The organism is Paenibacillus sp. A14 (assembly GCF_036864815.1).
Classification (GTDB): domain Bacteria; phylum Bacillota; class Bacilli; order Paenibacillales; family Paenibacillaceae; genus Fontibacillus; species Fontibacillus sanfengchensis.
This window is the reverse complement of record NZ_JBAGJD010000004.1, coordinates 399,904-515,246: the sequence shown is the minus strand read 5'-3', so window position 1 is coordinate 515,246 and position 115,343 is coordinate 399,904. Positions and strand designations below refer to the sequence as shown.

The window sequence follows — 115,343 nt, the reverse complement described above, 5'->3', positions numbered from 1 at the left end:
TTGGAGAAGCCGTTCACCAAGATCGTCCGGTCCTTCATGCCCGGAATCGAGGCGAAGCTGACATGCTTCTCTCCATAGGTCAATTCGGAGTAAATTTCATCGGAAATCACGATCAGGTCGTTCTCCTCGACGATCTTGGCAATCGGCAGCCAATCTTCATAGCTCATAATTCCGCCGGTCGGATTGCTCGGATAGTTCAAAATCAGCACTTTCGATTTCGGCGTAATTTTGGCTTTAAGCTGTTCCGGCTTTAATTTGAAATTATCCTCGGCAAAGGTTTCGATTTCCACGGGAACCCCGCCTCCGACCTGCGTGATCGGGGAATAGGAGATATAACAAGGAACCGGGACCAAAATCTCGTCTCCGGGCACGATCAAGGCGCGAAGAGCCAGGTCAATCGCTTCGCTGCCGCCCACGGTGACCAAAATTTCATCTTTCGGACTATATTTCACGGAATAGCTGTTGTACAAATATTCGGCGATCGCTTCGCGCAGTTCCGGTGTTCCCGCGTTGCTCGTATAGCTTGTGAATCCCCTCTCTAGCGAGTAAACGCAAGCTTCTCTGACATGCCAAGGGGTGATGAAATCCGGTTCGCCTACCCCCAGCGTGATAATGTCCTTGTTGCCGCTGGCGAGATCGAAAAACCGCCGAATGCCCGAAGGCTGAATTTCTCTGACCCGGGGCGCCAGGTAAGATGTCATGGATTTGCCGGCCGTTTCTGCCTGTCCTTGTGATTGTACACTCATAGCATTACTTCCTTTACGGAGATATCATCAGGCGGCGGTCTTCTTCCGGGTCTTCGAAAATGATACCGTCCTGCTTATATTTTTTAAGAATAAAATGCGTTTTTGTGGAAAGTACGGATTCCAGTGGAGACAGCTTGTCGGAGACGAAGCTGGCCACCTCTTTCAAATTGCGCCCTTCGACTTCGACCAGCAGGTCATAGGCCCCGGACATGAGATACACGGACTTGACCTGCGGAAAAAGATAGACCCGTTCCGCAATCGCTTCAAAGCCCCGGCCCCGTTCGGGAGTAATCTGTACCTCGATCAGCGCCGTCACTTTCTCATCATCCAATTTGCTGGAATTGATGACGGTAGCGTATTTTACAATGACATGATCCTCTTCCAGTTCCGCGATGGCTGCCGCAACCTCTTCGGAGGTTACACCGAGCAGGGTTGCCAGCAATTTTGGATCCCGGCGGGCGTCCTCTTTCAGAAGATCCAGCACTTTCAGCTTCAATTCGCTCAATTGTTTCATGCCTCATCCTCCAGCGCTGTTCCGATGACCGTCTATTCTAAATTCGTGCCCTCGGAATCTAAATTTAATACTTATATTACATGATATTGGGCATCCTGCAAAGAAAAACGTCCGCGGCATGGAAGATTTCAAGCCCGGTTAAATTTTCCTTAAAGCGGTGAATATGGAGTAAGGCAGAAGTCGAGGAGGAACCACGAATGCAATTACATACGGGCAGTTTCTATTGGCACCGGAATATGGAGCGGATTCCCCGTTACCCGGCCTTAACCGAAAACCTGGCCTGCGATTGCCTGATTATCGGCGGGGGTATCAGCGGCGCGCTGTGCGCTTATCTTCTTGGGAAGCTGGGGATTTCCGCCCTGCTTGCGGAAAGAAATCGCATCGCCTCGGGCAGCACCCTGGCCAACACCGGTATACTGCAATATGCCAACGACAAAACGCTTACTTCTCTCATTCATACATTCGGCGAACAAGCTGCCGTTCATTATTACCGGCTGTGCCAGGAAGCCTTGATCGAGCTGAAAGAAATCGGCCGGGAACTGGCTCCCGAGTATCCTTTGCAGGAGCGCAGCAGTCTGTATCTGGCCAGCCGGGAAGCGGAGGTTGCCTTGCTCCGTCGGGAATACGAAACGTTGACGCGGCACGGCTTCTCCGTGGAATGGTGGGATGAGGCCGAGTTGGCCACACGTTTTCCGTTCCGCAGGCCCGCCGCCATCTACACCCAGGGCGACGCGGAGATTCATCCTGTCGCTTTGACTCACAGCTTGCTGGGAGAAGCCGAAGCGAACGGGGTCCGGATTTTTGAGGACTCCCCCATAACGGGGTGGAGCTTTCAGGAGGACGGGGTCGTCTGCCGCTCCGGACAAGTGTTGATTCATGCGCAGCAGGTTATTTTCGCCACGGGGTATGAAACCCAGTTGTTAAAAAAAGAGCCGGGAGCCTCACTGGCCGCCACCTATGTCGTCGTTACCGAGCCTACGGACCATTTCCGCGATTGGCACGAAGGCGCCCTGATCTGGGAGACGGCCAGACCCTATCTCTATTTAAGGACCACGCCCGACGGAAGGATTATGGCCGGCGGCTTGGATGAGCCGCTTAAGGGCGGGGGGCTGCAAGAAGGCAGGGAATTGCGGCAAAGCGACAAGCTTCTGGAGCATATTCATGCTCTTTTTCCCCGAAAAAAACAGCTTAAAACCGCCTATGCTTGGGGCGCGGTCTTTGGGGAAACCCGGGACGGATTACCTTATATCGGAACGCACCCGGATTATCCGAATTGCTACTTTTTAGAGAATTACGGCGGTAACGGAACGGTTTGCGCCATGTTGGCCGCACGCATGATCACCGATAAGCTGGCCGGGAAACCCCGGCCCGATATGGACTGGTTTTCTTTGTCCAGAAGCACCAGGCCTTCTCCGCTATAGAAGCTCCTTAGAACTGAATCCCCCGGCCGGCATGAACTGGCGGGGGATTCGCTTACGCCGTATCGGCCGGTTGCCTGAGCAATTTGCGAATCGCGATCCAACTGAGGATGGGCGTTGCTCCGAGTCCGATCATTAACCACGTGACGGTACTCATCCGAGGAGCCAGCCCAAAAATAACGATAAACAACAAGGTGCCCGCAAGCCGGCCTGCCATTATGCTCACCTCGCGCAACACGACCAGCTCCACGCGATGCTCCACACTGTCCTGGTTTTTGCCGATCAGATCGAATACCGAGGAGATCACCGGCAGCAAATACAGCGGCATAAAAAGGGAAGTGCCGATCCCGAACAACATCAGCGTCAAATAGTTGACCTTCCAAAGAAGCGGGCCGATCACCGCCGTGATCAGCAATCCGCCGATCAGCATTCCGTAATACCTGTAGCGGATTTTCAGCCATTTTCCGACCGCCCAAAAGCTGACCAGCGAGACCAGTGAAGTCACGAACGAAAATTGCCCGACCTTCCATTCCGCGGAGGTGCTGATATAAACCAGCAGAGTAACCAGGAAGGAAAATACCCCCTCCCGCAGACCATGTGCCGCCGAGGCCGGAACCGCTTGCCGCCAGGGACTGTTCTTTTGAAAATGGCGAAAGGGATCCATCCAGTGGTAGGTGCCGCCCCGTTTTCTCTTTTTTAAGCGAAAGCTGAGCAGGATACCAATTCCGTAAACCACGAGCGACAGGGTGAAAATAACCCGATACCCCGTATCCCCCTTCATGATGGAAATGAGGCCGCCGGATGCCCATGGACCCAAAATTCCGATCACCGAGCCTAAAATGCCTACCCAGCCGTTGAACAGGTCTCTGGTCTCCATGTCGGTGACTTCAAAGTAAACGACATTAAAGGCGAGCCAAAACAGACCCGAACCGATGCCGAACAGAAATCCCAGCGGCCAAATGTAATCAACCGTATGCGGACCGGCCCAAAGAACGAGTAAATAAAACAGCCCGGAAACGACGATGCCGAGCCGGAGCGAAATCATTTTGTCCCGCTCTTTCACCCATTTGCCGGCAATCCAAAACGTCAGTCCGAGCGCTAGCTGCTGGCTGAAAGTGAACCAGCCGATCATTGCGAAATCCTGTCTGGTTTTCCATAAATATACGTTCAGGAAGGTTCCCGATAACGCACCCGCCAGGACGAAAAGCCCGTTGACGGCTAACAGGAGCCGGGATTGCCCGTTAAGCGAACGTTTCATGCATGTGCCCCTCCAGCGATAAGGTGTATCTTGTAAGATGCCCAAAATGGAGGGAACCAACACAAAAAAGGGCTTTTTCGCGCATCCCTGGCGAAAAAGCCCTCAAACGTACTATTGGCCACTAACCGTCCGAATTAAAGCATTCCGGTCGTCTTCCGACAAGAACCGGCTCACATGAAAGCAGGCGGAGCATACGAACACGTTGAGTTTGGCCGTACTGGCCACCAGCGGTTGCTCATGGTCTTCCTGCTTTGCCGGAGCAAAATCTCCCCCCAGCAGCTGAGTCCCCGCGAACATCATATACTCCCGGCAGTGCGGACATTCCGGAATTTCATCCTGCCGATCCAAAATTTTCTCCACGCCGGATTCATAGGCCAAGAGGTCCCCGCCGGCCGCGCTGAACGCCTCCAACCGCCGAATGGCGTTCAGATGGCTCGCATCTTCTTCTTCCCAGAACTCCGCCGCTTCGTCGTCATCCGCTTCTTCCTCTTCCTCATACCCCTCAGTGGAGCCGATGGATATATTAAGCGTGCGGTAGCCCTTCAGCTCATTATGGCAATAAGGACACTCTTCCTCCGGTCCGAGCTCCTCATCCCACACGATTTCGGTCTGACACCAGGGGCAAATCGTCGTTTCCATGGACGGCCCCTCCTTCCTTTTAACAAATTATCAAATGCACCGGAACGCAGGTTACGCATTCCATAAATAGATGACACCGGCAGCCAGAAACAGCATCGCCGCCACGAATAAAACCCTGACCAGGTTCTTCAACATGCCGCTCTCCTCCTATGCTATACAAACTCCGATCACAAAGGATACCGATACCGAGACGGCCATCGCTATAAATCCCACGGCAGTGTTGCCGGCGGCGATTTCCTTGTCGATATGAAAAACCGGGGTCAAGAACTCAAACATAATATAAGCCAGAAACAAGAGAAAAGCTCCGATAAAGGACCATGACATGAAATCGTAAATCGTGGGACGGGCGGTCGCATACTGCAAAATATTGCACAGCCCGAAAATTTTGCCGCCCGTGGCGAGTGATGCCGCCATATTTCCCCGTTTGATTTCATGCCAGCAACGGTACCTGGTGACGAGTTCAAAGCAGGAAAGAAATACGATCAATTCAACTATCGCCACCGAAAAATAGCCGGCCATAAGGCCGATCGGCTGTTCCAGCAACGGATCAATGGTTTCCTTCAAATCGCTTCCCTCCCGTTATTTCAGCTCGGCCACCGTCACACCGGTACCGCCTTCCCCGTAATTTCCAAGTCGGTAGCTCTTGATGTGCTTATGTTTCCGCAGGTAATCCGAAATCCCGGTACGCAGTATGCCCGTGCCTTTGCCGTGAATGATGTAGATCTGGCCGAGATTGGCCAAATAGGCTTCATCGATGAACCGGTCGACTTCAATGAGCGCCTCCTCCAGGTTGGCCCCGCGCAGATCCAGCTCGCTGCGGACCTGGTCATCCCGCGTGCGCTTGACGTTGGCAACCGTACGCTGCGCCTGTTTGGCCGGGGCGGGCGAGCCGATCAGTTCCAGATCATCGATCGACACCTTCATCTTCATAATGCCGAGTTGAACGAGCGCTTCTTTGGCGCCGGCCAGTTCCACGATATGTCCTTTCTGGTTCAGGCTGTGGACCATCACTTCATCGCCGGGTTCGATCTGCCGCTGAGCTTTGCTCGCTTTGCGCCCCGCCGCCTTCTTGCGCTGCTGAGGCTCGGCCTCGTCCAACTGCTTGCGGGCGGCGATCAGCTTATGCTCCTTCACGGAGGCGCCTTCCTCCAGCGCAAGCTTGCGCAGCTCGTCGATGATTTTCTCGGCCTCGCCGCGAGCCTTGGCTATGATCGTCCGGGCTTCTTCCTCGGCCTTCTCCAGCCTGCGGTCCTTCTGCTGCTCCAGCTTCTCCAGCTCCGCGGCATGACGGCTGCGCAGAGACTCAAGTTCCTTCCGCAGCTTTTCCGCCGATTCCCTTTCCTGCTCGGCCACGTTGCGGTTCTCTTCGAGCGAGGCGATCATATGCTCCACCCGCTGGTCTTCTTCCTTGACTTCGCCGCGGGCATATTCCAGAATGCTGCCGGGAAGACCCAGCCGCTCGGCGATCGCAAACGCGTTGCTTCGGCCCGGAACACCGACCAGCAGGCGATAGGTCGGGCTCAGCGTGTTGACATCGAACTCCATGCTGGCGTTGATGACCCCTTTGCGTTCGTAGGCGTAGGCTTTCAACTCGCTGTAGTGCGTTGTCGCCACCATCCGGCAGCCCAAAGCATGGATATGCTCCAGGATGGCGATCGCCAAGGCGGATCCCTCCGCCGGGTCGGTGCCCGCGCCAACTTCATCCAGCAACACCAGGCTCTTCGGCGTCATTTTGTTCAAGATGGAAATGATGTTGGTCATGTGGCTGGAGAACGTACTCAAGTTTTGCTCGATGCTCTGCTCATCCCCGATATCGGCGTAAATGGCGTCAAAGACACAGAGCTGGCTTCCTTCCTCTGCGGGTACGAACAAGCCGGACATCGCCATCAGGCTCAGCAGGCCGATCGTTTTCAGGGTAACCGTCTTCCCTCCCGTATTCGGGCCAGTGACGATGATGGTCGAGTACTGGTTGCCAAGCTCCACGTCGATCGGCACAACCTGCTCCGCCGGAATCAGCGGATGGCGGCCCCGCCGCAGCTTCATAAAGCCGCGGTCGTTCATGCGCGGAAGGACCGCTTTCATTTCGCGGGCCAGGCGGGCTTTCGCGAAGATAAAATCCAGTTGCGAAAGCACATCGGTGTCATAAAACAGCAGTTCGGCCTGCTCGCCGACCAGGGCGGTCAGCTTCTGCAGGATTACCTCGATCTCGCGCTCTTCGCGCAGCCGGGTTTCGCGCAGCTTGTTGTTCATCGCCACGATCGACTCGGGCTCGATGAACAAGGTGGCCCCGGAGCCGGACTGATCGTGCACGATACCGCCGAAATGCGACCGGTATTCCGCCTTGACCGGAATAACGAAGCGGTCGCCGCGGATCGTGATCAGTTGATCCTGCAGCATTTTGGCCACGCTTGAGGAACGGATCATCGCGTCCAGCTTCTCCCGGATCCGTACCTCCCCGCCGCGCAGTTCGCGGCGGATTTGGGCAAGCTCGGCACTGGCCGAGTCCATCACTTCCGCGCTTTCGTCGATACAGCGCTTGATCGCTTCCTCCAGCGGCTTCTGCTCGCTAAGCGAATCGCTGAGCGTAAAGAGCAGCGGAATCGGATGGTCCTCATGCATATTGGCCAAAAAGCGCTTGATTCGGCGTGACCCCTCCAACGTGGTGGCGATGCCGAGCAATTCATGCGGATTCAGCGTCCCGCCGATCCGCGCCCGTTTAACTGCGGGAACGATATCCACGACGCCGCCGAATGAGGGGTAACCCTTCAGCCGGTCGACGGTGAAAGCTTCCTCCGTGGCCTGCAGCAACCGCTTCACATCCTCCAGGCCTGTCACGGGAGACAGTTCCTCTGCCGATTCCCTGCCCATCGGTGTTTGCGTATACTTCACCAACTGTTCTATGATTTTTGGATATTCCATTGTTTTCAAAATTTTCTCGTCCAAGAACGTTCACTACTCCCCTCGGGCTATGATCCCATTATAGCGAATGAGGCTATTTTTCGCCATTTCCGCAGCGGCGTACATAAAAAAGCCCCGTTCGGAACATGATAATTGAGGATTATCACACGTTATTTTGAAGAAGGAGGCCAAGTGCCATGAATTTTTTGGGACATGTCGTCCGCTTTATCGTCTCGGCTCTCGTTCTGCTGGTCGTCGGCTGGATCGTTCCGCAGTTCAGCATCGGCGGTTTCGGCAGTGCCCTGCTTCTTGCGCTCGTTATAGCTTTGATTGGATGGGCGATTGAGGGCATCTTCGGTAAAAAGGTAACTCCGTTCGGACGGGGCATCGTCGGTTTTATCACAAGCGCCCTGGTGATCTGGCTTGCCCAGTTTATCGTCTCAGGCGTATCCGTGTCCATGATCGGTGCTTTGCTGGCCGCGTTGGCCATCGGGATCATCGACCTGTTCATTCCGGTATCCACACCGTTTGACGCCGGAAAATAATCGGTGAACCGGAACCTGAAAACCTGAACCGTCCGCGATCAACCCCAAACAGGAGCGAAACAAATCCGTCCGCGTCCCGGACGGATTTGTCCTGTTTCCACCCATTGAATTCACGATTCCTTCAAAATCTTGTTCGATTTCCTTCCCTCGTCTGCGCTATAATGTTCTTGATATTGTCAAAAAAAACGCATACAGAGAGGGATTAACGTGAAAAAATCAGTTGCCGTTTTAATTTCTTCTGTTCTAATTCTCCTGTTGGCCGCTTGCGGCGGAGGCAATGGCTCCGGAAACAGCAGCGCGGAAAGCAATGTGAAGCCGGAGGCCGAGCTGGTGATCGAGGCCACCAACTACAAATTCGATCAAGCGGAGTATCGCCTGAAGAAAGACGTCCCCGTCAAAATCACGTTCAAAAATGTGGAGGGCAATCACGGCATTCTCGTCCCGGGCCTCAAGCTTCACCTGGATGGAAAGAAAAATTCCGCCGTCATCATCCCGAAGGAGACGGGAGAGTATGAAGTCGCCTGCTCCATTATGTGCGGAAGCGGACACGGTTCGATGATCTCCAAAATTATCGTGGAATAGTAGAATAGAGCCCCCGGCTTTCCAGCCGGGGGCTCTGCCATTTCATTTTCCTAATTGTGGTCCTGTTCAATCAGTTCGATCCATTCGTTGTACTCGTTCTGCAGCTTGGCGTAGTCGTCTTTCAAACGGCGATACTCCTCTTCCTGCTGCTGAACCTTCTCGCGTTCCACCTCACGCTCGGCCTGAAGCAGCCGAAACTCGTGAGAGATAATTTCGTAGCTGTCCGTAATCTGCTGCAATTGCGCGGCGATCTCTTCCTTCTGCTTCTCGAGCTCACTATATTCCGCGGATAGGGTCAACGACCGCTCGCTGCCGGCCGCGCATTCCTGCTGCCATTCCGCCAGCTGCCGCTGCAATTCGGCCTCGGTTTCCCGCCAGGACACCAGTTCCTGCTGCGCCGCCGCAAGGTGTTCTCTCCATTCGCTTTCGCGCCGCTCGGCCGCCTTTCGGGATTCCTCCAATTCCTCGGCCAATGTCATATATTCCTGCGTTTCCCGCTCGCTTTCCTCAAGCCGCAAACGCAGTCGCCCGCTCTCTTCCTCCAGATGCCGCTTGTCCTCGTCAGCCAGCTCTGCCGCCTTCTTCGCGGACTGGCGCTCGTTTTCGGCTTGCGAAAGCTTGGCCTTCAAGGTATGGAGCTCCTCTTTCAGCAGAGCGGATTTCTCTTGTTCCGACAATCTCTGCTGTTTCGCAGCCTCCAGTTCTCCAGTGACGGTCTGGAATTGTTCCTCCAGCGATTTCGCACGCTCTTCCGCTTCCAGCAGAGTAATCTCCAGCCGGTTCAGCTCCTCGTTTCGCTTCTCGGCCAGCTTGTGCCAGGAACTCTCGTTCTGCACCGCTGCCGTCAGCTCCGAGCGCAGTTTGTTCTCGCGTTCCTGGGCCTCCTGGAGCAAACGGGTATGCTTCTTGGCTTCGGCATCGGCCGCCTGAATCGACTGGTGCGCCAGCTTGAGCTGCTGCTCCAGCTTCATGCCGTGCTCTTTCGCCCGCTGCTCCGCCGTCTTGGCCGCTTCCTCCCGCTGCACGGACGCCTTAAGCTGCTGCTGCAACTGCTCGCGCTCTTCCTTCGCTTTGCGGACATCCTGCTCCACCGAGCGAAGCTTCGCCTGCAGCTGTCCATTGCTGCCGCGCTGCTCGGCGATCTGCCGTTCCAGCTCTTGAATCCGGGCCGTAGCTTTGAGGAGCTCTTCCTCGCGCTCCTTCAGTCCGGCCTCGGCCTGGCCCGCCTTTTCAGCAAGCTGCTTCTTGTCGCTTTTCAATTGATGCTGCTGCTCCTGCAGCTCCTTGTAATCATGCTCCTGCTTCATCTGGATCGCCTGCATCACCGAAATCTCCTGGGCGAGGCTTGCGTTGTCCCGCAATGTCCGGTCCAATTCATCCTGAAGCTGCTCCGCTCTCACCGCTTCCTCCGCCATGCGGACAGCAGCGAGCACCGCCAGCCGCGGCGTATCGAGATGGGTATACATCTTGGCGATGGAGCGCATTTGCTCGTCGACGCGTCGGGCTACCTGCTTGGTATAGTCCGCATTATTACCCACGATTTTATAAGAAGTGCCGTATATTTCCACATTTACACTAATACGGTCAGGGTTATTCACAGCCAAGTGCCTCCTTCGGTCGGGGTTTCATCTCAGATGTCTGTATTTGAACAAAAGTCACATCGAATATTTGCTTAAGGACTGATTCGATGTGACTTTGTTTAATTCCTGCTATTTTCGCAATTCGGCCCCAAAAGTTTGCTCCAACGCAGCCACAACCTTACCGTGGGCCTCGGCGATCTCTTCATCGGTCAGCGTCCGCTCCATATTCCGGTAAGTCAGGGACAGCGCCACGCTCTTCTTGCCTTCGCCAAGCTTGCTGCCGGTAAAGATATCGAAAACCTCGATCGCCTCCAGCAGATCGCCTCCGGTTGCACGAATGGCGGAGATCAGCGAGGCCGCCTCCACTCCGGCATCCACCACGACAGCGATATCCCGCTGCATCGCCGGGAAGCGCGGCAGGTCGCGGTAGGAAACCGTTTCGCCCGCCTGCTCGTACAGCGGCTCCAGGAGAAGCTCAGCCGCATAAGTGTCATCCAGATCCATCTCCAGCTGTACTTCCGGATGAAGCTGTCCGAGGGTGCCGATCTTCCGGTTGCCCGCCGGGCCGTCCAGGTAAATGGAAGCCGACCGTCCGGGATGGAAGCCCTGCGGCTGATCCGCCGCATAAGAAACTTGCCCGTGGAGACCCAGGTATTCAAACAGGCTTTCCAGCGCGCCTTTTAAATCATAGAAGTCGACCTTCTCGGCCGGCGTATTCCAGCGTTTTACGCCGCGGCTTCCGGTCAGCAGCAGACCGAGCACGGATACTTCGCGGGGCTGGGCGGTCATAGAGGGATCGGTGCCTTGGAATACGGTTCCGATCTCGAACAGGGCGAGATCCTCCTGCTTGCGGTTCCGGTTATACTGCGCCATATCGATCAATCCCGGCAGCAGGCTGCTCCGCAGCACACTGCGGTCCTCGCTCATAGGCATGGCCAGCTTGACTTCGAATCCGCCTTCGCCAAGCTCGGGGAATTTGCGGGAGGCGCCTTCCCGGATGAAAGAGTACCCCATGGTTTCCTGCCATCCGCCATGCACCAGCATACTGCGGACCGCACGGCGCAGCGCTTGCGGTTTCGTGTATCCGCCTGCCGTCGTCGGCCCTTCAATGACCGTTGTCGGAATATTATCGTAGCCGTACAAACGGGCCACTTCTTCGATCAAATCGACGTCGCGGGTAATATCGCCGCGGCGGGTCGGTACGCTGACTTCCAGCACTTGCTCCGACGTTTCGGCGAAAGCAAAATTCAAGCGGCTCAATAGGGCCTTCGTTTCCAACGTAGAAATTTCCGTTCCCAAATATTCGTTCAATTTATCCAGGGAAAGGGAGATGACCCGGTCCCGCTCCTCGGAAACGACGGATTGCACCACGCCTTGCAGCACTTGGCCGCCGGCCAAGCGGGCCATAAAGGCGGCAGCACGGTCAAGAGCCGGAAGCACCCGGGCCGGATCCACTTCCTTCTCAAAGCGCTGCGAGGCTTCGGAGCGCAGCCCCAATTGACGCGAGGTTTTCCGTACAATGGACCCGTCGAATTTCGCGGATTCCAGGATAATATTCCGCGTATTCTCCGTCACTTCGGAATCGAGTCCGCCCATGACGCCAGCCAGCCCGACCGGCCGGTCCTCCCCGTCCACGATCAGCAGGGCTCCCGGCTCCAGCCGGCGTTCCTGCCCGTCCAGAGTCACCAAGGTTTCTCCCGCCTTCGCGGTGCGCACCCCGATCGCGCCTCCGGCAATCTTGTCGGCATCGAAGGCATGCAGCGGCTGGCCGTATTCCAACATCACATAATTGGTGATGTCGACGATATTGTTGATCGGGCGAATGCCCGCGGCCATCAGCCGGTTTTGCAGCCACAGCGGAGAAGTCCCGATCGTCACGTTGGAGATATAACGCACCGCATATCGGCTGCACAGCTCCGGGGATGCGTTCCTCACGGAAACTTTGCCGCTGGCCGGCTCGGCGGTTTCCGCCAGCTCTTGTTCCGGTTCCGGGAGACGGATGTCCCGGCCCAGGATCGCGGCGACTTCATAAGCGGCGCCAAGCATGCTGAGACAATCCGAACGGTTCGGCGTCAAATCGAAGTCGAGGACCTGGTCGTCCAACTGCAGCAGTTTCGTAATCGGCGTACCGACTTCACTGTCTTCCGGCAGCACCAGAATCCCTTCCTGCTGCTCCTTCGGCAACAACTTTTCGTTGAGGCCGAGCTCCTTGGCCGAACAGATCATTCCCTGCGAAGGGACGCCCCGCAGCTTCGCCTTTTTGATTTCCAGGCCGCCGGGAAGCTTCGCTCCCACCAGGGCGACGGGCACCTTTTGACCGGCCGCCACATTTTTCGCGCCGCAAACAATTTGCAGCTCCTCGCCGGTCCCGGCATCCACAAGACAAACATTCAGTTTGTCAGCATCGGGATGCTTCTCCTTGCTCTTGACGAAGCCGACCACCACCTGGGAGACTCCGTTATTGCGGTTTTCGACCGAGTCGATCTCGATGCCGGAACGGGTGATTTTCTCAGCCAGTTCCAGCACATCGACCTGATCCAAAGATACATATTGTGACAACCATTCGGCGGATACTTTCATATTCTTTCTCCTTCCTTCTCCGTGAGGCTAGATTCTGGCGAACTGCTGCAGGAAGCGCAGATCATTATTGTAGAAATGACGGATGTCGTCAACGCCGTATTTCAGCATCGCAATCCGCTCGACGCCCATGCCGAACGCAAAGCCGCTGTAGATTTCCGGATCGTAACCGCCCATCTCCAGCACGCGCGGATGCACCATCCCACTGCCCAGAATCTCCAGCCAGCCGGAATTTTTGCAAACCCTGCAGCCGCTTCCCGCGCATTTCACGCAAGTGACGTCCACCTCTACGCTAGGCTCGGTAAAAGGAAAGAAGCTCGGGCGAAGGCGGATTTCCGTATTTGCGCCGAACATTTTACGGGTGAATTCCAGAAGTGTCCCCTTCAAATCGCTCATCCGGATTCTTTTGCCTATGACCAGGCCTTCGATTTGATGAAACTGGAAGGAGTGCGTGGCATCGTCGTCGTCGCGGCGGAAAACGCGCCCCGGACAGATGACCTTGATCGGCACTTCTCCTTCCATCGCTTCCATGGTGCGGGCCTGCACCGGGGAGGTCTGCGTACGCATCAGCAGTTCCTCCGTCAGGTAAAAGGAATCCTGCATGTCCCGGGCCGGATGATTTTTCGGCAGATTCAACGCCTCAAAGTTGTAATAATCGGTTTCGACCTCAGGCCCCTCCGCGATCCGGTACCCCATCCCGATAAAAATATCTTCGATCTCCTGAATCACCTGGTTCAGCGGATGCACCGCCCCCTGTTTCATCGGCCGGCCGGGTAAAGTCACATCGACCTTTTCGGCGGCGAGCCGGCGCTCGGTTTCCTGGCGCTGGAATTCCTGCTGCTTCGTGTCGATCAGCGACTCGATCGCTCCGCGCACCTCATTGGCAACCTGTCCGATCACCGGGCGTTCCTCCGCACTAAGCGCGCCCATGCCGCGCAAAATTTCCGTCAAGGCCCCTTTTTTACCCAAATATTTGACGCGCAGGTCATTCAACTGCCCCGCATCGGCCGTCCGGCCGAGCTCCTCCAGCGCCTCAAGCTTGAGTGCTTCCAAACGTTCTTTCATCGGCAAATCCTCCTTAAGCTGTATAAATGATGGATTCATCACGGAAAAACAAAAAAGCCTTTTCTCCCGAAAAGGGACGAAAAGACCGTGGTACCACCCTTGTTAGAGCCTCGTCCGCACCGACATTTCCCGCTGTTTAAACGAGCGGAACTTAGCCTGGGAATATAGACTCTCACTTTCATCGACGTAACGGGTCGCGGCCGGTTTCCCCTAATGCACGCATACGAAGCCGAATTCACGCTTCCGCGGGTTCAAGGAACTGCTCCGGAGCGAACTTCGGCAGCCTGTTTCCGTAGAGACGTTCTCAATCCACGACGTCTCCTCCCTGTAAGGAGGCTTCTGCCTACTCTTCTCCATCATCGCATTTGTTTTTTGACTTAACTGCTATTATATGCAAAGTTAGCGCTTATGGCAAGCCGATGGCCCCGCTTTGGATTCCGGCCCGGCCTATGGTATCGTAGACAGGAAGCGCGTACTTCGAGAAGGTTATAACATTATGGATCTAAGGAGCAAACTTTATGAACGGTAATTTACGCAAAAACATTACACCGGGGATCACCGTGGACATTGTCCTAAAAAAAGACCAGTCAACAGGCCGGCTCACACGGGGCGTCGTGAAGGATATTTTGACCAATTCCCCCAATCACCCCCACGGGATCAAGGTCCGGCTTCAAGATGGCCAGGTCGGACGGGTTAAGCAGATCATATCCGGCGGCGACGGCGCATAAATGATGAATGGACGGCCCCCTGGGCCGTCCTTCCGTCTTTTTAGATTAGTCCAGTTCCGTATCCCCGGTCACTCTCGGATTCCCGTTCCGGTCCAACCGGGCTTCTTCCCGTTTCAAGGTATCCCGGACCTGCTCCGTGTCTTGCACCTCGCGCTTATGAACCTCTACCTCGCCCGTGACCACCGGCCGTTTTGTGACCTCTACGCGCTCCTCCGAAACCGGGATGCGGATCGTCTCGCCGGTCCCTATCGGTCCTTCACCCATCGCTTCGCCCGCCGTTTCGGGGACCACCTTTTTCTCGATCACGACCTCTTCCCGGCTTACAGGCACGTCGATCGTTTGCTGCTCCTCCACTACTTCCTTGCGCAAATTCACTTCTCCCGCACGCTCACGGTGCTTGGAAATGTCGAACTGCTCCTCGCGCAGCGGCATGCGCCGCTCGACCCTGCCGTCCTCCGCCAGCGGCTCCGGAGTCCGTTCCAACGTGGCCATCTCCTGGTAGAAGGTGCCCGCAGGTTCTCGTGTTTCCGTCGGTTTGACGTCCCGGTAATTATGGGCATTCAAGGAATGATGGTTACGGAAAATGCCGTAAACCCATGTCTCCTGGACCTCATCCGCATCGACCAACACCAGAATTCTGCCGTGCTTAACAAAGGCATCATATTCCTCGGCTTCTTCCTCCGGAATGCCGAGCCCGACCAGACCGCCGACCAATCCGCCGGTACCGGCGCCGACAGCGGCCCCGGTCAACGTCGCGGCGATCGGGCCCGCCGCCACGATCGGGCCGATGCCCGGAATGGCCAACGCTCCGAGGCCCGCCAGAAGTCCGGCAACACCGCCAAGTAAGCCGCCCGTCGCCGCGCCGGCCGCGATTCCTTCCGGCGCTTTGGTTCCCGTTTCTTCGTGAATGTCATGAATGTCCCCTTTATTTTTTCCGATGACTGAAATATCCTCCGGTTTGTACCCCAATCCCTGCAAGTCCAGAATCGCCTTGGACGCATCCCGCTCGGATGCAAAAACACCAACAATTTTGTTTTTTGCCATGTCGATTACCTCCTGATGTAGATTGAGTTCAGAACATAATTAACCATTGGCCCGGCGTTCAAACTTCCAGTCTTTTCAACAAACATTTTACACGCGTGTAAGGCCCCACCAGTTTTATGCCGGCGGGGCCTTATCTTTTCTTTCCTCATATAAAGTTTTCGCCAAAGACGGACCTGCTCCAAAACAGATCAAATTGCCCCGCAATCTGCCCCATACGCTTAAAGACGTCGAAAAAAAGGCAAACAAAAAACCCTTGTAAATCAAGGGTTTAATTGCAAAGCGGGTGATGGGAATCGAACCCACGCTACCAGCTTGGAAGGCTGGAGTTCTACCATTGAACTACACCCGCATATAAATATGACTTTAATGGTCGGGACGACACGATTCGAACATGCGACCCCCTGGTCCCAAACCAGGTGCTCTACCAAGCTGAGCTACGTCCCGAAAGCTTCGTCACAGGTCAACCCGTTCGTGAAGACAAAATATATATTAACACTTTGTAAAATCGGATGCAAGTGTTTTTTTTGCAATAAGCCAAAAACAGTTCCTTAGCCGACCAACCGGCTAAGGAACTGGCTTTCCAGCACGGGAGCGGGCACCGGCCGACTGAACAAATACCCCTGTCCTTCATGGCAGTTTTGTTCCCGCAAAAATTTCAGCTGCGCTTCATTCTCGACCCCTTCCGCCGTCACCCTTAGCTTGAGGTGGTGGGCCATCGTAGTAATGGTGGAAACGATCGCGGCATCATTGCCGTCGAGCATCACTTCCTTTACAAAGGAGCGGTCGATCTTAAGCCGGTCGATCGGCAAACTTTTTAAATAATTGAGCGAGCTGTACCCCGTACCGAAATCGTCGATACTGATATGTACCCCCAGACGTTTCAAGCTCTGCAATTGGCTTAATGCCGTCTCGATATCGAAGGTCATGCTCTCCGTCACTTCCAGTTCCAAATAGTCGGGGTCCAGGCCGACTTCCCGCAAAATCGCATCCACCTTGTCGGCCAGATTATACTGCCGGAATTGACGCATCGACAGGTTGACCGATACGCATACCGGCTCGTAGCCTTGGGTTTGCCAATTTTTCGTATCCCGGCAAGCGGTTCTGAGCACCCACTCCCCCAGCGGGACGATCAGGCCCGATTCTTCGGCCAGCGGAATAAACTCGCCAGGCGAAATCAGACCGCGTTTCGGATGATTCCAGCGGACCAGCGCCTCCATTCCGACCATTCTCCCTGTCTGCAAGCTGAATTGAGGCTGATATTCCAGAAAAAACTCACTCCGAAGCAGGGCTTTTCGCATATCATTCTCCAGTTCAACCTTCGCTTGGGTCCGTTTCTTCATCGTCTCCGTATACCGAATAAAGACGAGATCATGCTCCTTGGCATGGTGCACGGCCATATCGGCATATTGAATCAGCTGATCGACGGACTGGCAGTCTTCCGGAAACAGCGATATTCCCATGCTGAGCGAGATATGAAATTCCGTGTCATCGATCCGGACCGAGGGATTTACCGATTCCAGCATCTGCTCCGCTCTCTTTTCAAACCCGGACGATCCGGTCGGCACTGAAAAAAGAACCGCAAACTCATCCTCTCCCATGCGGAATACTTCTTCGCCGGGAAGGCACAACCCCTTTAACCGAACTCCCAGTTCCGTGAGGAGTTGATCTCCGGCACTATAGCCCAAGGAATCGTTAATGGCCTTGAAACGGTTGATGTTGATGACGGCCACTCCGGCCCGGACGGGTTCCTGTTTTTTATCCGAATCGAGCAACACAGCAAGCATCTCTTTCAACTGTCTAAGATTCGGCAGTCCCGTCAGATCATCATGGTAGGCCATATGCTGCATCCGCGCTTCCACGGCCTGCTGTCCGCGAAAAGGCTCGTCAATCGTCAGATGGTAGACCCCTTTTAGCACGAAATAATAAGAGATTACCAGATACCCGCTTCCGATGGCAGGCATGAAACCAATCCCGGCCGGGTTGCCGAACACCAGCGGAGGGAAGCTCATCATCATAAACATCAACGCCCGAATGACCATCATCGCCGCCGGCGGCCGTTCCTTGCGGTAACGGTACAAGATCGCGGTGATCGCGGCCGCGTAAAGGCCCAGTATGGCAATACACAAAGCGATTTTTCCGGGGATTCGGTGATGCGATTCCATCCATGATGCGGGCAGGTACTTTTGATATGTATAGAGCAAAACAACTCCGGCCGCGCTAACCAACGCGGTTCCCATAAATACGAACAGTTTATGTTTGCCCGAAATTTGCCGGTCGGGTAGCGAGAAAATAACCAGCATTCCGATCGAGCACACCGCATTGGCGATTATCAAAAAAGCTGCGGTCAAGCCCTGGCCCGTTTCCAGGCCGAACAACCGGATTTGGCCGATCCCAGCGGTATACAGCATATCGAGAGCACCCAATAGAAAGAAAAGCACCGCCGAATACAGCCGCTGCCTCGATAATTTGTCGGTAAATAGGATCCAGCCTTGAGTGAAGATCGCAAAGGAAATCGCACCGCAAATCAGACCCGACAGCAATTGCACCGTTTTCAACGCCTCCATGGAGGACGGATTCGCCCGTATTCCGGCGAACGTTGTCAATGCCGCCAGCATGACCCCCAGACCGATCACTCCTTGGATAACGGTTACCTTCTCCTCTGTTCTGATTCCCATGATATGTTCAACCCCCGGAGGTAAGTATCTTTGAAGCTATAATCACTAGTACAATTCAACAAAAAACGACCTTTTCCTGCCTGCGCCAAACACGAAATAACATAAAAGGTTTCCAAAGAAAAACCCGGCATATACGCCGGGTTCGGGTGGGAAAACATCTGTATTATTTCTTCTCGAAACTGACTTCCGGGGTCGTCAATTTATCATAAAATTCAACGGCCTTGTCTTTATCCGACGAAGCCCGAAGCGCCATCGCCGAGCGCGGATGCTCATCCAGCGTCCCGGTAATCATGTAGGGAACCAGATATCCCCACTCCTCCTTCTCGCGGAGCGGAATCAACAGTTCCTCCAGCACCTCAAGAACCGGACGAAGCTTGTAGTCGGTGTTCTTCAAGTGCGTTACGAGCAGTTCCGTCGGGCAGTTTCCCGCGGCGCGGCCCATCCCGTACACCGAAGCATCGAGAAGCTCGACGCCGAGGTCCGCGGCGACAAGCGTGTTGCTGAAGGCCAACTGCAAGTTGTTATGGGTGTGGACGCCCAGCCGTTTGTTCGGCAAATGCGTCTTGAACTTGTTGACAAGGTGTTCCATATCCTTGTAGTCAAGGCTGCCGTAAGAATCGACGATGTAGACGACGTCGACGACGCTCTCTTTGATCAATTCAAAAGCTTCAAGCAATTCATGCTCCATTACATTGGACAGCGCCATAATGTTCAAGGTGGTCTCATATCCCCGATCATGGAACAATTGCACCAGCTTAAGCGCCTTATCCACGTCCTTCACGTAACAGGCGACCCGGATGAGATCGAGCAGGCTTTCGCTGCGCGGCAAAATGTCATTTTCATCCACGCGTCCGATATCCACCAGGGCCGATAGCTTCGTTTTCCCTTTTTGCGGAATTACTTTCTTCAGGAATTCATCGTCCAAAAACCGCCACGGGCCCGCTTGATCGGCCCCTTTTAAAAGTTTCGGCGAATTTTTATACCCGATTTCCATATAATCCACGCCCGCCTCGTTGAGACCGGCATACAATTTTTGAACAAATTCCACACTAAAATCCCAGTTGTTGACTAATCCTCCATCGCGTATCGTGCAATCGACAATTTTACAATGATTTGTCTTCATCTTTACCGATCCCTTTCCCTTGTGTGTATTAATATCCATCTTACTTGAAGGCAAAACCAAAAGTAAAGAACAGTCTTGTTTTCCGAGTGATATTTATCACAGTTGGCGTTTTTTGTGACATGGTATATTAATTCCAGTATAATTGAGATTGATTATCAGTATCGATATTATAATAAGAAAGGTGTGAGGCCCGATGGCTTTTTGCCGCAACTGTTTAATGAATTTAAAGCCGGGCGATTCCGGCACCATCTGCCAATTCGGCAATATCGATCCCGTCCTCAAACGCCGGCTGGCCGATTTGGGCATTTCGGAGGGATCCGCTATTCAGGTGAAACAATACTGTCTCTGGGGAGGGCCAGTTGTGTTGGAATGCGGCGGTCAACTCTTAGGGATCCGCAAGAAAGAAGCGGTCCATATCGAGGTGGCTGTCTCATGAGCGATGCCGTTCTGGTCGGAAATCCGAATACCGGTAAAACCTCTTTGTTCAACACGCTTACCAGTTCTTATGAATATGTCGGCAATTGGTCCGGCGTAACGGTCGAAAAAAAAGTCGGCCGGCTAAAAGACAAGAGCGGTGTACTAACCGATTTGCCCGGCATTTATTCGCTCCACCCTTTATCCCGGGATGAAGGCGTAGCTGCCGAATTTTTGCTGACCGGCTCACCCTCCCTGCTGATCAACATCGTTGACGCCTCGCAACTGGAACGGAATTTGTATTTGACGATGCAACTGCTTGAATACGGCAAGCCTGTTATCATCGGGTTAAACATGGTCGATGTGGCCAAATCTCGCGGATTGGTCATTGATACGGAAATTTTGGCCTCGCGGCTTCATTCGAAGCTCGTCCCGCTGATCGCCCGCACCGGAGCCGGGAGCAAAGAACTGCTGCTGGCGATGTCCCGGGCCGAAGCAACGGAGGAGGCCGAATTCCGGATCGATTACGGAGAGGTTGTCGAAAGGGCGATTGCACTTATTTCCCAGGAAGTAAACGACCTTTTCCCAGCTTTGTCGCCGCGTTGGCTAGCGCTCCAAATGCTGGAGAACAATCCGGTGGTGATGGAATCTTCCTCCCTCGACGCCGCGCTGCGTTCCCGGGTTTCAGGGATCAAGGAACAGGCGGAACAACAGCTGTTCTCCGGGAAAGGGCGGGATTTCGCCTCCCTGCAGGAGTATATCCGAAAAGTACGGACAGAGCTAATTCAGCAAATTTGTCGGGAAGCGGTCGACCTCAGCCAATCCACACCCCACACGCTGACGGAAAAGTTGGATAAAATCGCGGCTCACCCGGTTTGGGGGATTCCGCTTTTCCTGGTGTTTATGTTTCTGACCTTCCAGCTTACGTTTGATTGGCTCGGAAATCCGCTATCGGATATGCTGGAGGGCTTTATCACCGGCCCGTTCAGCAGTCTGGCGGTTCAAGCCCTTGAGGCCGTAGGTGCCTCGGAGTTCACCCGCGCGCTCATCATCGATGGGATTATCGGCGGTGTCGGCGGCGTGCTGGTCTTCGTGCCCCAAATTTTTATTATGTTCCTGATTATTTCTTTTATTGAGGATTCCGGATACATGGCCCGCATCACTGTCATGATGGATAAATTGATGGAGATCGTCGGGTTGAACGGCAAAGCGCTAATTCCGTTTATCATCGGCTTCGGCTGCAATGTCCCGGCCGTCATGGCATCGCGAAGCCTGGAACAGCCCAAAGAACGGCTGCTGACCATGCTGCTGACGCCGCTGATGTCCTGTTCCGCCCGCTTGCCTGTTTACGCGCTGTTCGCCGGCGTCTTTTTTGCAGAATCCCAGGCATTGGTGGTCCTGTCGCTTTATGTGCTGGGCATCGTCTTGGCGCTGGTCCTGGCCAAGTTGTTTTCCCGGTTTATTTTTAAAGGGGAGAAGTCCTTCTTTATGGTTGAGCTTCCCCCCTACCGGTTGCCCCAGGCCGTCACTCTCTTCCGCAGCACCTGGGAAAAAGGCAAAGGCTTTCTGCGCAAAGCGGGTACCTTTATTCTTGGCGGTTCCGTGCTGATTTGGCTGATGACCTATCTGGGACCCGGAGGCATTGCGGAAAATATGGATGACAGTTACCTGGCTGCCGTTGGCGGCCTGTTCGCCGGAGTTCTGGAGCCGGTAGGTTTCGGCACTTGGCAGTCGGGGGCCGCGTTGATCACCGGCTTTATGGCCAAAGAGGTCGTCGTATCCACGATGAATATCATTTATCACGTACCCGATCTGACCGGGCTGCAAGGACAAATCGCGGCGGCGTTCAGCCCGCTGCAGGCCTACAGCTTTATGGCGTTCGTTCTGTTGTACACGCCTTGCCTCGCCACGGTGGGAGTCCTTCGCAAAGAAACGGCTTCTTGGAAGTGGACGCTGTTTTCGATCGTCTACTCCCTCACCCTGGCTTATCTCGTGGCCTTGATCATTTATCAAGGCGGATTATGGATCGGTCTATGACTAAAAGTACGCTTGACCATGCTTACTCAACCTATAGCCTTGAAGGGAGCTTCTTCATATGGCAGATATTCTGATCGCCGGCACCGTGTTTGTTTTCGCCGCTGTCGCTCTGTTCCGCGGGTTCCGCAAAAGCCGGAAAGGCGCTTGCGCCTCCTGTTCGCAAAACAAATCCTGCGCCATGGCTTGCACTAAATCTTCTTCCTCCCCGAATTCCAAAAATTAAAAGTGCTGGCTGCAAAGGTTCTTCCTTTACAGCCAGCACTTTTTGCATTTACCGATCGCTGGTAAAGCCGGTTCGGTTATATGACTAAAGGCAAGGCGATGACGAAGACCGTCCCGACTCCCTTCGCGCTCTCAACATGGATGTTGCCCCGGTGATTCTTCACGATCCGGTAGCTGACCGACAACCCCAGGCCCGTCCCCTTCTCTTTCGTTGTAAAAAAAGGATCGAACAAACGCGCAAGCAAGGCTTTGTCCATGCCGTTTCCGTTGTCCTGTATCGTAATGTTGACGTAACGCCCCTCCGGTTTTACCTGAATCTCGATGACTCCCGAATGATCGCCCTCAACTTCCTCGATGGCCTCCATCGCATTTTTGATCATATTGAGCAGCACCTGCTTGATCTGCTTTACATCGATGGAAACGTTCATGACGGTATCGGCTTCTTTCAGATGAATTTCGCATCCTTTCATAAGTGCTTCGCTTTCCGTCAACAAAACGACCTCTTTCAGCAGCGAGGTGATGCTCATTACCGTTTTCTGCGGGGCGGTGGGCTTGGACGAATTTAAAAATTCATAAATAATGTCGTTGGCCCGATCGATTTCGGTCAAGATGATACGGGCGTATTCATCTCTGCCCAGTTGAATCAAATGAGGCCGGAGCAGCTGAATAAAGCCGCGGATTGCCGTGAGCGGATTCCGGATTTCGTGAGCGATGGCCGCCGATATTTTCCCCAGCATCGCAAGCTTGTCATTCTGATAAGCCGTCTGCTCGATCAGTTTAAAGTCGGATACATCCTTAACGCTGAGCAAAAAATCGCCGTCCATCTGGTCTCCGTAGGTCACCGTGGTCAGCCAGTACCTTCCGTATTCGTCAACCAATTCATGATTCTTCTTGCGGTAAAAAATCGTTTCACGGTAAACTCTGAGAATTTTCTTCTTCTTAAACCGGCTAAGGTGAGGGTGGCGAAGCAGTTGAAGTAAATTGCAGCCGATAAGCGAGTGGCGAGGAATCTCCAGCAGCCTGGCCATCTGAACATTGACAAACGTTAAAACCCCATCGCTGTCAAATAGCATAATGCCGCTGTCAAGATGTTGGAGTACATTCTCGTACTTGTTCTTCACAAGTTGGGTGGATTGATACGCTTTCACAGATTGAAGCAGTGTCTCCTGGAATTCGCTCAACAAGTCGGTTCCCCCTTTTTCTCCGAATGATCTTTCTGCCTCCACTACAACGACTGATCACTATGCGGATGTTCATACCTGCAATACAGTATGAATCTACATCTTTCCACCTTGTTTCCTATTCCATGAGCTCGTCCTGTATGTAACTTCGAACTGCTGCCGCGTAAATAAAACGGCTTAAATCAATCATAGTAAAGACTTCCAAATATCGTCAATCAGAGATCCTGTCGAAAAAAGGGGTTTTCGGTTAAGTCATGATTCTGTAAAATGAAATAGCCCCCGAGATCGGGAGCTATTTCATTTCCTAGCTATTTTGTTGCAGTAATCTCGCCCTGCGTCTGCTCATCACCGCGAGACGCTTTTTCAGCTCAGCTTCCCATTTGTCATCACCGATTTGCTTGGCCACCGAGAGCAGGTCGAGCGACATGTCGATCTGGTTCTGCACCAGATCCATCGGGTCTTCATCCTCCCGATTGACGCAGTTCCCAAAAATGGAGTCCTCGTCCTCCATGATGAAATCCTGAAAATCAATCTCCGAAAGTCCGTCCCCATGCGCATACTCTGCAAGCACTTCATACTCGTTTTCCACTTTGTAGTGGACTTCAACTCTATGGCAAACCGGGCAAAAAAGAAGCGGAACATTATGAACCTGGGTGCGGTAGTGCTTTAATGTCCCTTTGGTTCCGACCATACTTGCGCCACAGCAAAAACTCATTCCCCGACACCCTTTCCTGTTCAAGCTTCCGAACTGTCCTATTGGCATTTTTTGTGATTGCCTATATTTATTCTCGACAACGGCCGCAAATTCCTTTACAGCTAACAGGATGAACCCGTTGATCTTAAAAAATACGAAGGACGGCCTACACACAAAAAGACAGGGCAAAAGGCCCCCTGTTGCGGACTTTTGCCAACAGGGGGCCTAACGGCTATTTACTTATTAGACTTGGAGCGTTTTGTCGCCGGGTTTCCAGTTCATCGGGCACAAACCGCCGGATTGCAGAGCCTGAAGCACGCGGAGCGTTTCTTCTACGCTGCGGCCCACATCATTGTGGTTAACCACTTGATATTTCAATTCGCCATCCGGATCGATGATGAACAAACCGCGCAGGGCTACGCCCTCTTCTTCAATCAGAACGCCGTAGTCACGGGCAACGCTCTTCGTAATATCCGAAGCGAGCGGGAAGTTCAGCTGACCCAAACCGTTGTTTTCTTTCGGCGTGTTGATCCAAGCCTTATGGCTGTGCTCGGAATCGATGCTGACACCCAAAATCTCCGTATCCAGCTCCTTGAACTGGGCGTATGCCTCGCTAAGGGCTGTAATTTCCGTCGGGCAAACGAAGGTAAAGTCGAGAGGATAGAAGAAGAATACCAACCAATTGCCGCGATAATCGGACAATTTTCTGCGTCCAAACTCCTTGCCGTCACCCGTTACGATCGCCATGTCAAAATCCGGAGCAGGTCTTCCTACCAAACGTTCCGCCATTTGAAAAAAGCCCCCTTTAATAAATATGTAAGAAACCCGGAGGTTTCTGTATCACAGGTTTAGCTTACGGCTTTTGGCCACAATTCAAATGGTACCATCCGGAATTTTCAAAGTCAATATTGTAACATTTTCTTTTTAATAATTATTATAAATTAACTTTTTCTTTGAATTTCTCATTTGATTGGCGGATCATGCCGCCCGCTTTATTTCCGCATTGCGGCGACAATGAGATCTCCCATCGCGGTCGTGCCTAGCGATTTGCTCTTGTCCACCGCAATGTCTCCGGTACGATGTCCGGCGTTCAACACATCGGCTACGGCGCGTTCGATCGCATCCGCCGCATCCGCATAGCCGAATGTCATGCGGAACATAAGCGCGACCGAAAGAATCGTGGCGATCGGGTTAGCCAAGTTCTGCCCGGCGATATCCGGGGCCGAACCGTGAACCGGTTCGTACAATCCGAAGCTGCCTTCCCCAAGGGAAGCCGAGGACAGCATCCCGATCGATCCGGTCAGCATCGCCGCCTCATCGCTTAAAATGTCGCCGAACATGTTCTCCGTTACAATGACGTCAAAGCTTGAAGGGCGGCGCAGCAACTGCATCGCGCAATTGTCGACCAGCACGTGCTCCAGCTCCACATCCGGATACTCCGGTGCGATCCGGTTGACTACCTCGCGCCACAGGCGGGAGGTTTCCAGCACGTTTGCTTTATCCACGGACGCCAGCTTCTTGCGGCGTTTTTGGGCAATTTCGAAAGCCTGGCGGACGATGCGCTCCACCTCGCTCACATTGTAGGCGCAGGTGTCGACAGCCTCCTGGCCGTTCTCCGTATCACGGCGGTATTTTTCGCCGAAATAGATGCCTCCGGTCAGTTCACGGACGACGATCAGGTCCGTACCCTCAAGCACTTCCGGCTTTAACGTGGAAGCGTCCTTCAGGCAATCGAAGACCACGGCGGGACGCAGGTTAGAGAACAGGCCCAACGCTTTACGGATGCCAAGCAATCCGGTCTCGGGCCGAAGCTCCTTCGGATTGTTGTCCCATTTTGGCCCGCCAACCGCCCCTAAGAGCACAGCGTCGGCTCGTTTGCAAATCTCCAGTGTATCCTGCGGGAGAGGCGTCCCTTTTTGATCGATGGCGATGCCCCCGAACAACGCATGCTCCGTTTCAAAGCGATATCCAAACAGCTCTTCCGTCCGCTTCAGCACTTTTTCCGCTTCGGCTACCACTTCAGGGCCAATTCCGTCCCCGGGAATCACTGCGATTTTTTTAACTTCTGGCATGATTGACTACTCCCTTTCTCTCGGTAACTCACTCGAATAAACTCCTGTTTTAGTTGTAACATAATCGTTTATGTTTAACCAAGATATAGAATCTATTAGACTTATAGGTTCTAGCTATAGAAGAAAAAAAAGAAACGCAAAGCCGTTTGGCTCTGCGTTTCTTCTCTTTGTATATTGGCATATCCGAGCACGCTTTATTGTTCCATTTTCTTTAGCTCCGCAATGCTCTAAAGCAAAGGTTTGCGAAGGAATGGCCAACTTGGGCTATGACGCTTATGCCGCCGCTTTAAAACTTCTTATTTCTTGATCCAGTGCATCAAGCCGCGCAGCTCTTTGCCGACAACTTCGATCGGGTGGTTGGCTTCGTTGCGGCGCGTCGCCGTAAGGAAAGCGCGATTCGATTGATTTTCCAGGATGAAGTCGCGGGCAAATTTGCCTTGTTGAATATCGGCAAGCACTTCTTTCATCGCTTTCTTCGTTTCTTCCGTTACTACGCGAGGACCTGTTACATAGTCGCCATATTCCGCCGTGTTGGAAATGGAGTCGCGCATTGTTGCCAATCCGCCTTCATAGATCAGGTCGACGATCAGCTTCAGTTCGTGCAAGCACTCGAAGTAAGCCATTTCCGGAGCATAACCCGCTTCGGTCAAGGTTTCGAAGCCCGCTTTGATCAGCGCGCTTACGCCGCCGCACAGTACGGCTTGCTCCCCGAACAAATCGGTTTCGGTTTCCTCACGGAAGGAAGTTTCGATAACCCCGGCACGTGTACAACCGATCCCTTTGGCATAAGCCAGTCCGATTTCTTTGGCTTTACCGGTAGCATCCTGATGGATGGCGATCAGACCGGGAACCCCGAATCCTTCAACATAAGTACGGCGAACCATATGACCTGGGGATTTAGGAGCAACAAGGAGCACATCATTGTCCGGAGACGGTACGATTTGTCCGAAGTGTACGTTGAAACCGTGCGCGAACATGAGAGCTGCACCCTTTTTCAGGTTTGGCGCAATTTCGCTGTTGTACACGGCCGCTTGAGTTTCATCCGGCATCAGGATTTGCACGACATCCGCACGTTTGGTCGCTTCCGCTACGGAAAGCACTTCAAATCCGTCTTCTTTCGCCTTGTTGAAAGACTTGCCCTCACGAAGACCGATGACGACTTGAAGACCGCTTTCGCGCAGGTTTTGCGCATGGGCATGACCTTGGCTGCCGTATCCGATGATTGCAATGGTCTTTCCTTTCAATACGCTGAGTTCTGCATCTTGTTCATAGTACAAAGTAACTGCCATTTTCTAATGCCCTCCCATAAATTGCGGGTATGCGTTTCGCATATCCCTGTTATATTTGGTTCTCCGCCTGTTTGACGGGTGATTCATGAGACCTGGCGGCATTTCGGCTTCTTCTGCTGTACCCTTCGGCCCCATCAATCCCCCGCCAACGGGGCGGAGAGTGTTGATGATTTGGATAAAATTTAATATGGCCTAAGATTTAGGCGTTTCCCCGTACCATAGCCGTAACCCCGGTTCGGGAAAGTTCGCGGATTCCGTAAGGGTGCAGCAGTTCGATCATGGCATCGATTTTTTCCGTATCGCCCACAACCTGGACCATCATGCTGTTCGTTCCGATATCCACGACCGCGGCGCGGAACGTTTCCACAACGCCCATAATTTCCGGACGCTCCGCCGGTTCCGACTTAACTTTGATCAGCGCCAGTTCCCTGGCGACCATCGGCTTGGAACTAAGATTGACCACCTTGATCACATCGATCAGTTTGTACAGCTGCTTCTCGATTTGTTCCAGAGTTTTATCGTCCCCCTGAGTCACGATGATCATCCGGGACAATCCTTCTTCCTCGGACTGCCCGACGGTAATGCTCTCGATATTGAAGCCGCGCCGGCCGAACAGGCCGGACACGCGCTGCAGAACACCTGGCTGGTCATTTACCAAAACGGATATAGCGTGGCTCTTTATCATGATTCATCGTCCCCCATCAGCATTTGATCAATGGTGGAACCTTGAGGTACCATCGGATAGACATTTTCTCCTTTTTCAACCACAAACTCCACCAATACCGGCCCCGGCGTTTCCATCGCTTCCTTCCATGCCTGCTTGGCTTCCTCTTTGTTGGTCGCCCGCAGGCCTTTCACGCCGTAAGCGTCCGCCAGCTTCACGAAATCCGGGCTGCCGGCCAAATCGATATGACTGTACCGGTTGTCGTAAATCAATTCCTGCCACTGCCGCACCATTCCCAGAACCTGGTTATTGATGACGACGATTTTGACTGGAATGTTGTTGATGGCGCAGATCGCCAGTTCTTGGGCACACATCTGCATTCCGCCGTCCCCGTTGATCGAGATCACCAAACGGTCGGGATGAGCCATTTGCGCGCCGATGGCCGACGGGAATCCGAAGCCCATCGTCCCCAATCCCCCGGAAGTGATCCAGGAGCGAGGCTGATTGAATTTGTAATATTGGGCCGTCCACATTTGATGCTGGCCGACATCGGTCGTTACGATCGCTTCCCCACGGGTCGTTTCATTCAAATGCTCAATGACCCATTGCGGCTTCAGCACCGTATCGGAATCCTTGTAACGGAACGGGTATTTCTCCTTGGAGTCCCGGATTTTCGTTCTCCAGTCATCCGCCTTTGCCGCGCGTTCGACCAAAGGATTCAGCATTTCCAGTACTGTCTTCACGTCGCCGACAATCGGAATTTCGGTTTTGACATTCTTGCCGATCTCCGCCGGATCGATATCGATATGGGCAATTTTCGCCTGCGGCGCAAACCCGTCCAATCGTCCGGTTACCCGATCGTCGAATCTCGCTCCGATGTTGATCAGCAGGTCCGCCTGCTGTATCGATTGGTTAGCGGTGTAGGTGCCGTGCATCCCCGGCATGCCCATCCACAACTCGTGGCCACTCGGAAATCCGCCGAGGCCGAGCAATGTTGTTGTAATCGGAATTTCCGTCTTGTTGACTAGTTCCAGCAGCGCCTCGTGGCCGCCCGAGTAAACGACGCCCCCGCCGGCCAGGATGACCGGGCGCTCCGCCTCCTGAATCGCCGTGGCGAGCTTGTCGAGCTGCAAGCGATTCGGAACGACGGTCGGATGATACCCCCGCAGGTCGATCGATTGTACCGGTTCAAACAGGGCTTTATTTGCCGAAACATCCTTCGGAATGTCGATCAGCACCGGGCCCTTCCTTCCGGTATTCGCGATGTGGAACGCCTCGTGGATAACGCGGGGCAAGTCCTCGACATTTCTTACCAGATAGCTGTGCTTTGTGATCGGCATCGTAATGCCGGTGATGTCCGCTTCCTGGAATGCGTCGGTTCCGATCAGGTTGGAAACGACATTGCCCGTAATGACGACGAGCGGAACCGAGTCCATGTAGGCCGTCGCGATCCCTGTTACCGTATTGGTCGCTCCCGGACCGGAGGTGGCGATGCAGACACCGACCTTGCCGCTGGCGCGGGCATAACCGTCTGCCGCATGGATGGCCCCCTGCTCATGTCTTGTCAGCAGGTGATGGAAATCGGTAAAACCGTACAAGGCGTCGTAAATGTACAACACCGCGCCTCCCGGGTAACCGAAGACGCACTCGACACCTTCCAAAAGCAAACTGCGAAGCAAGATTTCCGAACCGGAAATGACTTCCGGTTTCATCCATTTCTCACGTAATTGTTCTGTAGACCGCACTGCTGGAATTTGCGCGCTCATCAGTCATCCTCCTTCCAAGAATGGGTAATTCGTTAAATTTTTAATATCTATGCAACAAAAAAACCTTCCGCCCGCCGGAATAGTCTCCTATTCCGAGGGACGAAAGGTTTAGCTTCCGTGGTACCACCCATGTTCACCCGGTTCTTCGCAGTACCGGGCCTTGACGAGTACAGGCCAAATGAAACCTATACCCGTGGTCTTTAACGCAGACCTGACGATTTCCCCTAATAGGCCGTACGCAAGCTTTACCTAGGATCGCTTGCGGCTTTTCAGGGAAACAGCTCCGAGGTGAGCTCGCATTTAAGGGATAATGCAGGATGGTCTCAGCAAATCCATCCATTCTCTGAGCAAAGAGCCCTTAAACCTTCGTCCTCTTCATCGCCGATTGCCGATTGCAGTAATCGTTAAAATGTTTAGAAACATTATATGATTAGTTTACATCTCGAGTCAATACCCATTTGGAGCCAGTTTTTTAAACGAATTTCAGCGCAGGCAACGCGATGAGAAAAATCCGAGTTTGCCGTTGACTTTAAATCCGGCTGGTTTTGGCTGGAACGCTTTGCCCTCCTTACGTCATATGATAGAGTAAAGCGCCTAATTTTATTCGGGTGGCGCATCTTTCATTCAAAGTCATCCCGGAGGAGGTAAAAGAGCGGATGATACGTTACAGAAGGCCAAAGCAGGATGATCCGGTCATTTTCGAATTAATCCAAAAGGAGCTTGTCCCCTTTTCCAATCTGCCTCCGCAAGAGTTAAACGCCGTTTTGAAAGATCTGCCCAAACGGCTGACGAGGGGCGTAACGCTTGTCGTATCTCCTTATTACGAATCCGATCCCATAGCCTTTATCCATTTCATGGTGCACGGTGATCTTTTATATATCGATATGATGGCGGTAGCTCCCGCGCACCGGCGCAATCGGCATGGGAAAGCGCTGCTGGCCCATGCCGAAAATTTCGCCGGTTCCCGCGGATGCTCCCGGGCCAAAGTCTTGGTGGACCGCGATAATACCCGGGCCCATCAATTTTACCGTAACCTGGGATACCGCACCGTTCGCTTTATCCAACCCTCAGGGTGCTATGAATTGGAAAAAAGACTGCTTGCCCGTCGATAAAAATCACCAGAAGTAGGGCTTTACGCCGTAAGGATATCCGTAAGGCCCCGGTCCATACGGGCCGTAACCGCCGTAGCCACCATAGCCGCCGTAGCCACCGTAAGGGGATGCGCCGATCGCAAGCAAATCGAATAAAACCAGCGGAATAATCGCTTTAGTTTTGACTTTTTTTCCGGAGTTCTGCGTAACGATCAAACGGTTGCCGCTAATTTTGACCAGCTTGCCCGTTACAACCCCACCGTCCTTTTTATAGGCGATAATCGACTTGCCGAGCCACTTTTCGGCGTCTTTCCTTGTCACCTTTTTGCTCATGGTAACCCTCCTCCAATGTGGGATCCCTAGCCATAAATCCGGCTATTCGTCTTCATACCACTATATTCGGGCCGCCTTGTTTCCGCTTGCGCCATCGCCTCCTTCATTAGGAGAAATAGGCCCCTTAAGCAAAAAAAGCGCGGGCTGCAGGAAAGAAACCCCTTGCGGCTCGCACTTTTTCTTGTCTTTTTCAATTCTAACGTTTTGAAGGATCGTAAGGCGTCCCCAATGCAGCCGGTGCCGAAGAACGCCCCACCGCACTGACCAGGACAATGATCGTCAGCACGTAAGGAATCATGAAAATAAATTCCTGCGGAATGCTTCTCGACCATTCGAACAACTGCACATAGTTCCGAATCGCCTGGGAGAATCCGAAAAACATCGCGGCTCCCAAAGCGCCCACCGGATTCCATTTCCCGAAGATCATCGCGGCGATGGCGATGAAACCCTGTCCCGAGATGGTATTGTGAGCAAACGTACTTGTCGTCGTGAGCGTAATGGTCGCGCCCCCAATCCCTGCCAGCGCGCCGCTGATCATCACGCCGATGTAGCGCATCCGCGAGACATTCACCCCGAGCGTATCGGCCGCTCCGGGATATTCGCCGACGGAACGCAGGCGAAGTCCGAAAGGGGTCTTGAACAGCAAATAATAGGCAACGATGACAAGGATAAGCGCCAGATAAGTTGTTGGGTACGAGTTGAAGAAGCCTTCCCCGATGATCGGGATATCCCGAAGCACCGGGATCGCTTCTTTCTCGAATACGTTAACGAGAGGAGTTTCGGCCGAGCCGTTAAAAATCAGCTTCACGATGTATACCGTCAATCCGGCCGCCAAAAAATTGATGACGACCCCGCTGATGGTTTGATCGGCCTTAAACGTAATGGTTGCTACCGCGTGAATGAGGGACCCCAGAATTCCCACCACAACTGCGGCGATCACGCCAACCCAAGGGGCCATAACGCCGAGCCCGGCTTCCTGGGCATAATAAGTGCCTACGCCGGCCGCGAACGCCCCGAAAATCATCAGCCCTTCCAGGCCGATATTTACGACGCCCGACCGCTCCGAGAAAATACCGCCGAGCGCGGCGAATATCAGCGCTGTTGAAAATACGAGGGTTGAATTTAACAATTGGCCTAGCAGCGTAAGAATGTCCATATTACAACACCTTCTCTTTCTTGCGCTTGAGGTAGAATGGTTTAAGCACAAACCGTACGATGCCCTGGGCCGCGATGAAGAAAATGATCGAGCCGATGATGATCTTGATCAGCTCCGGCGGAACCCCCGCCGCAAAGCTCATGCCTGCGGAGCCGTAAGTAAGCACACCATAAAGCGAACCCGCCAGGACAACTCCGAACGGATGATTCATCCCCAAAAGCGCAACGGCTATGCCGTCAAAACCGTATCCCGGCGACGCCGCAAACACGGATTGATAATGGAATACGCCAAGCACTTCAAAAGTTCCGGCCAACCCGGCAAACACGCCGCTGATGAACATGGCCTTCACCACATTGCGCCCCACGTTCATGCCGGCATATTCCGCCGCATTCGCATTGAAGCCAACCGCACGCATTTCATACCCTTGCTTGGTTTTCCACAGATAGACATAGAAGAACAACGCCGCGAGCAGGGCGATAACCGTTCCCCAATGGACGCGCGCATTGTTAAAGATCCCCGCCAAAAATGTCAGCGCCGCCGAAGCTCCGATATCCTCCGAGCGATTCTGACCTTTTAAGAGGAAGAAATGACGGATCACGTAATTGGATAGATATAAAGCCGTCCAGTTCAACATGATCGTCGTAATGACTTCGTTAATCCCGCGCTTGGCCTTCAGGTACCCGGCGATCGCCGCCCAAAGCCCGCCTGCGACACCGCCCGCAATGACTGCCAAAGGCACGACGATATTCGAGGATACGCCTGTCATTAACAGCGATACGGAGGTTGCGGTCGTCATCCCGATCAGCACTTGCCCATCCGCACCGATATTGAACATCCCGGAACGAAACGCAAAGGCAACCGCAAGACCGGTAAAGATCAGCGGAGTAATTTGACGAATCGTCTCCCCGAAATCGTACGGATTGCCTATCACACGCTGGATCAATGCGCTATATGCAACCAGCGGATTGTAACCGCCGAGAAGCATCACTACAGCGCCGACCAAAAGGCCGAGCAAAATTGCTACGAGCGGAACGATCAGGCTGTCCAGCGTAAATATTTTGCGCAATTTATCCATGCGATTGTCCTCCCTGCTCCATAAAACCGGCCATCATCAGCCCGAGTTCCTGATCGTTCGTATCCTGCGGGCGCACTTCACCGACAATTCTGCCTTCGTAAATGACCGCGATTCGATCCGATACGTTCATAATCTCATCCAGCTCAAATGAAATCAGCAACACGGCCTTGCCCTTGTCCCGCTGTTCAATCAGTTGCCGGTGAACAAACTCGATCGCACCAACGTCCAATCCGCGGGTCGGTTGAGCTGCGATCAGCAGATCCGGATTCTTGTCTATTTCCCGCGCAATAATCGCTTTCTGCTGGTTCCCCCCTGACAAAGAACGAGCCTTGGTCTCAATGCTGGGGGTGCGTACGTCGAACTGCTCAACAAGCTCTGTGGCATGGCGGTCTACGGTCCGCTGGTCGAGAAACCCGCTCTTGCTGTAAGGATGCTTATAGTACGTTTCGAGAACCATATTCTCACTGATGGAAAAATCGAGTACTAGACCGTGCTTGTGGCGGTCCTCCGGAATATGGGACAACCCGCTTTCAATAATTTTGCGCACCGGCAGATTGGCGATTTCCTTACCCGATAACTTGATGGAACCGGAATTGATTTTGCGGAGTCCCGTAATGGCTTCGATCAACTCCGTTTGTCCGTTGCCGTCCACTCCGGCGATCCCGATGATTTCACCGGCCCTCACCTGCAGGTCCAAACCGTTCAGCACGGGAATGCCATTCTTGTTTTGCATCTTGACCTGACTGAGCTGCAGTACCGGTTCTCCGGCAACCGGCTCTTTTTTGTCAATTTGGAATGTGACATCCCGTCCCACCATCTTGGCGGCCAACTCGTTCGGGTTCGTGTTGTTCGTGTCGACCGTATCGATGACTTTCCCCCGACGGATAATCGTGACTCTGTCGGAAATCTCCATGATTTCCTTCAGTTTATGCGTGATGAGAATGATCGATTTGCCTTCCGCAACCAGCCTTTTCATAATAGCCATCAGCTCTATGATTTCCTGGGGCGTAAGCACCGCTGTCGGTTCGTCAAATATGAGAATATCCGCGCCGCGGAACAAGGTCTTCATAATTTCGACGCGCTGCTGCATTCCGACCGAAATATCCTGAATTTTGGCATTGGGATCGATCTGAAGACCGTACTGTTCCGACAGTTTAGCCACTTGGGCGGACGCCGATTTATAGTCGATATTTATTCCCTTCTTCGGTTCCATCCCTAAGATAATGTTCTCGGTGACCGTAAAAGGCTGTACCAATTTAAAATGCTGATGCACCATGCCGATGCCCAGCTTGATCGCTTTGTTCGGGTTGTCGATCGTCACCTGTTGTCCATTGATCTCGATCGTGCCGTGATCGGGTTGATAGAGTCCGAACAGGATGTTCATTAAAGTGGATTTGCCTGCCCCATTTTCGCCCAGAAGCGCATGGATTTCACCTTTACGTAAGGTCAGGCTGATTGAATCATTGGCTACAACACCGGGAAAAGATTTTGTGATTTGCTTCAACTCGACTACGGTAGCCGCAGTACTCATGAAATCACCCTCACCATCATGGGATTTACGCAAACAACAAGGCCAGCTGAGATAACACACTGGCCTTGCCTGCTTGTACATATTAAACTATCGGCTTAATACAGCAGCCGTATTAAAGCTTGCTTACTCGGCAGGAACCGTGATTTCGCCGCTGATGATTTTTTGCTTGTATTCTTCGACTTTATCGAGAATTTCCTGGCTTACATTCTTCTTGGAAGTCTCCGGAAGACCTACGCCGTCATCTTTCAGAGTCAGGTTCGTTACCGAACCGCCTTTGAAGGTTCCGTCGATCACTTGTTGCGTAATATTCTTAACCGCGACGTCCACCCGTTTGATCATCGAAGTCAACGTAACGTCATCGCCAAACTCCAGCGATTGGTCCTTGTCCACGCCGATAACCCAAACCTTTGAGCCGCCCGCATTGTTGCGAGCCTTCGCTTCGTTAAATACGCCGTTACCGGTTTGTCCCGCAGCCGGGAAGATGATGTCCGCGCCATCGTTATACAGCTGGCTCGCCAACGATTTACCGATATCCGGTTTATCGTAAGCGGCAGCGTAAGTAATTTTCACTTCCGCGTTAGGGTTAACAGCCTTTACACCGGCTTGGAAGCCGACTTCAAAACGTTTAATTACCGGACTTTCGGCCCCGCCGATAAACCCAATCTTGTTCGTCTTTGTCGTTAATCCGGCAACCACGCCGACCAGGAACGAACCTTCGTTTTCGGCAAATGTAACGGAGGCCACGTTAGGTGCTTCCACCACACTGTCGATGATAGCCAGGTTCGCGTTCGGGTTCGCGTCAGCCACTTGTTTCAGAGCGTCGCCAAGATCAAAGCCGATCGCCCAAGTAAGATTATAACCGCCCTGCACGAACTGGTTCAAGTTAGGAATATAGTCTGCGCTGCTGTTACTTTGCAGGTATTTGTGTTGAATGCCTTGCTCTTTGTTCAGTGCCTCAAGAGCTTCCCAAGACGATTGGTTGAAAGACTTGTCGTTTACGCCGCCAATGTCTGTAACAAGACCGACCTTGATATCGGCCCCCTTCTTCGCCTCATCGCTCGTCTGGGTATTGCCGGCACCCGTATTGGGCGCAGCGCCGCTTTCGCCCGCTTTCCCCTTATTGTTGCCGCATCCCGCCAGTATCATTGTCAGCGCGAGGACCATGACTAAAGAAAATTTGAAGGCTCTGTTCATTGACGTTAAATCCCCCTTATGATTTTTAACCTTGTCTAGGCTTCATGTACAGACCGATTATACCTTTTAATTTGCGTAAAATCCATACTTTTAATGACCGCAGGTTAAATAAGTTTCGCCTTTTTGTGAAATGAAGCGCTTACCTTCGACATAATTGCCACATAACGTTCGCTATGTGTAATATTCTGGTTGTTCAAACTGTGGTAACACCACTCCGTTTCTATGTATAGACTACCCCAAGTGCCGTTATTTAACACAAAAACGGCCGTCGTTTCCGGTAATTTCTCAACCAGTTACGACGGCCGTCTAAAACATGCCGATTAGGCGTTAATTTTCTCCTTGGCCACGGTAGCCAACGAGTTGAATGCGTTAATGTCGTTTACAGCCAGGTCCGCAAGCATTTTGCGGTTGATGTTTACTTCAGCCAGTTTCAAACCGTGCATCAATTTGCTGTAAGACAATCCGTTCATACGGGCAGCAGCGTTGATACGCACGATCCAAAGTCTGCGGAAGTCGCGTTTTTTCGTGCGACGGTCACGATATGCATAAAGCAAGGATTTCATAACTTGCTCGTTTGCGGTTTTGAAGATGCGGTGTTTGGAACCAAAATAACCTTTAGCCAGTTTCAATACTTTTTTATGACGACGACGAACGACGAATCCGCCTTTTACTCTTGCCATATTAATAAACCTCCCAATAAGTTGTGTTAAAAAATTACTTCAAGTTTGCAAGTTGTTGTTTCAAACGGTTAACGTCACCGGAATAAGCCACAGGGCTGTTTGCCAATACACGTTTAGCGCGTTTGGACTTATGGGACAGCAAGTGATTGCGGTTCGCTTTGTAACGTCTTACTTTACCGGATCCGGTAATTTTGAAGCGGTCCTTCAGACTGCTGTGGGTTTTCATTTTAGGCATTGTACTTCCCCCTCAAAGTTTGTGAACTGCGCGGTTCAATCGGTCAAGCCGGGATACCGCTTAATTTTTAGGTGCCAAAATCATGATCATGCTACGGCCTTCCAATTTCGGATGGCGCTCCACCGTGGAAATCTCCGCAACCTCTTCTTTAACGCGGTCGAGAATTTTCTTACCGATGTCAGCATGGGTAATTTCACGTCCGCGGAAGCGGACCGAACATTTTACCTTGTCTCCATCTTTCAAAAATTTGATCACATTGCGAAGCTTCGTCTGGAAGTCATGTTCTTCAATGTTGGCACGGAACCATACTTCCTTGATATCCACTATCTTCTGATTCTTACGGGCTTCCTTCTCTTTCTTCTGTTGCTCGTAACGGAATTTGCCATAGTCCATGATCCGGCATACCGGTGGCTTGGCCGTCGGCGCTACGTTAACCAGATCCAGATTCAGGTCGATGGCCATTTGAAGTGCCTCACGGATCGGTTTGATGCCGATCTGCTCCCCGTTGGCCCCCACCAAACGTACCTCTTTGGCCCGTATCTCATCGTTGATCAAATGTTCCTTACTGATAATTCTCCACCTCCAAATAATTCTCTTGTCCCTTAAAAACGGTTATGGCTCAAATAAAAAGGGATACAGGTCCACGCCCGCATCCCAAATTGATCGTCAATTCTTCATGAATAAACCTATTCATAAATCATTGGATCAAAACCAGCCAACACGAACGTCGGTCAGGTGAGAAGCCATGGCCTCTGCTTGCAATCCAAACAGTTATTGCAACACACTTGAATAGTCTAACATATCCCTCAAATCCATGTCAAGCAACGCGATCAAAAAATGGGTTTTGAGCTCCCCCATTCAATAAAAGATCAAAATCCGGCTTTTCAGCACCGAGTAGCATGGATGAAACCGGGCCTGAGGAGCGGAGCGTAGAGGAGCCTACGTGAGCACCGGAAGGGCCGGTTGAATTCAAGATTCGACGCCGACTTGACTTCGGAAGAATCACTTCGTGATCAAAAGCCGGATTTTGAGCTACCTTAAATTAGCCTTGTTTGCTTTGAACTTCTTCTAGGCGTACCACCCGCGTATGCTGCGTGTGGCTCCACTGCTTGTTGTTCTGAGTGAAGAAGGCGTAGAACGTGATCGGCCACCACGATACCAGGTAAATCGGGAACAGCACCAGGTAGGCATACACTTTCTTCGATTTGACCTTCTCCAGAATCATCGCCGCCAGGAAGATAAACACGTTGGCCCCGATCGCTACAGAAGAGAGCCATAACGGAAGATGGGCATACAGCGTTTCAAAGTTCGGACCGCCGAACAGCGACTGGTCTGCCCAGATTAACGCCGTAAGCAGGAATGTCAGGAGTACGATGTAGACGTTAACCCCGTACAAGGCCATATCCAATTTGACCAAATTGCGTTCCTTGATGCTCTTCCAAAGAAGCGGGAAGAAATAACGACGGGCCACCGTAAAGTGACCCTGCATCCAGCGCAAACGCTGGCGCGCGGAAGCTTTGAATGTGAGCGGCTTCTCATCAAAGAGCTTGGCGTCATAGTTAAACACCGGATAAACCCCGCGTTCCACACAGCGCATCGTAAACTCCAAATCCTCAACCAGACTGGTGGCTCCCCAACCGATTTCTTTCAAAAGCTCGGTCTCAAAGCACATCCCCGTGCCTCCGAGGAAGTTAGCCATCTTCAAATTGTGGCGGGACAGCTGCCACAACCGGTTGCAATACCAATAGGAAATCCCGTAGGAAGCCGTGATCCAGGAGTCCTCCGGATTTTTGGTGTCGATATATCCCTGAATGACCCGGGCTCCTGAACAAAGGTCGTTATTCATCTCGTTCAGGAAATCAGGATGTGCCAAGTTATCGGCGTCAAACATAACGACCGCGTCATACTGCTTCGGCATCTTCCACAGTTGCTTCAGCATCCATTCAATGGCGTATCCCTTCCCGCGAAGGTTGGGATTCGTCCGCACGCAAGCGTTCATGCCATGGCTTCTGACAATGTCGGCGGTCCCGTCCGTACAGTTGTCGCAAATGACAAAAACATCGTACAGTTCCTTCGGGTAATTCAGTTCTTTCAGGTTCTCCATTAAAGCGCCGACGACCTTTTCTTCGTTATGAGCCGCTACAAGAACGGCAAAGGATTTCGCCGGAGCAAAGTTTCTCTTGTTCTTCTTCTTGTACAAGCCAAACAGCGCCAGACCGAACTGGTACACCCCTACCACCGCAAGCACAACCTGCAGCGATATCAAAATGGCGTCCATCATTAATCTCTGTACCCCCTTTTAACTCCATCAATTTTTCATGTCTTTTTTCTCTAAATCTTGTGCGGAGTTTTTCATGACCCTTATTGCTTTTCTTTTGCGAAAATCTAAATTTCTTTTCAACGCTTTTTCGATTTTCCATGACTTTGCATCATTTGTCAAACCGGTGTAAGACCTGAAGGACGCAAAATCCGGCGGAAGTTACTCTATATTCCCTTAAGACACCGTCGCTTCCTGCAATCGGTACGTTTTATTCTTATTTTCATCCGTTTTTGGCGTTTTTATTTCTTTAGCCCCCCCTTTTTTTCATATGTAAACGTTATATAAAAAAAGCAGCTATTATACAAACGAAAAAAAACGAAGAAAGTTTACTCAATAACTCATTTTTCTTTAAACTTTTTTGCTATTATTTGAATCAACGACGCGGCTTCGTTCACATTAATTTTAAAAAAGGGTATATTAACACCAAACGCGGCCTGTCCTTAAAGGCCGCGGATTGCGGATTTATTGTAAAAAATGTAGCAACCAACCTGAACGGTTTCTTGCAGCAAACCAAGCGCGGAGGGATCTTTATGACTCGATTGCTTCAAAAACTGATACGACTGGACCAGAAACTGTTTGTGGGGATTAACGGACGACTGCACAGAAGTTTTCTGAATTTCTGGCTGTACTACCTGACCCATCTGGGCGGAGCCGTCTTTACAATCCTCGCCACCTTGCTCATCTGGCTGGCAGCTCCGGAACCCTGGAACAAAACGGGGCTTCAGGCGGGTGTCGCCTTGGCCATCAGTCATATCCCGGTCGCCCTTGCCAAAAAAACATACCCGCGTGTCCGGCCCTACTTGACCCTCCCGGGGACGAATACCTTTCGAAATCCGCTGACGGATCATTCTTTTCCTTCCGGACATACGACTGCCATTTTTTCGGTGACTGTGCCATTTATGGCAGCGATGCCGGTTCTTACCTTTATTCTCGGACCCGTGGCTTTGATTGTGGCGGTATCGCGCATTTACCTGGGGCTGCACTACCCTTCCGACGTGCTTGCGGGGGCCGTGATCGGTTCTTCCGTAGCCTTCGGTACGGTTGCATTATGGGCGTAAAGGGGATATTGTAGTGGATAGAATAACCTTGCAGGAAAAGGTGAAACTAAAGTGCAAAAACAAAGGGTATTGCTTTTGTCCGAGGGGTTTGGAGCCGGTCACACCAAGGCGGCATATGCGCTCTCGAGCAGTTTACGCAAAGTAGCGCCGCATGTGCAGACCAAAGTACTCGAACTGGGAAGCTTTTTAAATCCCAGAGTGGCGCCTATCATTATTACCGCCTATAAGAAAACGGTGTCCACCCAGCCGCGGCTCGTCCGCATGATGTACCGCAGCAACTATAAAAAATCCTTAAACCGATTAACGACACTTGCCCTACATCGGATATTTTATACGCGCACGATTCAGATTATCCGTCAATTGCATCCGGATGTTATCGTCTGCACCCATCCTATTCCCAGCGCCATCATATCGCGGATCAAGCGCCTTGAACTGCTGGATGTGCCGCTCTGTACCGTCATAACCGATTATGACGCTCATGGAACCTGGGTCAGCCGGGAGGTCAACAGCTACCTCGTCTCCACCGACCAAGTCAAGCAAAAGCTGCTGGAGCGAGGCGTGGAAGAGGAGAAGATAAGGATCACCGGCATACCGGTTCATCCGAATTTTTGGGAGCGTCACCGGAAAGAAGATATCCGGAGCCAATTTAACCTAAAAAACATGCCCACCGTGCTCGTCATGGGCGGAGGCTGGGGCTTTATGAAGGATGAAGCGGTCAGCTCCCTTTTGGCCACGTACAGGGACCGGATTCAGATTATCTTCTGCCTTGGGAGCAATACGAAATCATTGGAGAAGATGAAGAAGGACCCGCGCTTTATTCATCCGCACATTCATTTGCTTGGCTTTACGCGGGAAATCGACAAGCTGATGGAGGTCTCCGACCTGCTGATCACGAAACCGGGAGGCATGACCTGCACGGAAGGATTGGCCAAGGGGATTCCGATGCTGTTTCACAAGCCCCTTCCCGGACAGGAGGAAGAGAACTCGCAGTACTTCGCTTCCCAAGGATGGGGAACTCCCATCGGCTCGCTCGACGATATCACCGCCTGGATCAACCGGCTCACCCACAACTATGAAGAAGTGGTGCGCAACCGGGAGGAAGTGCTCAATCATATCGCCAGCTATTATCCGCTGCAGAGCGCGCAAGCCATCATGGATCTTATCGAAGATAAAAGAGTTTTGGCGGAATAATCAACCCATCATTCATACAAATAACCAAAAGGCCTCCGGATCATCCGGAGGCCTTTTGGTGGCCGGCGACTAAAACTCGTCCATTTTATGCTCGTGGTACCGGCGCAAAGCCGCTTCCCCAACCTTCACTTCGCAGCGGTAAATCGGCATGCCTTGTCCCACAAACTTGCTTTCGTATTCGGTCATCACATGCTCCTCGTTAATCCCTTCCCCGTGCAGGTTGAGCGATATGTTGCTCAACTGCAGCCCGCAAGCCGCAAAAGCATTGAGCGAAAATTGAAACAGCTCCCGGGAATCGGTCTTGAAGTGGATTTCCCCCTCTTCATTCAGCAAAGAGCGGTATTTCTCCAGAAAGCGCGGATGGGTCAACCTGCGCCGGGCATGCTTTTTCTTCGGCCACGGATCGCTGAAATTCAAATAAATCCGCGAGACCTCGCCCGGTGCAAAAAACTCCTCTATCGATTCTATGTTGCCGAGGGCCAGTCTGGCATTGTCCGGATTTACCACGTTCTCCCCGCTCCAGATGTTCCGCACTTTCTCGCTGGCCCTGCGGATCAATTCATCATACATATCCATGCCCACAAAGTTGCAATCCGGATGCTTGAAGCTCATCCCGCTGACGAATTGTCCTTTGCCCATGCCCAACTCAATATGAAGTGGCCGGTCACCGCCAAACAACTGCGACCATTTTCCTTTATGTTCCCGGGGATTTAGAATCACCAGATCCTGCTGCTGCTCCAGATTCTCCCGGATGCCCTTTCTGCCGCGTAAACGCATCTCATTCCTCCGCCTTTATGTTTTGCCTAAGCTTCATAACCATTACTGAAATATTGTGCCGAAGATCAACCTAAAAGTAAAGCGATTATAACGGCACCCGATAAAAAAGTGAAAAAGGAATCCGGCGCCGCCGGGGAGACGGTTCGCGGATTCCTTCTTCGATATATTTTGGAATTGGGGTCCAAACGTAGTTTAGGTACAATTAAAATAACATAATCTGTAATTCATCGCAAGAAAACAAGGCGGTCCAGATGCCTTTTTTTCGTAATTTTTGATACAATGATCCAAGGGAAGCCGCTAAATTCAAGGATTTTGAGCTTTGAACAGCAGAAAAACATATTTTTTTGACAACTTCATGACTTTATAGGATTAAAGGAGCAAAGATGATTAATACCCCATTAACGACCCCGAAGCTTTGGGGCGACAAACGATTTCATACCTGGAACACCGAGATGCGCGAACAGTTCGGAGACAAGGTTTTTAAAGTCATGCTGGATGCCGGGTTCACCTGCCCGAACCGTGACGGGTCGATCGCCAAAGGCGGCTGCACATTTTGCAGCGCGCGCGGGTCGGGCGATTTTGCCGGAAGCCGGCGGGATGACCTGGTGACCCAATTCAACACCATTCGGGACCGCCAGCATCTGAAATGGCCGAACGCCCGTTATATCGGTTATTTTCAGGCCTATACGAACACGTATGCCCCGGTTGAGGAACTGAGGGAATACTACGAAGCGGTTCTGGAGCAGCCGGGAGTCGTGGGCCTGTCGATCGCAACGCGTCCCGACTGTTTGCCTGACGATGTAATCGATTATTTGGCCGAATTGAACGAACGCACCTATTTGTGGGTGGAGATGGGCCTGCAGAGTATTCACGAATCCACGTCCGAATTGATTAATCGAGCGCACGATACGAAATGCTATCTGGACGCCGTGGAAAAGCTCCGCAAGCGGAACATTCGGGTCTGTACGCATATTATTTACGGGCTGCCGCAGGAAACCCACGAAATGATGCTTGAGACCGGACGCGCCGTGGCGAATATGGACGTCCAGGGCATCAAAATTCACCTGCTTCATCTGATGCGCAAAACGCCGATGGTCAAACAATACGAAGCCGGGCTGCTGCGCTTTTTGGAAAAGGACGAGTATATCAAGCTTATCGTCGATACGCTCGAATTTTTGCCTCCCGGAATGGTCGTGCACCGTCTGACCGGCGACGCTCCGCGCGATTTGCTGATCGGACCGATGTGGAGCCTGAAAAAATGGGAGGTCCTTAATGGGATCGACGATGAACTGAAACGCCGGGACACCTGGCAGGGGAAATACTGGAGGGGATAAAAATGGGTTTTCTCTCGGTGCTTAGCTTTGCGCACAAGCTTGTGGGAGAGCGGCTGCAGCCCGGCGATGCCGCCGTGGACGCCACGGCCGGGACGGGGGCGGATACGCTGTTCCTCGCCAGGGCTTGCGGCCCGCGCGGCCAGGTATTCGCCTTCGATATCCAGGCCGAAGCCCTGTCCCTGACGCAAGCCAGGCTGCACAAGGAAGAGCCGGCCTTGCTTCCCGCAGTGACCTTGCTGCGGCAAAGCCATGCGGAGATGGAGGAGGCGCTCCCTCGAGGCATCCAGGGCAAGCTGGGAGCGGTCATGTTCAATTTAGGCTACCTACCCGCCGCGGGGGCGAATCCGTCCCTCATCACGCAGACGAGCAGTACTTTACAAGCGCTGGATGCCGCGCTCCGGCTGCTGCGGCCGCGGGGCATTCTGACCGCTGTGCTCTATCCGGGACATGCGGGCGGCGATGAGGAAGCGATGGCGGTGGAATCCTGGGCATCCGCCCTGCCCCAAGCGGCGGGGCAGGCGGTCATTTACCGGCAGTTGCAGAAGCCGGCCGCTCCCTACCTGATCGCCGTCGAAAAAAAACAAGAAAAAGAGGGGTTTTCCGATGTCAGTTAAAAAAATCGAGCATGTCGGAATCCGGGTTACGGCCCTGGAAGATTCCGTCGAATTTTATGTCCGTGTGATCGGCCTCAGACATCTGCACACCATCGGCGAGGTAGGAGAACCGTTGCGGCTCGCCTTTCTGACCTTCCCCGGGCAGGAATCCGTCGAGTTGGAGCTGATTTACATCCGTGGCGGCGAAGAACTTCCGCGGGAAGGCAGAGTACACCATGTCGCCTTTACGGTGACGAACATTGAAGAGGAATACGCCCGGATTTCGAACCTTGGCTTATCCGGACTTGATGAGGAAATCCGCTCTCTGCCTAATGGCAGCCGGTTTTTCTTTTTCAATGGACCGGACGGGGAACGAATCGAGTTTTTTGAGCCATCACTCCATTGAAGGAAGTGCTTCCCGATGCAACAGCAAACCTTTACATTCGGCAATGACGCGGGCCACCAGGTATTCGTCTACCGCTGGTCCCCCGCTCCCTCCGTTCCGCTGCGGGGCGTCCTGCAAATCGCTCACGGCATGAGCGAGACGGCGGAGCGGTATCGCCGGTTTGCCGAGGCGCTAACCCTGGCGGGCTTTGACGTATATGCCAATGACCACAGGGGACACGGGCGTACGGCCGCAACCCCGGAGCAGCTTGGTTGGCCGGGACCGGATGGGCTGAACGGCATGGTCCGGGACATGATCGAGCTCGGCAAACGCGCAAAGAGCGATCATCCCGGCCTCCCGCTGTTTCTGATGGGGCACAGCATGGGCTCTTTTTTGACGCAAAAGACGATGTACACCGCCCCGGAACGATACAAGGGCTTCATCCTCTCGGGAACCAACGGCCCGCGGGGGCTGCTCTCCTTCGGTCAGCAACTGGCCCGTTGGCAGGCGGCCATTCAGGGACCGGAGCACCCGAGCTTGCTTCTCAACGCGCTCTCGTTCGGCAGCTTCAATCGCGGCTTCCTGCCCATGCGCACGCCGTTCGATTGGCTTTCCCGCGACGAGCACGAGGTGGACCGGTTCATCGAGAATCCGCTGTGCGGGTTCATCTGCAGCACCGGATTCTTTCAAGGGTTATTCGGATTGCTTCGCGAAATACACCGGCCGGAGCTGATTTTTAAGATTCCCAAGGACAAACCCATTTACGTGTTCGGAGGAGACTGCGACCCGGTCGGCTTGAACGGGAAGGGCGTAAACCGCTTGATCACTTTGTACAAGAAACTGGGGATCGAGGACCTCGAGGTCAAACTGTATCCGGAAGGCCGGCACGAAATGCTCAACGAAACCAACCGGGACGAGGTGACCAAGGAGGCCATCGCTTGGCTGGAGCGTCACTTGACATCGGCCTAGCCGACTCACTCGCAAATCGACCGAGTTCTCCGTAGCCGTGCGACAAATAAAGGGATTTCTCTCTCTTATTTGTCGCATTGTTTGTGTGCGATGGCGTACCAACTGGATTTTCTCCGGCTAATCTTGGCCAAAAAGAGGGTTCACCCCCATAACGGCTTAAATTAACCGGAGGATCTCCAGATAAACTTGCGACATGTGCTTTTACGGCCGGATTAGCGGGAGAGTTTTCCGATACTGTCACTAGCGTTGCATTAAACCTACATGGTGCTACCCATGATGAGACTTTTTCGCTGACTTAAGAGATGGTGGCAAGCTGGATCTGGCCCCCGCAAATTCCCTAGCCAAGCCCGCCAGCATTAGCGGCCTTTTGGACCGCTATTTCAGCCCAATTTGGCTCCGCGGGAACAATAGCGGTCAAAAAAGCCTTATTGCCTTGGTGCAGACCCCGAAATAGGGTTTGGCCCGGTTTTTTCTAAAAATAAGGTCCTAAACGTCCGCTATCTCATACCGCCCCGCCAAATTCGACAAAATTGCGCCGTTTAAGGCTCTTATTATTTGCCCTCCTTCGAAGAGGAGATGGCCGCTGGAAAATTTGCCCGTGATTCAACTGCTTTATGCAACGCTAGTGGGATAATGTGTTCCCCAAACCCGCTAGTCAGCCCCCTCCCGGTCCAACTCCCCCCTCATCATCATGCGAAAATTCCTGCAAATCTGCAGGCTTTTTTCCCGATTTGGACCGCAATTCATAAATACCTGCAAATCTGCAGGTATTTCGGGCAACAAACGCCCGTTTCTCAAAAACCACAAGAAATTCCTGCACATTTGCATCCTTTTCGCCTTTGTCTATGAGAATGGCGGAAATTCCTGCACTTTTGCGTCTTTTTGCCTGGAGCCAAAGCCACTAAAAAAGCTGTCCCGTTCGTCTTCACAAGACAAACGGGACAGCTCCCCTTATTCCTCTTCCGCTTCGTGCTCCGCGGCGCCATTCTCCGCCTGCGGCCGGTCCAGCCAACTGCGGATCATCGATAGCAGTTGGGCGCTGTTCACCGGCTTCGTGATATAGTCGGATGCCCCCGCCTCCAGGCAGGCCTCCCGGTCCCCGCTCATCGCCTTGGCCGTCAGCGCGATAATCGGCAGGTCCCGGAACTCCGGCTTCTGACGAATGGCCCGCGTCGTTTCGTAGCCGTCCATAATCGGCATCATAATGTCCATCAGGACGATCTCGATCGAAGGGGTATTCTCCAGGATCTGAATGGCCTCCTGTCCATTCTCCGCCGGAATCACCTTCATATTGTGCCGTTCCAGAATCGTGGTCAGCGCAAAAATATTCCGGATATCGTCATCGACGACAAGGACCTGCTTCGACTTGATCATCTCGTCCGATTCATGCAGCTTCACCAGCGTTTGCCGCGATTCGTCCGGCAGGTTCTCCGCCTTCCGGTGCAGGAACAAACTGGTTTCGTCCATCATTTGCACCGGAGTCTTGACCTCCTTGATCACGGAGGATTTCATCAGATCCTCGAGCTGGTTTTCCTGCTCCGGCGTCCACTTCCGCTGCCGGTTCAGGATGATCGGCACGGCTTTGTTTTGCATATTTTTGTGAATATCGTAAATCAGACCGAAGACATCCGTGCCGCCCAAATCGTTGTCGATCAAGATGACGTCAAACTTCTTCGCTCTCAACTGATTGAGCGCCTTGCGGCCCGTATCGCAAGCCACGATTTCAAGGTCACCGTTATCCAGCAGTTCCACCGACTCCGTTCGGCGCGCCTCGTCGCTCATGACGATCAACAGCCGGTGTGTCTCCCGGTTTGAAAAATCCCGCAGTTGGTCCAGCTTCGACTCCAGCACTTCGTTGGAAACCGGCTTGCGGATATATTCGAAGACGCCTTTTTGCCGCAGCTCGATTTCATCATCCTCTACCGTAATGACGCAAATCGGGATATGACGTACGCTGAGGTCGTTTTTCAACTGATCGATAATAAGCCAGCCATCCATATCCTTTAACCGCAAATCCAGCGTAATCGCGTCCGGGCGATATTTCTGGGCAAGCTCCAAGGCACCGGTGCCCCGGGTCGTGACGATCCCCTTGATCCCTTTTTTACGCAGAACGTCCAGGAGAATTTCATTGAACTTCACGTCGTCTTCCACGATTAAAAAGACGGAATCTCCCGGCTGAATCGAATCGCGGTCATCCTCGATCACCCGCTCTTCCTTCGGCGCGCCGGCCCGCTTCGGTTCCCGCGGCGTGACGTCGATCACCTCAGGGACATAACGTGCGGCCGGAAGCGGCTCCGAAACGGTCTCGGCGTCTTCTTCGGGATCATGGCCCGGAATGTCCGTATACAGCGGCAGGTACAGATTAAAGACACTGCCCTTGTCAACGACGCTGTAGAGCGTAATTTCACCGCCGAGCAAAGCCGCGATCTCGCGGGAGATCGCCAGGCCCAAGCCGGTTCCTCCGTATTCCCGGCTCGTGCTGCCGTCGGCCTGCTGAAACGCCTCAAAAATAATCGCCTGCTTGTCGACCGGAATGCCGATTCCCGTATCGCTGACCGAGAAGCAGATGACTTCCTTCGCCCGGTTCAGTTTCTCGTTTCCGGCACTCCAGCCTTCCTCGGCCTTACGGACATCCAGCAGAACCTGGCCTTTTTCCGTAAATTTGAAGGCGTTGGAGAGCAGATTCTTCAGGACTTGCAGCAGCCGTTTCGAATCCGTCACCAGGCTGTCCGGGATATTCCGCTCCAGCTTGATCGCGAAGTCCAGCTGTTTCTGTTCCGCGATATGGCGGAAGGTGCGCTCCATGCTAACCTTAATTTCCTTCAGCTTGATTTCGTTATAATCGGCGGTTACCGTGCCCGACTCGATCTTTGACAGGTCGAGAATATCATTGATAAGCTCCAGCAGCTCCGTCCCGGCATCCTGGATCGTCTGGGCGAATTTCACCTGATACTCCGTCAGGTTCCGGTCCGGATTTTCCGCCAGCTGTTCGGCCAGCAGCAGCAGCGAGTTCAGCGGCGTACGCAGTTCGTGGGACATATTGGCCAAAAACTCGGATTTGTAGCGGGAGGTTAAAGCCAACTGCTCCGCCTTCTCCTCCAGCACGCGTCTCGCAATTTCGACCTCGTTGTTTTTGCTTTCGACCTCCGCCTTTTGCAGCACGAGCAGCCGGGCTTTTTCCTCCAGCTCCTCATTCGTTTCCTGCAGTTCCAACTGCTGATTCTGCAGCTCTTCGGTCAAGGATTGGGATTGCATCAGCAGTTCTTCGGTCCGGCGGTTCGCCTGCATCGTGTTGATCACGATCCCGATCGACTCCGTAAGCTGGTCAAGGAAGTCGAGATCGATCGCGGTAAACCGGCGGAAGCTGGCGAGTTCCAGGACCGCAAGCACCTGATCCTCAAAAATAATCGGGAGCAGCACGATATTCAGCGGAGCCGCCTCGCCGAGACCCGACGAGATCACGACGTAATCCTCAGGCACATTCGTCAGCAGGATACGCTGCTTCTCGATCAGGCACTGGCCGACAAGTCCTTCGCCCGCCTTGAATTGATTGGACAAATGCTTCCGCTGCTGATAGGCGTAACTGGCGAACAATACCAGAGTCGATTCGCCGCCGATCTGCTCATTGATGTACATGACCCCGTGCTGCATAGAAACCAGCGGCCCCAGCTCCGACAAAATCATGCGGGAGACCGCGTACAAATCCCGCTGACCCTGGAGCAGCCGGGAGAATTTGGCCAGATTGGTTTTCAGCCAATCCTGTTCCGTGTTGATCCGGGTCGTTTCTTTCAGATTGCGGATCATTTCATTCACATTGTCCTTCAGCACGGCGACCTCGCCGGCTGCGGCGACATCGATGCTGCGGGACAGATCGCCCTCGGTCACCGCGGTGGCGACGGTGGTGATGGCGCGGACCTGCGACGTCAGCGTGCTCGCCATGTAGTTAACGTTATCCGTCAAATCCCGCCACGTACCGGCCGCTCCGGGAACGTTCGCCTGTCCGCCGAGCTTGCCTTCCGCGCCAACCTCGCGGGCCACGGTGGTGACCTGATCGGCGAAGGTCGCCAGCGTATCGATCATGTTGTTGATCGTGTCCGTCAATTCCGCGATTTCGCCCTTGGCTTCCACCGTCAGCTTCTTCTCCAGGTTCCCGTTCGCGACCGCCGTGACGACCTTCGCGATGCCGCGAACCTGGTCCGTCAAGTTGGCGGCCATGATATTTACGTTGTCGGTCAGATCCTTCCAGATCCCGCCGACGCCGTTCACCTGGGCCTGTCCACCGAGCTTGCCGTCGGTGCCGACCTCGCGGGCCACCCGCGTGACTTCGGAGGCGAAGGAGTTCAGTTGATCCACCATCGTGTTGATCGTGTTCTTAAGTTCCAGCAGCTCGCCCTTGACGTCGACGGTGATCTTTTTCGACAAATCGCCATTGGCGACCGCCGTCGTGACTCCGGCAATGTTGCGCATCTGGATCGTCAGATTGCTGGTCATCGTATTGACCGTATCGGTCAGGTCCTTCCAGGTGCCGGACACGTCCTTCACGTCCGCCTGCGCCCCGAGCTTCCCTTCCGTACCGACCTCGCGGGCGACGCGCGTCACCTCGGAAGCGAACAGGCTGAGCTGATCCACCATCGTGTTCATGGTGTTCTTCAGCTCCAAAATCTCGCCCTTCGCATCGACCGTGATCTTCTTCGACAAATCGCCTTTCGCGACGGCGGTGGTTACCTCCGCGATGCCGCGCACCTGGTCGGTCAGATTGCGCGCCATATTGTTGACGCCCTCGGTCAAATCCTTCCACGTGCCGCCGACGCCCTTCACCTCGGCTTGCCCGCCGAGCCGACCTTCGGTGCCGACCTCCAGCGCCACGCGCGTGACTTCGGAAGCAAAGGTTGAGAGTTGGTCCACCATCGTGTTGATCGTGTTCTTCAGCTCGAGAATTTCCCCTTGTACGTCGGCGGTGATCTTCTTGGAGAGGTCCCCGTTGGCGACCGCCGTCGTGACGACGGCGATGTTCCGCACCTGGTTCGTCAAGTTGGAGGCCATATAGTTGACGCTTTCCGTCAAATCGCGCCAGGTTCCGGCCACGCCGCGAACCTGGGCCTGTCCGCCCAGAATCCCGAGCGTCCCCACCTCGCGGGCCACCCGTGTGACCTCGGAGGCGAACGTCGACAGTTGATCCACCATTGTATTGATCGTATTTTTCAGCTCCAAAATTTCGCCCTTCGCATTGACCGTAATATGCTTGGACAAGTCGCCTTTGGCAACCGCGGTCGTGACATCCGCGATATTCCGCACCTGATTCGTCAGATTGGAAGCCATGTAATTGACGCTTTCCGTCAAATCCCGCCAAGTTCCGGCCACCCCGGTTACTTCGGCCTGCCCGCCGAGGATCCCCTCTGTGCCGACCTCGAGCGCCACGCGCGTGACCTCGGACGCAAAGGTCGAAAGTTGGTCCACCATCGTGTTGATCGTATTTTTCAACTCCAGAATCTCGCCCTGAACGTTGGCCGTAATCTTCTTCGAGAGATCTCCGTTGGCGACCGCCGTCGTGACGACGGCGATGTTGCGGACCTGATCGGTCAGGTTCGAGGCCATGTCGTTGACGCTTTCGGTCAAATCCTTCCACGTGCCCGAGACGCCCTTCACCTCGGCCTGACCGCCGAGTTTGCCTTCAGTTCCGACCTCCCGGGCCACCCGCGTGACCTCGGAAGCAAACATCGAAAGCTGATCCACCATCGTATTGATCGTGTTCTTCAGCTCCAGAATTTCGCCCTTCGCGTTGACCGTAATCTGTTTCGTCAAATCGCCATTGGCGACCGCGGTCGTAACCGCGGCAATATTGCGGACCTGGTCGGTCAGATTCGCGGCCATATTGTTAACGCTGTCAGTAAGGTCCTTCCATGTGCCCGAAACGCCCTTCACATCGGCCTGACCCCCCAGCTTCCCATCGGTTCCGACCTCGCGGGCGACCCGGGTCACCTCCGAAGCGAAAGTACTGAGCTGGTTAACCATTGTGTTGATATTGCTGGCCATCCGCAAATACTCGCCGGTTAACGGTCTGCCCTCAAACTCGACTTCGACCTTCTGCGTCAAATCCCCTTGGGCCACCGCATTGATCACCCGGGCGACTTCCGTCGTGGGCTGGACGAGATCGCTGACCAGACCGTTCAACGACTCGACAATTACTTCCCAGCCGCCGCCGGTGTTCTTATGATTAAATCTTCTGGATAATTTGCCTTCCTTGCCGACGACCTGGGCAACCGTCCGAATTTCCCCGGCAAGACTCTCCTGCATGTCCATAATCTCGTTAAAGGTGTCCGCTACTTTTCCGGCGATGCCGGTTTTGTCGTAAGGCATCCGGAAGGAAAAGTCACCCTTTTTCATGGCTACCAATGCATTCAGCAGTTCACCCGCATCGATCCCGTCCTGGGACGGCGGGGACTGCTGCTGATCCTGATTCGACATTTTCGATCCTCTCCCGATTTGTTATATATAGACATATATGTACAACCTATGACAAAATCTTAACCTTTAATTATATTACTATGCAAATCAATCCGATGTCATTAACCGTAAAGTCATGCGGCACAAAGACCCAGAAACAGGCAAATCCCGCCCTGCCTGCAGGCAAAGCGGGATTTTTAATCTTATCTTATCAAATGAAAGCTCTGGATACGATCACAAGCAGGATGAACAACACCAAAATCGTACCGGTAGATGTAAAAATGCTGCCCGGATATCCTCCGCCGTATCCTCCGTCTTTACAGTCAACACCGCTCACAGGGATTCCTCCTTTGGTTTAGAGTACACCCCTATATTATTCGGGATCCCGACGCTTGACTGGGCCTCTACGCCAAGTTGGGCACAAGCCCCGGCCTTTCAAAAACTAAACCATCACACGTTTCAATTGAACCATGTACCGGGACCTGACCACGGCATAATAAAGGGCTTGAACCGCCAGGAAAGCGCCGGTGGCCGTCAGAACCGGCAGGGTGACTTGTCCTAAATTAAAGGCGCTGCCGAGCAGCGAAAGGACAACCATCGTCTGTATGCCCGAAATCAGAATCGGCACAAAAAACAGCAGGGCGATCTGCAAGCCGGACGCGAATTTCATTTCGCCGTCGGCCAACCCGATTTTTGAAAGGGAATGATACATGCGGCGGTCCTGATTCAGCTCGCTGTACAGCTTAAAGTACAGGAAGCTGGCCGACGAGATGGAAAAGATGGCCGCGATAAACACGCCGACGAAACTGAACATGGACAACCCCTGTTTGGTGTTCGCGTACATGTCGCCCCGGGCGGACAGATAGTTTTCCGTCTCTCCGTCATCCAGCCTTCCCCTGTTCTCCGCCACAAAGCGGACCGTCGTAACGACTTCCTGGTCCTGCAAGGAAGGTTCGCCCTGGCGATCCCAGGCTTTAATTAAAAAGCGAACTTCAGAGGAGATCCACCTGATCTGATCCTCTGGAATTCGGTGCTTTATTTTATCATAATCCGCATCATTCACCACAATCAGCGATTTGCCGCCGCCTGCGCCAAACAGCCGCTCCGGCCGTTCCTCCATGATCGTAAAGGTATGGGAGAGCGGCGATTCCAGTGAAAATGCCTTCCCTTGATGCCCCAGAAGATCTTCCGGAGGATCCTCCACCGAATACAACAGCACCCCTTGGTCTTGCGGCACCTCCTGAAGCGGCGTGGCGCCGGCTCTTTCAGCCAACTTATTGTAATTCGTCAGGGAAGCAAGTTCCACGTACAGCCTGTCACTAGAAATATAAGATTGAATGGTCTCCGTGCGGAAAGTTTCATAGGCGATTCCCTCTTTTTCCAGTTCACCTTCTACCCATTTCAGGTCTTTTTCCAGGTCGGATTCGTTATACACGCTAATAGTCATGGCAAAGGGGTCCCCGGCATACAACTTCGCTATTTGGGCATTGACCGACAAAATCATCCCCACGCTCATACAGGCCAAGGAAGTGGCAATCGTGACCATGAACAGCATCCTCGCGTTATCCTTCAGCTTATAGGCCATTTCCGAAACCCAGATGAGATTCGTGCCCCGCCACAGCATTCGCTTGCTTCTCTTGGCCGCCTTTAACAGAAACACAACGACTTGCGTATAGAAAAAATAAGTCCCCCCGATTCCCGCCGCCGCAGCGAGCAGTACCTCCTTCTCGCCGATTTTGGCCCCGCGCCGCAACAGCATTACGGCAACCGCGAGCAGGACGATGCCCAGAAGCACGAGCACCCAGGAAGTCTTCGGCTCTTTTTTCGGTTTACTGCTGCCGGTCAGAAGCTCAAGCACGCGATTTTTACGGATAAACAATAGTGTAAACACCGATAAAAACAGAAACAGCAGCATAAACGCCACCGTCGTAAAGATCATAGCCCTCCAAGGCAAATAAAAGGGAAGTCCTTTCCCCCCCGTCACGGCAGCCCCCAGCAGCAGAAACAGCTTGGATAGCAGCATGCCGCTGGCCAGCCCGGCAAGGATGGACAACAGGCCGATCATCATATTCTCCAGAAATATCAGCCGGTTGATCGTCCCCGTGGTAGCGCCGAGGATCGTCAAAATGCCGAATTCCTTGCTTCGGGCCTTCAAAAAGCTGCTGATCGAGTACAGAACAAACAAAAACGAGAAAATGAAAATGATATATTCGGCGGCCTGCATACCGACGCGCGTCATCCTTCCCATTTCCGAACCGGTAATACCGGGGTGGAAGATGAACATCGCATAAGTGAAAAAAATCATCACCATAAAGGCGCTGCTCAAAAAATAAGCGATATAGGCCCGCGCATTCCGCCTTACGTTGTTAAACGCGAATTGAAGAAAGCTCATGGGCGTTCCCTCCCAAAAAGGACAGCATTTCAATAATTTTCTGGAAGAAAGCCTGCCTGCTGTCCCCCCGATGGATTTCGCTCGACAGCATCCCGTCCTTGATGAACACCACCCGGTCACAGTAGCTCGCGGCCAGCGGGTCATGGCTGACCAGCATCATGGTTGTTCCCTCGCTCCGGTTGATGCTCTCCAGCATTTCCATCACGACCCGCGAGGCATTGGAATCGAGCGAGCCCGTCGGTTCGTCCGCCAGCAGCAGGGAAGGTCCCGGAATCATCGCCCGGGCGATAGCGGCCCGCTGCCGCTGGCCTCCGGAAATCTCGTAAATTCTTTTGCCGAGAATATCCCGAATCCCCAGCTTGTCCGCGATCGACTCCAGCTGTTTTTCCATTTTCCGCAGCGGTCTCCGATCCAGCGTCAACGGCAAAACGATATTTTCCGCAACCGTCAACGTATCCAGCAGATTAAAATCCTGAAACACGAATCCCAGCTCCCTGCGCCGGAAAGCGGCAAGCTCCTTTCTTTTTAAGGAAAACGGATTTTTGCCGTTAATCAGCACCTCACCCGTGCTTGGCGCGTCGATCGTCGAAACCAGATTTAACAACGTGGTTTTCCCGCTGCCGGAAGGACCCATAATCCCGACAAATTCCCCTTGCTCAATCGTCAAATGGATGTCGTGCAGGGCACGCGTCACGATTTTTCCCGGATATACCTTGCCGAGACCCCGTACCTTCAACAAATCCATATTAATTCTCCTCCTTCGCTCCCACCAGCCGGCACAGGCCGGCGGAATTCCATGGTGCCATGATTATACTTTAGCCAATCCCAAGAAATCGGGCCAGCGATTTATCTTAAGCCTGTCTTAACGATTTGTAAGGTTATGTTCGCCCAAAAAAAAAGATGCCCCGTTTTCTCAACGGCAGCATCCGACAACTACAACTTCCGGTCCGCAGTAAAAATCATTCTGACTGTAGTCCCATCACCCCGAGATGATTCCAATTCCACTTTGTGGTCCAAACGCCGGCAAACCTCCCGGACGAGATAAAGCCCCATTCCGGTGGATTCCCGGTACTGCCTCCCTTGTTCTCCCGTAAAATAAGGGTCAAAAACGCGGCGGATATCCTCCTTCCGGATACCCACGCCGTAATCGGTAATTTCAAGCATGATTTTCTTGGCCAACCGCGTTGCGGTAAACTCCACCTTGTTCCCTTTGCCGGCCGAATAATTCACGGCATTAATCGCTATCTGGCCCAGAATAAATTCCAGCCATTTTTCATCGGAAAACACATGGACGTCTTCGTCGATCTCGATAACCGGGTAGACTCCCTTCCGAATAAACAGCCTCCGATGGGCCGCTACGGTGCGGTTTACGACCTCCCTCAGAGAGACGCGGTCCACGCGAAAATCGCTTTCGAACCGTTCCAGCCGGGACGTGTACAGCGCCATTTCCAAACCTCGGCGCAGCCGGTCCAGCTCTTCCTGGATACTTTCGATGACATGTTCGGGCAGCGCTTCTTTTTCGTTTTCCAACGTCAGTTGAATGACGGATAAGGGTGTCTTCATCTGATGAACCCAACGGTTGGTAAACGCCGTGTTGGTCTCCATTTGGCTGCGGTATCGGTATAATTCCTCCTGAAACAACCTGTACCCGGACTCCATCCGGAAATCAAACGCAAGGGCCAGCGGCGTTTCGCCGGAAGGCTCCATGAGTTCTTCCAGTCGCTCGGGCGGCTTCGTCAGCTTGCGGTAAACCTCACGCCGGCTGAAATAATGGTAACCCAAGTACAACAGAAGAAAAGTGACGCTGAGCAGCAGCGCATACAGCGCGATATCCGGCTCCCGGCTTCCGGCCAGCCAGTACAGTAAGGGAACCAGAAAAATTTGCGGCACCAAAAAGAGCAGGAGCGGGAGCTGTTCCTTCCAGAAAAGTCTCATGCTTCTCCCGCCGCAGAAGGCAGCAGCCTATATCCCGCTCCCCTGACCGTCTCGACGGCATCCTCCATCCCCAGCTCTTTCAACTTCTTCCGGATACGGGTCACATACACGTTCAGCGTATTGTCATCGATAAAATGATGGTCCTGCCACATCAGATCGAGCAGTTTCTCCCGGGTGACGACGCGGCCGACCCGCTGCATCAGCGCTTCAAGCAGCACCGCTTCCTTTTGGGTAAGCACCGTCGACCGTTCTCCCCGCATCACCGTAAACCGCTCAGGGTACAGCAGGAGTCCGGCGCCGCCCACGGTTCGCTCCTCCTGCTTCGCGGCATAAGTGCCGTAAGCCCTCCGCAGGTGGCTGCGGATTTTGGCCATGACCACCTCGTAAGAGAAAGGTTTGGTGATGTAGTCATCCGCCCCGTTCTCAAGCGCCATGATCTGGTCCATCCCGCTGTCCCGGGCGGAAATAAACAGAATCGGGCAGGTCGAGACGGCGCGGATCTGTCGGCACCAATAAAATCCGTCGAAGTTCGGCAGATTCACGTCGAGCATAACCAGATCCGCCCCGCTTTCCGTAAAGCGTTCCAGCACCCGGCTGAAATCGGAAACCTGCTCCGCGCGATACCCGTACTTCTCAATTTGAGAGGAGAGCATCGCGGTGATCTTCGGATCGTCCTCCACGATCAAAATGGTAAACATAGGTTTAAGACTCCTTTCCTCGTCAGACCGGAGACGACTGGAACGGTGCGATGTAATACCGCGGCTTATCCGGCGCGGGCTCTTGCTGGTAGACCACGATCAGCAAGGAACCGCCCCGCTCCGCCGCGGAAGACTCCGGCCCGTCCAGTACGGCCCGCAGCGAGAAAGGCAGCTCGTCCACGACCGCGTTCTTCTGAAGCTCCCTTTCGCTGAATCCGTGCGCGGCAAACGAGGCGGAAACGTCCTGCGGACGCTCTGCCAGCTGTTTAAATATCGCGTTCCTGCGCTCCTTATTCAGCCGGTCCTCCCACCAAATTTTTCGCGGCTTGTATTTGTGACCCAAATAATAATCCAGCTTCATCAGGCCCAGGACGATGTCCGGTTCCTTCATGCCGCGGCAGCTTAAAAATTCGTGCAGACGCGTGAACAAATCCTCCAGTTGATGGCCAATGCGCTGCCACCCCCGGCTTTCCCAGAAGTCGCCGAATTCCTGGAAGAAATCGAACGGGGAGTCGAACTCCGAAGTGATCAGGTATTCTACCGTATGGTCCATCCGGTGATCGTTCCAATATTTCTCCAGCACATCCTCCAACCGCTTTAACCGGACGACGTCGGTAAACGGCAAAATGTCGTTGCCCAATATTTCATATGGCGCATGGTCCATATAGATATAGTTATACTTGGCGGCATCGTTACGCAGGCCGGTTCCGCGCAGCATTTTCAGGAAGCCGAGCTGGAGTTCTTCCGGCCGCATGGCAAAAACGTCGTTAAACGTTTTGCGGAAGGTCGCATAATCCTCTTCCGGAAGGCCGGCGATCAGATCAAGATGCTGGTCGATTTTGCCGCTTTCTTTGATCTTCGTCACCGTCCGCTTCAACTTGGTGAAGTTCTGGCGGCGCTTAACCAACTCGTTTGTAGGGTCGTTCGTTGATTGGACGCCGATCTCAAAACGGAAAATTCCCGGCGGGGCGTGCTCCGCCAAATAATCCAGCACTTCCGGCCGCATAATGTCCGCCGTGATCTCAAATTGAAACACACAGCCGCCATGGTTATGAATAAGAAACTCGAACATTTCCATGGCGTAGCTGCGGTTGATATTAAAGGTACGATCCAGAAACTTGATCGTCTTCGCTCCGTGGGAAATCAAATACAAAATATCCGACTTCACCCGCTCGATATCATAATATCGGACACCCACCTCGATGCTGGACAGGCAAAACTGACAGCTGAACGGGCAGCCCCGGCTGGTCTCGAAATAAACGATCCGTTTGCCCAAATGCGGGATATCCTCTGGGAACCGGTGAGGCGACGGCAGCGTATTCAGGTCGGATTTCGGCCGCGGCGGATTGAGACGGATCTCCCCGTCCTTCCGGTAAGCCGCCCCGAACACGAAATGAAACTTTCGGTCCCCCGCAAGCTCCTCCAGGAGATGATGGAACGTCTCCTCACCGTCGCCCATAACGATAAAATCAACGCTCGGGATTCGCTGCATCCAATATTCCGTATCATAGGACACCTCCGGCCCGCCGAGCACGATCGCGGCATCCGGCAGCACTTTGCGGAGCAGTTCCACCACCTTGATCGTCTCTTCGATGTTCCAAATATAGCAGGAGAACCCTACCACATCCGGCCGTTTCTGATATAAATCCGAGACGATGTTCAGCACCGGATCCTTGATGGTGTACTCGGCCAGGTCGATGTCGAACCGGTTCCCGCTGTATGCCTTCAGGAGCCGGATCGCCATCGAGGTGTGAATATACTTGGCGTTTAACGTAGCTAGGATGACTTTCATCGCTCACAACCCTATTCCATATTTTGAAAAAATTCCAGAAACGGCGCGCCGTATTTACGAAACTTCACTTCACCGACGCCCTTGATTTTCAGCATCTCCGCTTCCCGTGTCGGGCAAACGAGGCTCATTTCGCGCAGGGTCGCGTCATTAAAAATAATGTAGGAAGGCACCCGTTCCTTCTCCGCCAAATCCCGGCGGATCAGACGCAGCTGCTCGAAAACCGTCTCGTTGACGGCCGACGGGCCATCGTCGTAACCGGTACCGCGGCGGCGGGATCCGCCTGTCTTTTGGCCGTTCACCGCAGCCGGTTCCGGCGCGCGCATCATCACTTGGTGCTGCCCGCGGAGCACGTCGGCCGCCAGGGGCTGAAGCCGGACCACGGGGTACTGCCCTTCCGACAGCGCCAAATACCCCTCGGCGATGAACAGGTTGATCAGCTCGGAGATCTCCCGCTCCGTTTTGCGGCGCATCATGCCGTAGGTGGGCAATTTGTCAAACCCGTACTGCAGTACCTTTTTGTTCTGCGAACCTTTCAGCACCGACGACACGAGCGAGACGCCGAACCGCTCCCGCATCCGGTGGATGCAGGAGAAGACGATCTGCGCATCCACCGTCAGATCGACCAGCTCGCGCTCGTCCCGGCAGGAGCTGCAGATCCCGCAGGGCTTACGGTCATGGACTTCGCCAAAGTAATCGAGCATGGCAAAGCGCAGACAGCTGGTGGAATAGCAGTACTCCACCATCTGCTGAAGCTTGCGGTACTCGTTGCGTTTTCGGTCCTCGTCCTGCGGATTCTGCTCGATCAAAAACTTCTGCGTCATAATGTCCTGCGGACTAAACAGCAGAATGCACTCGCTCGGCTCGCCGTCCCGGCCGGCGCGGCCCGCTTCCTGGACATAAGCCTCCATGTTCTTCGGCATATTGTAATGAATGACCCACCGGACATTCGACTTGTCGATTCCCATGCCGAAGGCGTTGGTGGCGACCATGACCCGGATGTCGTCGTAGAGGAACGCCTCCTGGCTCTCCTCCCGTTCCCGGTCGGACAGGCCGGCGTGGTAGCGCCCGGCGGGAACGCCGTTCTCCCGCAGACGATTGTACAATTCGTCGACCTCCTTGCGGGTCGCCGCGTAAATGATGCCGGGCTGGTGCCCGTGGGTCTCCGCGTAATTCATAATGAATTCGCGCTTGTTCTCGCCGCGCAGCACCGACATGGCCAGATTGTCGCGGCCGAGCCCCGTCACGAACACGGACGGCTGGTCCAGCTTCAGCAGCCGGATCATATCGTCCATGACCTCTGGGGTCGCGGTCGCCGTGAAAGCGGCGAGAATCGGCCGCCGCGGCAGGCCGTTCACAAAAGGCGACACTGCGAGGTAGCTCGTCCGGAAGTCGTGGCCCCACTGCGAAACGCAGTGCGCCTCGTCAACGGCGACGCAGGAAATGGTCAGGGCGCTCATTTCCTCGCGGAACCAATCGAGCTCGAGCCGTTCCGGCGCCACGTACAACAGCTTCAACTCGCCGCGTTTGGCCGCGCGGATGCGGTCGTTCACCTCTTTGCCGGAAAGGGAACTGTTAATATAAGCGGCCGGGATCCCCATCGTTACCAGCGCGTCCACCTGATCCTTCATCAACGAAATGAGCGGAGACACCACCAGAGTCAGCCCCGGAAGCATCAACGCGGGGATCTGATAACAGATCGATTTCCCGCCCCCGGTCGGCATGATTCCCAGCGTATCGGACCCTTCCAGCACGCTGGCGACGATCTTTCGCTGTCCTTCGCGGAAATCGGGGTACCCGTAATATTTTTGCAGCAGTTGCTGCGCTTGTTCCAAACGTGAGGTTTGCGTATTCATAAAAATATACTCCTTGTATCCCTATAAAAAGGACAAATGTCTTCTATAGTTCAGTTTACCGGGCCGAGCTGCAATGGGCAACACACAAGCGAGCATCTGGCCTGGTAGTCCTTTACATCATACGCTCCGTTCCAGTCCATACTTACCATTATAACCCCATGCGCAAAAAAAGGGGGCGAGGTGGGCCCGCGGCAACCCGGGCGGGCAGGAGGAGCGCTGAAATCTAACGGTCGTAGTAGCCGCTATTTAACGAAAAAGCGGCTATGCCGCACTAGCGTTGCATTAACCCGCGAGGTCTAACGGCTGTAGCAGCCTCCCTTTGAAGCAGGGCATGTGAATAAGAGCCTTTTGCGCCTTATGCGGCGCTATTTTGGCGAATTAGGGTGGTCGGGGGGGGGAAATAGCCGACTTTTAGGCAATGACGTTGCATCAAACCTTCCTTGATGCTGCCCATTTGGGGCCATTCCGCCGCTTCGGCAAGCAACATGTCGAGCTTAGATCGTCGTCTCCCCCTCTAAACCATGCTAACGGTCGCCACAGCCGTTATTTGCCCTGTTTGCGCTGAATCCAAATTCTAACGGCTGCCACGGCCCCTATTTCATATAAGTATGGCTGTTTTGGTCGAAATGAAGGTAAATAACGGTCTACACGACCGTTAGAATCCCAATACTTGATTCAATCGCAACATAACGGCTCTCACGGCCGTTAGACTTCCTAACTGCATCAAGCTCCGTTGTAATGATGTGTCAGGGTTAATGCAATGCTAGTGCCTTTTGCGCCGCTATTTTGTCGAATTCGGCTCATCGGTTGGGAATAGCGGCCTTTTAAGGCACTATTGTTGGGAAAAAGCGTGCCAAGCCCTGATTTCGGAGGCCGCACCGCCCAATAAGGCCCTTTTTGACTGCTATGATTCCCGCGGAAATGAACCGGGCCGAAATAACGCCCCAAAAGACCGGACCGCTAATGCGAGCGACCAAGGGACATGAGAGGGCGCAGCTCCCGTCCGGGGCAGAAGGATTCAGCTCGCTGCCACACTGTTACTTAAGGAGGCGCATGCACCATGTCAGGTTTAATGCAACGCTAGTGGCTATGCCGAATTCTAACGGTCGCGAGTGCCGTTATTGGCGTGGATCGAGGCTAAAACGGCCATATATTTAGAAAATAAGGGCCATGGCAACCGTCACAATTTGAAATTGGCGTTTGGGGAGGATTTAGCGGCTGTAACGACCGTTAGCTAAGTTTTGGGGGTGCGGGGCGACGATCGTCTTGGATTCAACGCACGGATCAATAGCGTGGGCCTCACGCCTGATTGCTTGTACTCAACCCGGATCTCCGTGGTATAGTATAGTCGGATCAAAATAACGGATGGAGAAGCGTCTATTATATGAAAAATCAAAATCAAAAAAAAGGTCCTTCCAGGGACGAAAAGACATTTAAACATACAAAGAAACCCGGCTCCAAGGGGCCTGGTTCGGGAAAAGCGGGCTCCCGCGGCGCACAAGGCGATCACGGCCAAAAGCCGGGCCCCCGGGTGGCGAACCGGGAGTCCGCGGAGGAGCTCCGCGCCGGCGACCGGATCGTCGTCACCGTCAAACGGCTGGGCATCAACGGTGAAGGCGTCGGGTATTACCGGCGGAAAGCGGTATTCATCGAGGGCGCCCTGCCGGATGAGGTGATCAAGGCCGAAGTAACCCGGGTGGAGCCGAAGTTCATCACCGCCCAAGTCCGGGAGATCGAAAAGCGTTCCCCCTACCGTACAGATGCCCCTTGCCCGGTGTTCGGCATTTGCGGCGGCTGCCAGATTCAGCATCTCTCTTATGAAGGGCAGCTCAAGGGCAAAGAAGATCTCGTCCGCGAGGCTTTTTCGCGGTATGCGGGGATGGAGCAGGTGAAGATGAAGCCGATCCTCGGCATGGACCATCCGTGGGGATACCGCAACAAAGCCCAACTGCAGCTGGGGATGCAGGAGGAAGGCATGATCGCGGGGCTGTATGCCATGGATTCGCACCGCCTGATCGACATTACCGGCTGTCCGATTCAGCATCCGAAGGTCAACGAAGCGGTCGACCGGACGCGGAACGTACTGCAGCGGCTGAACATCCCGGTCTACCGGGAAAAAGGCGGCCAAGGCCTGGTGCGGACCCTCGTCGTCCGCTGGGGCTTCCAGTCCGGCCAGCTGCAGGTCACGCTGGTGACCGTAAGCGACAAGCTGCCGCAGCGCGAGCAGCTAATCAAGGAGCTCCGGCTGGCCATGCCGGAGCTGACCAGCATTGCGATGAACGTCAACCCGAAGAACACGTCGCTCGTGTTCGGCAACAAAACGTTCATCCTCTGGGGCGAGGACCATATCCAGGAATCGCTCGGCGACCTGGATTTCACTTTGTCGCCCCGCGCGTTCTTCCAGCTGAACCCGTTGCAGACGGTGAAGCTGTACGAGTCGGTGCGCGCGGCGGCCGGACTGACCGGCCGCGAGACCGTCGTCGACGCCTACTGCGGCACCGGTACGATCGGCCTCTGGCTCGCCCCGTACGCGCGCGAGGTGCGCGGGATCGAAGCCATCCCCGAGGCCGTCGCGGACGCCAAGGCGAACGCCGAACGGAACGGGCGCGATAACGTGGCCTTCTACGAAGGCCAGGCGGAAGAGCTTCTTCCGCGCTGGGTGAAGGCCGGCTTCTCGCCCGACATCATCGTCGCCGACCCGCCGCGCACCGGTCTCGATCCGCGCTTTCTCGAGGCCGTGCTCCGCACGAAGCCGAAGCGTTTCGTGTATGTCTCCTGCAATCCGTCCACGCTGGCCAAGGATTGCAAGGTGCTGACGGATGGCGGCTACAGGATCGAATGGGTGCAGCCGGTGGATATGTTTCCGCAGACGAGCCATGTGGAATCTGTGGCTTTACTGGTGAGAGAAGTGTAAGCCCCAAATAAACCCATGTTATTCATAATAAACTCGTGCTAAAAATTGTATAAATACGTGATAAAATCCGGGAATGGATAAATGGGAAAACCCGAGCCATCAAGCCGTTCCCCTGTTTTTGTATCAAGACATTATCAAGACATTATTAAGACTATAGCAAAGTTTTGATAGACAACTACCTATGGAAGATGACACCTCAATAATTGGAGGATATATGTTAAAAGAAAATATTTTAATAGATGATATTCCTGCTATTTTGTGGGGAAACGACAGCACGGAAATATTTATTGCTGTACATGGCAATATGTCTTCAAAATCAGATATTCCGATTCGTATTCTAGCCGAAAAAGTTGTTCCATTGGGCTATCAAGTGCTCAGTTTTGATTTGCCTGAACACGGCGAGAAAAAATAGTTCTAAGCTTTGTAAAGTGCAAAACTGCGTTTCTGAAATATCTACACCTATTGGTCAAATCCTATATTGGGATTATTACCAGTATGTTATCAAAAATCCAATTATAAAATGGGATTTTCCAACTTCAATTTTATATGGAAAAAAAGACGAACTGTGTGAGTATGATGTCTTATCCACATTTATCACAAAATTTAATTGCAATCTTGCTGTTTCAAATGCTTCCGAGCATTATTTTCACACAGAAGAAGATTTGACTATTTATGAAAAATGGCTCGAAAAGAATATCTTTTGATAAGAGCACGCTTAGATAGTAGATAATCTGAAATCAAGTTTTTTATCAGCCGCCCCGAAAGTGAGCAAATGCCATTCCTTTGGACAGTTAAATCGGAGATTGAGAAGTTCGACACCAAACCTAGCGTCACCACAACCCGAATCTAAGACTTTCTTTCCTGAAACATCACCAAGGAGTTCCCATATTACAGGCTTCTCCAAAGTATCATTTGCGTTCTCTTGTCCTTCCCACCGCTCCATATAATTTTCAAAGTTGTTGTCGTTATCTTAAAATTCAGAACCGTAGTAACTCATGTTACCTAACTATGCACGCTTTGCGTTACTATAATAGATGGGATTGCTTTGCAGGAACCGGTAATCTTGTTATAAAGACTGCTGAACGCCTTGGAACGGAACTGTCTCTAGACCAACTAACAAAAGGAGAAGTAAGGGAATGAATCACTGGACATCGGAGCGGGTTGATGAAATCCTGCGGGAACACCGTGAAAAATTTAACTCCGGGTACACCCGGAGCGTGAACTTCCGGCTGGAGCAGCTTGGGAAGTTGGCGGATGCGATCCGACGGAATGAGCAACAGTTACTGTCTGCGTTGTATCAAGATTTGCACAAAAGTGAATTTGAAGCCTATTCAACCGAAATCGGCTATACGCTGGACAGCATCCGATATATGATAAAACACTTGAAAACGTGGATGAAGCCGCGAAAAGTCAAAACACCGTTCTATCATGTCTTTTCGAAAAGCTATATTTATAAGGAACCCTATGGGACTGTTCTGATCATCGGCCCTTTTAATTATCCGTTCCAATTGCTGATCGAGCCTCTTATCGGTGCCATTGCCGCGGGGAATAGCGTAATCCTGAAGCCTTCCGAGAATACTCCCGCCGTTGCCGCCGCCGTCAAGAAGCTGATCCGCGAAACTTTCGATGAGACCTACATTCGTGTGATTGAGGGAGAAAAGGAAACCACCTCGGCGCTGATTCACGCTCCCTTCGACTACATCTTTTTCACCGGAAGCGTACCCGTCGGAAAAATCGTTATGCAGGCCGCGGCCCAAAACCTCGTTCCCGTCACGCTAGAGCTAGGGGGAAAAAGCCCTGTCATTGTGGACCAGACCGCGAACATCGAAATCGCGGCCAACCGGATTATTTGGGGGAAGATGATGAACGCGGGTCAAACGTGTATCGCCCCGGATTATGTTCTTGCGCATGAGGATATTCAAGAGCAATTAATTGAAAAGATGACAGCTGCCCTTACCCATTTTTTTGGACCGGATGCCAGACAAAGCAGGGACTACGGCCGAATCGTGAATGAACGCCAATTTGACAGATTAGCCTCCATCCTGGAAACAGATCAAGCGAACATTCGATTTGGCGGCGGGAAGTCCCGGGAGGAGCTTTACATCGAGCCAACGTTGCTTGCCGCGACTTCCTGGTCGGACGCGGCCATGTTGGATGAAATTTTCGGCCCGATCTTACCGATTATGGGCTTCCGGCAGTTGGAACAAGCGATCGAGACGGTAAACAGCCGTCCCAAACCGTTAGCGCTGTACTTGTTTACCGAACGGCAGCACGTCGAAGAAGAAGTGCTTCACCGCGTATCTTTCGGCGGAGGTTGTGTGAATGATACGATCAGCCACGTTGCCAATCACCACCTGCCCTTTGGAGGAGTAGGCCACGCCGGGATTGGCGCATACCATGGGAAATACAGTTTCGACCTGTTCTCCCATACCAAAAGTGTTATGAGCAAGAGCACAAAACTGAATATAAACTTCTTATTTCCTCCATATGGAGACAAGGTAAAGTGGGTCAGGAAAATTTTGCGGTAGGCCCGGATTCCTTTTCTCTAAACTTTCGCTTGTATGCTGCAAAATCCCATTTTTTCAGAAATTGCTCTGCCGCTACCCTGCCTGATACAAGCAAAGTTTCTTTGTCTTCTTCCGATAGATCAAATTCCGTGGTTGTGACCGACCCGGTTGGAATAAACACGCTCCGTTCCTCCGAATGTTCATCGACATGCCGTTGATCATGGGCTTGCAGCATCGTTTTGAATACGCCTTTAAACAAGCTGAGCGGCCCTTTGATATCCCTCTCATGCGCATAGGTTCGTTTCGCCGATAACCGGAACCCGAACGTAGGCCATCTGGGGATTCCGGCCACATCAAACAACCAGATGGGATAGTTGCTAAGCAGACCGCCATCCAGCATGTAATACGGCTTTTTATAGAGCGGCGTCTTCCAGAGATAGGGTTGGAAAAAGAACGGTAACGTTGTGCTCATCCGAACTGCCGACGCAATGGAAAACCGGGATGGCGATAGCCCGTAGTCAGGCAAATCGTCCGGGAATACCACCATTTTGCCGTTGCTGATATTGGAAGCGATGATGGATAATTTTCCGGGCGGCAAATCCCCGAAGTACTTGATTCCCTTATCTTCCAGCCATTTTTCCATAACCCCTTCCAGCACATGATTGCTGTAGACCCCCGACTTCGTGATCAAAGGGACGGTTTTATTAAAAAACGGCAGCCTATTCATCCAGGAGCGTCCAAGAAGTTGGTTGTAATCCAGCGAACTCATAAGCTTCTTGATTTCCGAACTGTGGTAACCGCACGCCAGCAGCGCCGCGACAATGGATCCCGCGGATGTTCCGGCGAGCCTTTTCCAATTGTATCCTTGGGATTCCATGACCTCTATAGCGCCTACAAAAGCGATTCCCTTAACTCCCCCGCCTTCAAACACTGCGTCCGCTTCCAAATACAGCACCCTCCTTGGGATTGTAATGTTCCGATTATTGTTATTATTGTGCTGGTTTATGTAAAATATATCGGGGCGCGGACAAGTATCACCAGCGTGGTGACTTACCATATGTTTATTCGCAGAAAAAAAGCCTGCAGATTGGCAGGAATAGCAGAAGGCAGGACCACCACTCCCCGGCGGTCCTGCCTTTTTTCTTATTTTGGCCGCTGCTCCAGTCTTTCAATCAGATTGAGCAGCATTTGCGCACTCTCGGCACGGGTACCGTTCGCGGACGGATGGAATTGCCCTTGTTCCCGCCCTTTCATCAGACCCAGCCCGCTGGCTTGGTCCGCGGCGGTGCGAGCCCAGGCCGGTGAGCCGCCCAAGTCGGAGAATGGGCTTACCGACGCTGCGGATATCGCGCCGTCTCCCGCCGCCTTGGCGTAAGCACGTACCAGCATCACCGCCATTTCCTGACGGGTGATGGCCCGATCCGGATGGAACTCCGCCTCGCCCGTTCCTTGAATCAGCCCAGCCTGGCTAGCCAGCGCCAAAGCCTCGGCGTACCAGCTTCCCGCTTCAACATCGGCGAAGGCAGGTGCAGCAGTCTGGCCGTCCTCAAGCCCCAAGGCCCGGACGAGCATGGCCGTAAATTCGGCCCGGGTGACCTGTCTGTCCGGTTCAAACCGGTCGGCAGACACGCCTTCCACGAGCAGTCTGGCCGCGAGTTTTTTCACGGTCCGCTCCGCCCAATGGCTTGAAGACAGATCGGAAAAAGATTTGTCGTATTTCACTACGGCCAGCGTTCCGAATTGATGAATTTCGGCCGTAATTCGGTCACCCTCCCATTTCCCGCCTGCGTACTGCAAGGCCCCGTCTTCGCCGGTCAGATATATGCCGATTAAATCGCGATCCTCCTCCGCAGCTACAGGGAAGGAAACCTTTATGGGTTGGGTCAGTGCGCCATTTGAAGCAATCGTCCGATTCGCTGAATCTTTCAGCTCCATCGACAATGTCAACACCGCGCCGACCGCCGAGAGAGTTGCCCCCGAACGGGTACTTGCGCTGTCCAGCCAATTCCGTGCATCCCCCGCCGGTTCCGCCGACAGGATGATCGAAGAACCTGCCGCCGTACCCGCCGGCCGTTGAGCCGCAAGCTGGCCGAGTACGGCTGCCGGAATCTCCAGTTGCATCTCCTCCGACCGGATCCGCAGCGGCGCCTCTTTGAGCAGTTCGGCGGCGTTGCCCGGCAGAACAACCTTCCGGAGTTCTCCCTTCGTATCTACCGATACGGCTCCGTCAGCCCCGCGGTTAAGCAGTTGTTTCTCGCCAATGACAAGCTCGCCCGGCGTTTGAACCGTTGCTGGCGGTGTAACCGGTTGTGGCGTTGTATCTACCGAGTCCGAATCATCGGAATCCCGGTCCGGATCCGGGGTCGGATTCGGGTTCGGTGTCGGAGTCACACCCGTGGTGACGGTCAGTTCATACGCGTCCGACCAGTTCTGATACACCGCGCTGATCACGGAGATTCCCTCGCCCACGGCCCGCAGCGTGCCTGCGGAGTCGATCGTTGCCACGGAACTGTTCGAGGTGTTGTAAATAACTCCTTCCGGCAAAGAAAAGCGTGAGCCGTCGCTGTAAACCGCCTCGGTCACAGCCCTGCCGGTTTCTCCCAGCTTGAGATCCTTCGGCCCGCGAAGGGCCACTCCGCTCATCGTTGGCGCATCCAAAGTAACCTTCAGATTATAGGAATCGGTCAAACCTTCATAAGTGGCGGAAATCACCGTCATCCCTTCCGCCAGCGCCGTAATCGTTCCGTCTGCGTCGATAGAAGCAATCGACTCTTCGCTGCTGGTATACGCGATACCTTCATTGAGAATCATCCGCGCTCCCGAAGAGGATACGCCTTCTACCACGGGTTGATCGCTTTCTCCCGGAGCAAGCTGCAGCTTTCCTTGGATTTCAATCGATTGAAGCGATGGCGCTGTCTTATCCAAGGTCAACACATCAATTGCCGTACCGTCCAACGTCTTGGCCGTAACGGTAATCGTGTCGCCGTGAATCTCGACGCCCGTAAAGATATGTTTGTCCTCGTCGTAAATTTTTTCCTGCCAGAACCGCTCCGTCAACGAGTAAAACTTCGGCCCGGAGGAACCGCCGATAACATATCTGGTTCCCTGGCCTACCGGAACGATTTCGCCGTTTTTCATCGGGAAGCTGCGCATGTAAATATGATCATGCCCATTCAACACCAGATCCACTTGATGTTTGTCGAAAACCGGCACCCACATCTTTTGCACCCGTTCATTGGCATAGATGCTTCCGTAAGGACCCTGGTGAAAGAACAACACCTTCCATTTGCGGTCCGTACCCGCCAGATCCTTGTCCAGCCAGCGGGCCTGCTCTTCGAAGCTTTCGGCCGATCCTTCCGTATTCAGGACAACGAAGTGTGTGTTGTTGATATCGAACGAGAAGCTCGATCCCCGCGTCCCGGCCGGTCCATTCTGCGGATTATGGAACTGGGCGAGATAGTCGCCGTTGCCATTGTTCCCCATCACCTCGTGATTGCCGATAACCGGAACGAGGGTCGTCTGCATCAACTCCTGACGGGCCGCCTCAAACCACCAGTCCCACTGCTCCTGTTCGAAGCCTTTGTCGACCATATCACCGGCATGCACCAGCAAGTCGGCATCCGGCATATCCTCCACCGCTTTGCCCAGCGTGTTCCCCCATTGGTCAAAACCGGCTTTATCCCCGGCCTGTGAATCGCCGATGAAGAGGAACTTCACAGTTTCTCCCGTCAGGCCACTGGTGCGGAACATCCCCGCCGAACTCATATTTGCTTCGCCGTCCCCGACGCGATACACATACTCGGTATCCGGCTCCAGTCCCTGGACTTCCGCCTTGTGCACGCGGAGTGTGCCGTCGTTGTTCGTATTATACAGGGTGCTGCCGCCATGAATACGGGTTACGTTCCCTGCCGAGAAATCGGTAAATTCCGAGCGTTTCACCCACTCTACCACCGTATCCGCCGTAGCCGGGTCCGTATGCCAGGTGAACTGCCGCGACGTCGCGGCGTCCGAACCCATCGTAACGTTGATGTTACGCGGTACCGCCGAACCCGCATGATCGGCCACCTTGAAAATCATCAGCGGACTGTAGTTGTCCCCTTTTACCGCCTGAATGTGGAAAGTCCCCGGGTTTTGCGTAACCTTGTCCGTCTTGACGACACCGGCCGCATCCGCGACCGCATCAGGTACTTCCACCCCGTTCAGAAGCAGCCTTGCACCTCCCGCGGCGGCTCCATTCGCCTCCCTCACCGTAAAAGAAGCCTCGTACCCCTTGGCAACTTCATAAGTGTTCCATGTCAGACCAAGCTCCGCCTGCACGGCAGCCTCCACGTCCGCGCTTAAATAAGTAACCGGCTGCCCCGATCCCTTGGTGGAAGTGACCGAGCCTTCATGGAAGCCGATCTTCAGCAGCTTGGCCAGTTGTCCGGCTGCTTCCTCGAGCGTATGGGGGCCGACGTAATCGCCCCTTACGGTGTAGCGGATTTGACCGATAAGGTCCTGGTCTCCCAGCTTCGCTTCATGGAGATTATGCAGCTCCAGTTTGACGATGCCCTGGTCGTCCACGGTCGAGTTCAATTGTCCATCGCTTACTTTTCCGCCGCGCACGACTGCCAGATTCGATACAGCCGCCGGGTCAAACTTGAAAGCGACATGCCCCTCCTTCAACTCCGCGGCCCTTTCCGCATAAATATCCAGCGTATAGGTTTTGCCCGCGTACAACGTATCGGGAGTATCGTATACATAGAACGGAGAACCCAGGTTTACGGTAAAATACCACTCCTTGATGCTCTGGTTTCCGCTCAAATCGCGGACGGCTACCTTAACCTTATGCCTTCCTTCCGCTAGCGGTGTTTTCGGTTGATAGGAAATCTGCCCTTTCGGCGGATAGAACCCGTACTCCACTTGCTGATCGTCCACATAGACGCGGATCGTCGCCGGGTCGATCAACGTAGTGCCCGGGTGCTTTAGGGGATCATAGCCCGCATCTTCCGCGGTAACGGAAATGTTCGGGGTCCCCGTCTTCACCACTTCATTGTCCCCGGGGTAGCTTTGTTTGAAAACCGGAGGCGTCCGGTCTTCTTCCAAAGGTCCGTAGATCGCCCGAATGTCGTCGATATACAGCGCACCCGCGGTTTTGTTGGTATTTTTGGTTTCCATATATCTGACCGGCAGATCCATCGTCAACGATGCGGCCTTACCTTTTGGCACTACCGCCTCGACATATTTCCATCCGGTCCAATCGACGCCCGTAGTTTGATCGGTAAAATCCAGCGGGATCGCGGCCTTGTTTCCGTCCCGAAGCTGGCCGCGCAGCCAATGCTTCTGCCCGTCGCCATAGACCCACATGCCGATTTTTTCCGGGTACCCGGGAATCTGAATGTGCTGCTCCGTGGAGGCTGCGGTCAAATAGGCCCCCGAGGTGCCTGTCGTACCTGTAAAATCATACTCCAGCTTAGTCGCTCTGCTCCCTCCGCGCACATAATCCAGATCGGTCACTTCGGAAATGGAGGCGGAGTTAGCCTTCACGGAAGTCGCCGTGTAGTTTCCGAGGCCATTCTCAAAATCCTCCAGCATAACCGGAGGCAGCCCGACATTGACTTCGAAGGAGGCCTCTACATCCTTATAGGCGGCATATATCTTACCGTGCGCACCGTTCTCATTTGTCGCCGTAAAGACGCCGTGCTCATCGACAGTGCCAATATTCCCCTCGACCCGCCATACGAAGTTCTCGTTGCTGGCCTGAATCGTTTGACCGTTACGCAGTGCTTTTACGGATAAAACGACCTTTTCGCCGTTCGTATACGTTTTGATCGTATCCGGAAATTCCAGGCGGGTCAGTTGGTCCACCACTTCGATTTCCGCGCTGCCTGCAGCCAATCCGGCTGCTGCCTGAACGCGTCCGGTTCCGGCGGCCGGCCCCGCTGTAAACAGGCCGTTTGTATCAATGCTGCCAAGTCCCGGATCGGCCTGCCAGAACACCTGCTCTCCAACAGGAGCGGGATGGCCGTTGGCATCTACACCGGCCGCCCGGAAGCTGACCGAAGCTCCCGCTAGAATTCGTTCCGCATTGGGCTGAACCGCCAGGCTTGCGGCGGTGGACAGCTCGGGAGCCGTATTAACCAGCAGCAGGCCGTTCCCGATTTTACGCTCATAACCGTCGGAACCCCGGTTCATCATCTTGACGTCCGACGTGCCCGGCATCCGGGCCACCAACGTGGAAGAACCGCCGCCGTCCAGATTCATGGCGTTAACGATGCCCATGGACTGCATGGCCGCGGCCAGTTCCTCGGTTTCCATGCCTTCGCTGAACCCGGGCGCGCGCCCGTCAACTTCAAAAAGTACAACGCTGCCGTCGGCCTTTGTGCCGATCGCTGTTCTCGGGTGTACGCCGGCAGGACCCACTCCGCTTCGAACGACGCCTTCCTCCACCAGCGGCCCTTGTCCGCTGATAATGAGCTCCGCCTCATTCCATGCTCCGTCGAGCGCGAAGCCCGCGGTCAACTCCTCCCCTACTTTCAGTTCCTGGGTCACCGTGCGGAAATCCCCGGACGACGACAGCACCACTTGTCCTTCCTTCAGCGGTGTATCTCCCTGGTTTAGCCGGACTTCGGCTACCTTCAGCTTCAGGGTTTGTCCGCTCTTAACGTCGCCTTCCAAGATATCCAATACAAACTCATCACCTGTAGCCGGTGTTTTCGTGGAACCCGCATAATCCGGCGTAAACAGAACGAGTTGATTCTCGCTCCGATAACGGTTAATGCTGGTCAAATTCGTTTTTTGCCCGCCGATCGCCACGGTTTTCTCCAGAACCGGCTTTCCGTATAACGAGCGTCCTTCATCCGTAAGCCCAAACGCGTAGGAAGAGCCGCCGCTGTTTAGAATGATGCCGTCATCCACAAACAGACCATTCGGCACACCGGTAGCCATCCCGGAAATTTCATAAAAATCGCCGTTGATCCCCGCAACGACCCGGTTTCCCGGTTTGTCCGCATAAGCGGCCATCTCCGTGAGGGGCTTCATCCCGTACACTTTGCCGTCTTTTGTACCGGCTTGCAGTTCCAGACCGGGATGGGCCGGATTAAACTCGACGGCGTGGATTTTCTGCCGGCCGCGGTCATCCTGGATGTCCATCCAGGTGTAAACGGCTTCCGGCGCAAGCTCCGCCCGCCTTGTATCGATAAGCTGACCGTAACCGGCCGCCTGCGGCTCACCGAAAGCCGCATTGGCGCCGCTTAACGGCTGCAGTTGTGATAGCAGTAGAAAAAATACAAAAACTGCGTTGATCTGTCGCCTAAACCTTCTCATTTTGTCCGATATCCTCCCTGTCGGTTTTTCCGCCCCTAATCAACTCAGGGACGATGACATAAAGAACATCTTACTTGTAAAACGTAAATAAGAGATTAAATAGAGTGGCAGACTTTGTTAAGAGATTTCCGGCTCGATTCCCCCTCTCTGTTGAAAGTCTAACGGCTGTGATAGCCGCTATTCCGAGATCCATCGCCTTTACTGAAATCTAACGGTCATGAGCGCCGTTATTTAGCTTAATGACGACCGAATCGCCTGGTTTTTAACGAAATAGAGGCTGCTGCGTCCGTTAGATTTGGAAATCAAAGTTTTCTCGCTAAATAGCGGCTATGGCTTCCGTTAGAAGTTTTCAGCCGAATTGTGTATTGACTCTCACATTATGAGAGGGTCTATGATAAATTACGATCCGGATCAACGAAATATGAGGAGGCCCTATGTTTAAAATCGGTGATTTTTCCAAACTGGTCAGAGTCTCGGTGAGAATGCTGCGGCATTACGACGAAATCGGTCTTCTAAAGCCGGGATCGACGGATGCGGTTACGGGATACCGTTATTACTCGGTCGAGCAGATTCCCCGGGCCAACCGGATACAGGTGTTGAAGGAAATGGGATTCTCCCTCGCGGAAATTTCCGGCTTAATGCACCAGGATCTGAATGCCGGGCAATTGCTCAGCCTGTTGGAAAACCGAAAACGCCAAATTACGGAAGTCATCGAGAGCGAACACACGAAGCTGCGGCGCGTCGAGTTTCTGATCAACCAAATCAACAAGGAGGATATGTATATGAATTATGAAGTTACTGTCAAACAGATTCCCGCATATAAAGTCCTTGCGCTAAGAGACACCCTCCCCGCTTATAACGCAGAGGGAACGTTATGGAACGAGCTGGGCGAGTTTGTTCAGGAGCATCATATTAAGGTGGCCGCCCCATGCTACGCGGTATATTACGATGAGGGGTATAAAGAACGGGATGTCGATGTGGAAGTCACGATGTGCTTTCAAGGCCAAGCGGCCGAATCGGACCGCATTAAGATAAGAGAGCTCGAGCCCGTATCCGAAATGGCTTGCATCCTTCATCACGGCCCTTTCGAGCAAATGTCGGCGGCATATCATGCCTTGGGCGTATGGCTGGACTCCAACGGTTACCGCTGGAGCGGTCCGCATCGGGCTATTTACCACAAAGGGCCGTGGACCGGAGAGGATCCTGCCGGCTATCTGACCGAGATCCAAGCACCGGTGACAAAAAAATAATACTCCCTTTCTGCGGGAACCTAAGGTCTGGATCGTTTTCCAGGCCTTTTTCCTTCGGTAAAGAACGATTCTAACCAAAGTAGGGATATGGATAACCGCCGAAGCGCCCTATAATGGATAAAAACGCATCCAAAGAGATGGGGGAACTATTGGAATGGCGATCCGATTTCAAGGTTACAACAAAACAGCGGGGATTTCCGAAGATTATTATAAAGTAAGGGCTCTTTTGGTTGCCCTGGGGCTGGGTGAGTTCACCTATGCCAGATGGGACTGGATGGCCACGCATACATCTCTGGATAAAAACGCGGTGGGCAAGATTGGCCTATGGGAGGACCAAGGCAGGCTCGTAGGCGTAGCGACTTTCGACGGCCAATTGGGAACCGCTTATTGCATGGCCATGCCGGCCTATGCCCATTTGAAGAAAGACATGCTGCAATATGCGGAGCAACACCTTTCCAGGCAAGGGGAATTTTCCATTGCCATCGCGGATACCGACACGGATTTTCAGGACATCGCCGCGGCTCTCGGCTATACCGCCTCGGAACATCGAGAAGCCGACTCCGTTTTTTACCCGGAAAAAACACCCTACCCCTATGAACTACCCGAAGGATTCTCAATTACGAGTATGGAGGAATGTCCGGACCTTTATCAATACGGACGCGTCTTGTGGAAAGGCTTCAATCACGAGGCAAACGGGGAGGGCGAATTCCGGTTTGCGCCGGAAACCGAGCAGGCTTTACGCACGGAAATGCTGAGACCGCATGTGAATCTGAGCCTGAAAGTGGCGGCTGTCGCTCCGGACGGGAACTTCGCCGCTTACTGCGGCATGTGGTACGACCCGCTGGCGGGATATGCCGTCGTCGAGCCCGTCGCAACCGATCCCGAATATCGAAACAGGGGGCTGGGGAAGGCCGTCGTGTTGGAAGGCATCCGCCGGGTTCACCGGCTCGGGGCCAAAAAAGCGGTCGTGGGTTCCTCGCAGCCGTTTTACTACAGAATCGGCTTTCGGCCTTATGCTTCGGCCACCTTATGGAAAAAGAAATAGAAGGTGTCCCAAAAGGTTATTTATGCCCTAGGGAAACCCTTACGCTTTATTACCGGGAAAACCTCCCGTTAATTTCCCGCTTTTTGCCTATGGATCAAATTTAGCAGGAAATTCTCCATCTATTTCGCGGCCAGGCCGCCGATATCCGCCATTTCTGACGAATTAGCGGGAGATTTTCCTGGTAATTCATCTCTGCCGCCGCATAGGCACCAAATTAACGGGCAGAATTCCCGGTAATTTTTCACCAAAAGAATGAGCTGGAGGCAGCTATCATTTGCTTAAGAAAGCTGCAACAGTACCGTCTCTCCTCCTTCGCCGCCCTGAAGCCAACGGACTCGTACAGGGAAAGCGCGGAAGCAAGCGCAATATACGTTTTCCCAATTGTCCTCATCGCCGACCCACTAAAAGACGGCATCCTTGTTCTTCTCCATTACGGCTTGGTACAGCTCGCCGAGCAAGGGCATATCTTCATTTTGAAACGGACGAAACTCCTCTATATCAGAAAATGACTTGCCATACAAAAAGAGCCGGACAGGAATGCCCCTGACCGGCTGCTGTATTCACAATATTAGAGATTTGGCGAAACGAGGATTTTAACCTGATTTTTCTCTTTCAGCAAGGCTTCAAAGCCCTGCTCCACAATCTCGTTCAGTCCGATCCGTTTGGTGACCAGCTTCTCGGCAGAGAAGTAGCCTTGATTCATCAGGCTGATTACAGCGGGGAAAACATCACGGTAGCCGATAATTCCGGCAATGTTGCGTTCCTGCATAACAATCCGGTTCGGATGAATAGGGGCTTCCTTCTCGAAGATGCTGACGATCATGATCTGGCCGCTCAGCTTCGTGGACTCAATGGCTTGAGTCAGCACGACCGGTACGCCGGTTACCTCAAAGGCAACATCCGCTCCGCCATCCGTCAAACGGTGAATTTCTTTGACAACATCCACATCCGCCGGGTTCAAACCGATGGCTCCCAGTTCTTCCGCTTTATTTCTGCGTTCTGCCGACAGCTCCACCGCATAGATTTCCGCTGCGCCGGAAGCTTTGAGGGCTTCGATGACAAGCAAGCCGATCGGGCCCGCGCCGAACACTACCGCACGGTCGCCGACTTTGAACTGGCTTTGGCGAACGGCGTACAGCGCAACGGCGGAAGGCTCCACAAGAGCGCCCTGCTCGAAGGATACGCTGTCCGGGATTTTATGAACCATATGCTCGTCCGCAGCGACATATTCGGAGAAACCGCCGCCGCCTCCGGCCAGTCCGAGGAAGCCCATTTGCTCGCACAGATTATATTTGCCCTGTCTGCAAGCCGTACATTTGCCGCAGGCAAAAATCGGCTCCACCACAACACGGTCGCCCGCCTTAAACTTCGTCACGCCCTCGCCGACTTCAACAACCTGTCCGGAAAATTCATGACCCATGACAACAGGCGCCTTCTCATTTGTGAGCGGGTGCGGACTGTTTTGTGAAATGAAAATCGGACCGGCCGCATACTCGTGCAAATCGCTGCCGCAAATACCGCACCATTCCACTTTTATTTTAACTTTCCCTTTAAGGGCAGTCGGTTCTTCAATGTTGTCAACCCGCAGGTCTTTTACTCCGTGCCATCTCAATGCCTTCATAAAGCTCATCTCCCTGTCTTAAACGAAAAAAATGAAAAAGCCACAAATTCAAAAGCTTAAAGAGTTAAAATATAAAATAATTCGGGAAACGTTTCCGATGTATATATTGTCACATATCTGACATATTGTCAAATGATTCTGTCTGTAATATGTGATGAATGTAATTTGATTTAACAGCATCAATGAATGGGGTGCCTATTACATGTTATAATGCAATTAAAGAGTGAAAATTTTCGCTGATTCTCGGAAACGATTCCTATATAGAAGGGGGTAAACTCGAATGGCGTACAGAAAAAAGGTGACGATTGAGGATGTTGCGAAGCAAGCTGGGGTCGGCATAGCCACCGTATCCAGGGCGCTTAATGATAGCGGGGGAATCAGCGCGAAGACCAAAGCGCGCATCATGCAGGTGATCGAAGAGATGGGCTTCGTTCCGAATACCTCGGCGCAGAGCCTGAAGATTCGCCAAACCCGCCAGATTGCGCTGGCGGTTCCCGATATCCGCAATGCGATCATTCCCGATATCGCATGGTCTGTAGAACAGGCGGCCAAGCAGCACGGGTACCGGGTAGTGCAGATTAATACGCTGGGCAATGCCCGGCTTGAGCTTGAAATATTGCGGGAGGTTAAGAAGCTGCATGTGGACGGTTTGGTCCTATTCCCGCTTGCTTACCCGAAGACGCTGGAGAACTTGATCAACCAGTGCGGAATCCCCGTATCTGTCATCAACTACGGGAAAAAGCTTAGCTCCGACCTGAAAGCGGACATCGTAGGACTGGCCCGTCAGGAAGGAAAGCTGGTGATGGAGCATTTGCTGCAGATCGGGAGGACAAGAATCGCTTATGCCGGCGCTCCCAAGGACAAGATCGAAGAGCGTTATCTGGCGTATGAGCAGTCATTGAGACAAGTGGATGCTTCTCTGGTGTTTTTTGGTGAAGATTTTTCGTTTGAAACGGGACGACAGGCGGCCGATTATTTCTATAGTCTGAAGCATATGCCGGATGCCATATACGCGGTGAATGATATGGTGGCGATCGGGATTGTGAACCGGTTCAAGGAGTTGGGGGTCCGGGTTCCTGAGGATGTGGCCGTCGCCGGAATCGACAACAATTTGTGGACGGCCGTCACCACACCGCAAATCACCTCGGTGTCGATTATGGGCAATGAGGTGGGACGTCTTGCCGCGGAGCTGCTGCTGAAACGCATCCAGTCCGCGCATCCCTTGGATTACGAACGGGTGGAATTCGAGCCGCGGTTGATCGTAAGAGAATCCAGTGTCAGCATGAACCAATATTCGCGGAAGGAGTCCTGAAACTTAGGCAAAAAAAGACTATGCAGGGTACATTGTCAACCGCAGCATAGTCTTGTTTGGCTTCAAACCAGCGGCTCCATTCTCCGGGCTATCATTTTGGTCATCGCGTGCTGATGCGGAATGCCCGACGAATTGCAATCGAAGACGACCTCGGTACTCTCGACGAGGAGCCAATCATGGTAATGTCCGAGCAGCTCGCCGGAATGCCAGGGATAGGCGTAGGGCTCTTTTTCGGGCGGTGGCGCGATGAAAGGCTTGTTTACGAAGACGTTAAAAACATGGAGTCCGTCGGGCCGGGTAAATTGTTTATAGTTTGCAAAAATTTCGTTTCGCAGCTCCGGTTTGATATAATGCAGCACTCCGCTGGAATATAAAATGTCAAAATGAGTGTCGAGCCGGAAATCCGAAATATCCGCTTTAAAAACATGGACCTGAACACCGGTTTGTTCGGCCAGGCTCTTCGTCTTCCCGATGCCTGCATCCGTAACGTCGAACGCGCTTACGTCATACCCGTTGCGGGCAAAGAAAACCGCATCCTTGCCCTCTCCGCAGCCGATATCCAGCAGTTTAAGCGGCCGGGTGGGCGGCATGATTTTTAATACCTCATAGCATGCTTTATTGGGCTCGGTCCCCCAGTAATAAGACTGCTTTTTCCGGTACTCCTCCTCATAAATCGTGATCGTGCTCTCCTGAGGCACATAGCCCAGAAGCTTGTCAACGCTGACCCGCAAATTTCTCGACAGCTCGGGCAGCAAGGCAAGGTCCGGCATCGTCTGGGCATTTTCCCATTTGGATACGGCCTGGAACGAGATGCCCAATCTTTGGGCCAGCTCTTCCTGCGTGAGCCCCCTCTCCTTCCGGTAGTAGCTTATGTTCCTAGCCAGCTTCTCTTTCATTATCGCTTCACGCTCCTTTTCTCTAGCCCATTTTAGGGGATAAAGAAGCGGCAGCACAATAACCTGGCATTTGAATTTTCCGCAGCTTTCAACCGGCGGTTGAGAACATGGTCCGAGTCTTTTTGTTTAAACGGGGATGACAGTGTCATGCTATAATTCGGATAGATTATATAGGAGGCGATGGGATGAAAAAAATAGCCGTATTTTGCGGATCGAGCTTCGGGGCAAAAGACGAATATAAGCAAGGAGCCATCGCTTTGGGCAGAGAACTGGCCACAAGGGGGCTTTCCCTGGTCTACGGCGGTTCAAGCGTTGGGCTGATGGGGGCGGTGGCCGATGCCGTTCTGGAAGAAGGCGGTGAAGTCATCGGGGTTCTTCCCGTGTTTTTGCAGGATCGGGAGATCGCCCATAAGAACCTGTCCGAGTTGATCATCGTCGATACGATGCATGAACGCAAAGGCAAAATGGCCGAGATCGCCGACGGCTTCATCGTCCTTCCCGGCGGTGCGGGAACGATGGACGAATTTTTCGAGATTTTCACCTGGGGCCAGTTGGGCCTCCACCGCAAGCCTTGCGGCCTGCTTAACCTCGGGGGGTACTACGATCTCCTGATCAAGCTCTTCAACCATATGACCGATGAACAGTTTATTCAGGAGAAATTCCGGTCCATGGTTTTATCCGACGTGACGCCGGGAGGTTTGCTGGATCAATTCGGGACCTATGAGCCTCCGGCCGTCAAAACCTTTTTAAAGTCGGAACGACAACTATGATAGGGCACAAAAATAGCGGGCCGCGGCCCGCTATTTTTTTCTTGCCCGCAATTCCTTCATGATCTTGCGGCCCGTCGGCGTCTGGGCCAACCCGCCCTGGGCCGTCTCCCGGTGGCGGCTCGGCATCGAAGAACCGACCTCGAGCATCACGTCGATCACCTCGTCGGAAGGAATGGCGCTCTTGACGCCGGCCAGAGCCATATCGGCGGCCGCCATCGCGTTGACCGCCCCGAAACCGTTGCGGACGATGCAGGGAATCTCCACCAAGCCGCCCACCGGGTCGCAGATCAGGCCGAGCGTGTTTTTCAGGGCCAGTCCCACCGCGTGCACCGCCTGTTCCGGACTGCCGCCGCGCAGCTCCACCATGGCCCCGGCCGCCATGCCGATGGCCGAGCCGATTTCCGCTTGGCAGCCGCCTTCCGCGCCGGAAATAAAGGAATTGTTGGCGATGACATAGCCGATGGCCCCGGCGCAGAACAGACCGCGCACCAGGTGCTCGTCAGGCCAGCCGAACCGTTCCTGCGCACTGACGAAGACGCCGGGAATAACGCCGCAGGAGCCCGCCGTCGGCGTCGCGACAATCCGGCCCATGGAAGCGTTGACCTCGGAAACGGCCAAGGCGTAGGCCATGGCCTGGCAGGCGATATCGCCGGCCGAAGGATCCGCGGTTTTGCGGTAGGCTTCCACGCGCTTCGCATCCCCGCCCGTCAATCCGCTCATGGAGGTGACTTCCTCGGTCAAGCCTTTATGAACGGCCGTTTTCATAATCTGATAATACTCCGTCATCACGGCCATGATTTCGGCTTCCGGCTGACCGCTCTCCTCGGCCTGATCCTCCAGCATAATTTGCGAAATCGTTTTGGATTCCGACCGACATACTTCGATGAGCTCCCTTAAATTCCGAAAACGCATCTTACCCGCTCCTTAAGTTAGGTTAAACTGCCTTTTTATTAAGTGAGATGTATAAGAGAAACCCGGCTGATATGGGGCAGAGCCGAGATTTCGCCAATCAGCGAATCCGGAATAACTTGATCCGCCTCCACGACCGTCAGGGCTTCGCCCGTTCTCCCCTTACGGTCCGTATTAATATACCCGATGTTCACATCTTCACGGCTGAAAAGTGCGGTAATTCCGGCCAACACGCCCTGCCGGTCCGCATGCTCGACGACCAGGGTCGGGAGCTCTCCCGAACACTTGGCTTCGAAACCGTTCATTTGCCGGATGGAAATCGTCCCCCCGCCGATGGAAGCCCCGGTCACTTCGCAGGTTTTTTCCCCTGCGGACAGCACGATTTTCACCGTATTCGGATGGAGTCCGGGAGCCGTTCCGGTGCTAAACTGCACCTGTATCCCCGAATCTTCCGCGATCTGCAGCGAGCGGCGAATCCGCTCGTCATCCGTGCGATAATCGAGGATTCCCCCGACGACGGCGAGGTCCGTGCCATGCCCCTTGTAGGTTTCCGCGAACGAGCCGTAAAAGCAGATTCGGGCTTCCTTGGGCGGTTCACCCAGCAGTTGACGGGCAAACCTCCCGATTCTTACCGCTCCGGCGGTATGGGAGCTCGAGGGACCGACCATGGCCGGTCCTATAATTGAAAATACATTTTTAAACCGCATCTTTTGATCCCTCCGGTATTGGTGATCCCTTTGTTAAGCTTACCCCGGAACTCGGCCCTTTGCTATGAATTTCTGAAAAAGGGACTGAATAAGGCCGGTCGTCTCGCGGCAAGGGCATGATTCAGGAAGACGAGAAGCGGCGGATGATCTCCTCAAATTCCGGCTCCTCCATGGAGACGTCATCGATCTCTCCCCAACCATCCAATTCCCGGATAATGTCCACCGTCCGGATTTCCCGGCGGTCCGCCTCCAGACGAACCGTATCGCCCTCGACACCGATGATCCGAACTCCCCCGGTTGAAGCGGAAACCTCGGAGCTTTCCGGGACTTGGAAAGGCCCCCGGAATTTCAGGGTCATCCGCGTCGGCAAGCCGATCGTTTCCCGCAGCGAGGGAATGGACCCGTCGTAGGTCAATGCTCCGTGATTGATGACCATCACGCGGCCGCACAACTGCTCAATATCATCCATATCGTGGGTGGTCAGGAGGATCGTCTTCCCGAAATCCCGATTCAGCACCCGCAAAAATTCCCGGATGCTTACTTTGGCATGGACGTCAAGTCCGATCGTCGGCTCGTCGAGAAACAGCAGCTCGGGATCATGCAGCAGGGCGGCGGCAATGTCCGCCCGCATCCGCTGACCGAGCGACAGCTTCCGGACGGGGGTATGCCAAAATTCGTGCAGGTCCAAGAGCTCGGCAAAGCCGCCGAGCCTTTGCCGTTTCTCCATGGCCGTTACTCCGTACATCTCGGCCAGGATGTCGTAGGAATCTTTAACCGGCAAGTCCCACCAAAGCTGGCTGCGCTGCCCGAACACCACCCCCAGCTGCCTGACCGCCTTCCGGCGTTCCCGGTGCGGATTATATCCGCCCACGGTGACTTCGCCGGAGGTCGGATGCAAAATGCCCGTAAGCATCTTGATAGTGGTCGACTTTCCGGCTCCGTTCGGACCGATATAGCCGACAAATTCTCCCCGTTCAACTTGAAAACTAATGCCCCGTACAGCTTCCTTTATCCGGTATTCCCTGGAGAACAACGTCCGCAGCCCGGAAAATCGCCCTTCCTTGACGACGGCCGTTTTAAACTCCTTATGCAAGTCTCTTGCCTCAATCATCGTTCCAAAACCTCCTTAGCTTCCCGTACTCTGATACTTGGTTATACCGAATCGCCAAAACAGCAAACTTCCTCCGAGGCACAAGGCCGCAACCCCGACTACTGCCGCAAGCGCCCAAACGCCAAGCTCGCCGCGGAGGATGTACAGGGACGGCACATAGTTTACGAATCCCACCGGAATCAGCACCAGCAGCACTGAGGACATCCACTTCGGGTACAGTGTCAGCGGATACTGCGCCGCCGTTCGCGCGGCATCCTCTGTAAGGTTCTGCAGTTCCTCGATCCGGGTTGTCCAAAATCCGATCGTGGCCGTAGCAAGGCCGATGGAGAACAAAATAACCGCACCCGTCAGAACGGTCATCAGAGTAAGCGGCACTGCGGTCCAGCCCACCTGCCCTGCCCTCATCATTCCTGCCAGCGACCAGCACAAAATAAACCCGCCCTGCAAAACCTCGCCGAGCATAATCCGGAAGTTTTGCGGCATCAACGCGAGAAGGACAGGGATAGGCCGGGTCAGGAGCTGATCGAAGTCGCCGCTGACGAGGTATTTCTCCAGATGGTGCACCTCGTCCGCAAATGTGCGGTATACCGTTTTGGATAGCGTGATGACCGCGAACAAGTATCCGACCTCATACAGCGACCAGCCCTGAATCGCTCCGAATTTATGCAGCACGATCGCGATCACCAGAAATTCGGAGATCTGGATCAGGGCCGCTAGCAAAGAGGCGAGGACGAAATTAAATTTATACTGCATCCGGCTGCGGATGCTGGTCCGGATCAGCAATCGGTACAATTTAAGCCAGTTCTCCGCCTTCATCCGCCCTGCACCTCCACTTTCCTGCGCAGCAGCCGGGTGGCCAGCAAACAAGTTGCAGTGAGCAAGCCGCACCATAGCAAGGTCCCCCAAAGCATCCTTGGGTCACCCATACCGAGATAGATCGTGGTCGGCGCATAAAGCAGATACGGGTAGGGCGACATCCAGGCGATCTGTTCAAGCCAGCGGGGCAGCCACTCGAGCGGAATAAAAAATCCCGCCAGCAGATTAATCAGGGCATGGTTCCCCCAGTACAGCCAGGAGGACTCGGTCGTCCACAGCGCGCTGACACCGATAAGGTAGTTGATGCAGATGGACAAGTATGCGGCTCCCAGCACACTAAGGACCGTATACAAATAAGTCACGCCTTGATCGGGAAGTTGAAGAGAGAAGACTAAAACGTACAGGAGATAGATCGGGATGGACTTATACACGAATTGATAGGCGATTTGGCCCCATTCCTTGGCCATCATATGGCTGAACAAATGAACGGGCCGCATCAAATCGAGCGAGATTTGGCCGGTTCTGACGGATTGGGGAATGCCGAGGCCGTTGGAGATAAAACTGGTGACCCAAAGGAGCGTCTGCGTAAAAGAGATGTAACTCACCATTCCTTCGGTTCCGTAATCTCCCAGGGGATGGTCCCTGCCGAGCCCGATCCAGATGCAGGCGTACATGAAGCCGAACATCGCGCTCGCGAGATTGTGCACCATATGTGCACTCCGGTACTGCAAATTGCGGGCATAGGCTTTGGAAGCCAATGTGAAATAAAGCATGAAGCACCTCCGATAAGCGTATTGGACGGCTCTTCCGTCCACTTCAGACAAGGCGATTTTTGTGAGAAGGATTCTATCATACCTTAATTTACCAAGGGAGACAATGCCTTTTTTCGGGAAAATAAATACGTATATAAAGAAAAGTGCGGGCTGCGCAGGAATCCCCTTTCCCGCAACCCGCAACTTGTTAATTTCTCTCTTATTAATTCCCTGCCGGTTGACCGGTCACATTTGTGCCCGATTTCGTAATTTTGTAGCTGACGATTTCCCCGCTCCAGTAGTGGAATTTCAGTTGGACTTCTCCATCTTTTACTTCCTTAAAGAAGTTGGACAGCAGTTGAATTTCCTTGGTGTCGTAGGACGGAGAGAACGCATATCCGAATTCCTTGTAGGACGTCCAGTCCTGCGGACCGGCATTTTTTCCGTCGGCGTATACGGCTTCCATCGTGGCTAACTGGTTGCCTTTGAAGTCGACAGGAACGGCAAATTTCTCGGTGGTTCCCGTCGCATTGCCGAGCACCGGTTTCTCGAAGACGATAACCTTGAATCTCCAATCCGGTCCCTGGTTAAACTTGGCGTTCAAGACGGCGTTCTGCCCCAGTTGGCCGGAGGCGATCAGCTTGGAGAGACGGGCAGCCTTGATCGTCAATTCCTCGCCGTTTAATGTGTAATCGGTGCCCTCAACGAGATGGTCGCCGCCGACCCATAGCCCTGTAAGCTTATTGCCGTTCAAGTTCAGCTTCACCTTGGCGTCCTGGACCGTACCGCCTTTTTTCAAGTGGACCAGATCCGTATCCGCCGTCGAGGCGCGCCCGTTTTTCCAGCCGGCTTTCATAATATTAAACAGCTCCGCATCATTCCATTGATGTGCCGTCCGGTTGAAATGCTGGCCGTTATCCCACAGCATATGCGTAATGTTCTTCTCTTTCAGATAGTGGGTCAAAATCTCAAAAAACTTCAGTTTCTCCCCCTGCTCGATCACTCCGGTGTGCTTATCGAAGCCGAGTAGGCCGTATTCGCCGAGAATGACCGGAATCCCTTTGGCCACCAGCGTATTGTGGACATTGTTGAACGTGGTGGTCAAATCGTTCAAGGTATCTTTCTCCAGCTTGTAGTAACCGGCAATGTTCACGCTGAACGGCCAGAACCCATAATAGTGGACCGTTGCGATGAGATTGGGATCATTCAGCTTGACGATCGTATTGTACAGCTCATTCAGGTCCTCCTGGGCCGGGGAAGTTTCCCGCGTAGGGATGACCAACGGGCGATCGGCGTTGTTCCCGCCGGAATTTCTGACGATCTTATGGAACGAGGTGATCAGCTCTTTCAGCATGGCATGCTGCTTCGCATGATCTGTCGTTCCCCCGTCCGTAAATCGGGGCTCGTTGATGGCTTCAAACATCAATTTATTGGAGTGGTTTTTGAACCGATCGGCAATTTGCGTCCAGACCGCCTGATACCGCGCCATCACTTCATCATGTTTTTTTTCCATATGGCTGACCCAGATCCACGAATCATGGTGGATATTGATCATGACATAGAGTTTGGCGTCCAGCGCCCAATCGACGACCTCTTCCACGCGATTCATGTAAGCGGGATCGATCGTATATCCCGGAGCTCCTCCGATATGCTGGTCCCAGGTTACCGGAATACGGATACTCTTATAGCCTTGGGCCGCAATTTGTTGAATCAGTTGTTTGGTTACGCGGGGATTGCCCCAGGATGTTTCGTCATTGCCCGTCGAGTCCAGCGTATTACCCAGATTCCAGCCCGGCTGCATATTTTCCACGTAGGCCTGTATGCCGGTTTTTGCGGCAGGCTTGGAAGCCTTTTCGTTTTTGGGGTCCGCCGATGCCGTTGCCGAGAAGGCCGTCACCAGCATCACAGCAGCCAACGCCAGCGACAGAAATGGTCGGTAATGCCTTTTTTTCATCTTCAAAATCCCTCCTGTGAATTATCGAAATTTTGAAAGCGTTTCCATTTAATACCCTACCATATTTCGCTTGCGCAAAAATACCGTAATAATTTTAAATAAAATCATATATAAATTGTATGTTTTCCTTTTGTCATTTTTTTCAATACTTCCTATGTTCACCGGCTAATTTCCCATGATAGAGTTAAAAGCAGGAGCAGTTCCTAATCTAACGGGACAGGACTGATTTTGTGAAAAATAACACAAAAACCATTGTTATCCTTGGCGGATACGGGATTACGGGATATATGATCGCCCGGCTGCTGGTGCAGCGCACCTCGGCTCAACTCATTCTGGCAGGCCGGAATGAGGCCAAGGCAAAGGAGGCTGCCGCCGAACTTAACGCCCGATCCGGCAGCGGCAGGGTCGAAGGGCAATATGCCGACGCGGCGCAGACCTCAACCCTAATCAAGGTGTTCGCAAGGGCGGATCTCGTCGTGGTCGCCTCAAGCACATCCCAGTATACCCGGGAAATCGCCGCCGCCGCCCTGGAAACCGCGACGGATTATCTGGATATACAGTACTCCTCTCATAAATTGGACGTTTTGAAAAGCCTGGAGTCGGCCGTCCTTCAGGCGGGCCGCTGCTTCATTACGGACGGCGGCTTTCACCCCGGCTTGGCCGCCGTACTTGTTCACCAGGCGGCCGACAGCCTGGATCATCTGGAGACCGCCGAGGTAGGCAGCGTCATCCGCATCGATTGGCCGGCCCTGAATCCGACGCGGGCCACCATTTTGGAGCTGGTTGACGAGCTCAAAGATTTTAACGCGGCCTATTTCTCCGATGGGCGCTGGAAAAAAGGCGGCATGCGGAAAATGGATTTCGGCCACCCCTTCGGTGTTAACCGGTGTACGGCCATGATGCTGGAGGAAATGCGCGAGCTTCCCGTCCGCTACCCGGGCCTGAAGGAGACGGGCTTTTATGTCGGAGGCTTTAACGGCTTTGTCGATTGGGTAGTCATTCCCTTGGGGATGATCGCCTTCCGGCTTTTCCCCCGCCACGCCTCGCAATGGATCGGCAAATGGATGCATTGGGGGCTGCTGCGATTCAGCAAGCCGCCTTACGGGACGGTGATCAAATTGGAGGCCAAAGGAGTCAAGAACGGCCGCCCCGCCGCCTTCACCGGATCGCTCGATCATGAGGACGGCTATCAGCTTACGGCGATCCCCGTCGCCGCCTGTCTTTTGCAATACCTGGACGGTTCTATCCGGAGGCCCGGCTTGCATTTCCAGGCTAATCTGGTTCAGGTCGGCCGGTTGATCGAAGATATGCGTTTGATGGGAGTTACCGTCTCGTTTTCCGGGGATTAGCCCATACCTCCCGCCGAAATAAGTGCCTTTTGGCCCGCTGTTATATTCCGATTTGGTTCCGCGCAAATCATAGGTCGTAAAGAGCATTATAGCCCGGGGTGGACCCCGAAATCAGGGTTGACTCTCTTTTTCCCAAGAGTAAGAAGTAAGACCCTAGATTGAACTGTTGATTTGCCTATTGGACAGCGATGTGAAGGGGCTTTTCACAGGCTTGGCTTACAGCTTGGTTTGGTTCAAATTAAAGGGAATTCTTCCCGTTAATTGGTGCCTACGGGGCTGCAAAGGCAATTTAGCTGGAAAAACTCCCGTTAATCCGCCTGAAATTAGGTTTATCGACAATTGGGCCGCGAAATAGCTGGAACTTTTCCAGCTAAATCCGATCCTAGAGCCAAGAACGGTGCATTAACGGGAGGTTTTCCCGTTAGTGTGCAGACTCCGACGGTGGTGGCGCTTTATATCTACACTTGTGATGTTGGCAACGTATCTCCCAAACCATCTATCTCCCTCTTTGGCGAATCCGATTTGTCCGATTCTGTCCTGCCAGTGTTTTTCCCCGCCAAATTGGGTATAAAAGTAAGGAAATGCAATCACACTACCGGGAGACTAGCCGAAGGGGGATTTCCCTTATGAAACTGACCCAAGAGCAGCGGATTCAGCTCCACGAGTTCAACAATCTCACCAAATCGCTGAGCTTTAATATGTACGACATCTGTTACACGAGAACCAAAGAAGAGCGTGAGGCGTATATCGCATATATTGATGAGCAGTACAATTCGGACCGGCTGACGAAAATATTGACGACGGTCGCCGAGATTATCGGCGCGCATGTCCTCAATGTGGCTAAGCAGGACTATGTGCCTCAAGGAGCCAGCGTAACCGTGCTCGTCTCCGAGGGACCGGTCGTTGAGATCCCGAACGAATCGTACGAGGAATCGCCCGGACCTTTGCCGGATAATGTGGTCATTCAGTTGGACAAAAGCCATATCACCGTTCATACGTACCCGGAATATGACCCGAATGAAGGGATCAGTACCTTTCGGGCCGATATCGATGTTTCCACCTGCGGGGAGATTTCACCGCTGAAGGCGCTCAATTATCTGATCCACTCGTTCGACACCGACATCATGACGATCGACTACCGTGTCAGAGGCTTCACCCGGGACATTAACGGACAGAAACTATTTATCGACCATGAGATCAGTTCCATTCAAAACTACATCCCGGACGAAGTGTTGGAAGAGTATCATATGATTGATGTCAATGTCTATCAGGAGCATATCTTTCACACGAAATGCAAACTGCGCGAATTCGATTTGAACAACTATCTGTTCGGCTACACCAAGGATCAGCTCAGTTTGCGGGAGCAGGATGAAATCACGGAGCGTCTGAAGATCGAGATGGATGAAATATTTTACGGTAAAAACATCACATGACCGGCCCTGGGCCGGTCATGTTTTAGTTGGAACAGCCTATATGTACTATTCCTGAAGCGCCGCCTTCAGCGCCGCCAGATTTGAACGCATTATGCCGATATAATCCAAATTGCCGGCTTTATCCTCGTCCGTCAGTCCTTCGATCGGATTCAACACCGCGGTCTTCGCGCCAATCTCTTGCGCGATCGTCTCCGCAACCTTGGAAGAAACGATCGTTTCGAATAAGATCGTTTTCACTTTATGCTCTTTTGCGAAAGCTACGATTTCGGCCATCCGGGACGCAGACGGCTCCTGGTCCGGCGAAAGCCCGGCGATCGGGACCTGGGTCAAGCCATATGCCTTGGCCAAATAACCGAAGGCTGCGTGCTGGGTAATAAAATCCTTGCGTTTGGCATCGGCAAGACCGTCCTTAAACTCCTGATCCAGTTGCTCCAGCTTGGCGATATAGGCGTCCGCGTTTTTCTTGAATTGTTCCTTATGTTCCGGAGCGGCCTCCGACAGCCCGGCCTCAATATTGCGGACTTCCCGGATCGCCAACACGGGGGACAGCCAAACGTGAGGATCAAGGCCTCCATGGTCGTGTTCATGACTGTGCTCATGGCCCTCTTCCTGATGGGCTTCGCCTTCCGCATGTTCATGATCTTCATGGGAATGCGCCTCGGCTTCGCCTTCATGCTCATGCCCGGCTTCCTCCCCATGCTCGTGGGCGTGCTCCCCTTCGTCCTGCCCATGGCTGTGGCCTTCCGAGCTCTCCAGGACATCGATGCCGTGACTCGCTTCGATCTTGACCAGCTTATCGTTGTTTACGGCACCAAGCACCTGGTCGATCCAGCTTTCCATGCCGGCGCCATTGTAGACCAGCGCGTCCGCTTCCTCAATCTTCTTCATGTCCGAGGGCGCGGGCTCCCAGTCATGCGGCTCCACGCCCGCCGGTACGAGCAGCTCGACTTCCGCCAGGCCGCCGGCAACTTGTTTGGCAAACTCATACATCGGGTAGAAGCTGGCTTGCACTTTCAGCTTCTCCCGGACCTCCGGCGCGGAAGCAGCCGTATCCCGCGCTTCCGGCGCGGCCTGATCGGCGCCTCCCGCCCCTCCTTTGGCTCCGCAGGCCGAAATCACCAGCATTAAACTAAACAGCAGGGCGGACCATGCGAGTTTTTTCATCTTCATGAGGCATTCTCCTTTGCTTTATTTTCTGAGTAGAACTGCTCCGGGTTGAGCGGATGTCTGCGTTTTTTCGCATAGACGACTCCCTTTTTCACGGCGATCCCCGCCACTAAAAACAAAAGTAAAATCAGGGCAATCGTCCCTCCGGGCGGTGTATCCGTATAATAGGAAGCCGTCAGCCCGCTAAAAATACCGGCAAGCCCGGTTCCGACCGCAATGACCATCGCGGAGGCAAAGCCGCCGGAGATGCGCAGCGCCAGGGAGGCCGGCAGCACCATCAGCGAAGAGACGAGCAGAACGCCGACAATCGGCATCGCTGCGGCCACCGTCATCCCGGTCAAAACCGCGAAGGAAAAGGATAAAGCCTTCACTCGGGTTCCCGCGATCCGGGCCGTTTCCTCGTCAAAGGTCAGGTTGTAAAGCGGCCTTCTTAATACCGCAAAATAAATGAGACCCGCCGCCGCAATCCCGCCGATGACCCAGAGCTGCAGCGGGCTGACGGCCACGATGGAGCCGAACAAATAAGAAGTGAAGCTTTTGTTCAAGCTTGTTTGCAGACTCATCAGCACGATCGCCAAGGCAAGGCCGGAAGTCATAATAATAGCGACCGGAACCTCGCTATATGACCGATAGGTGCGGCGCAGATATTCCACGGCGATCCCCCCGGTGACAGCGGCCGCGAACCCGGAAAGCAGCGGGTCCATGGAAACCAGCGAGCCCAAGGCCACTCCGGCCAGCGAGACGTGCGACAGCGTGTCGGCCATCAGCGCCTGCCGCCGAAGCATCAAGTAGACGCCCAGCATCGGCGCGATTATTCCGAGAAAAGCGCCGGCCCAAAACGCGCGCCGCATGAACTCGTAGTCAAACATGTCCAGTCCTCGCTTTCCTGTTGCTCCAATGAGATGATCCGGTCCAGAAAGGGCTGGGCCTCCTCCAGCCCATGCGTCACCATGATGACCGTGATGCCATGCTCGGAGACATAATGCCGCATGAGCCGGTAAAACCCGATCCTGCTCTCCCGGTCCATCCCGGTCGCAGGCTCATCCAAAATCAGCACATTCGGCTCCCCGGCCAGTGCCCGGGCGAGGCAAATCCGCTGCTTCTGTCCTCCCGACAGTTCGCCGATTCTCCGGTGGCGGTATTCCCACATCCCCACCTGCTTAAGGCAGCGCTCGACCAGCGCCTCGTGCTCCGGTCCAAACCGCTTGAACAGGCCCAGCCGGGAATAACACCCCGATTTGACCAGTTCCAGCACCGTGCTGGGGAATCCGCTATTAAAGGAAGCGACCTGCTGCGGGACGTAACCGATCCTCAGCCCGTCTTGCCCCAGAGCCTCTTCACGGATGACCACCTCTCCCCGCCAAGGTTTAAGCAGGCCGAGCATCAGTTTCAGCAGGGTCGTTTTGGCGGCCCCGTTCGGGCCGGTAATGCCCACGAATTCCCCCGCATGAATTTCCAGGGAAATTCCGTTTAAAACAGGGGCGTCGCCATAACCGAACACCACATCCCGTACGGAAGATAGAATCATCTCAAGTCAAACCTTTCTTATCTGGTTTCTCTATGAATGGTGTATTTCTTCAGTCTTGGTGAGTATTTGCGCAATTCCAGGCGTTCCGGATGTGTTTTTTTATTCTTGGTTGTCGTATAGTTCCGGTCGCCGCATTCGGTACAAGCCAGGGTTACCACGACCCGCATGCTGTCCACCTCCTTCATCTCTTGATTTCGCCCGTCATGTTCTTACCGGATGCCCGCGTAATCCTCCGCGGAAATCCACGGCAGCGGATTATGAAACTCCGACCACTCCAGCTCCATCTCCTCTGGCGTCAGCAAGCACCGGTCGAGCTCCGCTTCAAGATGGCTTCGATCCATGTCCATACCGATCATGACGATTTCATTCAGGCGGTCTCCCCAAACCGGATCCCATTTGCGCCAGACCTCCGGCTCTTCCCGAAATACCGCCTGACGGTCCTCTTCCGGCAAAGACGCCACCCACTGCCCGGCCGGTCCGAACTGAATGGAGGGTCCGGCCTGGCTTAAACTGGCGGCCAAATCCTGACCGGTGGCCAGCCATACCAGGCCTTTAGCCCGCACGACTTCCGTCGGCCATTCGGCCATAAAGCCGAAGAGCCGTTCGGGATGAAACGGCAGCTTCCGCCGGTAAACGAAGGAACTGATCCCGTACTCCTCCGTTTCCGGGGTATGCTCCTCTTTCTCCAGCTCCTTGATCCAGCCGGCGGACAAGCTCGCTTGTTCAAAATCGAACAATCCGGTATTCAAAATCTCGCCCGGGTCCACCGCCCCGTGAGCGGCGCGGATCAGCTTGGCGGTCGGCTGCAGCTTGCGGAGCACCCCTTCCAGCTCGTTCAGTTCTTCTTCATCCACCAGATCGCACTTATTCAGAATCAGGACATCGCAAGTTTCTATTTGGTCAATCAACAAATCGACGACATCCCGGGTATCCTCTTCCCCCGCAGCCTGCCCCCGATCCAGCAAAGTTTCCCCGGAGGAGAAATCATGCCAGAACCGGTAAGCATCCACCACGGTAACCATGCAGTCCAGTTTCGCCACGGCGGTCAGATCAATCCCCGTCTCCGGATCCGCGTATGTAAAGGTCTGCGCAATCGGGACCGGCTCACTGATCCCGGTGGATTCGATCAATATATAATCGAACCTTCCTTCGGCCGCCAAGCGCTGAACCTCCTGAAGCAAATCATCCCGGAGCGTACAGCAGATGCAGCCGTTGGAAAGTTCGACCAACTTCTCCTCGGTCCGCGATAAGTTCGCCCCGTTTTGGATCAAACCCGCATCGATATTGATCTCGCTCATGTCATTGACGATGACGGCCACCTTCATCCCGCCGCGGTGATTCAAAATATGGTTGAGCAGCGTCGTTTTTCCCGAACCCAAATAGCCGCAAAGCACAGTAACCGGAATCGTTTTGCTATCTCTCAAAAGAACAACTCCTTTGTTGTTTATTCGTAATTATTACGATTAACAAACACTACTATAATACCGCCCTCCCGGTTTGTCAACGACCGCTTCCCGAAAAATCGGGTATCCGCTCTATTTATTTTTGTAAATTTTTCGGTTTTTCGTTCTTAAGTGCCTTCTCCTTAAATAGTAATGATTATGATTAACTGTCCAAAAGAGGGGATATCCAATGATCAACAAGCCCGCGCCGCTCCGTCTGCTTCCGGTTCTGATTCCGGCCGCGTTTACCTTGGCCTGTCTGACCGTTATTTTGCCTCAACTGCTGCCTTCCCTTGATCTGTCCTTTCTGCAAACGTTTCGGACAAGCTTCCTCGGGATTCTCCTGGAAGCCCTGCCGTTCGTGCTGTTAGGGTCGCTGTTGTCCTCGCTGCTCCACCTCTTCGTCACCGAAGAGGCGCTGGACAAGTGGATTCCCAAAAATCCCGCGGCCGGTATTCTCGCCGCCTGCGTCCTGGGGCTCGTCTTTCCGATCTGCGAATGCGGCATGATTCCGCTGATCCGCAGGCTTATTCAAAAAGGAATGCCCGTCTACATCGCCATCGTCTTTATTCTATCGGGACCGATCATTAATCCCGTCGTTTACGGCGCGACTTACATGGCTTTCCGTCTATATCCCGAAATGGTGTATGCGCGGATGGGACTGGCCTTCCTGGTGTCCGCTTCCATCGGATTCATGATTTATGCCACATGGAAGAGCTCTCCGCTCAAGCTCACCCGAAATACGATGACCCCCGTGTCCGGCGGAGGAACGGAGGTTGCGGACCGGCCTCGCGGAAGTAAATGGGCGGCCGTCTTTGTCCATACCTCCGATGAATTTTTCGATATGGGCAAATACTTGCTCGTCGGCTGCCTGATTACGGCCGGCATCCAGTCGTTCGTCGCCAAGGAAAGCCTGACGAATATCGGAAGCGGTCCGGTCAGCTCCTATATGTTCATGATGGGCTTCGCCTACCTGCTGTCCCTCTGCTCCACCTCCGACGCTTTCGTGGCGCAGACGTTTCTTACGACTTTCTCGTCCGGATCTTTGCTCGCCTTTCTCGTCTTCGGGCCGATGCTGGACTTTAAAAACACGCTGATGCTGCTTTCCGTCTTCAAAACGAAATTCGTCCTGTACTTAGCCTTTCTAATCTTTGCGGTCGTCTTTATCGGCGCCGTCGCCGTGGATGCTTTCTATTTCACATAAAAGGAGGACCCCGCCTTGAAATCCGATGCTGCCGCCGCCAAACGTCACTACCTCCTCCGTGCACTCATCCTGTTGGGCTTCGCCCTGTATATTTCTCACCTTGCCGCCTCGGGGAAGCTGCAGTTTTATGTCGCGCCCGAGATGCGCCTTTGGCTCCGCTTGAGCGTCATCCCGCTGGTCCTCGTCGCCGTGACGCTGGTGTATCATGCCTTTTTCGCCAAAGGAAACGGCGCAGTGTGCGAATGCGGCTCGGATCATACCGTCACCGGTTCCGGATTCAAGCATGCGTTGGCCTATGCCTTGTTCCTGACCCCGCTCCTGCTGGGTCTGGTCCTTCCCGACCAGGCGCTGGACGGTGCGGCCGCTTCCCGGAAAGGGATGATCCTTGGCTCGCCGGTGCTCAGCCGGGAACAGCTCGACGGCAAGTTCAAGGCGCCGGACAAATACAACGAGGAGTTCGCAGAACTCGCCAAGCGGCTTTACGTTCAGGACGTCATTGAGGTCAAGCCGGAGATTTTTTCGGAGATGATCGGGGCGATTGAGCTTTTTAAAGAGGACTTCCGGGGCAAAAAAATCAAGCTGAGCGGCTTCGTCTATCAGAAGAAAGAGGCGCCGGAGCGGACGGAATTCGTGTTGAGCCGCTTCCTGGTGCAGTGCTGCACGGCGGATGCTTATCCGTTCGGCGTTCCGGTCATTTCTCGAGAACCGCTGCCATCATTGCAAAATGACGCCTGGATCGAGGTCGAGGGTACCCTGCGGACCGGGGCGCATAAAGGAAAAGAAATCATCACGATCTCCGCGGAACGCGTCACCGAGATCCCCCGTCCTGATTCGCCTTATGTGTTCCTGAACAGCAACGCGGTCATGGAGTACCTTCAGAGTTTGGATCCTCCCCTTTGACCGGCTCTCGGCCGGTGCCATCTTCCCTATGAAGCTGGTCAGGCGGATAAGGGCCCTATGCGGCGGACGGCCAGGGAAACCGCGGGAACCCCGCCGCGCGGATAAACAAATAAACACAGGGCTGGCGATTCGCAGTTGTGACATTGCGAATCACCAGCCCTGTGCAAGGGTTTGCGGTCTATTTTTTATTCTGGCTCAAAATAAGCTCCGTCAAAATATCAACCTGTTTCTCCAGGTTCAGACCATCCACCATCCAGAATTCTTTCATATCCAGCATATAGACATGATTGTTCTTCACGGCCGGGAGGTTCTTCCAGACCGCACCGTTCATGATTTCCTTGGCGCGCTCCGCCCCGCCGTCAGGCTCGTAAACCGTCACAAACATGTGATCGGCCGCATAGTCGGACAAGACCTCCAGGGAAATATCGATCCCCTGTCCCGAGAAGGCTTCAGTTTCAATTTTCGGCAGCGGCTTAAGCCCGAACATTTCATACAGGTTATATCCGGCGTCTCTCGTCTTAGGCCATACCCAGAAGTTTTTCGCCCAGATGGAATACGTTCCGATCTTCTCGTCCAGACCGATCACTTCCTGGATTTTCTTCCTGGCCTCTTCCGCTTTCTGCTTGTAACGGGTAATGAATTCCTCCGCTTCCTTCTGCTTGCCGAGCAATTCGCCCAGCGTTTTTACTTCCTCCAACGGGTCGATCCCTTCCCAACCGGTCGTGGCGAGCGTAACCACCGGAGCGATCTTTTTCAACTGCTCCACATTGTCCGCCGGCAAATAGGACGGCACGATAATGAGATCCGGATTGAGCTCCAGCACCTTCTCCATGGAGACGTCCCCGACATTCGCCACACCTTCGAGTTCATCCTTCAAAAGAATGGAGTTCTCCAGCGCTACAGATCCGGCGCCGACCGGTTTAACGCCGAGCGCGGCCAAATCGCCCAAGTGCGTGATGGATACGATCCGCTGCGGATTCGTCGGAACCGTCACATCCCCTTTCAGATCTTTGAACACTTTGGTTTCCGCCTGTTCGGTATTCCCGCCAGAAGCTTGATTGCCCCCGGCCTGGCTATTTTGTTCCGCCGATGTATTTCCGCCCCCTCCGCCGTTTTGGCTTCCGCAAGCGGCAAGAACGATCGAGACCAGAAGAATCGCTGTCAAAGACAACAAACTGGACTTTCTAAAACGCATATCGTTGACCCTCCATCATCATTGATAATGATTATCATTTTCTGAATCACATCATATCTCATGACAGTAGGAATTGTCCACAAAAAAGTAACCCTGTCACTGTTGCTGACAGGGTTACTTTTATAGTTCAATATTATGGACGCTCAATAGTAATGAAGCCTTCGCTATCGACAGTCACCGTGGCTCCGAGCGATTCCGCGATAAAGCGCAGCGGCACGTAGGTCGTTCCATCGCTGTCCACAAACGCCGGCTGGCCCAAATTCACGGTCTGGCCGTTCACCGTAGCTTGCTTCGCGCCTATCTTCACGATAATTTGCCCGCCCGTAATATCGTCCGTAATGACGATTTGATTCGCGCCGCTGTTCCATTTTACCTGGGCATCAAATTGCTCGGACAAATAGCGGAGCGGAATGAACGAAGTGTTGTTCTTGGAAGTTACGCCGTAGTAATCATTGTACGGGTCAACAAAAATCAGTTTGTTCGTGATCTTCATCTCATTCTTCAAAAGTTTGTAAACTTCCGAATTGCTGTCAAAGTTACGCAGAAGCTGTCCCGGCGTCACTGTTCCTTCCATGACATCGAGCACCCCGGCGGCTGTATTTACCGGTTCGGCGTTCACCGTTCCCCCGATATTCCACAATTCGCTGTCCATCCGCAGCTTCACGGCCTGAATCGGCAGATCCTCGGCAGCCGGCAGAGCGATGGTCAACTCCGCATTCTCCTTGCGGATGTTTAGCTTGCTGTCAAAATAAATGCCCAGCTTCAGAACGGTGTCCTTGCCGAAAACGGTCGAGAGCTCCGGCGTCTCCGCCAAAAGATCCTTCAGGTCCTTGTCGTAATCAGCCAGCAATTTGTTCAATTCCTCCTGAAACGCAGCCGATAGCGCGGCCACGGTCGCTTCCTTGGATTCCGGCAGGAAACCGCTGGCTCCCAAATCGCCGCCCATTTCGGTCAACATTGGATAAATCACGTCGTAGGCTTTCCCGATGAGATCCTTGATGCCCTGCTCATCCTTCGCGAGGCTGGTCAGGAAAGGCTTGATCAGACCGATCAGCTCATCCCCGCGGATTTCCACCTGCAGATGCGTTAAATCCACAGCTTCTCCGTTCACCGTTTCCCGGGCATTTTTTACGGAAATTTGGCTTGGGTTCGGCAAATGCTTTAGGAAAAACTCGGCAGCCTTTTCGGAAAGCTGCTGCATTTGTCCACGGTACGCCGTCATGTCCGGCATTCCATCCATCGCCGGGTCGAGCCCTATGTATATTGGCTGTTTGGCGCCTTCAACCTGGATCGCCATGCCTTTATCGTCCATGGACAGATGGAACGGCAGCTTCTTGTCCTGGTAGCCTACGGCCCCTTTTATCGAAACATGGTTCATATCCTGAACTTTCGCACTGTCTAAGGTAAGTTTAATGGAATTGATAAGATCGATAACCTTCCGGTCCTCGGCGGAAATCGTCCCGTTGACCGGAACCAATTCAACCGACATGGACTGTTTGGATTCGCTGGATGTGACCTTCACACTTTGGAGCAGCGCCTTGTTGATATCAAATCCGGCTACGGCCTGGCAACCCGCAAGAACGACCAAGATCAACGCTAGAGGGAGCGCCAGCCACTTTATTTTGTTTCTTTTCATTAAAATTTTCACCTTCCTTCCTAGTTATCCTTCCATTATCATCCACGGGGTTAGGCTTGTAAATAGAGAAAAAAAGCTTTTTTTCATACTGATCCCAAATTTTACCCCAACCCCTCGCGGACCCGCAGTGTGGTATAATGGTCCTCGGGGCCACGCCCCGTAACCATTGGAGAAAGTCCATGCCTCAAAGCATGGGAGAGGTTCGCGAACTCCCTCTATAAAAAACTAATGGCGCCCTGTTTTTGATGTACAGCCAGGGTTTGTTTTTTTTGCGGCGAAAGTTCAAGAACTCTCTTTCTTTGGATCCGGAAAGGCCTAGCCTGGCCACGGGTTAAATCTATGAAGAATGAGAGGTTTTTTTATGCTCAAAAATGAAAAAGCACTTGTCGTGTTCAGCGGAGGTCAAGACAGTACGACCTGCCTGTTTTGGGCGCTGAAGGAGTTCCGTGAGGTTGAAGCGGTCACCTTCGATTACGGCCAGCGGCACCGCCTTGAGATCGAATGTGCCAAGGAGATTGCCGAAGAGCTCGGGGTGAAATGGACGCGGCTCGACATGAGCCTGCTGGGCCAGTTGACCCAAAACGCGCTTACCCGAGGCGACATCCCGATTTCCCACGAGGAAGGGGAACTGCCCAGCACTTTTGTGGAGGGCCGGAACCACTTGTTCCTCAGCTTTGCCGCCGTGCTCGCCAAAGGCATCGGCGCCCGCCATCTGGTGACCGGCGTGTGCGAGACCGATTTCAGCGGATACCCGGACTGCCGCGATGCCTTCATAAAGTCGCTGAATGTCACCTTGAATCTGGCGATGGACCATGCTTTTGTCATTCATACTCCGCTTATGTGGATCGATAAAGCCGAAACGTGGAGGCTTGCCGATGACCTCGAGGCGTTTGACTTTGTCCGCGAGCGCACATTGACCTGCTACAACGGCATCCTGGGCAACGGATGCGGACAATGCCCCGCCTGCAAGCTGAGAAGAGCCGGCATGGAAACGTATCTGGAAAGACGGAACGCGGCCCGAAGCGCTATAGCGGCGGAAGCCGCGCCACCGGTCCGGAAGGAGGATTCCCGATGAGCCGGATGCCCGGAGAATTCCGCATTGTCGACAAGCTGCAGGCGCTGGGCCGGGACATTGACGAAAGCCAGCTCCGCTATCACCGGCGCCGCGTGCTTGTCAGCAAAGAATTTACGTTTGACGCGGCCCATCATTTGCATGCCTATGAGGGGAAATGCAAAAATCTGCACGGCCACACGTACAAAGTCGTCTTCGGCCTCAGCGCCATCCCCGACAAGCGGGGGATCTCTATCGATTTCGGCACGATCAAGCAGATCTGGAAGGCGGAAATCGAAGGCTTCCTGGATCACCGCTACTTGAACGAGACGCTGCCACCGATGAACACGACGGCCGAAAATATGGTCGTATGGCTTTACGAAAAGATGGAGGCGGCCTTAAACTCGGAGCGCTACCGCGATGCTGCAGCGGAAGCACGGACCGAGTTCGTTCGGCTGTACGAAACGCCGAACAGCTATGCCGAAGCGAGACGGGAGTGGATGGGCGATGAATAACGCGGAACGCGCCTCATCGCCGCCGATCCCCGTCCTCGAAATCTTCGGCCCGACCGTTCAGGGCGAAGGCATGGTCATCGGCCAGAAGACCATGTTCGTCCGGACGGCGGGCTGCGATTACCGCTGCGCGTGGTGCGACTCCGCCTTTACCTGGGACGGCAGCGCCAATGCGCATATCCGCCGGCTGACCCCGGCGGATATCCTCGGCGAGCTGCGCGCGCTCGGCGGCCGCCGCTTCTCGCACGTCACGCTGTCGGGCGGCAATCCCGCCCTCCTGCCGCAGCTTGCCGGCCTGGTGTCCCTGCTCCGCCGCGAAGGCTTCGCCGTGGCGGTCGAGACCCAGGGCTCCCGCTGGCAGGATTGGCTGGCCGAGATCGACCAGGTGACGATCTCGCCGAAACCGCCCAGCTCGGGCATGGACACCGACTGGGCGGCACTGGACGACATCGTCACGAGGCTCGCGGCCCGTCCGGCCCCCTTGGCGGTGAGCCTCAAAGTCGTCGTCTTTGACGATGTCGACCTGGCTTACGCCAAGCGGGTGCATACCCGCTACCCGGGCGTGGCGATGTATTTGCAGGTCGGCAATCCGGACGTGCGGCGGATGGACACCCTGGCGCATGCGGCGGATTTGCTGGACCGCTACGAGCGGCTGATCGACCGGGTGATGGACTCGGCCGACCTGAACGAGGTGCGGGTCCTGCCCCAGCTCCACGCGCTGGTGTGGGGCAACAAGCGGGGGGTCTGAGGCCCCGCTCGGGAATTGCAGTTTCTTTGGCTGGCTGGTTCAAATAACGGGATTTTGTCCCGCTAATTTGGCGCGATACGGCTGGAGAAACGAATTAACTGGAAAACATCCAGCTAATTTGCCCGAAATTGCGTTGATCGGCGATTGAGCGCCGAAATAGATGGAACTTTTCCAGCTAAATCGAATCCAAGGGCCAAGAACGGAATTTTAACGGGAGAAAATCCAGCTATTCCAGCTATTCCAGCCATAGCTATTTCGATTTCCAGCGTCAGCAACTCAGCAGACACTAATTTTCCCACCTAAGGAGGCTTTTCAATGTCAGGAAGACAGCCCGAAGACATGCAGCATGTAACCCTGCTTGGCAATCAAGGGGTCAAATACCCCGTCACATACGCGCCCGAAGTGTTGGAAAGCTTCGATAACAAGCATCCGTACCGGGATTACTTCGTCAAATTTAACTGCCCGGAATTTACGAGCCTCTGTCCGATCACAGGACAGCCGGATTTCGCCACCATTTATATCAGCTACATGCCGGACATCAAAATGGTGGAGAGCAAATCACTGAAGCTTTATTTGTTCAGTTTTCGAAATCATGGGGATTTTCACGAGGATTGCGTTAATATTATCATGAACGATCTGATCCGGCTGATGGACCCCAAATATATCGAAGTATGGGGTAAATTCACGCCGCGCGGCGGCATCTCCATCGATCCTTTCTGCAATTACGGCCGCCCCGGCACCAAATACGAGACCATAGCGGAGCACCGGCTGCTGAATCACGACATGTATCCCGAAAAAGTGGATAACCGCTAGGCGGCCTCCGGATCAGAAGGAAGGAGTTTTGCATGAAGCCGACTATTTTTGTAGCCCGTCACATTCCGGATGAGGCGAAAGCCTATCTGAAAGAACATTGCCTCGTGGACAAATGGGAAGGTGGCGGCCCGATTCCGCGGGAACGCTTGCTCGAACGCCTGGGAGAAGCGGAAGGTCTCTTGACCTCCAGCGTGGAAATCAACGCCGAACTGCTTGCCCACGCTCCCCGTTTGCGGGCCGTGAGCACCATAAGCGTCGGATACAACAACTTTGATTTGGCGGCGATGAAGGCTAGAGGCATCATCGGCATGAACACGCCGGAAGTGCTGGACGAAACGGTCGCCGACCTGATCATGGGCCTGATCCTGTCGACGGCCCGCCGGATTCCCGAACTGGACCGGTATGTCAAAGAAGGCCGATGGCGGCGGGGCGACGACGAGGTTCTGTTCGGCCTGGACGTCCACCATAAAAAGCTGGGCATCGTCGGCATGGGCGGAATTGGCGAAGCGGTGGCCCGGCGCGGCAAATTCGGTTTCGGCATGAGCGTGCTCTACCACAACCGGCACCGGAAACCGGAAGCGGAGGCCGCCCTTGATGCCGTTTATCTCTCCCTGCCCGAACTGCTGCGGGAAGCGGATTTTGTCGTGCTTATGACTCCGTTGACGCCCGAAACCAAAGGGCTGATTGGGGCGGCGGAATTTGCCCTGATGAAGAAAACGGCGATTTTCATCAATGCTTCCCGCGGCGCCGCCGTGGACGAGTCCGCTCTCTTCGAGGCGCTGAACAGCGGGCGGATTTATGGAGCCGGCCTGGACGTGTTTGAGCATGAGCCGGTTGCGGCGGACCATCCGCTCCTTTCGATGCCGAATGTGGTGACTTTGCCTCATATCGGCTCCGCGACGGAGAGTACGCGAAACCAGATGGCGATGGTCGCCGCCCAAAACCTGGTCCTCGCGCTGAAAGGGCAAACGCCCCCGAACATAGTCAAGGAACTGAAGTAGACGCTTCGGCTATCATAAAAAAATCCTCCGGTTTCCACGTCCGAGCAGGCGGACAATGGGACGACCGGAGGATTTTTCTGCATAATGGCTTACTCGAAGCCGGTATGGTACTTGCGCTCGCTGGAGGACGCCTGTTTCGTCGCTTCCTTGTCCCGTTCCTCCCGAACCTCCAGGTTCAAGTCCTCGACCGGGATCGGATCGACATTTTGCTCGCTTTCATGGAGATCGAACAGGTTGGGCCGATCCGTGGGATACTGCTCGGGGTGGTCTCTCCCCGGCAGGGCTCCTTCTCTCGCCCGCGGGTCATCCGGCTTTCTTTTTGCATCCGCCATCCTACTCACCTCGTTCCGGGTATTATTCCCTTTATACCTCAAATTCGAACGCGGTAAACACTTGGCGCGGGCTAGCCGCGGGGCTTGGAGGCTTCCCGCCGGTTTGCCAGCAGTCGATCCCCCGGCATGCCAAGCACCACAATCGCCGCCAGTATCGCCGGGACAAGCGTCCACATAAACGTATGGGCGATGGATGAAGACAGGGCATCCGTGACTTTGTCCAGAATGTCAGGCGGGATCAAAGCCCGCTTCTCGGGCGACAGCGCTTCACGCGTATCTCCGAAATCCATCCCTGCCTGTCCTCCCATTCCCCGGAAGGCCGACTCCATGTTGGCGTTCATCAAATTTCTCTGCAGAATGCCGAAAATCGTGATTCCCAGCGTCATGCCCAAAGACCGCAAAAATGAGTTGGTCGAGGTCGCCGCACCGCGCTTGCTCATATCGAACGGATGAACGGCGGCCATACCGAGCACGGAGAAGGAGAACCCGACCCCAAACCCGCTGATCACGCTGTATACTGTCAGTAAAACCCGCGAGGAATCGCCCGAAAGCGTGCCGAGCGCAAAAAAGCCGGAAACGAAAAACACGGCCGAGATCAGCATGATCGACTTGTAAGACAACCGGGACGTGAGCATACCGCCCATCATACTTCCCACGACCGAGCCGACCATCATCGGCATCAGAATCAACCCCGAATTCGTCGCACTCCCGCCGAACACCCCTTGAACGTAAATCGGAATATAAACGGTAGCCACGATAAAAACGGAACCGTAAAACAAGGCCAACAGGCTGCTCGTCGCGTAGAGCCGGTTCCTGAACATGCCGAAAGAGATAATCGGCTCGTTCGCGCTTTTTTCCGCAAACAAAAAGATAATAAACAGGATGGCGAAGCCGGTAAACAACCCAAGAATCACGCCGGAATTCCAGGCATATTGCTGTCCGCCCAACTCCAGCGCAAACATCAGGCATACGACCGATCCGACAAGCGAAAACGCTCCTGCCCAATCGATCTGCTGTTTGGCATGCGACAGGGATTCCTTATAAAACGGAACGATAAAGGCCAAAGAAACCAGACCGATCGGCACATTGATGTAAAAGACCCAATTCCAGCCCAATGTATCTGTGATATAGGCCCCCAGAAGCGGACCGAAGATGCTCGACGTGCCGAACACCGCTCCCATCAGCCCCGTCATTTTGCCCCGTTTCTCCGGGGGGAAAATATCATAGATAATCGTGAAAGCAATCGGCATCAAAGCCCCGCCTCCAATCCCCTGGATCGCACGGAATATGCTGAGTTGGACGATGCTTTGCGCGATTCCGCATAATATCGAACCGACCAAAAAGGTAATGATACCGAATAGAAAGAACCGCTTCCGCCCGTACATATCGGACAGCTTCCCGAAAATCGGCGTTCCTGCCATCACCGCGACCATGTACGATGACGTCACCCATACGAACTGGTCCATCCCCCCGAGCTCGGAAACGATCGTTCCCATCGCGGTCGTGACGATGGTATTGTCCATAGCCGACATCAGTATCGCCAACATCAAGCCGATCAAAATAAACTTCGTCGAATCTTTTTTCTCAACGGCCACGCTGCAACCTCCCGAATCTATTCAAATTTAAACAACAACAATAATAATAGTTTAGTGAAATATGGAAAAAAGTAAACTCCCTTGACGCGTAACGCGACAGCTTCTTTTTTTTCTCCGCGAGAAGTAGTAACCTATTATTTATCATAAGTCCAATTAGGAAAGGAAGTTTCCGCATGTCCGAGCAATGGTCCGCTTTGGAGCGGCAAATGAAGCAGCATGGCCTCCAAACCCTGCTGATCACCGATCCCAAACATGTATACTATTTAACCGGCTTTCTCAGCAATCCGCACGAACGGTTTCTGGGAGTTGTTTTTCAACCCGGCGACGCACCGTTTCTGGTTGTCCCCGCGTTGGATGAAGAGGCGGCCCGGGCGGCCACCGGCGGTATGGCGATCGTGACCCACCTCGATACGGACAGCCCGTATCAAATTTTGAGCAAGCATTTGAAATCGCCGGCGGGCACGCTGGGTCTGGAAAAAGAATATATGACGGTGTCCCGGCTGGAGCATCTGCAGGAAGCCTTGGCTTTGACGGGATATACGGATATCGGACCTTGGCTGCGGGAGATGCGCGTTTGCAAAAGCCCGGACGAAGTCGAAAGGATCCGCCATGCGGTCCGGCTGATCGAAGACGTGCTGCAGCAAGCGCTCAAGCAAGTCAAGGAAGGCGTTTCGGAGCATGAACTCGTCGCGGAAGTGGAGTATCAAATCCGCAAGCTGGGAGCCGATGGCCCATCCTTCGACAGCATGGTACTGTTCGGTGAAAAAACTGCGCTGCCTCACGGGGTTCCCGGCGAACGTCAACTGCGCCCCGGCGACCTGGTGATGTTCGACATCGGCGTCTATGCCGCCGGCTACGCCTCCGACATCACCCGCACGTTCGCGTTCGGGGAGTTAAAGCCGGAACAGGTTCGCATTTACGAAACGGTGCTCGCGGCCAACCGGGCGGCCATCGCCGCCATCCAGCCCGGCGCGACGTTCGCCTCGCTGGATAAGGCCGCGAGAGACGTGATCGAGGATGCCGGGTACGGTCCCTATTTCAACCACCGGCTGGGCCACGGGCTCGGTATCGATGTCCACGAGTTTCCTTCCATCCACGGACTGAACGAGCATACGCTCCGGGAAGGGAACGTGTTTACGGTGGAGCCCGGCATCTACGTGCCCGGCGTCGGCGGCGTACGGATCGAAGACGATTGCCTCGTAACGGCGTCCGGCGTCGAAGTGCTCACCTCTTTTTCCAAAGAGCTGCTTTATCTGTAAAGCAGGATAAGGGCTCTGCGACGGACGTAATAGCCGCTATTTTGCGAAATTAGGTCCGGGCGTGTTTCTTACGGAAATGATAGCGGCTATTCCTGTTGATTCGGGGGTTCCATGACCGAAAACACGGAAATAGGCGCTAATACGTCCGTTAGAATACGGTACGTGGACCTTTTGGCCAAAATAGCGGCTACGGCTTCCGTTAAGGCTCCCGAGACGAGTACGGCGGGTACCGCGTGGATAGAATCACAGGTAAGGATAGTTTAAATAACCCTCAGGCGAACCGCCCGAGGGTCTGTTTAAGTTATGGCCCGTTTATTGCGGCAGCGCCTTGGCCGGCTCATCCTCCGCATGGCGGAAGTTCCGGGCTACATACAGGAACGGAGTACCCGCCGCCGTGAGTACAAATTTAAATACGTACGTCGTCAGCAAGATTTCCAACCAAACCCGGAAGCTGTATTCCCCAAGAAAAGCGATGGAGCAGAAGATCAGTGTATCGACAAAGGAACTGACCATCGTGCTGCCGTTGTTGCGGATCCACAGCTGGTGGCGCTTCGGATAATACTTCCGGATCCACGAGTACAGTCGAACGTCCAGAAACTGACTGACAAAATAGGCGGTGAGACTTCCGAGTGCGAGCCGCGGCATCAGGCCGAAAATCGTTTGCAGCGCTTCTTGGGACTTGTCGCTCTCCTGCGGCTGAAAGGCCAGCACCATCTGCATCAGGACGGTGGTCATAATCAAGGTGAAGAAGCCGAACCAGACCGCTTTTTTGGCTTCCTCGCGCCCAAATTTCTCGTTCAGCAAATCGCTGGTCAAGTACAGGCTCACATACATCGTGTTCCCCAGCGTCATAACGATGCCGAACATTTCCACGGTCTTGACGACCTGAATATTCGCGATAACGGTGGCGACGCCGATCCAGGCATACAGGCCTTTCTTCCCAAACAGCCGATAACAGAGCAGGAAAAAGCCGAAATTGACGAGCATATAAAAAATGCCCCATCCAATATTGAACATCTGAAATTCCTCCTAGTTTTGATTACGCGGGATGGTTTCGAACCGCGGCTGCTTTTCGATTACAGCAAGTCCCAAGATACCATATCTCCGGCCCGGTTGCCATCCCTTATTTTCATTCGCGGTAATATGAAAAATGAAAATATAAAAAATATCATTTTCAAAAGGCTTTTTTTTCTATAAAATAGTCCTAATAAACACTGGTTAATTAATACTAGGACCATGACATAATTCCTAGGTGACCGGATCAAGTCAAAGAAATCAAAAAAATTAGGAGAAGGACAGGGGAGGCTTCCTATGCTAAAAAGGAATCGTTCTATCGGCCACAAGTTCATGGCCACGTTTGCGATCGTCATCGTTTTGTCTTCACTGTTGTTCAGCCTGAGTTTCTACTATGTCTCCATGGGGATTATCGACCGGAATGTGTTGCCGCTATTTGACAAGGTGCTGCAAACGAGCTCGAAAGATATTTTTAAAGAGCTGGATACGACCCAAGCCCTTCAATTGCTGAACGGAAAGGAAAATTCCCGGATCGTTGTGGAATCCTATCTCAGTGATACAGTGGAGGAATTTCAGTTACATACGGCCTACCTGCTGGACTTGAAAGAGGACCATGCCATCGTAATCGGCGTAAATGACGGATCTCCGATGAAGGTCGGCGATCAGATGGAGGTTCAGGAGGCGATGCGCAAAGCCGAATCGAAAGGAAAGGCCAGCATCAGCCCGCTGTATTCCGATCAATTCGGCTCCCATAAAACCGCGTACATCGCTCTCCCGGGCAGTTCGGCGCTGCTCGCCGTAGGTATGGACGCCACGTTCATTGAGGATAAGAAATCGGAAATTTTGTGGATTTGCATGGGTATTTTCCTGTTCGTTATTCTCGTCGGGATGCTGGTCGCCTATCTCAACAGCCGGCGTATCACCAACCCGATCAAGAAGCTGGAGGAAGTGACAAGCCGGATGGCACAAGGGGATTTCCGGCAGGAGATCGAGGTTGCCTCCAAGGATGAGGTCGGCCGGCTCGCCGAGAGCTTCCGGATTATGACCGCGCAGTTAAAAGAGATGATCGGCCAAGTGTTGGAAACCTCCCGGAGCGTTGTAGACGGTTCCGATCAACTGCTTCACTCCGCATCCACCTTCAAGGCGTTAACCGAACGTTCAGGCGCGGCGACGATGGAGATCGAAAAAGGCAGCTTTACGATCGCTTCCACCGCGGCGGAGAACGCCCGGGCGATGGAGGAAATCTCGCAGGGCGTGCAGCATATCGCCACTTCATCCGCCGCGGTGACGGAGAAGATCGGGCATGCTTCGGCGGAGGCCGAGTCCGGCAACTCGCTCGCCAATACGGCCGTTGAGCAGATGAAAACGATCGAACAGGCGGCAATCAAGTCGCGCAGCTATATCTCCGTTCTAAATGAACGCTCGGAGTCCATCGCCGCGGTGGTCGGCGTGATTATGGACATCACCAAGCAGATCAACATTCTGGCGCTGAACGCCGCGATCGAAGCGGCACGGGCGGGCGAGCATGGCAAGGGCTTCGCGGTAGTCGCCGAGGAGGTCCGCAAGCTCGCGGAGCAATCGCGGTCGGCGACGGACCAAATCGGAGAGTATCTGCTCAGCATTCGGGAAGAGGCCATGAATTCCGTAAACGCCATGGAACTCGTGAGCAACGAAATCAAGTCCGGCCGCGAGCGTGTTGATCAGGCCGGCTTCGCCTTCGGCCAGCTGACGGAAATGATTCAAAACATCAATGCCACGATTCAGTCGGTCTCCGCCTCCACGCAGGAAGTATCCGCCGGCACGGAGGAAGTCACCGCTTCGGTCGAAGAGGCCGCGAATATTACGGACAAATCGCTGAAGAGCATCAAGGAGATCGCCGATTACGCCAACCGGCAAATTTCCGAAATGGAGCTTCATACCGAGACAGTCCAGTCTCTGTATAGCCAGGCGCTTTCGCTCAAAGATGCGGTAGAGAAGTTTAAAGTATAAGTTTACTTTTCGTGACGCAAAACGCCCACGTTTGAGGATGTACCTTAAACGTGGGCGTTTTTTTACGTAACATATTTGAGCCTTGTTCAAGTTTGCTAGACTATGGGCCCAATAGGCTATAGATTCGCCGCATGTCCAAATGGGCCTCGACATGGTCCGCCAGCCTGTTGAATCCGGACTCTTTCCGTGAAGCGGCCGCTACCCGCGACTCCAAAGGAGGAAGCCCCTTGTCCGCGCGCACCCCGTTCAACCAGGCCCGCCGCCAGGCGTCATTTTGGAACACCCCGTGAAGATAGGTGCCAAACACCCTCCCGTTCTGAAGCGCGGTTCCCTCGAACCGATCGGATCCGTCCGCCTCGCGGATAAGAAATACCGGCGCCGTTTCGGATTCGGCCTGCGACGCCTGTCTGACGCCTCGTACCGATTCCGTGCGGCCCGCATGGATTTCGTATCCGCTGATCGGAAATCCGCCGCCGGCCGGGTCTTCAAAGCCCGCAATCCCGGGCAGAGTGTTGCCTGCGACACGAACTGTCGTTTTTCCCGGCAGAAACGTCGTCTCCACCGGCAGCCAGCCCAGCCCTGCCGCCTTGCGGGGAACCACGGACTCCACGGCGTCAGGGTCATGAAGCTGGCGGCCCAGCATCTGATAGCCACCGCAAATGCCGACAAGCCGGGCATCCGGCCTGCGCTCCATCCAATCCCGAATCGCGCTTTCCAGCCCCTGCTCCCGTAAAAACTCCAGATCACCGATCGTATCTTTGGTTCCCGGCAGGATGATGATGTCGGGGCTGCCGAGTTGATCGGCGTTCTGGACATAGCGCAAAGAAACGTCCGGTTCCGCGGAGAGGATATCGAAATCGGTGAAATTCGATATCCGGGGATAGCGAATCACCACAATATCCACCTCCCGGCCGGCTGTCGGGCGCTCTGAATACGTGTCCAGCACGACCGAATCCTCCGCCTCGATGTCCAGGTCCGGCACAAAAGGCAGTACGCCCAGCACGGGTATGCCCGTACGCTCCTCGAGCCAGTCCAGGCCCGGCTGCAGTAACGCCAGATCCCCCCGGAACTTGTTAATAACAAATCCTTTGACCCGGGCCCGCTCTTCCGGCTCCAGAAGTTCCAGGGTGCCGACGAGAAACGCGAACACGCCGCCGCGGTCGATATCGGCCACCAGAATCACCGGCGCATCCGCCCATCCGGCCAGATTCATATTGACGATGTCGCGATGCTTCAGGTTGATTTCCGCCGGGCTTCCGGCACCCTCCATCACGACGATATCGTACGTTTGCCGGAGCCGCCCAAGCGCCGCCATCACGAGAGGTTTGGCCATCGGCAGAAACTCCTCCCGGTAACCCGCCGCGCTCAGATGAGCGTGAGGCTTGCCATGCACCACCACCTGGGAGCGCATTTCCCCGGTAGGCTTGAGCAGCACGGGATTCATATCGGTCGTCGCGGGAATACCGCAAGCCTCCGCCTGAATTCCTTGAGCGCGGCCAATCTCCAAACCATCCTCGGTAACATAGGAATTTAAAGCCATATTCTGCGACTTAAAGGGGGCCGTACGGAATCCATCACGGGTAAAAATCCGGCAAAGCGCGGTGACAATCACGCTTTTGCCCACATCGGAGGCCGTCCCCTGCACCATAAGCACTTTCCCCTTGCCCGGCTCCGCTCCCCGGTTTTGGACCGCTTCATTCATCAAATCCCATCTCCATTCCTGATACTGTCACGGGGGGGCTTTCCAACCGCCTATGTTGTCTTAAAGACAAGGACCGCCAGCACAAGCAGCAGCACCTCCAGCCCTTCGTTCAATGCTCCGTAGGTGTCCCCCGTCATTCCGCCCAGCTTGGAACAGATTTTGCCGGCAGCCAGCGATCCGGCAGCTGCCGTAAGTACCGGAGCGGCAGCGAAATAAATGCCAAGCTGAAGCACGCCAGGCCCGGCCCCAGGCAACACCGCCGCAAGACCCAGACCGACGGCGGTCAGCATCAGAGCATAGATCCCGGCCTGCGCCGCGACCCTGGCGTCTAGGCCGCGAAACAGGCCCGCCAATCCCTCGCCCTCACGGGCGGTCGGCCACTTGGACATGGCCCAGGCCATAAACCAGCGGCTCCATACCGGGGCCGTCAGCAGCGCTGCCCCCGCCGACAGGGGTCCCGCCGTGAGCAGCGAGGTCAGCAGCGAAGCCTTCAGCAGAAGCAGCAGCACGCAGGCAAGCACCCCCATCGCCCCCACGCGGCTATCTTTCATAATTTCCAGCATTTTCTCGCGGGAACGGTAGCTGAGCAGAGCATCCGCCGAATCCATCCAGCCGTCCAAATGTAAGCCGCCCGTCAGCCAGACCCAAAGGATCAAAGCGAGCACCGCCGCCGGAAACGCAGGCAGCACCTGAACGGATAAAGCCCCTCCCAACGATACGGACAGGCCGATCGCGGCGCCAACCAACGGGTAGTGCTTAACGCTTCGTTTAAGCAACTCCGGCGTAAAATCCAGCTCCGCCTTGACCGGAAACCGGGACAAAAATTGAAAAGCGGCCCAGACAGGCCGTCCTTTTTGTGTCATAACAAGTACTCCCTGCTTTTCAGTTCGATCGGGATGCCCGCCGTCACCCAAAAGACCTGGTCCGATATTTCGGCCATCCTCTGATTCAGCATGCCGGCGTAATCCCGGTATAAGCGGCCGAGCGGATACTCGGGTACGATCCCGCTGCCCACTTCATTCGTCACCAGAACGATTGTTCCGGGAAACCCGGCAACCGCCTCACGCAACCGCGAAATCTCGGTGAGAAGCGCAGTCTCGGTGCTCCGCCCCTCGGCTTCCGCGGCCAAAAGAATATTCGACAGCCAAAGAGTCAGGCAATCGACCAGCACGCAGGCGTCCGTAGAAAAGCCTGCGCGTTCCGGCAATTCTTTCAGCAGCCCGGCGAGCCGAAGAGGTTCCTCCAACGTTGTCCAGGGGTAGCGGCTGTCCTCGCGCTGAAGGCGGTGGCGACCGATCCGCAAGCGCATTTCCTCGTCAAAGGCCTGCGCGGTTGCCACATACCATCCCGACGGAGCATGCTTCATGCACCAACGTTCGGCGAACGAACTTTTTCCGCTGCGGGCTCCTCCCGTCACCGTCACGATCATAACCCGCTCTCCCCGGCTGCGGAGGTTCCTTCTTGTGCTTCCTCGTTGGCGGAAGAAATTCCCGCGCTCTCGAAGGTGGCCATTTCGGACATAATCCGGCAGGCCGCGTCCAGCAAATGAAGCGCCAAGACACCGCCGGTTCCTTCTCCCAGACGCATATCCAACTGGAGCATCGGTTCAAGCCCGAGGATATTTAACAGTTGGGCGTGCCCTTGCTCCTGAGAGACGTGCGAAGCGATCATATACCCGGCCGATTCCGGCGCGATCCGCTGTGCCGCCAGCGCCGCAGCGCTGGAAATAAAGCCGTCGATGACCACGGGACAGCGGTTTGCGGCGGCGCCCAAAATGACGCCGGTCAAGCCGGCGATTTCCAAGCCGCCCAGTTTAGCGAGCGTTCCGACCGGATCGGCGGAATCGGGATGGTTACATTCCAGAGCGCGTTCGACCACGCGCACTTTATGCAGCCAACGTTCCTCGCTGATCCCGGTGCCCCGGCCGACGGTGTCCTGTGGGGGAACACCGGTAAATGCGCTCATCAACGCCGCGCTGGCCGTCGTGTTGCCGATGCCCATCTCCCCGGTTACGAAGCACCCGATGCCTCGCGCAACCGCCTGCTCCACGATTTCGGCGCCGACGAGGATCGCCGCCTCGGCCTCCTCCCGGCTCATCGCCGGACCGATAGCGATGTTACCGGTGCCGTACCGGACTTTGTTAGCGATCAGGTCCGGATGCTCCAGATCGGCGTTCACGCCGATATCCACGCACATGACTTCCGCGCCGGCCTGTCGGGCGAGCACATTTACCGCGGCTCCGCCGGCGAGGAAATTCGCCACCATCTGCGGAGTGACCTCGGCGGGAAACGCGCTGATGCCCTCCGCACATACGCCGTGATCGGCAGCCATGACGACGACGGCGCGGTTCGGGAAGGCAGGGGTCACTTGCCCTGTGATGCCCGCCAGCTTTATCGCGAGCCATTCCAGCTTGCCCAAACTGCCGGGGGGCTTGGTCAAACTGTCCAAATGAGCCTGGGCTGCGGCAGACGCCTTTAAATCCAGTGCTGAAATCGAACGGGCTATATCCATTACGCTTCGAACCATCGGAAAAATTCCTCCCTTGAATAACCATAAATTCAATACTAAATCAATGCTTATCCCTATGACGTCAACGGTGCATTGATTTCACTCCACCGTTCATTGCGGCATGAAGTCTTGCGCTTTCCGGAGCAGCAGCTGGGGAGACCCCGAATCGGGATGAGGAATGCTGTAAGACTTCACATGAAACACGTTTTCCAAGGTTTCGGGCACGAGAATGTCGGCCGGAGTTCCTTGACCGGAAATGCGCCCGCCGCTAAGCACGAGCAGGTGGTCGCAGTAAAGCGAAGCCAGGTTCAAATCGTGCATGACGGACACGACCGTCAAGCCCTCTTCCCGCTGCCAACCGGCGATGAGATCCATAAATTGCATTTGATAACGGATATCCAGGTAGGTCGTGGGCTCATCGAGTAAAACGACCTCCGGCTGCTGGGCCATCACTTTGGCGAGAGCGGCCCGCTGCCTTTGCCCGCCGCTCAGACTGCTGAGCGGCCGATGCGCCAGATCGGCCAGCTCCAATCTCCTCATGATCCGTTCAAGCAATTCCTCCGCGCCGCCCTGTTTTTCCCGGCCACGCCAATCCTGAAAAGCAAACCGGCCCATCTCTATAACTTCACGGACCGTATATGCGATAGGAGGAAGCCCGTCCTGCTGCAGCACGGCCAGCTTCCGGGACAGATCTTTTCGGCCGTAGGAGGACAAAGAGCGCCCGGCCAAGGAGATCTCCCCCCGATCGGGCGCTTCGACGCCGGAAAGCAAGCTGAGCAGGGTGCTTTTCCCGCTGCCGTTCGGGCCGATCACGCCCCAAAACTCCCCCGGGGCAATGCTCCAGTCAATGTCCTGCAAGGCTTTGAATTTCCCGTAGCACTTGGTGACCTTCTTAACCTGGATCATGACAGCTCCTTCTCCCTTGCTCTTTTTTTACGATACAGCAGATAAGCAAAAAACGGCGCTCCGACAAAAGCCGTTACGATTCCGAGCGGGATTTCCGTGGGCGCAAGCAACGAACGGGCCGCCAAATCGCTCCACATCATGAAAATACCGCCTCCGATCGCAGAGAGCGGGATAATCAGGCGATAGTCGGGTCCGGTGATCAACCGGATCATGTGCGGCACGACGAGGCCGACAAACCCGATGACCCCCGATACGGAAACCGCCGCAGCCGTCATTAGCGTAGCGACGAGGAGAATGATCAGCTTGGTCGATTCCACGTTTAGCCCGGAATGGGCCGCTTCCCGCTCCCCCAAGGCAAACAGGTTCAACGAACGCGCCCTGCTCCAGAGAAACAATCCTCCCAGCGCCAGATACGGAAGCAGGATGGCCGTATAGGACCATCCCCGCAGACTCAAGCTCCCCATGGTCCAGTACATGATCTGGTTCACGGTCTCCTTGGACATCGCCGTCAGGAACGAGACGACGGCACCCAGGAAGGACTGCATGACCACACCTGACAGGATCAGATTTTCGATCGGGATTTTGCCGTTCTCCCGGGCCAGCCACATGACGATCCATAGCGTAGCCGCCCCGGTCAGAAAAGCGACGACCGGGAGGGTAAACACCCCGATGATCGAAAACTGCCACCCGAAAAAAATCAATACCGCCGCGCCCACAGCAGAACCGGAGGAAACCCCGAGGGTAAACGGCTCGGCAAGCGGATTGCGCAGCACGCCCTGAAACGCCGCACCCGCAACCGCCAGGGACGCCCCGACCAGCAGGCCGAGGAGCACGCGGGGCAGCCGGACTTGCATGACGATCTGCTCCGAAGCCGTATTCCAGGTCGGCTCGATCCAATGGCCGATGCCCGGAAGGCGATGCAGCAGGATCTTCGCGATCTCGAGGATCGGCATTTTGACGGAGCCGAATCCCACACAGACCAGCAGGGTAAGAATCAGCAGCCCGAGGCCTATAAATCCGTAGCCTGCCAGTTTGGTCCTCACGGCTTAATCAAATCCGGATAAATCGCGTTGGCCACATCAATAAGCCCTTTGGTCACGCGTGGACCGGGTCGGCTCAACAAATTGTCGTCCAATCCGATAATGCGGCCTTCCTTAACCGCGGTGATCTTATCCCAGCCTCCACGGCTCTTGATGATATCGGCGAGCGTCCGGTTGTTCTCGTCAACGACGCTTTTGGCGTAAAGAATAACATCCGGATTCGCCTTGATAATGTTTTCTTCGTTGATTTCGCTCCAGCCGTTAATATCGGAAGCGACATTTTCCCCGCCGGCCAGCGTAATCATTTCATCCATAAATTCGCCCTTACCGACCGTCCATCCTGGCGAGAACTCGATATAGACCTTTTTCTTCTGATCGGCCGG

At 54.0% G+C, this 115,343-nt stretch carries 97 protein-coding genes, 2 tRNA genes, 2 pseudogenes, 1 riboswitch and 1 other annotated feature (2 of these 103 only partly in view); of the genes and pseudogenes, 32 read left to right on the top strand and 69 right to left on the bottom strand.

Annotated features, from left to right (window positions below; genetic code table 11):
- Both V4U88_RS13785 and V4U88_RS13780 read right to left on the bottom strand, forming a co-directional pair.
- On the bottom strand, positions 1 to 746 hold the 5' portion of the coding sequence (locus V4U88_RS13785) for an aminotransferase class I/II-fold pyridoxal phosphate-dependent enzyme (protein WP_334073823.1). It extends 466 nt beyond the left edge of the window; 746 of the gene's 1,212 nt are visible here — the first part of the coding sequence; it begins with the start codon at positions 744 to 746; its stop codon lies beyond the left edge, outside the window.
- A 13-nt stretch (positions 747 to 759) separates the two neighbouring features.
- Positions 760 to 1,260 (bottom strand): Lrp/AsnC family transcriptional regulator, encoded by a 501-nt coding sequence (locus tag V4U88_RS13780; protein ID WP_334073822.1) that lies wholly within the window; start codon positions 1,258 to 1,260, stop codon positions 760 to 762.
- Between the two features lie 197 nt (positions 1,261 to 1,457).
- On the opposite strand from V4U88_RS13780, the gene V4U88_RS13775 reads away from it, so the two are divergent.
- Positions 1,458 to 2,681 (top strand): NAD(P)/FAD-dependent oxidoreductase, encoded by a 1,224-nt coding sequence (locus V4U88_RS13775; RefSeq protein ID WP_334073821.1) that lies wholly within the window; start codon positions 1,458 to 1,460, stop codon positions 2,679 to 2,681.
- Positions 2,682 to 2,733: 52 nt separating this feature from the next.
- Here the strand turns inward: V4U88_RS13775 and V4U88_RS13770 are convergent, their stop codons facing one another.
- From V4U88_RS13770 to V4U88_RS13755, 4 genes are all read right to left on the bottom strand, one after another.
- Entirely contained in the window at positions 2,734 to 3,936 is a 1,203-nt protein-coding gene (locus V4U88_RS13770) for an MFS transporter (RefSeq protein ID WP_334073820.1), read from the bottom strand.
- A gap of 111 nt (positions 3,937 to 4,047) precedes the next feature.
- Positions 4,048 to 4,575: a hypothetical protein gene (locus tag V4U88_RS13765; RefSeq protein WP_334073819.1), complete on the bottom strand. Its 528-nt coding sequence runs from the start codon at positions 4,573 to 4,575 to the stop codon at positions 4,048 to 4,050.
- A 147-nt stretch (positions 4,576 to 4,722) separates the two neighbouring features.
- Positions 4,723 to 5,139, bottom strand: coding sequence for a DUF350 domain-containing protein (locus V4U88_RS13760; RefSeq protein ID WP_334073818.1), 417 nt, complete (start codon positions 5,137 to 5,139; stop codon positions 4,723 to 4,725).
- Positions 5,140 to 5,154: 15 nt separating this feature from the next.
- Entirely contained in the window at positions 5,155 to 7,518 is a 2,364-nt protein-coding gene (locus V4U88_RS13755) for an endonuclease MutS2 (RefSeq protein WP_334073817.1), read from the bottom strand.
- 152 nt (positions 7,519 to 7,670) lie between these two features.
- On the opposite strand from V4U88_RS13755, the gene V4U88_RS13750 reads away from it, so the two are divergent.
- The gene (locus tag V4U88_RS13750) at positions 7,671 to 8,018 is read left to right on the top strand and encodes a phage holin family protein (protein ID WP_334073816.1); all 348 of its coding nucleotides are present in this window, start codon (positions 7,671 to 7,673) and stop codon (positions 8,016 to 8,018) included.
- Positions 8,019 to 8,225: 207 nt separating this feature from the next.
- On the top strand, positions 8,226 to 8,600 hold the full coding sequence (locus V4U88_RS13745) for a cytochrome C oxidase subunit II (protein ID WP_334073815.1): 375 nt from the start codon (positions 8,226 to 8,228) through the stop codon (positions 8,598 to 8,600).
- Between the two features lie 50 nt (positions 8,601 to 8,650).
- Here the strand turns inward: V4U88_RS13745 and zapA are convergent, their stop codons facing one another.
- From zapA to pheS, 3 genes are all read right to left on the bottom strand, one after another.
- The gene (zapA, locus tag V4U88_RS13740; RefSeq protein ID WP_334073814.1) at positions 8,651 to 10,198 is read right to left on the bottom strand and encodes a cell division protein ZapA; all 1,548 of its coding nucleotides are present in this window, start codon (positions 10,196 to 10,198) and stop codon (positions 8,651 to 8,653) included.
- Between the two features lie 111 nt (positions 10,199 to 10,309).
- Positions 10,310 to 12,760: a phenylalanine--tRNA ligase subunit beta gene (gene pheT, locus V4U88_RS13735; RefSeq protein WP_334073813.1), complete on the bottom strand. Its 2,451-nt coding sequence runs from the start codon at positions 12,758 to 12,760 to the stop codon at positions 10,310 to 10,312.
- Positions 12,761 to 12,787: 27 nt separating this feature from the next.
- Positions 12,788 to 13,822, bottom strand: a complete 1,035-nt coding sequence (pheS, locus tag V4U88_RS13730) for a phenylalanine--tRNA ligase subunit alpha (RefSeq protein WP_334073812.1) — start codon at positions 13,820 to 13,822, stop codon at positions 12,788 to 12,790.
- A gap of 69 nt (positions 13,823 to 13,891) precedes the next feature.
- Positions 13,892 to 14,191: a binding site (T-box leader), on the bottom strand.
- A gap of 149 nt (positions 14,192 to 14,340) precedes the next feature.
- On the opposite strand from pheS, the gene V4U88_RS13725 reads away from it, so the two are divergent.
- Positions 14,341 to 14,550 (top strand): YwbE family protein, encoded by a 210-nt coding sequence (locus V4U88_RS13725; protein ID WP_334073811.1) that lies wholly within the window; start codon positions 14,341 to 14,343, stop codon positions 14,548 to 14,550.
- 45 nt (positions 14,551 to 14,595) lie between these two features.
- Here V4U88_RS13725 and V4U88_RS13720 read toward each other — a convergent pair whose 3' ends face one another.
- The 5 genes from V4U88_RS13720 to V4U88_RS13700 all read right to left on the bottom strand — a co-directional run bounded on the left by V4U88_RS13720 (position 14,596) and on the right by V4U88_RS13700 (position 19,392).
- Positions 14,596 to 15,594: a YsnF/AvaK domain-containing protein gene (locus V4U88_RS13720; RefSeq protein WP_334073810.1), complete on the bottom strand. Its 999-nt coding sequence runs from the start codon at positions 15,592 to 15,594 to the stop codon at positions 14,596 to 14,598.
- Positions 15,595 to 15,872: 278 nt separating this feature from the next.
- Positions 15,873 to 15,943, bottom strand: a tRNA-Gly gene (locus V4U88_RS13715).
- Positions 15,944 to 15,961: 18 nt separating this feature from the next.
- A tRNA-Pro gene (locus V4U88_RS13710) sits at positions 15,962 to 16,038 on the bottom strand.
- Between the two features lie 104 nt (positions 16,039 to 16,142).
- Positions 16,143 to 18,269, bottom strand: a complete 2,127-nt coding sequence (locus V4U88_RS13705) for a putative bifunctional diguanylate cyclase/phosphodiesterase (protein WP_334073809.1) — start codon at positions 18,267 to 18,269, stop codon at positions 16,143 to 16,145.
- Positions 18,270 to 18,432: 163 nt separating this feature from the next.
- Positions 18,433 to 19,392: an aldolase catalytic domain-containing protein gene (locus V4U88_RS13700; RefSeq protein ID WP_334073808.1), complete on the bottom strand. Its 960-nt coding sequence runs from the start codon at positions 19,390 to 19,392 to the stop codon at positions 18,433 to 18,435.
- A gap of 217 nt (positions 19,393 to 19,609) precedes the next feature.
- On the opposite strand from V4U88_RS13700, the gene V4U88_RS13695 reads away from it, so the two are divergent.
- Entirely contained in the window at positions 19,610 to 19,828 is a 219-nt protein-coding gene (locus V4U88_RS13695) for a FeoA family protein (protein WP_334073807.1), read from the top strand.
- Complete coding sequence (gene feoB, locus V4U88_RS13690; RefSeq protein WP_334073806.1) at positions 19,825 to 21,843, top strand: ferrous iron transport protein B; 2,019 nt, start codon at positions 19,825 to 19,827, stop codon at positions 21,841 to 21,843. The genes V4U88_RS13695 and feoB overlap by 4 nt, the downstream gene beginning before the upstream one ends.
- Before the next feature lie 31 nt (positions 21,844 to 21,874).
- On the opposite strand, the gene V4U88_RS13685 is transcribed toward feoB, so the two are convergent.
- The 5 genes from V4U88_RS13685 to leuB form a co-directional block, all read right to left on the bottom strand.
- On the bottom strand, positions 21,875 to 22,114 hold the full coding sequence (locus tag V4U88_RS13685) for a hypothetical protein (RefSeq protein WP_334073805.1): 240 nt from the start codon (positions 22,112 to 22,114) through the stop codon (positions 21,875 to 21,877).
- Positions 22,115 to 22,142: 28 nt separating this feature from the next.
- Positions 22,143 to 23,249: an ATP-binding protein gene (locus V4U88_RS13680; RefSeq protein WP_334073804.1), complete on the bottom strand. Its 1,107-nt coding sequence runs from the start codon at positions 23,247 to 23,249 to the stop codon at positions 22,143 to 22,145.
- A 301-nt stretch (positions 23,250 to 23,550) separates the two neighbouring features.
- On the bottom strand, positions 23,551 to 23,961 hold the full coding sequence (locus V4U88_RS13675; RefSeq protein WP_334073803.1) for a hypothetical protein: 411 nt from the start codon (positions 23,959 to 23,961) through the stop codon (positions 23,551 to 23,553).
- Positions 23,962 to 24,183: 222 nt separating this feature from the next.
- Complete coding sequence (locus V4U88_RS13670) at positions 24,184 to 24,729, bottom strand: peroxiredoxin (RefSeq protein WP_334073802.1); 546 nt, start codon at positions 24,727 to 24,729, stop codon at positions 24,184 to 24,186.
- A 203-nt stretch (positions 24,730 to 24,932) separates the two neighbouring features.
- The gene (gene leuB, locus V4U88_RS13665) at positions 24,933 to 26,012 is read right to left on the bottom strand and encodes a 3-isopropylmalate dehydrogenase (protein WP_334073801.1); all 1,080 of its coding nucleotides are present in this window, start codon (positions 26,010 to 26,012) and stop codon (positions 24,933 to 24,935) included.
- A 70-nt stretch (positions 26,013 to 26,082) separates the two neighbouring features.
- On the opposite strand from leuB, the gene V4U88_RS13660 reads away from it, so the two are divergent.
- Positions 26,083 to 26,319: a hypothetical protein gene (locus V4U88_RS13660; RefSeq protein ID WP_334073800.1), complete on the top strand. Its 237-nt coding sequence runs from the start codon at positions 26,083 to 26,085 to the stop codon at positions 26,317 to 26,319.
- On the opposite strand, the gene ilvC is transcribed toward V4U88_RS13660, so the two are convergent.
- From ilvC to ilvB, 3 genes are all read right to left on the bottom strand, one after another.
- The gene (gene ilvC / locus V4U88_RS13655) at positions 26,309 to 27,301 is read right to left on the bottom strand and encodes a ketol-acid reductoisomerase (protein ID WP_334073799.1); all 993 of its coding nucleotides are present in this window, start codon (positions 27,299 to 27,301) and stop codon (positions 26,309 to 26,311) included. The two genes, V4U88_RS13660 and ilvC, sit on opposite strands and share 11 nt — an antisense overlap.
- A 199-nt stretch (positions 27,302 to 27,500) precedes the next feature.
- Positions 27,501 to 27,986 carry an acetolactate synthase small subunit gene (gene ilvN, locus V4U88_RS13650; protein ID WP_334073798.1) on the bottom strand — a complete coding sequence of 162 codons (486 nt, stop codon included), beginning with the start codon at positions 27,984 to 27,986 and terminating at the stop codon, positions 27,501 to 27,503.
- A complete protein-coding gene (gene ilvB / locus V4U88_RS13645) occupies positions 27,983 to 29,731 on the bottom strand; it encodes a biosynthetic-type acetolactate synthase large subunit (RefSeq protein WP_334073797.1) in 1,749 nt (582 codons plus the stop codon). Before ilvB ends, ilvN begins: the two co-directional genes overlap by 4 nt.
- Positions 29,732 to 30,387: 656 nt before the next feature.
- Here ilvB and V4U88_RS13640 point away from each other — a divergent pair.
- The gene (locus tag V4U88_RS13640) at positions 30,388 to 30,843 is read left to right on the top strand and encodes a GNAT family N-acetyltransferase (RefSeq protein WP_334073796.1); all 456 of its coding nucleotides are present in this window, start codon (positions 30,388 to 30,390) and stop codon (positions 30,841 to 30,843) included.
- A gap of 3 nt (positions 30,844 to 30,846) precedes the next feature.
- On the opposite strand, the gene V4U88_RS13635 is transcribed toward V4U88_RS13640, so the two are convergent.
- The 9 genes from V4U88_RS13635 to V4U88_RS13595 form a co-directional block, all read right to left on the bottom strand.
- Positions 30,847 to 31,155, bottom strand: coding sequence for a hypothetical protein (locus V4U88_RS13635; RefSeq protein WP_334073795.1), 309 nt, complete (start codon positions 31,153 to 31,155; stop codon positions 30,847 to 30,849).
- Positions 31,156 to 31,351: 196 nt separating this feature from the next.
- Entirely contained in the window at positions 31,352 to 32,311 is a 960-nt protein-coding gene (locus V4U88_RS13630) for an ABC transporter permease (protein WP_334073794.1), read from the bottom strand.
- Position 32,312: 1 nt separating this feature from the next.
- Positions 32,313 to 33,386 (bottom strand): ABC transporter permease, encoded by a 1,074-nt coding sequence (locus V4U88_RS13625; RefSeq protein ID WP_334073793.1) that lies wholly within the window; start codon positions 33,384 to 33,386, stop codon positions 32,313 to 32,315.
- Positions 33,379 to 34,917 carry an ABC transporter ATP-binding protein gene (locus V4U88_RS13620; RefSeq protein WP_334073792.1) on the bottom strand — a complete coding sequence of 513 codons (1,539 nt, stop codon included), beginning with the start codon at positions 34,915 to 34,917 and terminating at the stop codon, positions 33,379 to 33,381. Before V4U88_RS13620 ends, V4U88_RS13625 begins: the two co-directional genes overlap by 8 nt.
- A gap of 123 nt (positions 34,918 to 35,040) precedes the next feature.
- A complete protein-coding gene (locus V4U88_RS13615; protein ID WP_334073791.1) occupies positions 35,041 to 36,111 on the bottom strand; it encodes a BMP family lipoprotein in 1,071 nt (356 codons plus the stop codon).
- A 320-nt stretch (positions 36,112 to 36,431) separates the two neighbouring features.
- Positions 36,432 to 36,791: a 50S ribosomal protein L20 gene (gene rplT, locus V4U88_RS13610; RefSeq protein WP_108464861.1), complete on the bottom strand. Its 360-nt coding sequence runs from the start codon at positions 36,789 to 36,791 to the stop codon at positions 36,432 to 36,434.
- A 34-nt stretch (positions 36,792 to 36,825) separates the two neighbouring features.
- Positions 36,826 to 37,026: a 50S ribosomal protein L35 gene (gene rpmI, locus V4U88_RS13605; protein ID WP_091232353.1), complete on the bottom strand. Its 201-nt coding sequence runs from the start codon at positions 37,024 to 37,026 to the stop codon at positions 36,826 to 36,828.
- A gap of 60 nt (positions 37,027 to 37,086) precedes the next feature.
- Complete coding sequence (gene infC, locus V4U88_RS13600; RefSeq protein ID WP_334073790.1) at positions 37,087 to 37,581, bottom strand: translation initiation factor IF-3; 495 nt, start codon at positions 37,579 to 37,581, stop codon at positions 37,087 to 37,089.
- Positions 37,582 to 38,068: 487 nt separating this feature from the next.
- Entirely contained in the window at positions 38,069 to 39,307 is a 1,239-nt protein-coding gene (locus V4U88_RS13595; protein ID WP_334073789.1) for a glycosyltransferase family 2 protein, read from the bottom strand.
- Between the two features lie 569 nt (positions 39,308 to 39,876).
- Here V4U88_RS13595 and V4U88_RS13590 point away from each other — a divergent pair.
- Both V4U88_RS13590 and V4U88_RS13585 read left to right on the top strand, forming a co-directional pair.
- Positions 39,877 to 40,404 carry a phosphatase PAP2 family protein gene (locus V4U88_RS13590; RefSeq protein WP_334073788.1) on the top strand — a complete coding sequence of 176 codons (528 nt, stop codon included), beginning with the start codon at positions 39,877 to 39,879 and terminating at the stop codon, positions 40,402 to 40,404.
- 51 nt (positions 40,405 to 40,455) lie between these two features.
- Positions 40,456 to 41,595: an MGDG synthase family glycosyltransferase gene (locus V4U88_RS13585; protein WP_334073787.1), complete on the top strand. Its 1,140-nt coding sequence runs from the start codon at positions 40,456 to 40,458 to the stop codon at positions 41,593 to 41,595.
- 69 nt (positions 41,596 to 41,664) lie between these two features.
- Here V4U88_RS13585 and trmB read toward each other — a convergent pair whose 3' ends face one another.
- The gene (gene trmB / locus V4U88_RS13580) at positions 41,665 to 42,372 is read right to left on the bottom strand and encodes a tRNA (guanosine(46)-N7)-methyltransferase TrmB (protein ID WP_334073786.1); all 708 of its coding nucleotides are present in this window, start codon (positions 42,370 to 42,372) and stop codon (positions 41,665 to 41,667) included.
- A gap of 383 nt (positions 42,373 to 42,755) precedes the next feature.
- Here trmB and V4U88_RS13575 point away from each other — a divergent pair, with 383 nt between their 5' ends.
- The 4 genes from V4U88_RS13575 to V4U88_RS13560 are packed head-to-tail and all read left to right on the top strand — an operon-like array spanning position 42,756 to position 45,653.
- Positions 42,756 to 43,706 carry a TIGR01212 family radical SAM protein gene (locus V4U88_RS13575; RefSeq protein WP_334073785.1) on the top strand — a complete coding sequence of 317 codons (951 nt, stop codon included), beginning with the start codon at positions 42,756 to 42,758 and terminating at the stop codon, positions 43,704 to 43,706.
- A 2-nt stretch (positions 43,707 to 43,708) separates the two neighbouring features.
- Entirely contained in the window at positions 43,709 to 44,320 is a 612-nt protein-coding gene (locus V4U88_RS13570; RefSeq protein ID WP_334073784.1) for a tRNA (mnm(5)s(2)U34)-methyltransferase, read from the top strand.
- Positions 44,310 to 44,705, top strand: coding sequence for a VOC family protein (locus tag V4U88_RS13565; RefSeq protein WP_334073783.1), 396 nt, complete (start codon positions 44,310 to 44,312; stop codon positions 44,703 to 44,705). Before V4U88_RS13570 ends, V4U88_RS13565 begins: the two co-directional genes overlap by 11 nt.
- Positions 44,706 to 44,720: 15 nt before the next feature.
- Positions 44,721 to 45,653, top strand: a complete 933-nt coding sequence (locus V4U88_RS13560) for an alpha/beta hydrolase (protein ID WP_334073782.1) — start codon at positions 44,721 to 44,723, stop codon at positions 45,651 to 45,653.
- 951 nt (positions 45,654 to 46,604) lie between these two features.
- Here V4U88_RS13560 and V4U88_RS13555 read toward each other — a convergent pair.
- From V4U88_RS13555 to recQ, 8 genes are all read right to left on the bottom strand, one after another.
- Positions 46,605 to 52,118 (bottom strand): HAMP domain-containing protein, encoded by a 5,514-nt coding sequence (locus tag V4U88_RS13555; protein WP_334073781.1) that lies wholly within the window; start codon positions 52,116 to 52,118, stop codon positions 46,605 to 46,607.
- A gap of 190 nt (positions 52,119 to 52,308) precedes the next feature.
- Positions 52,309 to 52,434, bottom strand: coding sequence for a YjcZ family sporulation protein (locus V4U88_RS13550; protein ID WP_334073780.1), 126 nt, complete (start codon positions 52,432 to 52,434; stop codon positions 52,309 to 52,311).
- Positions 52,435 to 52,539: 105 nt separating this feature from the next.
- The gene (locus V4U88_RS13545; RefSeq protein WP_334073779.1) at positions 52,540 to 54,489 is read right to left on the bottom strand and encodes an ABC transporter permease; all 1,950 of its coding nucleotides are present in this window, start codon (positions 54,487 to 54,489) and stop codon (positions 52,540 to 52,542) included.
- Positions 54,464 to 55,234, bottom strand: a complete 771-nt coding sequence (locus V4U88_RS13540) for an ABC transporter ATP-binding protein (RefSeq protein WP_334073778.1) — start codon at positions 55,232 to 55,234, stop codon at positions 54,464 to 54,466. Before V4U88_RS13540 ends, V4U88_RS13545 begins: the two co-directional genes overlap by 26 nt.
- Before the next feature lie 188 nt (positions 55,235 to 55,422).
- Positions 55,423 to 56,424, bottom strand: a complete 1,002-nt coding sequence (locus V4U88_RS13535; RefSeq protein WP_334073777.1) for a sensor histidine kinase — start codon at positions 56,422 to 56,424, stop codon at positions 55,423 to 55,425.
- Entirely contained in the window at positions 56,421 to 57,122 is a 702-nt protein-coding gene (locus tag V4U88_RS13530; protein ID WP_334073776.1) for a response regulator transcription factor, read from the bottom strand. Before V4U88_RS13530 ends, V4U88_RS13535 begins: the two co-directional genes overlap by 4 nt.
- A 22-nt stretch (positions 57,123 to 57,144) precedes the next feature.
- Entirely contained in the window at positions 57,145 to 58,914 is a 1,770-nt protein-coding gene (locus V4U88_RS13525) for a B12-binding domain-containing radical SAM protein (protein WP_334073775.1), read from the bottom strand.
- Positions 58,915 to 58,925: 11 nt separating this feature from the next.
- On the bottom strand, positions 58,926 to 60,767 hold the full coding sequence (gene recQ, locus V4U88_RS13520; RefSeq protein WP_334073774.1) for a DNA helicase RecQ: 1,842 nt from the start codon (positions 60,765 to 60,767) through the stop codon (positions 58,926 to 58,928).
- 1,384 nt (positions 60,768 to 62,151) lie between these two features.
- Here recQ and rlmD point away from each other — a divergent pair.
- Positions 62,152 to 63,681 (top strand): 23S rRNA (uracil(1939)-C(5))-methyltransferase RlmD, encoded by a 1,530-nt coding sequence (gene rlmD, locus V4U88_RS13515; protein ID WP_334073773.1) that lies wholly within the window; start codon positions 62,152 to 62,154, stop codon positions 63,679 to 63,681.
- Positions 63,682 to 63,895: 214 nt separating this feature from the next.
- Positions 63,896 to 64,385, top strand: a pseudogene (locus V4U88_RS13510) (hypothetical protein).
- A gap of 11 nt (positions 64,386 to 64,396) precedes the next feature.
- Here V4U88_RS13510 and V4U88_RS13505 read toward each other — a convergent pair.
- Positions 64,397 to 64,624, bottom strand: coding sequence for a hypothetical protein (locus V4U88_RS13505; RefSeq protein WP_334073772.1), 228 nt, complete (start codon positions 64,622 to 64,624; stop codon positions 64,397 to 64,399).
- Between the two features lie 169 nt (positions 64,625 to 64,793).
- Here V4U88_RS13505 and V4U88_RS13500 point away from each other — a divergent pair.
- A pseudogene (locus tag V4U88_RS13500) lies at positions 64,794 to 66,209 on the top strand (aldehyde dehydrogenase); the annotation flags it as partial.
- On the opposite strand, the gene V4U88_RS13495 reads toward V4U88_RS13500, so the two are convergent.
- Both V4U88_RS13495 and V4U88_RS13490 read right to left on the bottom strand, forming a co-directional pair.
- A complete protein-coding gene (locus tag V4U88_RS13495) occupies positions 66,190 to 67,134 on the bottom strand; it encodes a patatin-like phospholipase family protein (protein WP_416367218.1) in 945 nt (314 codons plus the stop codon). The pseudogene V4U88_RS13500 and the gene V4U88_RS13495 overlap by 20 nt on opposite strands.
- Positions 67,135 to 67,331: 197 nt before the next feature.
- Complete coding sequence (locus V4U88_RS13490; RefSeq protein ID WP_334073770.1) at positions 67,332 to 73,493, bottom strand: S-layer homology domain-containing protein; 6,162 nt, start codon at positions 73,491 to 73,493, stop codon at positions 67,332 to 67,334.
- Positions 73,494 to 73,927: 434 nt separating this feature from the next.
- Here V4U88_RS13490 and V4U88_RS13485 point away from each other — a divergent pair, with 434 nt between their 5' ends.
- Positions 73,928 to 74,743, top strand: a complete 816-nt coding sequence (locus tag V4U88_RS13485; protein ID WP_334073769.1) for a MerR family transcriptional regulator — start codon at positions 73,928 to 73,930, stop codon at positions 74,741 to 74,743.
- A 154-nt stretch (positions 74,744 to 74,897) separates the two neighbouring features.
- The gene (locus V4U88_RS13480) at positions 74,898 to 75,788 is read left to right on the top strand and encodes a GNAT family N-acetyltransferase (protein ID WP_334073768.1); all 891 of its coding nucleotides are present in this window, start codon (positions 74,898 to 74,900) and stop codon (positions 75,786 to 75,788) included.
- Between the two features lie 568 nt (positions 75,789 to 76,356).
- On the opposite strand, the gene V4U88_RS13475 is transcribed toward V4U88_RS13480, so the two are convergent.
- A complete protein-coding gene (locus tag V4U88_RS13475) occupies positions 76,357 to 77,409 on the bottom strand; it encodes a 2,3-butanediol dehydrogenase (protein WP_334073767.1) in 1,053 nt (350 codons plus the stop codon).
- Between the two features lie 280 nt (positions 77,410 to 77,689).
- Here V4U88_RS13475 and V4U88_RS13470 point away from each other — a divergent pair, with 280 nt between their 5' ends.
- Positions 77,690 to 78,721, top strand: a complete 1,032-nt coding sequence (locus V4U88_RS13470; RefSeq protein ID WP_334073766.1) for a LacI family DNA-binding transcriptional regulator — start codon at positions 77,690 to 77,692, stop codon at positions 78,719 to 78,721.
- Between the two features lie 62 nt (positions 78,722 to 78,783).
- Here V4U88_RS13470 and V4U88_RS13465 read toward each other — a convergent pair whose 3' ends face one another.
- Positions 78,784 to 79,617, bottom strand: coding sequence for a helix-turn-helix domain-containing protein (locus V4U88_RS13465; protein WP_334073765.1), 834 nt, complete (start codon positions 79,615 to 79,617; stop codon positions 78,784 to 78,786).
- A gap of 185 nt (positions 79,618 to 79,802) precedes the next feature.
- Here V4U88_RS13465 and V4U88_RS13460 point away from each other — a divergent pair, with 185 nt between their 5' ends.
- Positions 79,803 to 80,387, top strand: a complete 585-nt coding sequence (locus tag V4U88_RS13460) for a TIGR00730 family Rossman fold protein (protein ID WP_334073764.1) — start codon at positions 79,803 to 79,805, stop codon at positions 80,385 to 80,387.
- A gap of 30 nt (positions 80,388 to 80,417) precedes the next feature.
- Here V4U88_RS13460 and sdaAA read toward each other — a convergent pair whose 3' ends face one another.
- The 6 genes from sdaAA to V4U88_RS13430 form a co-directional block, all read right to left on the bottom strand.
- On the bottom strand, positions 80,418 to 81,299 hold the full coding sequence (gene sdaAA, locus V4U88_RS13455) for an L-serine ammonia-lyase, iron-sulfur-dependent, subunit alpha (protein WP_334073763.1): 882 nt from the start codon (positions 81,297 to 81,299) through the stop codon (positions 80,418 to 80,420).
- Positions 81,300 to 81,337: 38 nt separating this feature from the next.
- Positions 81,338 to 82,003, bottom strand: a complete 666-nt coding sequence (gene sdaAB, locus V4U88_RS13450) for an L-serine ammonia-lyase, iron-sulfur-dependent subunit beta (protein WP_334073762.1) — start codon at positions 82,001 to 82,003, stop codon at positions 81,338 to 81,340.
- A 121-nt stretch (positions 82,004 to 82,124) separates the two neighbouring features.
- A complete protein-coding gene (locus V4U88_RS13445) occupies positions 82,125 to 83,114 on the bottom strand; it encodes an ABC transporter ATP-binding protein (RefSeq protein WP_334073761.1) in 990 nt (329 codons plus the stop codon).
- Between the two features lie 15 nt (positions 83,115 to 83,129).
- Positions 83,130 to 83,930, bottom strand: coding sequence for an ABC transporter permease (locus V4U88_RS13440; RefSeq protein WP_334073760.1), 801 nt, complete (start codon positions 83,928 to 83,930; stop codon positions 83,130 to 83,132).
- Entirely contained in the window at positions 83,927 to 84,703 is a 777-nt protein-coding gene (locus V4U88_RS13435) for an ABC transporter permease (RefSeq protein ID WP_334073759.1), read from the bottom strand. The genes V4U88_RS13440 and V4U88_RS13435 overlap by 4 nt, the downstream gene beginning before the upstream one ends.
- A gap of 202 nt (positions 84,704 to 84,905) precedes the next feature.
- Positions 84,906 to 86,636 carry a cellulase family glycosylhydrolase gene (locus V4U88_RS13430; RefSeq protein ID WP_334073758.1) on the bottom strand — a complete coding sequence of 577 codons (1,731 nt, stop codon included), beginning with the start codon at positions 86,634 to 86,636 and terminating at the stop codon, positions 84,906 to 84,908.
- Positions 86,637 to 86,866: 230 nt separating this feature from the next.
- On the opposite strand from V4U88_RS13430, the gene V4U88_RS13425 reads away from it, so the two are divergent.
- The gene (locus V4U88_RS13425; protein ID WP_334073757.1) at positions 86,867 to 87,985 is read left to right on the top strand and encodes a saccharopine dehydrogenase family protein; all 1,119 of its coding nucleotides are present in this window, start codon (positions 86,867 to 86,869) and stop codon (positions 87,983 to 87,985) included.
- Between the two features lie 626 nt (positions 87,986 to 88,611).
- Complete coding sequence (speD, locus tag V4U88_RS13420; protein ID WP_334073756.1) at positions 88,612 to 89,418, top strand: adenosylmethionine decarboxylase; 807 nt, start codon at positions 88,612 to 88,614, stop codon at positions 89,416 to 89,418.
- Positions 89,419 to 89,463: 45 nt separating this feature from the next.
- Here speD and V4U88_RS13415 read toward each other — a convergent pair whose 3' ends face one another.
- From V4U88_RS13415 to V4U88_RS13395, 5 genes are read right to left on the bottom strand one after another with little or no spacing between them, the layout of a single operon-like run.
- Positions 89,464 to 90,588 carry a metal ABC transporter substrate-binding protein gene (locus V4U88_RS13415; protein ID WP_334073755.1) on the bottom strand — a complete coding sequence of 375 codons (1,125 nt, stop codon included), beginning with the start codon at positions 90,586 to 90,588 and terminating at the stop codon, positions 89,464 to 89,466.
- The gene (locus V4U88_RS13410) at positions 90,585 to 91,460 is read right to left on the bottom strand and encodes a metal ABC transporter permease (protein WP_334073977.1); all 876 of its coding nucleotides are present in this window, start codon (positions 91,458 to 91,460) and stop codon (positions 90,585 to 90,587) included. The genes V4U88_RS13415 and V4U88_RS13410 overlap by 4 nt, the downstream gene beginning before the upstream one ends.
- Complete coding sequence (locus V4U88_RS13405) at positions 91,397 to 92,113, bottom strand: metal ABC transporter ATP-binding protein (RefSeq protein ID WP_334073754.1); 717 nt, start codon at positions 92,111 to 92,113, stop codon at positions 91,397 to 91,399. Before V4U88_RS13405 ends, V4U88_RS13410 begins: the two co-directional genes overlap by 64 nt.
- Positions 92,114 to 92,130: 17 nt before the next feature.
- Positions 92,131 to 92,280, bottom strand: a complete 150-nt coding sequence (rpmG, locus tag V4U88_RS13400; RefSeq protein WP_148450702.1) for a 50S ribosomal protein L33 — start codon at positions 92,278 to 92,280, stop codon at positions 92,131 to 92,133.
- Between the two features lie 42 nt (positions 92,281 to 92,322).
- Positions 92,323 to 93,537: a GTP-binding protein gene (locus V4U88_RS13395; RefSeq protein WP_334073753.1), complete on the bottom strand. Its 1,215-nt coding sequence runs from the start codon at positions 93,535 to 93,537 to the stop codon at positions 92,323 to 92,325.
- Between the two features lie 208 nt (positions 93,538 to 93,745).
- Between V4U88_RS13395 and V4U88_RS13390 the strand changes: the two genes are divergently transcribed.
- Both V4U88_RS13390 and V4U88_RS13385 read left to right on the top strand, forming a co-directional pair.
- Positions 93,746 to 94,759, top strand: coding sequence for a permease (locus V4U88_RS13390; RefSeq protein ID WP_334073752.1), 1,014 nt, complete (start codon positions 93,746 to 93,748; stop codon positions 94,757 to 94,759).
- 15 nt (positions 94,760 to 94,774) lie between these two features.
- Positions 94,775 to 95,659, top strand: a complete 885-nt coding sequence (locus V4U88_RS13385; protein ID WP_334073751.1) for a TIGR03943 family putative permease subunit — start codon at positions 94,775 to 94,777, stop codon at positions 95,657 to 95,659.
- A gap of 178 nt (positions 95,660 to 95,837) precedes the next feature.
- Here V4U88_RS13385 and V4U88_RS13380 read toward each other — a convergent pair whose 3' ends face one another.
- Both V4U88_RS13380 and V4U88_RS13375 read right to left on the bottom strand, forming a co-directional pair.
- A complete protein-coding gene (locus V4U88_RS13380; protein ID WP_334073750.1) occupies positions 95,838 to 96,854 on the bottom strand; it encodes an ABC transporter substrate-binding protein in 1,017 nt (338 codons plus the stop codon).
- 133 nt (positions 96,855 to 96,987) lie between these two features.
- A complete protein-coding gene (locus V4U88_RS13375; protein WP_334073749.1) occupies positions 96,988 to 98,490 on the bottom strand; it encodes a copper amine oxidase N-terminal domain-containing protein in 1,503 nt (500 codons plus the stop codon).
- Between the two features lie 191 nt (positions 98,491 to 98,681).
- A riboswitch (PreQ1 riboswitch) is annotated at positions 98,682 to 98,725 on the top strand.
- A 126-nt stretch (positions 98,726 to 98,851) separates the two neighbouring features.
- On the opposite strand from V4U88_RS13375, the gene queC reads away from it, so the two are divergent.
- From queC to queE, 3 genes are read left to right on the top strand one after another with little or no spacing between them, the layout of a single operon-like run.
- Positions 98,852 to 99,565: a 7-cyano-7-deazaguanine synthase QueC gene (gene queC / locus V4U88_RS13370; protein WP_334073748.1), complete on the top strand. Its 714-nt coding sequence runs from the start codon at positions 98,852 to 98,854 to the stop codon at positions 99,563 to 99,565.
- Positions 99,562 to 100,056 carry a 6-carboxytetrahydropterin synthase QueD gene (queD, locus tag V4U88_RS13365; protein ID WP_334073747.1) on the top strand — a complete coding sequence of 165 codons (495 nt, stop codon included), beginning with the start codon at positions 99,562 to 99,564 and terminating at the stop codon, positions 100,054 to 100,056. The genes queC and queD overlap by 4 nt, the downstream gene beginning before the upstream one ends.
- The gene (gene queE, locus V4U88_RS13360) at positions 100,049 to 100,801 is read left to right on the top strand and encodes a 7-carboxy-7-deazaguanine synthase QueE (RefSeq protein ID WP_334073746.1); all 753 of its coding nucleotides are present in this window, start codon (positions 100,049 to 100,051) and stop codon (positions 100,799 to 100,801) included. Before queD ends, queE begins: the two co-directional genes overlap by 8 nt.
- 113 nt (positions 100,802 to 100,914) lie before the next feature.
- Here queE and V4U88_RS13355 read toward each other — a convergent pair whose 3' ends face one another.
- Positions 100,915 to 101,088 (bottom strand): hypothetical protein, encoded by a 174-nt coding sequence (locus V4U88_RS13355; RefSeq protein WP_334073745.1) that lies wholly within the window; start codon positions 101,086 to 101,088, stop codon positions 100,915 to 100,917.
- 28 nt (positions 101,089 to 101,116) lie between these two features.
- Here V4U88_RS13355 and queF point away from each other — a divergent pair, with 28 nt between their 5' ends.
- Both queF and V4U88_RS13345 read left to right on the top strand, forming a co-directional pair.
- Positions 101,117 to 101,614, top strand: a complete 498-nt coding sequence (gene queF / locus V4U88_RS13350) for a preQ(1) synthase (protein WP_334073744.1) — start codon at positions 101,117 to 101,119, stop codon at positions 101,612 to 101,614.
- A 32-nt stretch (positions 101,615 to 101,646) separates the two neighbouring features.
- Entirely contained in the window at positions 101,647 to 102,615 is a 969-nt protein-coding gene (locus V4U88_RS13345) for a 2-hydroxyacid dehydrogenase (protein WP_334073743.1), read from the top strand.
- Between the two features lie 89 nt (positions 102,616 to 102,704).
- Here V4U88_RS13345 and V4U88_RS13340 read toward each other — a convergent pair whose 3' ends face one another.
- Together V4U88_RS13340 and V4U88_RS13335 are read right to left on the bottom strand one after the other, a co-directional pair.
- Positions 102,705 to 102,947, bottom strand: coding sequence for a hypothetical protein (locus tag V4U88_RS13340; RefSeq protein ID WP_334073742.1), 243 nt, complete (start codon positions 102,945 to 102,947; stop codon positions 102,705 to 102,707).
- Positions 102,948 to 103,018: 71 nt separating this feature from the next.
- Positions 103,019 to 104,542: an MDR family MFS transporter gene (locus V4U88_RS13335; RefSeq protein ID WP_334073741.1), complete on the bottom strand. Its 1,524-nt coding sequence runs from the start codon at positions 104,540 to 104,542 to the stop codon at positions 103,019 to 103,021.
- Positions 104,543 to 104,715: 173 nt separating this feature from the next.
- Here V4U88_RS13335 and V4U88_RS13330 point away from each other — a divergent pair, with 173 nt between their 5' ends.
- The gene (locus V4U88_RS13330; RefSeq protein ID WP_334073740.1) at positions 104,716 to 105,801 is read left to right on the top strand and encodes a M24 family metallopeptidase; all 1,086 of its coding nucleotides are present in this window, start codon (positions 104,716 to 104,718) and stop codon (positions 105,799 to 105,801) included.
- A 312-nt stretch (positions 105,802 to 106,113) separates the two neighbouring features.
- Here the strand turns inward: V4U88_RS13330 and V4U88_RS13325 are convergent, their stop codons facing one another.
- The gene (locus tag V4U88_RS13325; RefSeq protein WP_334073739.1) at positions 106,114 to 106,818 is read right to left on the bottom strand and encodes a queuosine precursor transporter; all 705 of its coding nucleotides are present in this window, start codon (positions 106,816 to 106,818) and stop codon (positions 106,114 to 106,116) included.
- A gap of 294 nt (positions 106,819 to 107,112) precedes the next feature.
- Here V4U88_RS13325 and V4U88_RS13320 point away from each other — a divergent pair, with 294 nt between their 5' ends.
- A complete protein-coding gene (locus V4U88_RS13320; protein WP_334073738.1) occupies positions 107,113 to 108,804 on the top strand; it encodes a methyl-accepting chemotaxis protein in 1,692 nt (563 codons plus the stop codon).
- 100 nt (positions 108,805 to 108,904) lie between these two features.
- Here V4U88_RS13320 and V4U88_RS13315 read toward each other — a convergent pair whose 3' ends face one another.
- From V4U88_RS13315 to V4U88_RS13285, 7 genes are all read right to left on the bottom strand, one after another.
- Complete coding sequence (locus V4U88_RS13315; RefSeq protein ID WP_334073737.1) at positions 108,905 to 110,506, bottom strand: cobyric acid synthase; 1,602 nt, start codon at positions 110,504 to 110,506, stop codon at positions 108,905 to 108,907.
- A gap of 50 nt (positions 110,507 to 110,556) precedes the next feature.
- The gene (gene cobS / locus V4U88_RS13310) at positions 110,557 to 111,369 is read right to left on the bottom strand and encodes an adenosylcobinamide-GDP ribazoletransferase (RefSeq protein WP_334073736.1); all 813 of its coding nucleotides are present in this window, start codon (positions 111,367 to 111,369) and stop codon (positions 110,557 to 110,559) included.
- Positions 111,366 to 111,935: a bifunctional adenosylcobinamide kinase/adenosylcobinamide-phosphate guanylyltransferase gene (gene cobU, locus V4U88_RS13305; RefSeq protein ID WP_334073735.1), complete on the bottom strand. Its 570-nt coding sequence runs from the start codon at positions 111,933 to 111,935 to the stop codon at positions 111,366 to 111,368. The genes cobS and cobU overlap by 4 nt, the downstream gene beginning before the upstream one ends.
- A complete protein-coding gene (cobT, locus tag V4U88_RS13300; protein WP_334073734.1) occupies positions 111,932 to 113,032 on the bottom strand; it encodes a nicotinate-nucleotide--dimethylbenzimidazole phosphoribosyltransferase in 1,101 nt (366 codons plus the stop codon). Before cobT ends, cobU begins: the two co-directional genes overlap by 4 nt.
- A gap of 93 nt (positions 113,033 to 113,125) precedes the next feature.
- A complete protein-coding gene (locus tag V4U88_RS13295) occupies positions 113,126 to 113,920 on the bottom strand; it encodes an ABC transporter ATP-binding protein (RefSeq protein WP_334073733.1) in 795 nt (264 codons plus the stop codon).
- Positions 113,917 to 114,963: a FecCD family ABC transporter permease gene (locus V4U88_RS13290; protein WP_334073732.1), complete on the bottom strand. Its 1,047-nt coding sequence runs from the start codon at positions 114,961 to 114,963 to the stop codon at positions 113,917 to 113,919. Before V4U88_RS13290 ends, V4U88_RS13295 begins: the two co-directional genes overlap by 4 nt.
- On the bottom strand, positions 114,960 to 115,343 hold the 3' portion of the coding sequence (locus V4U88_RS13285) for an ABC transporter substrate-binding protein (RefSeq protein ID WP_334073976.1). The gene runs 630 nt beyond the window's last position; the window shows 384 of its 1,014 coding nt (coding positions 631–1,014); its start codon lies beyond the right edge, outside the window — the gene reads right to left on this strand; its stop codon occupies positions 114,960 to 114,962. Before V4U88_RS13285 ends, V4U88_RS13290 begins: the two co-directional genes overlap by 4 nt.

Bases quoted from the DNA above. Each gene is read 5' to 3' on its own strand.
- V4U88_RS13780 (WP_334073822.1), bottom strand. From the start codon at position 1,260: ATGAAACAATTGAGCGAATTGAAGCTGAAAGTGCTGGATCTTCTGAAA.
- V4U88_RS13775 (WP_334073821.1), top strand. From the start codon at position 1,458: ATGCAATTACATACGGGCAGTTTCTATTGGCACCGGAATATGGAGCGG.
- V4U88_RS13770 (WP_334073820.1), bottom strand. From the start codon at position 3,936: ATGAAACGTTCGCTTAACGGGCAATCCCGGCTCCTGTTAGCCGTCAAC.
- V4U88_RS13765 (WP_334073819.1), bottom strand. From the start codon at position 4,575: ATGGAAACGACGATTTGCCCCTGGTGTCAGACCGAAATCGTGTGGGAT.
- V4U88_RS13750 (WP_334073816.1), top strand. From the start codon at position 7,671: ATGAATTTTTTGGGACATGTCGTCCGCTTTATCGTCTCGGCTCTCGTT.
- pheT (WP_334073813.1), bottom strand. From the start codon at position 12,760: ATGAAAGTATCCGCCGAATGGTTGTCACAATATGTATCTTTGGATCAG.
- pheS (WP_334073812.1), bottom strand. From the start codon at position 13,822: ATGAAAGAACGTTTGGAAGCACTCAAGCTTGAGGCGCTGGAGGAGCTC.
- V4U88_RS13725 (WP_334073811.1), top strand. From the start codon at position 14,341: ATGAACGGTAATTTACGCAAAAACATTACACCGGGGATCACCGTGGAC.
- V4U88_RS13720 (WP_334073810.1), bottom strand. From the start codon at position 15,594: ATGGCAAAAAACAAAATTGTTGGTGTTTTTGCATCCGAGCGGGATGCG.
- V4U88_RS13705 (WP_334073809.1), bottom strand. From the start codon at position 18,269: ATGGGAATCAGAACAGAGGAGAAGGTAACCGTTATCCAAGGAGTGATC.
- V4U88_RS13700 (WP_334073808.1), bottom strand. From the start codon at position 19,392: ATGAAGACAAATCATTGTAAAATTGTCGATTGCACGATACGCGATGGA.
- V4U88_RS13695 (WP_334073807.1), top strand. From the start codon at position 19,610: ATGAATTTAAAGCCGGGCGATTCCGGCACCATCTGCCAATTCGGCAAT.
- feoB (WP_334073806.1), top strand. From the start codon at position 19,825: ATGAGCGATGCCGTTCTGGTCGGAAATCCGAATACCGGTAAAACCTCT.
- V4U88_RS13685 (WP_334073805.1), bottom strand. From the start codon at position 22,114: ATGCAAAAAGTGCTGGCTGTAAAGGAAGAACCTTTGCAGCCAGCACTT.
- V4U88_RS13675 (WP_334073803.1), bottom strand. From the start codon at position 23,961: ATGAGTTTTTGCTGTGGCGCAAGTATGGTCGGAACCAAAGGGACATTA.
- V4U88_RS13670 (WP_334073802.1), bottom strand. From the start codon at position 24,729: ATGGCGGAACGTTTGGTAGGAAGACCTGCTCCGGATTTTGACATGGCG.
- leuB (WP_334073801.1), bottom strand. From the start codon at position 26,012: ATGCCAGAAGTTAAAAAAATCGCAGTGATTCCCGGGGACGGAATTGGC.
- V4U88_RS13660 (WP_334073800.1), top strand. From the start codon at position 26,083: ATGTTTAACCAAGATATAGAATCTATTAGACTTATAGGTTCTAGCTAT.
- ilvC (WP_334073799.1), bottom strand. From the start codon at position 27,301: ATGGCAGTTACTTTGTACTATGAACAAGATGCAGAACTCAGCGTATTG.
- ilvN (WP_334073798.1), bottom strand. From the start codon at position 27,986: ATGATAAAGAGCCACGCTATATCCGTTTTGGTAAATGACCAGCCAGGT.
- ilvB (WP_334073797.1), bottom strand. From the start codon at position 29,731: ATGAGCGCGCAAATTCCAGCAGTGCGGTCTACAGAACAATTACGTGAG.
- V4U88_RS13640 (WP_334073796.1), top strand. From the start codon at position 30,388: ATGATACGTTACAGAAGGCCAAAGCAGGATGATCCGGTCATTTTCGAA.
- V4U88_RS13635 (WP_334073795.1), bottom strand. From the start codon at position 31,155: ATGAGCAAAAAGGTGACAAGGAAAGACGCCGAAAAGTGGCTCGGCAAG.
- V4U88_RS13630 (WP_334073794.1), bottom strand. From the start codon at position 32,311: ATGGACATTCTTACGCTGCTAGGCCAATTGTTAAATTCAACCCTCGTA.
- V4U88_RS13625 (WP_334073793.1), bottom strand. From the start codon at position 33,386: ATGGATAAATTGCGCAAAATATTTACGCTGGACAGCCTGATCGTTCCG.
- V4U88_RS13620 (WP_334073792.1), bottom strand. From the start codon at position 34,917: ATGAGTACTGCGGCTACCGTAGTCGAGTTGAAGCAAATCACAAAATCT.
- V4U88_RS13615 (WP_334073791.1), bottom strand. From the start codon at position 36,111: ATGAACAGAGCCTTCAAATTTTCTTTAGTCATGGTCCTCGCGCTGACA.
- rplT (WP_108464861.1), bottom strand. From the start codon at position 36,791: ATGGCAAGAGTAAAAGGCGGATTCGTCGTTCGTCGTCGTCATAAAAAA.
- rpmI (WP_091232353.1), bottom strand. From the start codon at position 37,026: ATGCCTAAAATGAAAACCCACAGCAGTCTGAAGGACCGCTTCAAAATT.
- V4U88_RS13595 (WP_334073789.1), bottom strand. From the start codon at position 39,307: ATGATGGACGCCATTTTGATATCGCTGCAGGTTGTGCTTGCGGTGGTA.
- V4U88_RS13590 (WP_334073788.1), top strand. From the start codon at position 39,877: ATGACTCGATTGCTTCAAAAACTGATACGACTGGACCAGAAACTGTTT.
- trmB (WP_334073786.1), bottom strand. From the start codon at position 42,372: ATGCGTTTACGCGGCAGAAAGGGCATCCGGGAGAATCTGGAGCAGCAG.
- V4U88_RS13575 (WP_334073785.1), top strand. From the start codon at position 42,756: ATGATTAATACCCCATTAACGACCCCGAAGCTTTGGGGCGACAAACGA.
- V4U88_RS13570 (WP_334073784.1), top strand. From the start codon at position 43,709: ATGGGTTTTCTCTCGGTGCTTAGCTTTGCGCACAAGCTTGTGGGAGAG.
- V4U88_RS13565 (WP_334073783.1), top strand. From the start codon at position 44,310: ATGTCAGTTAAAAAAATCGAGCATGTCGGAATCCGGGTTACGGCCCTG.
- V4U88_RS13560 (WP_334073782.1), top strand. From the start codon at position 44,721: ATGCAACAGCAAACCTTTACATTCGGCAATGACGCGGGCCACCAGGTA.
- V4U88_RS13555 (WP_334073781.1), bottom strand. From the start codon at position 52,118: ATGTCGAATCAGGATCAGCAGCAGTCCCCGCCGTCCCAGGACGGGATC.
- V4U88_RS13545 (WP_334073779.1), bottom strand. From the start codon at position 54,489: ATGAGCTTTCTTCAATTCGCGTTTAACAACGTAAGGCGGAATGCGCGG.
- V4U88_RS13540 (WP_334073778.1), bottom strand. From the start codon at position 55,234: ATGGATTTGTTGAAGGTACGGGGTCTCGGCAAGGTATATCCGGGAAAA.
- V4U88_RS13535 (WP_334073777.1), bottom strand. From the start codon at position 56,424: ATGAGACTTTTCTGGAAGGAACAGCTCCCGCTCCTGCTCTTTTTGGTG.
- V4U88_RS13530 (WP_334073776.1), bottom strand. From the start codon at position 57,122: ATGTTTACCATTTTGATCGTGGAGGACGATCCGAAGATCACCGCGATG.
- V4U88_RS13525 (WP_334073775.1), bottom strand. From the start codon at position 58,914: ATGAAAGTCATCCTAGCTACGTTAAACGCCAAGTATATTCACACCTCG.
- recQ (WP_334073774.1), bottom strand. From the start codon at position 60,767: ATGAATACGCAAACCTCACGTTTGGAACAAGCGCAGCAACTGCTGCAA.
- rlmD (WP_334073773.1), top strand. From the start codon at position 62,152: ATGAAAAATCAAAATCAAAAAAAAGGTCCTTCCAGGGACGAAAAGACA.
- V4U88_RS13505 (WP_334073772.1), bottom strand. From the start codon at position 64,624: ATGGAGCGGTGGGAAGGACAAGAGAACGCAAATGATACTTTGGAGAAG.
- V4U88_RS13490 (WP_334073770.1), bottom strand. From the start codon at position 73,493: ATGAGAAGGTTTAGGCGACAGATCAACGCAGTTTTTGTATTTTTTCTA.
- V4U88_RS13485 (WP_334073769.1), top strand. From the start codon at position 73,928: ATGTTTAAAATCGGTGATTTTTCCAAACTGGTCAGAGTCTCGGTGAGA.
- V4U88_RS13480 (WP_334073768.1), top strand. From the start codon at position 74,898: ATGGCGATCCGATTTCAAGGTTACAACAAAACAGCGGGGATTTCCGAA.
- V4U88_RS13475 (WP_334073767.1), bottom strand. From the start codon at position 77,409: ATGAAGGCATTGAGATGGCACGGAGTAAAAGACCTGCGGGTTGACAAC.
- V4U88_RS13470 (WP_334073766.1), top strand. From the start codon at position 77,690: ATGGCGTACAGAAAAAAGGTGACGATTGAGGATGTTGCGAAGCAAGCT.
- V4U88_RS13465 (WP_334073765.1), bottom strand. From the start codon at position 79,617: ATGAAAGAGAAGCTGGCTAGGAACATAAGCTACTACCGGAAGGAGAGG.
- V4U88_RS13460 (WP_334073764.1), top strand. From the start codon at position 79,803: ATGAAAAAAATAGCCGTATTTTGCGGATCGAGCTTCGGGGCAAAAGAC.
- sdaAA (WP_334073763.1), bottom strand. From the start codon at position 81,299: ATGCGTTTTCGGAATTTAAGGGAGCTCATCGAAGTATGTCGGTCGGAA.
- sdaAB (WP_334073762.1), bottom strand. From the start codon at position 82,003: ATGCGGTTTAAAAATGTATTTTCAATTATAGGACCGGCCATGGTCGGT.
- V4U88_RS13445 (WP_334073761.1), bottom strand. From the start codon at position 83,114: ATGATTGAGGCAAGAGACTTGCATAAGGAGTTTAAAACGGCCGTCGTC.
- V4U88_RS13440 (WP_334073760.1), bottom strand. From the start codon at position 83,930: ATGAAGGCGGAGAACTGGCTTAAATTGTACCGATTGCTGATCCGGACC.
- V4U88_RS13435 (WP_334073759.1), bottom strand. From the start codon at position 84,703: ATGCTTTATTTCACATTGGCTTCCAAAGCCTATGCCCGCAATTTGCAG.
- V4U88_RS13430 (WP_334073758.1), bottom strand. From the start codon at position 86,636: ATGAAAAAAAGGCATTACCGACCATTTCTGTCGCTGGCGTTGGCTGCT.
- speD (WP_334073756.1), top strand. From the start codon at position 88,612: ATGAAACTGACCCAAGAGCAGCGGATTCAGCTCCACGAGTTCAACAAT.
- V4U88_RS13415 (WP_334073755.1), bottom strand. From the start codon at position 90,588: ATGAAGATGAAAAAACTCGCATGGTCCGCCCTGCTGTTTAGTTTAATG.
- V4U88_RS13405 (WP_334073754.1), bottom strand. From the start codon at position 92,113: ATGATTCTATCTTCCGTACGGGATGTGGTGTTCGGTTATGGCGACGCC.
- rpmG (WP_148450702.1), bottom strand. From the start codon at position 92,280: ATGCGGGTCGTGGTAACCCTGGCTTGTACCGAATGCGGCGACCGGAAC.
- V4U88_RS13390 (WP_334073752.1), top strand. From the start codon at position 93,746: ATGATCAACAAGCCCGCGCCGCTCCGTCTGCTTCCGGTTCTGATTCCG.
- V4U88_RS13380 (WP_334073750.1), bottom strand. From the start codon at position 96,854: ATGCGTTTTAGAAAGTCCAGTTTGTTGTCTTTGACAGCGATTCTTCTG.
- V4U88_RS13375 (WP_334073749.1), bottom strand. From the start codon at position 98,490: ATGAAAAGAAACAAAATAAAGTGGCTGGCGCTCCCTCTAGCGTTGATC.
- queC (WP_334073748.1), top strand. From the start codon at position 98,852: ATGCTCAAAAATGAAAAAGCACTTGTCGTGTTCAGCGGAGGTCAAGAC.
- queD (WP_334073747.1), top strand. From the start codon at position 99,562: ATGAGCCGGATGCCCGGAGAATTCCGCATTGTCGACAAGCTGCAGGCG.
- queE (WP_334073746.1), top strand. From the start codon at position 100,049: ATGAATAACGCGGAACGCGCCTCATCGCCGCCGATCCCCGTCCTCGAA.
- queF (WP_334073744.1), top strand. From the start codon at position 101,117: ATGTCAGGAAGACAGCCCGAAGACATGCAGCATGTAACCCTGCTTGGC.
- V4U88_RS13345 (WP_334073743.1), top strand. From the start codon at position 101,647: ATGAAGCCGACTATTTTTGTAGCCCGTCACATTCCGGATGAGGCGAAA.
- V4U88_RS13340 (WP_334073742.1), bottom strand. From the start codon at position 102,947: ATGGCGGATGCAAAAAGAAAGCCGGATGACCCGCGGGCGAGAGAAGGA.
- V4U88_RS13330 (WP_334073740.1), top strand. From the start codon at position 104,716: ATGTCCGAGCAATGGTCCGCTTTGGAGCGGCAAATGAAGCAGCATGGC.
- V4U88_RS13325 (WP_334073739.1), bottom strand. From the start codon at position 106,818: ATGTTCAATATTGGATGGGGCATTTTTTATATGCTCGTCAATTTCGGC.
- V4U88_RS13320 (WP_334073738.1), top strand. From the start codon at position 107,113: ATGCTAAAAAGGAATCGTTCTATCGGCCACAAGTTCATGGCCACGTTT.
- V4U88_RS13315 (WP_334073737.1), bottom strand. From the start codon at position 110,506: ATGAATGAAGCGGTCCAAAACCGGGGAGCGGAGCCGGGCAAGGGGAAA.
- cobS (WP_334073736.1), bottom strand. From the start codon at position 111,369: ATGACACAAAAAGGACGGCCTGTCTGGGCCGCTTTTCAATTTTTGTCC.
- cobU (WP_334073735.1), bottom strand. From the start codon at position 111,935: ATGATCGTGACGGTGACGGGAGGAGCCCGCAGCGGAAAAAGTTCGTTC.
- cobT (WP_334073734.1), bottom strand. From the start codon at position 113,032: ATGGTTCGAAGCGTAATGGATATAGCCCGTTCGATTTCAGCACTGGAT.
- V4U88_RS13295 (WP_334073733.1), bottom strand. From the start codon at position 113,920: ATGATCCAGGTTAAGAAGGTCACCAAGTGCTACGGGAAATTCAAAGCC.